The organism is Enterococcus hulanensis, from assembly GCF_005405485.1.
GTDB lineage: Bacteria > Bacillota > Bacilli > Lactobacillales > Enterococcaceae > Enterococcus_A > Enterococcus_A hulanensis.
The window spans coordinates 173,230-256,160 of sequence record NZ_BJED01000004.1; the positions used below are offsets into that span (position 1 = coordinate 173,230).

The 82,931-nt window shown below is 40.0% G+C and carries 74 protein-coding genes, 2 tRNA genes and 1 other annotated feature; of the genes, 19 read left to right on the forward strand and 57 right to left on the reverse strand.

Annotated features, from left to right (window positions below):
• Positions 1 to 316 precede the first annotated feature (316 nt).
• Positions 317 to 742: a hypothetical protein gene (locus FFR60_RS06080; RefSeq protein WP_088933160.1), complete on the reverse strand. Its 426-nt coding sequence runs from the start codon at positions 740 to 742 to the stop codon at positions 317 to 319.
• 151 nt (positions 743 to 893) lie between these two features.
• Between FFR60_RS06080 and FFR60_RS06085 the strand changes: the two genes are divergently transcribed.
• Complete coding sequence (locus FFR60_RS06085; RefSeq protein WP_137663458.1) at positions 894 to 1,400, forward strand: GNAT family N-acetyltransferase; 507 nt, start codon at positions 894 to 896, stop codon at positions 1,398 to 1,400.
• Between the two features lie 48 nt (positions 1,401 to 1,448).
• Here the strand turns inward: FFR60_RS06085 and FFR60_RS06090 are convergent, their stop codons facing one another.
• The 9 genes from FFR60_RS06090 to groES form a co-directional block, all read right to left on the reverse strand.
• Positions 1,449 to 4,127: a calcium-translocating P-type ATPase, SERCA-type gene (locus FFR60_RS06090; protein WP_137663459.1), complete on the reverse strand. Its 2,679-nt coding sequence runs from the start codon at positions 4,125 to 4,127 to the stop codon at positions 1,449 to 1,451.
• 241 nt (positions 4,128 to 4,368) lie between these two features.
• Entirely contained in the window at positions 4,369 to 5,115 is a 747-nt protein-coding gene (locus tag FFR60_RS06095) for a tRNA 2-thiocytidine biosynthesis TtcA family protein (RefSeq protein ID WP_137663460.1), read from the reverse strand.
• Positions 5,116 to 5,138: 23 nt separating this feature from the next.
• A complete protein-coding gene (locus FFR60_RS06100; RefSeq protein WP_137663461.1) occupies positions 5,139 to 6,944 on the reverse strand; it encodes an LTA synthase family protein in 1,806 nt (601 codons plus the stop codon).
• A 227-nt stretch (positions 6,945 to 7,171) separates the two neighbouring features.
• Positions 7,172 to 7,996, reverse strand: a complete 825-nt coding sequence (gene nadE / locus FFR60_RS06105; protein ID WP_137663462.1) for an NAD(+) synthase — start codon at positions 7,994 to 7,996, stop codon at positions 7,172 to 7,174.
• Positions 7,997 to 8,011: 15 nt separating this feature from the next.
• Positions 8,012 to 9,484, reverse strand: a complete 1,473-nt coding sequence (locus FFR60_RS06110) for a nicotinate phosphoribosyltransferase (RefSeq protein ID WP_137663463.1) — start codon at positions 9,482 to 9,484, stop codon at positions 8,012 to 8,014.
• A gap of 184 nt (positions 9,485 to 9,668) precedes the next feature.
• Positions 9,669 to 10,028, reverse strand: a complete 360-nt coding sequence (locus tag FFR60_RS06115) for a DUF1827 family protein (protein ID WP_137663464.1) — start codon at positions 10,026 to 10,028, stop codon at positions 9,669 to 9,671.
• 155 nt (positions 10,029 to 10,183) lie between these two features.
• The gene (locus FFR60_RS06120; protein WP_137663465.1) at positions 10,184 to 13,099 is read right to left on the reverse strand and encodes an NADH-dependent flavin oxidoreductase; all 2,916 of its coding nucleotides are present in this window, start codon (positions 13,097 to 13,099) and stop codon (positions 10,184 to 10,186) included.
• 363 nt (positions 13,100 to 13,462) lie between these two features.
• Positions 13,463 to 15,091 (reverse strand): chaperonin GroEL, encoded by a 1,629-nt coding sequence (gene groL, locus FFR60_RS06125; RefSeq protein ID WP_088933169.1) that lies wholly within the window; start codon positions 15,089 to 15,091, stop codon positions 13,463 to 13,465.
• Positions 15,092 to 15,113: 22 nt separating this feature from the next.
• On the reverse strand, positions 15,114 to 15,398 hold the full coding sequence (groES, locus tag FFR60_RS06130) for a co-chaperone GroES (RefSeq protein ID WP_010745764.1): 285 nt from the start codon (positions 15,396 to 15,398) through the stop codon (positions 15,114 to 15,116).
• A 197-nt stretch (positions 15,399 to 15,595) separates the two neighbouring features.
• Here groES and FFR60_RS06135 point away from each other — a divergent pair, with 197 nt between their 5' ends.
• Both FFR60_RS06135 and FFR60_RS06140 read left to right on the forward strand, forming a co-directional pair.
• Entirely contained in the window at positions 15,596 to 16,237 is a 642-nt protein-coding gene (locus FFR60_RS06135; RefSeq protein WP_137663466.1) for a CPBP family intramembrane glutamic endopeptidase, read from the forward strand.
• Between the two features lie 81 nt (positions 16,238 to 16,318).
• Positions 16,319 to 16,939, forward strand: a complete 621-nt coding sequence (locus FFR60_RS06140; RefSeq protein ID WP_137663467.1) for an NAD(P)-dependent oxidoreductase — start codon at positions 16,319 to 16,321, stop codon at positions 16,937 to 16,939.
• A gap of 90 nt (positions 16,940 to 17,029) precedes the next feature.
• Here the strand turns inward: FFR60_RS06140 and FFR60_RS06145 are convergent, their stop codons facing one another.
• The 7 genes from FFR60_RS06145 to FFR60_RS06175 form a co-directional block, all read right to left on the reverse strand.
• A complete protein-coding gene (locus FFR60_RS06145; RefSeq protein WP_088933172.1) occupies positions 17,030 to 17,839 on the reverse strand; it encodes an MBL fold metallo-hydrolase in 810 nt (269 codons plus the stop codon).
• Positions 17,840 to 17,887: 48 nt separating this feature from the next.
• Positions 17,888 to 18,730: a two-component system regulatory protein YycI gene (locus FFR60_RS06150; protein WP_137663468.1), complete on the reverse strand. Its 843-nt coding sequence runs from the start codon at positions 18,728 to 18,730 to the stop codon at positions 17,888 to 17,890.
• Positions 18,731 to 20,044, reverse strand: a complete 1,314-nt coding sequence (locus FFR60_RS06155) for a YycH family regulatory protein (RefSeq protein ID WP_088933174.1) — start codon at positions 20,042 to 20,044, stop codon at positions 18,731 to 18,733.
• A complete protein-coding gene (gene walK / locus FFR60_RS06160) occupies positions 20,041 to 21,870 on the reverse strand; it encodes a cell wall metabolism sensor histidine kinase WalK (RefSeq protein WP_088933175.1) in 1,830 nt (609 codons plus the stop codon). Before walK ends, FFR60_RS06155 begins: the two co-directional genes overlap by 4 nt.
• 2 nt (positions 21,871 to 21,872) lie before the next feature.
• Positions 21,873 to 22,577 (reverse strand): response regulator YycF, encoded by a 705-nt coding sequence (yycF, locus tag FFR60_RS06165; protein ID WP_010740621.1) that lies wholly within the window; start codon positions 22,575 to 22,577, stop codon positions 21,873 to 21,875.
• A 201-nt stretch (positions 22,578 to 22,778) separates the two neighbouring features.
• Positions 22,779 to 23,636, reverse strand: a complete 858-nt coding sequence (locus FFR60_RS06170; RefSeq protein ID WP_171004882.1) for a DegV family protein — start codon at positions 23,634 to 23,636, stop codon at positions 22,779 to 22,781.
• Positions 23,626 to 24,174 carry a DUF1836 domain-containing protein gene (locus tag FFR60_RS06175; protein WP_088933177.1) on the reverse strand — a complete coding sequence of 183 codons (549 nt, stop codon included), beginning with the start codon at positions 24,172 to 24,174 and terminating at the stop codon, positions 23,626 to 23,628. The genes FFR60_RS06170 and FFR60_RS06175 overlap by 11 nt, the downstream gene beginning before the upstream one ends.
• Before the next feature lie 156 nt (positions 24,175 to 24,330).
• Here FFR60_RS06175 and FFR60_RS06180 point away from each other — a divergent pair.
• From FFR60_RS06180 to FFR60_RS06190, 3 genes are all read left to right on the forward strand, one after another.
• A tRNA-Lys gene (locus FFR60_RS06180) sits at positions 24,331 to 24,403 on the forward strand.
• A gap of 231 nt (positions 24,404 to 24,634) precedes the next feature.
• Complete coding sequence (locus FFR60_RS06185; RefSeq protein ID WP_249354963.1) at positions 24,635 to 25,744, forward strand: LPXTG cell wall anchor domain-containing protein; 1,110 nt, start codon at positions 24,635 to 24,637, stop codon at positions 25,742 to 25,744.
• Positions 25,745 to 25,928: 184 nt separating this feature from the next.
• Positions 25,929 to 27,173 (forward strand): LPXTG cell wall anchor domain-containing protein, encoded by a 1,245-nt coding sequence (locus FFR60_RS06190; RefSeq protein ID WP_137663470.1) that lies wholly within the window; start codon positions 25,929 to 25,931, stop codon positions 27,171 to 27,173.
• Between the two features lie 53 nt (positions 27,174 to 27,226).
• Here the strand turns inward: FFR60_RS06190 and FFR60_RS06195 are convergent, their stop codons facing one another.
• The 4 genes from FFR60_RS06195 to opp3b are packed head-to-tail and all read right to left on the reverse strand — an operon-like array spanning position 27,227 to position 31,236.
• Positions 27,227 to 28,180 (reverse strand): ABC transporter ATP-binding protein, encoded by a 954-nt coding sequence (locus FFR60_RS06195; protein ID WP_137663471.1) that lies wholly within the window; start codon positions 28,178 to 28,180, stop codon positions 27,227 to 27,229.
• A 27-nt stretch (positions 28,181 to 28,207) separates the two neighbouring features.
• The gene (locus tag FFR60_RS06200) at positions 28,208 to 29,254 is read right to left on the reverse strand and encodes an ABC transporter ATP-binding protein (protein ID WP_137663472.1); all 1,047 of its coding nucleotides are present in this window, start codon (positions 29,252 to 29,254) and stop codon (positions 28,208 to 28,210) included.
• A gap of 6 nt (positions 29,255 to 29,260) precedes the next feature.
• Positions 29,261 to 30,295 (reverse strand): oligopeptide ABC transporter permease, encoded by a 1,035-nt coding sequence (gene opp3C, locus FFR60_RS06205; protein ID WP_088933182.1) that lies wholly within the window; start codon positions 30,293 to 30,295, stop codon positions 29,261 to 29,263.
• A complete protein-coding gene (opp3b, locus tag FFR60_RS06210) occupies positions 30,295 to 31,236 on the reverse strand; it encodes an oligopeptide ABC transporter permease (protein ID WP_088933183.1) in 942 nt (313 codons plus the stop codon). The genes opp3C and opp3b overlap by 1 nt, the downstream gene beginning before the upstream one ends.
• Positions 31,237 to 31,446: 210 nt before the next feature.
• Here opp3b and FFR60_RS06215 point away from each other — a divergent pair, with 210 nt between their 5' ends.
• Complete coding sequence (locus FFR60_RS06215; RefSeq protein WP_088933184.1) at positions 31,447 to 31,791, forward strand: DUF3899 domain-containing protein; 345 nt, start codon at positions 31,447 to 31,449, stop codon at positions 31,789 to 31,791.
• 47 nt (positions 31,792 to 31,838) lie between these two features.
• On the opposite strand, the gene FFR60_RS06220 is transcribed toward FFR60_RS06215, so the two are convergent.
• A complete protein-coding gene (locus FFR60_RS06220; protein WP_137663473.1) occupies positions 31,839 to 33,500 on the reverse strand; it encodes a peptide ABC transporter substrate-binding protein in 1,662 nt (553 codons plus the stop codon).
• A 604-nt stretch (positions 33,501 to 34,104) separates the two neighbouring features.
• Here FFR60_RS06220 and FFR60_RS06225 point away from each other — a divergent pair.
• The 4 genes from FFR60_RS06225 (at position 34,105) to leuD (ending at position 38,887) form a co-directional block, all read left to right on the forward strand.
• Positions 34,105 to 35,619, forward strand: coding sequence for a 2-isopropylmalate synthase (locus FFR60_RS06225; RefSeq protein WP_137663474.1), 1,515 nt, complete (start codon positions 34,105 to 34,107; stop codon positions 35,617 to 35,619).
• 219 nt (positions 35,620 to 35,838) lie between these two features.
• Positions 35,839 to 36,897, forward strand: a complete 1,059-nt coding sequence (gene leuB / locus FFR60_RS06230) for a 3-isopropylmalate dehydrogenase (RefSeq protein ID WP_137663475.1) — start codon at positions 35,839 to 35,841, stop codon at positions 36,895 to 36,897.
• Between the two features lie 32 nt (positions 36,898 to 36,929).
• Positions 36,930 to 38,303 (forward strand): 3-isopropylmalate dehydratase large subunit, encoded by a 1,374-nt coding sequence (gene leuC, locus FFR60_RS06235; protein WP_137663476.1) that lies wholly within the window; start codon positions 36,930 to 36,932, stop codon positions 38,301 to 38,303.
• Positions 38,303 to 38,887, forward strand: coding sequence for a 3-isopropylmalate dehydratase small subunit (gene leuD / locus FFR60_RS06240; RefSeq protein ID WP_137663477.1), 585 nt, complete (start codon positions 38,303 to 38,305; stop codon positions 38,885 to 38,887). Before leuC ends, leuD begins: the two co-directional genes overlap by 1 nt.
• Before the next feature lie 60 nt (positions 38,888 to 38,947).
• Here the strand turns inward: leuD and FFR60_RS06245 are convergent, their stop codons facing one another.
• From FFR60_RS06245 to FFR60_RS06265, 5 genes are all read right to left on the reverse strand, one after another.
• Entirely contained in the window at positions 38,948 to 40,726 is a 1,779-nt protein-coding gene (locus tag FFR60_RS06245) for an ABC transporter ATP-binding protein (protein ID WP_137663478.1), read from the reverse strand.
• Between the two features lie 64 nt (positions 40,727 to 40,790).
• Positions 40,791 to 41,492 carry a MarR family winged helix-turn-helix transcriptional regulator gene (locus tag FFR60_RS06250; RefSeq protein WP_137663479.1) on the reverse strand — a complete coding sequence of 234 codons (702 nt, stop codon included), beginning with the start codon at positions 41,490 to 41,492 and terminating at the stop codon, positions 40,791 to 40,793.
• A gap of 211 nt (positions 41,493 to 41,703) precedes the next feature.
• A complete protein-coding gene (locus FFR60_RS06255) occupies positions 41,704 to 41,838 on the reverse strand; it encodes a FeoB-associated Cys-rich membrane protein (protein WP_137663480.1) in 135 nt (44 codons plus the stop codon).
• Positions 41,826 to 43,988 (reverse strand): ferrous iron transport protein B, encoded by a 2,163-nt coding sequence (gene feoB / locus FFR60_RS06260; protein WP_137663481.1) that lies wholly within the window; start codon positions 43,986 to 43,988, stop codon positions 41,826 to 41,828. Before feoB ends, FFR60_RS06255 begins: the two co-directional genes overlap by 13 nt.
• The gene (locus tag FFR60_RS06265) at positions 43,989 to 44,459 is read right to left on the reverse strand and encodes a FeoA family protein (protein WP_088933194.1); all 471 of its coding nucleotides are present in this window, start codon (positions 44,457 to 44,459) and stop codon (positions 43,989 to 43,991) included.
• A gap of 378 nt (positions 44,460 to 44,837) precedes the next feature.
• On the opposite strand from FFR60_RS06265, the gene nrdH reads away from it, so the two are divergent.
• The 3 genes from nrdH (at position 44,838) to nrdF (ending at position 48,469) form a co-directional block, all read left to right on the forward strand.
• Positions 44,838 to 45,056, forward strand: a complete 219-nt coding sequence (nrdH, locus tag FFR60_RS06270; protein ID WP_010780000.1) for a glutaredoxin-like protein NrdH — start codon at positions 44,838 to 44,840, stop codon at positions 45,054 to 45,056.
• Between the two features lie 209 nt (positions 45,057 to 45,265).
• Positions 45,266 to 47,425: a class 1b ribonucleoside-diphosphate reductase subunit alpha gene (gene nrdE / locus FFR60_RS06275; protein WP_137663482.1), complete on the forward strand. Its 2,160-nt coding sequence runs from the start codon at positions 45,266 to 45,268 to the stop codon at positions 47,423 to 47,425.
• Between the two features lie 78 nt (positions 47,426 to 47,503).
• Positions 47,504 to 48,469, forward strand: a complete 966-nt coding sequence (gene nrdF / locus FFR60_RS06280) for a class 1b ribonucleoside-diphosphate reductase subunit beta (RefSeq protein ID WP_088933196.1) — start codon at positions 47,504 to 47,506, stop codon at positions 48,467 to 48,469.
• Positions 48,470 to 48,521: 52 nt separating this feature from the next.
• On the opposite strand, the gene FFR60_RS06285 is transcribed toward nrdF, so the two are convergent.
• From FFR60_RS06285 to rplU, 24 genes are all read right to left on the reverse strand, one after another.
• Positions 48,522 to 51,008 carry an ABC transporter permease gene (locus tag FFR60_RS06285; RefSeq protein WP_137663483.1) on the reverse strand — a complete coding sequence of 829 codons (2,487 nt, stop codon included), beginning with the start codon at positions 51,006 to 51,008 and terminating at the stop codon, positions 48,522 to 48,524.
• Positions 51,009 to 51,668, reverse strand: a complete 660-nt coding sequence (locus FFR60_RS06290) for an ABC transporter ATP-binding protein (RefSeq protein WP_088934659.1) — start codon at positions 51,666 to 51,668, stop codon at positions 51,009 to 51,011.
• Between the two features lie 111 nt (positions 51,669 to 51,779).
• A complete protein-coding gene (locus tag FFR60_RS06295; protein ID WP_137663484.1) occupies positions 51,780 to 52,907 on the reverse strand; it encodes a sensor histidine kinase in 1,128 nt (375 codons plus the stop codon).
• Positions 52,880 to 53,554 (reverse strand): response regulator transcription factor, encoded by a 675-nt coding sequence (locus FFR60_RS06300; RefSeq protein ID WP_088933199.1) that lies wholly within the window; start codon positions 53,552 to 53,554, stop codon positions 52,880 to 52,882. Before FFR60_RS06300 ends, FFR60_RS06295 begins: the two co-directional genes overlap by 28 nt.
• 142 nt (positions 53,555 to 53,696) lie before the next feature.
• The gene (locus tag FFR60_RS06305) at positions 53,697 to 54,401 is read right to left on the reverse strand and encodes an MgtC/SapB family protein (protein ID WP_088933200.1); all 705 of its coding nucleotides are present in this window, start codon (positions 54,399 to 54,401) and stop codon (positions 53,697 to 53,699) included.
• 73 nt (positions 54,402 to 54,474) lie between these two features.
• Entirely contained in the window at positions 54,475 to 55,182 is a 708-nt protein-coding gene (locus FFR60_RS06310) for a pseudouridine synthase (RefSeq protein ID WP_137663485.1), read from the reverse strand.
• A gap of 93 nt (positions 55,183 to 55,275) precedes the next feature.
• On the reverse strand, positions 55,276 to 55,755 hold the full coding sequence (locus FFR60_RS06315) for a CatB-related O-acetyltransferase (protein WP_283205002.1): 480 nt from the start codon (positions 55,753 to 55,755) through the stop codon (positions 55,276 to 55,278).
• Positions 55,756 to 56,113: 358 nt separating this feature from the next.
• The gene (nagB, locus tag FFR60_RS06320; RefSeq protein ID WP_088933203.1) at positions 56,114 to 56,815 is read right to left on the reverse strand and encodes a glucosamine-6-phosphate deaminase; all 702 of its coding nucleotides are present in this window, start codon (positions 56,813 to 56,815) and stop codon (positions 56,114 to 56,116) included.
• 162 nt (positions 56,816 to 56,977) lie between these two features.
• Positions 56,978 to 58,117 carry a mannitol-1-phosphate 5-dehydrogenase gene (locus FFR60_RS06325; protein WP_137663487.1) on the reverse strand — a complete coding sequence of 380 codons (1,140 nt, stop codon included), beginning with the start codon at positions 58,115 to 58,117 and terminating at the stop codon, positions 56,978 to 56,980.
• Between the two features lies 1 nt (position 58,118).
• Positions 58,119 to 58,556, reverse strand: coding sequence for a PTS mannitol transporter subunit IIA (locus tag FFR60_RS06330; protein ID WP_088933208.1), 438 nt, complete (start codon positions 58,554 to 58,556; stop codon positions 58,119 to 58,121).
• A 31-nt stretch (positions 58,557 to 58,587) separates the two neighbouring features.
• Complete coding sequence (locus FFR60_RS06335; RefSeq protein WP_137663488.1) at positions 58,588 to 60,639, reverse strand: BglG family transcription antiterminator; 2,052 nt, start codon at positions 60,637 to 60,639, stop codon at positions 58,588 to 58,590.
• An 87-nt stretch (positions 60,640 to 60,726) separates the two neighbouring features.
• Positions 60,727 to 62,487: a PTS mannitol transporter subunit IIBC gene (locus FFR60_RS06340; RefSeq protein WP_137663489.1), complete on the reverse strand. Its 1,761-nt coding sequence runs from the start codon at positions 62,485 to 62,487 to the stop codon at positions 60,727 to 60,729.
• Positions 62,488 to 62,647: 160 nt separating this feature from the next.
• Positions 62,648 to 63,019 carry a DUF956 family protein gene (locus tag FFR60_RS06345; RefSeq protein WP_137663490.1) on the reverse strand — a complete coding sequence of 124 codons (372 nt, stop codon included), beginning with the start codon at positions 63,017 to 63,019 and terminating at the stop codon, positions 62,648 to 62,650.
• Between the two features lie 109 nt (positions 63,020 to 63,128).
• Complete coding sequence (locus tag FFR60_RS06350) at positions 63,129 to 64,040, reverse strand: PTS system mannose/fructose/sorbose family transporter subunit IID (RefSeq protein WP_137663491.1); 912 nt, start codon at positions 64,038 to 64,040, stop codon at positions 63,129 to 63,131.
• 21 nt (positions 64,041 to 64,061) lie between these two features.
• Positions 64,062 to 64,865, reverse strand: coding sequence for a PTS mannose/fructose/sorbose transporter subunit IIC (locus tag FFR60_RS06355; protein ID WP_137663492.1), 804 nt, complete (start codon positions 64,863 to 64,865; stop codon positions 64,062 to 64,064).
• 33 nt (positions 64,866 to 64,898) lie between these two features.
• Entirely contained in the window at positions 64,899 to 65,888 is a 990-nt protein-coding gene (locus FFR60_RS06360) for a mannose/fructose/sorbose PTS transporter subunit IIA (RefSeq protein ID WP_137663493.1), read from the reverse strand.
• Positions 65,889 to 65,962: 74 nt separating this feature from the next.
• Positions 65,963 to 66,463 (reverse strand): PTS sugar transporter subunit IIB, encoded by a 501-nt coding sequence (locus FFR60_RS06365; protein WP_137663494.1) that lies wholly within the window; start codon positions 66,461 to 66,463, stop codon positions 65,963 to 65,965.
• Between the two features lie 199 nt (positions 66,464 to 66,662).
• On the reverse strand, positions 66,663 to 69,437 hold the full coding sequence (locus FFR60_RS06370) for a sigma-54-dependent transcriptional regulator (RefSeq protein ID WP_137663495.1): 2,775 nt from the start codon (positions 69,435 to 69,437) through the stop codon (positions 66,663 to 66,665).
• A 403-nt stretch (positions 69,438 to 69,840) separates the two neighbouring features.
• Positions 69,841 to 71,280, reverse strand: coding sequence for a TrkH family potassium uptake protein (locus FFR60_RS06375; RefSeq protein WP_088933217.1), 1,440 nt, complete (start codon positions 71,278 to 71,280; stop codon positions 69,841 to 69,843).
• Between the two features lie 12 nt (positions 71,281 to 71,292).
• The gene (gene trkA, locus FFR60_RS06380) at positions 71,293 to 72,660 is read right to left on the reverse strand and encodes a Trk system potassium transporter TrkA (protein WP_088933218.1); all 1,368 of its coding nucleotides are present in this window, start codon (positions 72,658 to 72,660) and stop codon (positions 71,293 to 71,295) included.
• 296 nt (positions 72,661 to 72,956) lie between these two features.
• Positions 72,957 to 73,223: a SemiSWEET family transporter gene (locus FFR60_RS06385; protein ID WP_137663496.1), complete on the reverse strand. Its 267-nt coding sequence runs from the start codon at positions 73,221 to 73,223 to the stop codon at positions 72,957 to 72,959.
• A 108-nt stretch (positions 73,224 to 73,331) separates the two neighbouring features.
• Positions 73,332 to 73,625 carry a 50S ribosomal protein L27 gene (gene rpmA / locus FFR60_RS06390; protein ID WP_010745708.1) on the reverse strand — a complete coding sequence of 98 codons (294 nt, stop codon included), beginning with the start codon at positions 73,623 to 73,625 and terminating at the stop codon, positions 73,332 to 73,334.
• A 12-nt stretch (positions 73,626 to 73,637) separates the two neighbouring features.
• Positions 73,638 to 73,988, reverse strand: a complete 351-nt coding sequence (locus FFR60_RS06395; RefSeq protein WP_088933220.1) for a ribosomal-processing cysteine protease Prp — start codon at positions 73,986 to 73,988, stop codon at positions 73,638 to 73,640.
• Between the two features lie 17 nt (positions 73,989 to 74,005).
• On the reverse strand, positions 74,006 to 74,314 hold the full coding sequence (gene rplU / locus FFR60_RS06400) for a 50S ribosomal protein L21 (RefSeq protein ID WP_010740661.1): 309 nt from the start codon (positions 74,312 to 74,314) through the stop codon (positions 74,006 to 74,008).
• Between the two features lie 21 nt (positions 74,315 to 74,335).
• Positions 74,336 to 74,407 (reverse strand) — a sequence feature (ribosomal protein L21 leader region).
• Between the two features lie 172 nt (positions 74,408 to 74,579).
• Between rplU and FFR60_RS06405 the strand changes: the two genes are divergently transcribed.
• The 4 genes from FFR60_RS06405 (at position 74,580) to FFR60_RS06420 (ending at position 76,968) form a co-directional block, all read left to right on the forward strand.
• Positions 74,580 to 75,227, forward strand: a complete 648-nt coding sequence (locus tag FFR60_RS06405; RefSeq protein ID WP_137663497.1) for a uracil-DNA glycosylase — start codon at positions 74,580 to 74,582, stop codon at positions 75,225 to 75,227.
• Entirely contained in the window at positions 75,227 to 75,895 is a 669-nt protein-coding gene (locus FFR60_RS06410; RefSeq protein ID WP_137663498.1) for an O-methyltransferase, read from the forward strand. Before FFR60_RS06405 ends, FFR60_RS06410 begins: the two co-directional genes overlap by 1 nt.
• A gap of 99 nt (positions 75,896 to 75,994) precedes the next feature.
• On the forward strand, positions 75,995 to 76,834 hold the full coding sequence (locus FFR60_RS06415; RefSeq protein ID WP_137663499.1) for an alpha/beta hydrolase: 840 nt from the start codon (positions 75,995 to 75,997) through the stop codon (positions 76,832 to 76,834).
• Between the two features lie 60 nt (positions 76,835 to 76,894).
• Positions 76,895 to 76,968, forward strand: a tRNA-Arg gene (locus tag FFR60_RS06420).
• Positions 76,969 to 77,368: 400 nt separating this feature from the next.
• Here the strand turns inward: FFR60_RS06420 and sstT are convergent.
• From sstT to FFR60_RS06450, 6 genes are all read right to left on the reverse strand, one after another.
• The gene (gene sstT / locus FFR60_RS06425) at positions 77,369 to 78,604 is read right to left on the reverse strand and encodes a serine/threonine transporter SstT (RefSeq protein WP_137663500.1); all 1,236 of its coding nucleotides are present in this window, start codon (positions 78,602 to 78,604) and stop codon (positions 77,369 to 77,371) included.
• 257 nt (positions 78,605 to 78,861) lie between these two features.
• Positions 78,862 to 79,128, reverse strand: a complete 267-nt coding sequence (locus FFR60_RS06430) for a Na+-transporting malonate decarboxylase, carboxybiotin decarboxylase subunit, madB (RefSeq protein ID WP_088933225.1) — start codon at positions 79,126 to 79,128, stop codon at positions 78,862 to 78,864.
• Positions 79,129 to 79,196: 68 nt separating this feature from the next.
• On the reverse strand, positions 79,197 to 79,826 hold the full coding sequence (locus FFR60_RS06435) for a GyrI-like domain-containing protein (protein ID WP_137663501.1): 630 nt from the start codon (positions 79,824 to 79,826) through the stop codon (positions 79,197 to 79,199).
• A gap of 66 nt (positions 79,827 to 79,892) precedes the next feature.
• The gene (locus tag FFR60_RS06440) at positions 79,893 to 80,777 is read right to left on the reverse strand and encodes a helix-turn-helix transcriptional regulator (RefSeq protein WP_137663502.1); all 885 of its coding nucleotides are present in this window, start codon (positions 80,775 to 80,777) and stop codon (positions 79,893 to 79,895) included.
• Between the two features lie 107 nt (positions 80,778 to 80,884).
• The gene (locus tag FFR60_RS06445) at positions 80,885 to 81,181 is read right to left on the reverse strand and encodes a hypothetical protein (protein ID WP_137663503.1); all 297 of its coding nucleotides are present in this window, start codon (positions 81,179 to 81,181) and stop codon (positions 80,885 to 80,887) included.
• 151 nt (positions 81,182 to 81,332) lie between these two features.
• Positions 81,333 to 82,286: a zinc-binding dehydrogenase gene (locus FFR60_RS06450; RefSeq protein ID WP_137663504.1), complete on the reverse strand. Its 954-nt coding sequence runs from the start codon at positions 82,284 to 82,286 to the stop codon at positions 81,333 to 81,335.
• Positions 82,287 to 82,416: 130 nt separating this feature from the next.
• On the opposite strand from FFR60_RS06450, the gene FFR60_RS06455 reads away from it, so the two are divergent.
• A complete protein-coding gene (locus FFR60_RS06455; RefSeq protein WP_137663505.1) occupies positions 82,417 to 82,782 on the forward strand; it encodes an ACT domain-containing protein in 366 nt (121 codons plus the stop codon).
• Positions 82,783 to 82,931 lie beyond the last annotated feature (149 nt).

Below are 82,931 nucleotides of genomic sequence, written 5' to 3' on the forward strand. Positions count from 1 at the left end.
CAAACTTAATAAAACTGCGAAAAGCAGAACTGACAGCTATCTCCACATCATGGTATGCATTTTCCTAAAAACCAGGAAAATGTTTATTGTCATTTCGCATACGATTCTACTTAACCAGCTGAAGCTGGTAGTAGAACTCGCAAAAAAGCACCGATCGGCAAATCGGTGCTAAAGGAGTATTACCTAAATGCAATGAAAAAGAAAAGGTTGTTATTGGTTATGAGATAATAATACCCGATCCTTCTCCATTTGTATTTAAAATAACGTTATAATAAAATTAGAAAACCTTTGTTCTCTTTGAATTTTAGTTTGTTGCTTATTTCAATAACAAGTTCGTGATTTTTTGAATAGTTTTATAAATCGTGTCAGTCGCAGCGTCTTGTCTTTTTTCAGCCGCATTAAAAGCTTCTTCATTCACTTCCGGCAATAAACTGTCAGTCATTTCTTGACAACCGGCCACGTATTGAACGTAAGCTTTCTCAAAGCTCTTATGATTTCCCATTACTTTTGCTGGTGCCTTTAACATACCGATTTTTTTTAAATTTAATTGATAGAACTGTGTTCCCTCTTTAAACAATTCGTGAATTTCAGATAAACGTTCCTGATCAAACTCAGCCATTTTCTTTTCATCTAAAGCAGTACGGATTTCTTCATAGCTTGGATGTAAACGTTCACCCATTTTTTCTGTATTTTGGACGATTTCATTAATTTCTCTCGCATAAAACCCTGTATTAGGTCGCATTCATTTATTCCTACTTTCTATCTTTTGATACCTTCATTTTACCGATTTTCGTTCAATATGCAAAGCGGCTCAAGAAATATTAAGAAATGACTTCATTTCTGTCTGGATTGATGGTACCTTTGAAATAATAAATTTTTTAGGAGGCATGTTTATGGATACCATCATTCGAAAATGGCGGTTAGAGGATGCGAAGGATTTAGCGGAAATGTTAAACAACAAAAAAATTCAAGACAACTTACGAGACGGCTTGCCTTTGCCTTATACCGAAAAAGATGGTTCAGCATTTATTCAAGACATGCTTGCTGCGGACCCAACAAAAACATTTGCGTTTGCGATCGTAAATACTGAGGATCAAGCGATCGGCAGCGTCGGAGCTTTTCGCTGTGAAAACATCCACCAGCAAACTGCCGAGATGGGCTACTATTTAGCCGAGGACTATTGGGGTCAAGGTTTCGTTACTAAGGCCGTAAAGCAGCTGACGGACTATCTTTTTGCCGAAACTGACATCATTCGAATTTTCGCTGAGCCTTTCTCAACGAATCAAGGTTCTTGTCGTGTGCTGGAAAAATGCGGCTTCCAACTCGAAGGGACTTTACGGAAAAACGCAGTGAAAAATGGTGAAGTAAAAGATATGCAGATGTATGCTTTGATCAAATAAAAAAACTTCGCATGTCGATCGATTTCTGATCGCATGCGAAGTTTTATTTTATTTATCTTTTTGTGCGCTTCGTTGGAAGAATTTAACGATTTCAACAATTGGAATGATCGCAAAGGATGCACCAATTACGATTCCCCATTGATACAAATCAAGATGTGCTACACGGAAGATATCATTCAATCCTGGTACCACGATAATGACCATCATCAACACAAAGGATAGCAAGATCGCCCAGTTGAAGCTCTTATTGCGGAACGGTCCAACTTTAAACAATGATTGATGAACTGATTTTACGTTAAAGGCATGGAACAGCTGCATTAAACCTAAAGTAGCAAATGCCATTGTCAACGCATCAGAGTGGATTTCAACATAGCTTGTATGAACAGGCCATTGAATCGCAGACCAGTATACAAACAAGACTGTCGCAGCTTCTAAGATACCTTGATAGATAATACTTGAGAAGACACCACCGGAGAATAGATTTGAGCTGCGTCCACGCGGCTTATGATGCATCAGATCTTTTTCAGCTGGTTCCATTCCCAAAGCAATCGCTGGGAATGTATCAGTTACCAAGTTAATCCACAATAGATGGATCGGCAGCAAGGTATCCCAACCTAGCAATGTAGCAATAAACAAGGTTAGCACTTCACCTAAGTTAGCCGCTAATAGATACTGAACAGCTTTTTGAATATTTGAGAAGACTTTACGTCCTTCTTCAACAGCCACAACGATTGTCGCAAAGTTATCATCTGCAAGGACCATATCAGAAGCGCCCTTAGAAACCTCTGTCCCTGTGATCCCCATACCGATACCGATATCCGCTTGTTTCAATGCAGGTGCATCATTTACACCGTCACCGGTCATGGCTACAACTTTACCTTCTTTTTGCCATGCTTTTACGATCCGAACTTTATGCTCTGGAGAAACCCGTGCATAAACTGAATAGTGTTCTACTTTTTGAGCAAATTCTTCATCAGACATTTCATTTAATTGTGCACCAGTTAAAACAGAATCGTCATCACCTTTTTCGATGATTCCTAAACGAGCAGCAATTGCTTCAGCAGTGTCTTTGTGATCCCCTGTGATCATGATAGGACGGACACCAGCTTCTTTAGCTACACGTACTGCTTCCGCTGCTTCCGCACGTTCTGGGTCGATCATGCCGACTAGGCCAGCAAAGATCAAATCATTTTCGACGACTTCGGTTTCCAATTCAACTGGAACTTGATCGACATACTTATAAGCCATCCCCAACACACGCAATGCTTGTTGAGCCATGTCTTTATTATTAGCTAGAATATCTTGTTTTTCTTTGTCTGTCATTGGTACGACTTGACCATTTAACAGAATTTGTGACGTCCGATCAAGCAAGACATCTGGCGCACCTTTTACAGCCACCAAGATTTTGCCATCTTTTTCTTCATGCAGCGTACTCATCAATTTACGATCCGAATCGAATGGCAGCTCGCCGACACGAGGTTCTGCGGCTACTTTTTCACGTACATCAAAATTATTATTCAATCCAAATTGAACTAACGCCGTTTCTGTCGGATCACCGATCAAACTGCCGTCTTGCGCAATTTTAGTATCGTTAGCATAGTTCATGACTTTCATCGCCATGCTGTCGCTAGGAACTTCACCGTTTGCGTCATATTGATGGTTATCTACGTATAATTTTTCAACCGTCATTTGGTTCAGCGTCAGTGTACCTGTTTTATCTGAAGCAATGATATCTGTTGAACCCAATGTTTCAACGGCTGGTAATTTACGGATCACTGAGTTTCGTTTCGCCATTACCTGTGTACCTAGAGCTAGGATGATCGTAACGATCGCAGGCAATCCTTCTGGAATCGCAGCAACAGCCAATGAAATTGAGGTCAATAACATATCAACCCAAGAAGTATTGTTGAAGAAAATCCCAACGAAAAACATCACTACAGCGATAATAATAATTGCAAAGGTCAAGAATTTACTTAACTGATTCAAGTTGGTTTTAAGCGGGGTTTCAGTTTCATCCGCTTGCGCCAGCATGCCGGCAATTTTTCCGACTTCGGTGTTCATCCCAGTGTTGACAACAACACCTTTACCACGACCGTAAGTCACATTACTATTTGAATAAGCCATATTAACGCGATCGCCAATCCCGACTTCGCCTTCATCAATGACAATCAATTCTTTTTCAACTGGAACTGATTCACCAGTCAGTGCTGCTTCTTCAATCTTTAATGAAGCAATTTCGATCAAACGTAAATCGGCCGGTACCACATCGCCTGCTTCCAGCATAACGATATCCCCAGGAACAAGATCCGTTGATTTCACCGAGCTTGTATGACCGTCTCGCAAGACATTGGCATTTGGCGTTGACATTTCACGTAAAGCTTCGATTGCTTCTTCTGCTTTAGATTCTTGCACCACACCCATTACCGCATTGATGATTACCACGGCTAAGATAATGATCGAATCAACCACTTCATGAGAAACAACGGCGGAAATGACTGCCGCAAACAGCAGGACAATGATCATTAAATCCTTAAACTGTTCTAAGAAGCGAGCGGCCATGCTTTTCTTTTCGCCCTCTTCTAGTTCGTTCAAACCGTATTCGTTTAGGCGTTTTTCTGCTTCAGCAGATGTCAGCCCATCTTCTGTCGTTTGAACTTCTGCTAAAACCTGCTCTTTTTCTTCTGAGTAAAAAGGTTTTATCAGTTGTTGTTTTTTCTCTTCTGACATTATTATCCTCCTTAAAATAGTGTTCCTTTCGGGAGTAAAAAAAATAGACTTGTGTATGCGAAAAGCACATACATAAGTCTCACTATTTAAGACAACACCAGAAAAACATCTTTTCTTGTTGGTGGCGTTGCCACAGCTTGCGCTGCTAGTTACTCCCTCATGAATACAAAACGAATTATAGCATGAGAAAAGGCGGGAATACAATCCTAACTTTCAAAATAAGCGATTGTAAGAGCTTCCACTAGAGACTTTTTGTCCAAAAATCTTCAGCTGTTCCTTGTTCCATGCCCATTATAAACTTTTCTCGAATATCTGGGTAGTTTTTAGCAACGCGCGTCACTAAGTTTTTAATTTCTTCCCGCTTGGTCTTCTTATCCACAGGACAAGGATTAAAAATGACCGGCAATTCTTCGCGTTTCACAAGTCGAATGATTTGTTTTTCTTCCAAATAGATCATCGGGCGGATTAATGTCACGTTTGTCTTGGTCAAATAGCTTTTCGGTTCAAAACTATTCATCCGGCCGTGAAACAAAAAGTTCATAAAGTACGTTTCCAATGCATCATCCACGTGATGCCCTAACGCCACTTTTTGACAGCCTAATTCACTAGCCCGATTGTATAAGATTCCTCGACGCAGCTTCGCGCACAAGGAACAGGGCGATTTTTCTTCTCGAATATCAAAAACGACCTTAGCGATGTTTGTCGGGACGACCTCTAATTGATAGCCCAGGCTTTCCACAAACTCTTTCATGGGTGTGATGTCACAGCCTTCAAAGCCCATGTCGAGAGAAATCGGCACAATCTCAAAATCAAAACCCAAACGTCTTTGCCGGCGAATTCGATCCAGCAAATAAAGCAATGTCGTACTGTCTTTGCCGCCGCTCATGCCGATTGCTACCTTATCACCAGGTTCGATCATCTGGTGATTCAAGATAGCACGGCGCAACGGATTATAGTAATTCTGATTGTCTTTCTTTTTAAATCCCATACCTGCTCCTTTAGTCCACCTGTCTATTCAAAGAATTTTTCTTTTAAGCTGTACTGCTTCCCAGCTGTTATGTCATATTGGATCATTTGATAATCCTGATAAATCTTTTCTTGCTGCTTATTTAAACGTGCTTCTTTGAACCATTGTCCACTTTGATAGTACATGCCCTTTTCAAACGCAGGCAATTCTTTTTGTAAAGCGACTAATAAACTCTGAAAACCCGTTAGTTGAAGTCTCCCTTGTTGGAAAAGGTCAGCCGCAAAATAAAACGGACTAGTCGTAACTTGCTGGTTATTCAATTGATGACGATTGTCATACATTAAAAATTCCGTCTCGTGTAATTGATGACCTTGATTTTCTTCTTGGATCGCATCTGAATAAATACCCGGCAAATGATCTCCCCAAAAAACAACGAGCGTTCGTTCTGGCAAATCATCTAATTTTTCTAAAAAGGCCTTCAAAGCTTCACTGCTATAAGCGATATCCTGCAAATAGCTTCTTACCGCAGAACTATTATCCCCTTGTACACCATATGGCAGATCATTATATTTATTTTCGTAAGGCATATGTGTCTGCATCGTCACAAGGTGCAAAAATTGCGGCTTTTTATTTTTTTCTAATTGATCAAAGATTTCTTGATACGCAGCTTCATCAGAAATATAGGGATTATTTTCGATCTTATCCGTATGCTTCATGGTACTTTCATCTAAAAATTGATCAAAACCAAACGTTTTATAAACATCTTTTCTTTTGTACATCGACGTATTATAAGGATGAATCGCGGTCGTTTCATACCCCCGCCCTTTTAAAGTTCCTACCAATGATGGAAACGAAGAAAACTCCGGCACTAACATTGTATAAGGTGTCGTCATTTGCGCATTAAAAAGCTCCATAGAAAAACCAGTCAGCGCTTCAAACTCAATATTCGCTGTTCCGCCGCCATAGTTTTGCGACAGCATTTGTCCACTATACGTCTTATTCGCCACCGCACGATAATCCTGCAGCGGATCTCCGCCAAAGATTTCTACTCCGTCTAAACGTCCGGGATCAGAGAAACTTTCACTCATCACATAAACAATATTTGGTTTTTCATCAGTTGCGTCTTTTGTTTTGTTCTGATACTCCTTCGTTACTTTTTTAACAGCAGACGCTGAATAATTTTCCGGTTTTTCCATCGCCTCTACCGGCAGGTTGTATAAGAAGCCGCCCATAAACCCGGTATTATAGTAGTTCATTTTTTGACTATAAGGAATCCACAAAGCCGTTTTATTATACGCCTTGCGCAACAAATTTCCCTGCTGGTTAAACCCGCCGATATATATCAGTAAGCCGCTGGTTAAGACAAAAAGACCTACGCGCAGCCACTGCCGTTTCTTCTCCAGCTTCAAGCTTTTTCTGATACTAAAAACAATCAAAAAGATACCAACTGCTAAAAGCAGGATAAACAGAATGAACAAAGGAATTCCAACCATGTCGCGAATCATTCCAAATTCCGTGATCATTTTCAAATCATCCGGATAAATCGGCTCCATACGATATTTCATTTTCAAATAATTAGCGATCCCTACACCAATCACCGTTAGAGTATAAAAGATACTGCCGGTTTTTAACGACCCTAGAAAACTGCTGATCCATCCGTAGAAAATAAGTAACACGAAACAACCTAAAAAGAATTTTTCTGTATGCCAAGAAAACGCAAATTTAAATGCTAAATCAAAAGAAAACTCATTTTGCGTTAATTGGAAAAAAAGATTTGAAACAATAATTAAACCTACCACGCCGATAATTTTTAAAAATTGGCGCCAAGGAAATTTTCGAAGTCTTTGCATATATCTCTCCCATTCATAAACTCATTTTTCAAATGCGAAAAACAAGTTTGATGTTCCTCCCATATCTCAGTCAGCTAGAACGCCTTATTGCGAAGAAAAGCTGGACTTATATCCTAAACATTTTAGCGAGAAAACTATGGAATGTAAAGAACACCAGAATTTCTGCAACTAATTTTAACGAAAAGAAGCCTAGTGAAGAAAAATCTCCACTAGGCCTCATTTTCGATCTATTTCCAAAAGTCATCAAAAATCGTAATCGGCAAATGACGTTTATGCTGTGTCTTATGCCACCAATTTTCGAGCGTTGCTTGTGCCTTTGAGTCAATCTGCTTACCTTCTAAATAATCATCAATGTCATCATAAGTCACACCTAGCGCTACTTCATCAGCGATCAATGGTTTACCATCTTCTAAATCAGCAGTCGGTACTTTCAAATATAGCGCTTCGTCGGCACCTAGTTCTTTCAACAACATCTTCCCCTGTCGCTTGTTCAGACGGAACAAAGGCAAAATATCTGCACCGCCGTCACCAAATTTCGTGAAGAAACCAGTGATGTTTTCTGCTGCATGATCTGTTCCGATAACAGCCCCTTGATTGTCGCCTGCGATTCCATACTGAGTGATCATCCGTTGACGTGCTTTGATATTTCCTTTATTAAAGTCGCTGATGGTCACACCTGCTTCTTCTAAAGCAGCAACCTCCGCATCAACAGCTCCCTTGATATTTACACTTAAATTAACATCGGGTTGAATAAACGCCAATGCTTTTTTAGCATCCGCTTCATCAGCCTGTGCCCCATAAGGCAAACGTACAGCGATAAACTTATAGCTTGCATCGCCAGTTTCCTGACGCATTTCTTCCATTGTAAGCTGAGCCAGTCGACCTGCCAATGAAGAATCTTGCCCGCCGCTGATCCCTAAGACAAATGTCTTTAAAAAAGGATGTTTCTTAAGATAAGCTTTTAAGAATTCAACACTCTTTCGAATTTCCTCTTGCGGATCAATTGTTGGCCTCGTCCCTAATTCTTTGATTATTTCTGCTTGCAACGTCATGAAAAATCCACTCCTTTAATCTTCTTGTCCTGTTTTTACCACAGATTGACGTACTTGGTCCATAATTTTGTTTTTGTGGTTCCAACATTCGGTAGACAGATCAACTGGGTATTTTTGTGGATTCAGGTCACGTTTGTATTCTTCCCATAATGAATCAAGACTGTCTTTGGCAGTTTGTTTGACGGTTTCTAAATCTGGCAGCTCATAAATACGTTCTCCATCTACAAAAATATCTTTAAGAACTGCCCGTGCTTCAAAATTCTTCACAGTCTTATTGATATAAGGATAGACTGGATGGAACATATAGATTTCTTTTTCTTCTCGCGGATCTTCATCCCACAGCGTCACATAATCCCCTTCGGACTTGCCGTCAGACTTGCGAGTAATCCGCCAAACTTGTTTTTTCCCTGGTGTCGTAACTTTTTCAGCATTACTAGAAAGCTTGATCGTATCCACCATCTCGCCCTGTTCATTTTCGATCGAAACTAGTTTGAAGACAGCACCAAGAGCAGGTTGGTCATATGCTGTAATTAACTTCGTACCAACACCCCAAACATCGATCTTGGCATGTTGCATCTTCAAGTTTAAAATCGTACTTTCGTCTAAATCATTTGATGCATAGATCTTCGCATCTGGGAAGCCTGCTTCGTCTAATTGCTGACGTACTCGTTTTGAAATATAAGCCATGTCGCCGCTATCGATCCGGACACCTAGGAAATTGATTTTATCGCCCATTTCCCGTGCGACTCTAATCGCACTTGGGACGCCTGATTTGATCGTGTCATAAGTATCGACTAAAAAGACACAGTCACGATGTGTTTCGGCATAAGCTTTAAATCCGTCATAATCGTTACCATAAGATTGAATTAATGAATGAGCATGCGTTCCGCTGTCTGGAATGCCAAAGATTTTACCTGCCCGTACATTACTTGTGGCATCGGCTCCGCCAATGTAGGCTGCCCGTGTTCCCCAAAGTGCCGCATCTAATTCTTGTGCCCGCCGTGTTCCAAATTCTAATAATGGATCATCGCCGATCACTGATTTGATTCGAGCTGCTTTAGTCGCGATCAGAGTTTGGAAATTTACAATGTTTAAAAGTGCTGTTTCAACTAGCTGACATTGCAATAAAGGACCTTCCACTTGAATAATCGGTTCATTACTGAAAACCAGCTCGCCTTCTTCTGCTGAACGAACCGTACAGACAAATTTGAAGTCTCGCAAATAAGCAATGAACTCTGCTGGATATTTCTCCACCTCAGCTAGATAAGCCAGATCACTTTCACTAAATGTTAAGTCTTCCAAATAATTAACTAACCGCTCTAATCCGGCAAAGATGACATAGCCATTATCGAATGGCATATTACGAAAATAACACTCAAATACGGCATGAAGATCCGCCCGACCAGTCTCCCAATAAGTTTTCATCATGTTGATTTGATAAAGGTCCGTATGAAGTGTCAAACTGTCATCTTCGTACAACTTTTTCATAGTCATGCTCCTCATTTGTTTTTTAGTAATTTGAACTATTTCACTCATTATATCACAAGAGTCCTGTGGGAGTAGCTTTTGCTCCTTGCTGAACTTGAAATTTCCATCAGCGAACTCATGTATCATTTGGCAGTCCGTATGAAATAAGCAAAAAAAAGAAAGACACGAGGTCTTTCTAAATGATTTATTCTTTTGGTACTTTATATTCGATCGCGATAATATCCTTGTAAGCTTCTTTTGGCCGCAAACCAGCTTCCATAATTTGTTTTTTGTAGCCGATATTTACATTCACAGCTTCACGATCTACTTTCAATAGACGATGAATAATCGTGTCCACCTCTTGATGGCTGATTTTGCGTTTGCGATTTAGTAATAACAGATCGATCGTATCAAAACGATCGGCATAGATGATTTTAGTCCGATCATAAGCATACAGCTTAAGCAGCTTCACAGCCTGTCGTTTATCAAAAAAGTATTTAGTAAGATTAGGATATAGCGTTTCTAAGTTAACATTGCTATTTAATGGGGTTTCAATTAATTTCATTCAACAATCTCCTATTCTACGTATTTTAGTCGATACGACTTATTTATTTTCTTTTCATTGATTATTTTAACACATCAAACAATTGTTTTTTTATGGAAGAAAAAAATTTTATAAAAAAGAAAAAAATCCTGAGACAATCGTCTCAGGATCATTTTTTACTGCATAACATATTCGACTTGAACTGTTTTTTGAACACTTTCTGCTGCTAATTTGCCAGAGGTTAATGCCCAAGCATTATTCGCGCCTGATGGCGAATCACTTCCCATTACTCCGCCGACTAATTCACCAGCCGCATAAAGTCCTTCGATTGCTTGATCATTGCGATTCAAAACTTGCAAGTCGCCATTTGCAACTAGACCACCCATCGTAGTCGCAAAACGTGGTTTTTGTTCAATCATATAATATGGGCCTTCGCCAACTTTTTCTTGTAAAAACTCCAATTGACGACCAAAATCTTCGTCGGTTTGCTTTTCTACCCAGCCGTTATAACGAGCGACTGTATCCACTAAACTTTCACGTTCCATGCCAGCTTTTTCTGCTAACTCAGCCAATGTATCTGCTCGGAAAATTTGCGGTGTTTCCTCTTCATTTTCGATCCAGCGTGCCAGATCTTCTCTTGTGATGCCGCCTTCTTCTACCGCTTCAGTAAAAATTTCAAAATGTTCGGCATCCATCAATAAGAACAACATTTGCGGATCTTGTTGTAAGAGTACTTCTAAAATTTCTTTGTTGCTTGCTCGTTCATTGATCACTCGTTTTCCAGAAGTGTTCACTAATAAACCGTTGCGTTTCAATACTTCGATATTTCCGCCAATAGTAGATTTCGCATAGCCTTGTGAAACTTCTACACCATTTGGATAAATTTTTCCATATTCCATCAGACGGGTCGCTGCATTCAACTCCGGTGTTGTCGTCATCAAGATGCCGTCACCCGTTGAGGACTTCGTTCCGTAGAATAAGATATTGTTCAATTCAGGACTCAACAGATTTGGATTATTACCATATCCGCCCGTTGTTAAAATCACAGCTTGCGCATGAATATTATGTCGTTTTCCAGTATCTTCGACAGCCGTTAAACCAGTCACTTTTCCATTGCCGTCAGTTAATAAACTTTCCGCTTTCGTTTGCAAGTAGATCGTTACGCCGCTTCTTTCCAATGCTTTTCTGGCGCTCGCTGCAAAACCATGCCCGCCATCTTCATAAGCCAACTCACGATTTTTACGATATTCTGCTAAAGTATGCAGACCATTTTTCATATCGTACTCGACGCCCATATACTCATGGACCCAGTCAGTAGTCTCACCAACATTTTCAGCTAGAGTCGCCAAAAGTTCAGGCACATTCAAGCCGCTTCCGTTAGCTAAGAAATCTTCTATCATACACTCAGCACTGTCATCAGAAACACCTGCAGCTGCCTGTAGTTTTGATCCCATGACAACTTGATTCCCACCGCTGATAGAGATCGCGCCGCCAACAAAGCTTAATTTTTCTAGTAAAATTGTTTTTAATCCCATTTGATCTGCTCGTAATGCCGCAGAAATACCTGCTGCACCAGAACCTACGATAACAACGTCTGCCTCTTCTTCTACAACTTCCTTCGACCACTGAACAGTCGGTTTAGGTCGAGCCTTCAAGACTTCTGAGCTGGCACCAGCCATTTCAACTGCTTCCGCCACGCCATCGATTAATCCCTGACTAGAAGCAGATGCTCCAGAGATCACATCCACGTTCAACGTTTGACCATCAATGATCTGTTGCGGCAAACGGATAAACACTTGATCTGATAATCCTTCTGATTCATTACTTTGATCTGCTTCGATCTTTTCGATTCGCTCTTCTGAGAACGTCACATTCATTGCTAGTTCACTATTATGACCTTTGGCTTCAACCGTATATGTTCCCGGCTTGAAGGTTAATTTAACTTTTTGTAATTCCTTTAATCGTTCATGTTTACGTTTTTCTTCTTCCGGATCAATTACCATGTAAGCCATGAAATCCCAAAGCGGTGTCGGTATCAATAGTTTGCGCTGTGCGTTAACATGCGCATAATCAATGACTTCTTTGCCGTCTTTGATCATATTTACCCAGTTCGGTTCAATCAAGAAGCCTTTACCAACTGCTAATAGGTCATATCCTAATTTCAAGGCATCATCAGCATCTGTCCGTTGTAAGATCGATCCTACACCCATAATCGGAATTTGTGCCAGTGCCGGTGAACGCTGCGCTAAATACTTAGTGATCAACGGTTCTGGATCATCAGAATCAACAATTGAAGGACGTGTATAAGCACCCATTGAAAAATGGAAGTAATCTGGTTGCAACTCTGCAAGCGTATTCAATAAATACATCGTATCTTCAAAATGGATTCCTGGTTCTTCTAGCTCTTCCGGTGAGAAACGATAACCGATGATAAAATTCTCTGCCTGCTGCTCTTCGACTACTCGTTGAACTTCCTTCATCACTTCTAATGGGAACTTCGCACGTTTTTCTCGACTGCCGCCCCATTGGTCTTCTCTGCGATTTGAGTGCGGAGAAAAGAATTGTTGCAGAATAAAAGTGTTGGCTCCATGGATTTCGACTCCATCAAATCCTGCTTCGATCGCACGACGAGTTGCATCGCCAAACATCGTAATCATTTCTAAAATTTGTTCTTCTGTCATTTCACGAGGGACTGGTGCATTTGGCCGCAAGGCAGCTACTGGACTCGCGGAAATCGGTGTCGCCCCGCCATTTATTTCCGGCCAAGCCATCCGACCCGCATGATAGATCTGCATGATCGCTTTTGAGCCTTTTGATTTGATCGCCGTTGCTAATTCCGTCAGACCAGCTACTTTTTTATCTGTATCGACACCTAAAGCTCCTGGAAATCCGCGTCCTTTATCCTCGACAAAGCAGCTTTCAACGATAACGGCTGCCGCATCGCCAGAGCGAAATGCATAATAATCAATAATTTGCTGGGTAATCTCTCCATCATAAAAGGCCGATTGAGTCGTCATTGGTGACATAAATAAACGATTCTTAAAACTTGCGCCGGATGCTAATGGAATCTCATCAAATAAATTTCTTAACATATGGTTCTCCTTTCAAAATGAACGTCTTACTCATCAAAAACTTTTGACATGTAACAAACTTCACATAAGTGGCTAAACAGAAAGCCTTCTTGTTTTTTTCTAAGCTACATATTCATGCTTGCCGTTCTATTTGTGTCTAATCATTTCTTTGATAATTTCTGAACAAGGAAGGCTACTTCCTTCTTACGCTCATTGTAAGAAATTTAATCGATAAATTCCAATAGTTTATTTACATCAAATCAATAGATTAAATTTATGTATTTTCAGTACGTGCGATTTTATGAATACAAAAAAGGATCGTGACATAAAGTCACGATCCTCAGATTCAAAATGAGTAGTAATTATATAGAAGAAATTTCTATACTACATCATACCGCCCATCATTGATGGGTCCATTGCTGGTGCAGCAGCTGCTCCACCTTCAACAGGCTTGTCAGCTACGACTGCTTCAGTTGTTAATAATAATGCAGAGACAGATGCGGCATTTTGTAAAGCTGAACGAGTTACTTTCGTTGGGTCAACGATACCAGTGTCGATCATATTTACATATTCGCCTGATGCAGCATTGAAACCAGTACCGTGGTCAGCATTTTTCAATTTGTCGATTACGACTGAACCTTCAAAACCGGCATTCTCTGCGATTTGACGAACAGGTTCTTCCAATGCACGTACGACAATCTTGATACCAGTAGCTATGTCGCCTTCAGCTTCTAATTCAGAAACCTTCTTGATAACATTAACTAATGCAGTACCACCACCAGATACGATTCCTTCTTCAACAGCAGCGCGTGTTGAGTTTAACGCATCTTCAATACGCAATTTTAATTCTTTCAATTCTGTTTCAGTAGCTGCACCAACTTTGACTACAGCCACACCGCCAGCAAGTTTTGCTAAACGTTCTTGCAGTTTTTCACGGTCAAAGTCAGAAGTTGTTTCACCGATTTGGCGTTTGATCATTTCAACACGATCAGTCAAAGCTGCTTTGTCGCCAGCTCCTTCAACAATTGTAGTATTGTCTTTATCTACGACTACTTTACCAGCAGTACCTAAGTTTTCGATGGTTGCTTCTTTAAGATCCAAGCCAAGGTCTTCAGTAATCACTGTAGCACCTGTTAAGATTGCGATGTCTTCCAGCATAGCTTTACGACGATCACCAAATCCAGGAGCCTTAACTGCTACAACATTGAAGGTTCCGCGAATCTTGTTCAAGACTAATGTTGGTAATGCTTCACCATCTACATCATCAGCGATGATCAATAATGAACGAGATTGTTGTAGAACTTGTTCTAACAATGGCAAGATATCTTGAATGTTAGAAATTTTCTTGTCTGTGATCAAGATATAAGGATTTTCTAACGCAGCTTCCATTTTGTCATTGTCAGTTACCATGTATTGAGATAAGTAGCCGCGGTCAAATTGCATTCCTTCAACTACGTCTAATTCAGTGTCGATCCCTTTTGATTCTTCAATCGTGATAACACCATCGTTACCAACTTTTTCCATTGCTTCAGCAATCAATTTGCCGACTTCTTCACTGCCTGAAGAAACAGCAGCAACTTGTGCAATCGCATCTTTTGAATCTACTTCTTTAGAAATGCTGTGCAATTCTTCAACTGCAGCTTTTGTAGCCATTTCAATTCCGCGACGAATTCCCATTGGGTTTGCGCCAGCAGTTACGTTTTTTAATCCTTCACGTACAATTGCTTGAGTTAAAACTGTCGCTGTTGTTGTACCGTCACCAGCGATATCATTTGTTTTAGAAGCAACTTCAGAAACAAGTTTTGCTCCCATGTTTTCAAAATGATCATCTAATTCGATATCTTTTGCGATAGTCACACCATCATTTGTGATCAATGGTGATCCATAAGATTTCTCTAAAACAACATTACGCCCTTTTGGTCCTAACGTTACTTTTACTGTATCTGCTAATTTGTCTACTCCGCGAAGCATTGCTGCACGAGCGTCTTCAGAAAATTTAATATCTTTTGCCATAATTCTTTCACCTCATTATTTTTTATTCAACGATTGCCATAATATCTTTTGCAGCGATGATCAAGTATTCACTGCCTTCATATTTCACTTCTGTACCAGCGTATTTTTCAAACATTACCATATCACCAACAGCTACTGGCATTGGACTTTTTTGACCGTTTTCCAGCACATTGCCTTCACCGACAGCCACAACTTTCGCTGTTTGTGGTTTTTCTTTGGCTGCAGAAGCTAAGACTAGGCCTCCAACTGTTTTTTCTTCTTCTTGAGTAACTTCAAGAATGACACGATCACCTAATGGTTTTAACACAATAAATCCCTCCAACTAGTAATGATTTTTCAAGTCGTTAGCACTCTATAACTAAGAGTGCTAACTCACAACTCTTATCATACCATTTTTGTTTCTTTTTGCAAGTCCTTCGTTCGCTTTTTTGATTTTTCTTTCACCAAGTTTTTGATCAAAATATGTTATACTTGAAAACAATAAATGTTCAGAAAGGAAAAATAATGAGCGAAAAAAAATATAGCTTTATAACGATCTTTACTTATGGATTAGTCTTATTTTCCCCGATTGTTTTCTTGCGTGTTTTTCAGGCTGATTCATCACAAATCATTCAACTCACAACGCTGGCATATTTTCTTGGTGCGGTCTTAATGATTTTTTACCGTTTGAAATCACGGACCTTTGGGTTGGAAAACCGACATAAAAATTTCCTGATTGCTGCTTTAATTGGAATCGTCGGAATTCCCGCGTCCTTGATACTGCAAATGGTTATTTTACAAATCGAACAGCGCTTTCTTGGTCAGTCCGTAGCTTCCCAAAATACACAAAATATTGTTCAGTTAATTATGAACAATATGATTTTTATTTTAGCTACAACGATCGCCGGACCAATCATGGAAGAATTTGTTTTCCGCCGTGCAATTTTCGGTTCTCTAGAAAAAAGATTTGGCTTCTTTTTGCCGGCACTTTTAAGTTCTGTTCTTTTTGCCTTTGCTCACAATGATGGGCACTATCTTTTATATGCTGGATTAGGGTTCTTGTTCTGCGGAATGTATCGCTACAGCGGTCGCATTTGGACGTCTATGATCACCCATGTCGGCATGAACTTATTAGTGATTCTCACTCAATTAGCACTTCAATCTTAAAAGCTGTTAGCACTAATCTTTTGCTATTTTGTAAAAACCTCCTTAGACTAAAGATACTTATTAGTCTAAGGAGGTTTTTTAATGAAAGTTGCAATTATTGGAGCTACAGGAAATGCTGGTTCATTGATTTTGAAAGAAGCTTTAAAGCGTAATTTATCAGTCACTGCGATTGTCCGACATCCTGAAAAGCTTAAGGAGAAGGTCCCCATTTTAGTCAAAGACCTATTTGAACTAACAAAAAAAGATGTAGAGTTCTTTGATGTGGTGATCGACGCTTTTCGTCCGCCTGCAGGTCAAGAGGAGATGCATCAAACCTCTTTGAATCATCTCAGCCATATTTTACGAGGAACAGAGACACGCTTAATCGTTGTCGGCGGAGCTTCTTCTTTGTTTATCGACGATGAGCATCGGATGATTGATGTTTCCGATCCAGAAGCTGTTTACTATCCCACGGCCTATAACATGTATCAAGCCTTTATGGATTTGAAAGCTGCCCAACAGTTGAATTGGACTTATCTAAGCCCTGCTGCAAACTTTGTTCCTGATGGACCACGAACCGGAAATTATCAAGTCAGCGACGACCACTTACAAAAAAATGCAGAAGGAAAAAGCGAGATCAGTATGGCAGACTATGCTATTGCAATCATTGATGAAGTGATCGAGCCTAGACATTTGAATCAACATTTTAGCGTTTATAGTTAAATGTCTCAGCCGCCGACTTGTTATTCATTAAAAATTTTAAATAGAAATAATCAAAAAAATGGCAAACCTGCATAAACAGGTTTGCCATTTTTAGATTGCGAATAATTCAGTCGCACTATCTGGATCGGTATCAAAAATTTGAAACTGATGATTCACCCCAAGATCATAACGAGTCAACGTCTCTTCCATCGTCATATGGGCTAATTCTTTCATATTATTCTCTTTACTCAAGTGTCCCAGATAGATCCGTTTGGTTCGATCGCCAAGAATATCGGTCATAACAAGCGCACCGTCATCATTTGATAAATGTCCGCGGTCACCTAATATCCGCTGTTTCAAGCTCCAAGGGTAAGCCCCCATCCGCAGCATTTCTAAATCATGATTGCTTTCGACTAAGTAGGCATCAGCATCTCGAATCGTTCCTCGAACATGTTCACTTGCATAACCGGTATCTGTCAACATTACGAAAGAATGACCATCTTTATAAAAGCGATAAAATTGCGGAGCCGCCGCATCGTGAGAAACGCCAAAACTTTCAATGTCTAAATCACCAAAGGTTAAGACTTTCCCCATTTCAAAAATATGTTTTTGCTCCACATCAACTTTTCCAATCAAAGGAGCCATAGCTTCCCAAGTTTTCTCGTTGGCATAAACAGGCAGCTTATATTTTCGTGCAAGAACGCCAACGCCATGAATATGGTCGCGGTGCTCGTGGGTAACTAATATCGCATCGAGATCTTCAGGTTTTCGATCGACCTCTGCTAATAACGAAGTGATTTTTTTCCCGCTCAACCCAGCATCGATTAAGATTCTTTTTTGCGGACTTTCTAAGTACAAAGAGTTCCCTGTACTTCCGCTAGCTAAAATGCTGATATTGAAGGCATTATTCATTTCTAACATGAGCAATTGGTCCTCTCTTTTAAAACTGTCCTCAGTATACAACCCTTTTTATGGATTTTCCACCTTTGGAACTAAATTATTGGTAATCACTTGATTGTTCAACGCGTTAACTTTTTCAATCTGCGTTGTTTTATCCGAGGTCTTTATTTTTACGAACCAAACAGGAACATACACATTTTTTTCACGTACCTCAAGTGTTCGAAAATACCCTAGATAGATATTGGTAATGGTTGATTTACTAGGAATATTATTATTGATATACAACGTATTCAAAATTTCCTTTTCAGAATAAAGCGTCATTTTTTCTCGTAAAGGCTCAATCTCTTTCAAATGAGTTTGAGTGTATTTCGAAACACGCTCCTGATCCTCATCTTTAATAATATCTAAAGTTACACGCGAGGTTTCATCAATAAAGGGAATACCTTCAAATGTTTGTGCACCGACAATTTTCCCCAGATCATCATCCTTCTTAGAAATATCTGGCAGATACGTGTACTCTTCACCGTTCACAATAAACTCTTTATCATTCATAAGATGCTTAAAGCTGTTGTTCGCTTTTTTCAAGTCAAACTCTGCCTCGCCAGTAGGAGTACTGTTCAGAACTTTGTCAGAAACACCCCAAATCCCAACGATTGAATTCGAATCATCATTCACTAATGAATCAAAAGAATCCTGCTCAGCACTTAAATAGTAGCCTTCTTTATGCTCATCTGTAACTTTCTCAGAGACTTTAATGTCGTCATTTTCCAAACGATGCAATATATCTTCCCGTTGGTTTGAATTAGTGACAAGGCTTTGTTCATGCTGGTTATTCCAATAAATGCTGAAAAGGAAGATATTCAGCCCTATAAAGACGAGAAAGAAGATCCATTCGATTTTTCTAAAATCCAATTAGCTCGCCTCCATTTCTAGGTTTCCTTGCATCAGCTGATTAGCAGGATACCAGGTGCTGTCGTATTTGACAAACCATTCCGGAGTTAAGGCCACTAATTTATTTACGCCATCGATATCTTGCCAAGTATAGCCAATAATAAAGCTTTGGACTTTTTCAAGATCCAATCCTACCACAGCTAAACTATTTTCGATTTCCAAAGTACTCGGCAGTTCAACTTCTTCATCGGAAGGAATTGGTACCTGTACCGTATCCATACTAGTCTCAATTTTGATTTGCGGAGTAGCGGCATTCGGTGACTGATCAATTTTAACACTCATTTTTCCCTTTGATGATTGGCTGAAAATCGGATAACCTTCAACAAAAATCCGATAATTAATTTGCCCATCGTGGTGATCGAAATAGCGTAGATTTCCAACAGCCGTACCCAAACGACTAACATAGTTAAAACTTTGACTGTAGAAACTTTCCTTTGCCAAGTCTTCCGGCAATTCACCAGTAAATGTAACAAAACGTTTTTGTTCATCCATTATTAGTTCTTCGTGCCCGCTAGCAAAAGAGCGCGCGCCATCATCCTCTTCCTCACCCTTTGCTTGATCAGGATTTTGGAAAAAGGCATTACGGAAAAGAGAGTAAGATTGGGTGGTCAAAATATAGCTGTATTTTTTTAGCCGAACACGTTCCTTCGTTCGCAACAAACGAGGTACCAAAGGATTTTCATCAGACATCGGCAAATATTTGCTTTGATTTTTTTGATAAATATTTTCAATCCCGGAAAAATCTCCGGACATTGTTGCTTCGTAAACCGTACCCTTACTATAATTCAAAAAGCGAATTTTTTTATTGGCAAAATCAACTTGAATTTTTGAAAAAAAGATATTATCTGACTCTTTCAACGAATTTAGATTAATTGGCATATCAAAGACCTTGATATATTCGGTCAAAGAAAAGCCGCCTTCATAATTCAACTCAATACCACTATCCAAGCTGTAATAGTTTTTGATCTCTTCTTCCCCATTGGCTACTTCCTGAAGCTGGCCAAAAGTACTTTCTGTTAAGCGTGCTTGGGTCGTCGCCAAAAGATTTTCACTACTGGTTTGAAATTTTCCCTCTGCCAAATCCCAAATACCGCGAATCGGTAAAAAGGCATCGGTCGCCTTTGCATAATTTTGATTATTTTTGACTGCTTGGTTACTTGTATTAACATCAGCCATTTTTGAGGTAGGACTGAGCCAAATAGCATACGTTAAAATGAGGCTGAGTAAAATCAGAGCAAAAAGTGCAACACGAATGATTTTTTCTGATATTTTCATTCCCAAATGTCCTCCTCATAAGGTTCATAAGGTAAAGAAATATAGAAAGTTGATCCTTTACCTTCAACGCTCTCAACCCAAATTTGACCTTTATGGGCCTTCATAACTTCCTTGGAGATGGCTAATCCGAGTCCAGTTCCGCCTTGTTGACGCGCACGTGCTTTGTCTACACGGTAAAAGCGTTCAAATACTTTTTCTAAATCTTTTTTCGGAATTCCCAGACCTTCATCAGCAATACTTAAAACCACATTGTTATGTGTTTCGATTAAATGAACCTCGATTTTCCCGCCATCAGGAGAGTATTTAATCGCATTGTTCATTACATTATCAATTACTTGCATAATTTTATCGGTATCAATCTCGACCCACAAATCTCGTTCGGTAAACTCACGGACGATTCGATAGTTTTTCTCTTGGCTATTCACCATCATATCGAAGCGATCCAAAATGTAATCAACTAGTTCATTGAAGTTGACTAGTTCAAGATCCATTTGCTGCGCACCCGAATCCATTCGAGAGAGGTTCAGCAAATCATTGATCATACGAATCATACGATCTGTCTCACCTAATGTCACATGGATAAACTCTGGCGCCACGGCTTTATCTTGCCACGCTCCTTCTTCCAATGCTTCCAAATAGCTGCGAACGCTGGTTAATGGCGTACGTAATTCATGGGAGACATTCGAAACGAATTGACGGCGTTCTTCCGCTGTTTTTTCCTGCTCAGTAACATCGTGTAACACGACAACCAATCCACTGATAAAGCCAGACTCGCGACGAATCATGGCAAAGTCTGAACGCAGTGTCATATTGCCTTCATCAGAATCAGGTTTTGCACGATTAATCAAAATTTCTTCTGGTGTTTCTAATAATTTTCGTAATGTATATTCTTCTTCTAAATCAAGTAAAGTTAAAATTGATTGACCAATGGCTTCTTCATTAGTGGTTTCCAATAAGGACAAAGCCATCTCATTAATAGTAATAACTTTTCCGCGTCGATCGGTTGCAATGACCCCATCTGTCATATGGGTCAAGACGCTGTCTAAACGATTTCGCTCTGCTTCCATCGTATCTTGAGCATCTTCAATTCGATCGGACAGCTTATTAAAGGTTTCAGCTAATTGACTCAATTCATCGTGTCCTTGGACATCTACTTTTTCAGAATAATCTCCTTGAGCGATTCGAATCGCTTGTTTCTGCATTTCTTTGATGGGTTTTGTGATCGAACGCGCTACAAGTAGGGCGACAACGATCGAAATCATCCCCGCTATTAAAGAAGCAGTAAAGAAGATCAAGGCAGTGTTACTAATTTCGGTATATTTTTGCTCAATGTCGCTCTTAACATAAAGAGCCCCGATCACAGCCGAATCGCCGGTCGGGGACTGAATTGGTTGGACATTGATATATACCCGTTTATTATTGTCATCAAGTGTTACATATTGCTTCATCGAAAAATCATCAATATCGCTATACTCATTCTTCTTTCCAATGATAGTGTCTTTTTTTCCCACATCATTGGTGGCTACAACGATTCCTTTATCATCTACTACCCACATCTCTCCGATATCAGCAGCAGTGTTGTTTTCAAGAATACGTTGCAGCTGATCCGCCTCATTTTCGCCATCCTCTGCCATGGTAGCGCCGAGAGTCGTACTTAAGAGGGAAACACGCTGATTCATATCCTTAGTAAAGCTATCGATAGTTGATTTTTCAAGTCCTCTAATAAAGTAAGCACCGATGATCTCGATCGAAATCAGCAAAATCAAGATAAATGAAAAAGCAATCTTGAAATTGACCGATCGGTAAAAACGGACTTTCTTTTCCATACTTACTCCTGTTCAGGGTTGCGTAGATAATAACCTACGCCACGTCTTGTTACTAAATAGGTCGGATGACTTGGATTATCTTCGATTTTTTCACGCAAACGTCTTACAGTCACATCAACTGTTCGTACATCACCGAAATAATCGTAACCCCAAACCGTTTGCAATAGATGCTCACGAGTCATTACTTGTCCAATATGTTTTGCTAAATAATGAAGTAATTCGAATTCTCGATGTGTCAGTTCAATCGTGTCTCCGTGCTTAGTTACCATATAAGCATCTGGATGAATGGTTAAATCACCGATCGTCAAATCACTTTGTGTCGTTTGTTCTTCTTCCTTAGGCGCTTGTCCACCTCGGCGTAAATTAGCTTTTACACGGGCGACTAGTTCACGATTGGAGAATGGTTTAGTTACATAATCATCGGCACCTAATTCCAAGCCTAGAACTTTATCGATCTCAGAATCTTTAGCGGTAACCATAATAATCGGCATTTCATGGGTCTTGCGTACTTCACGAGCCACTTCTAAACCGTCTTTTTTAGGCAACATTAAATCTAATAAAATTAAATCTGGATTGACCTCTTCGACTTTTTCTAAAGCTTCTTCACCGTCATAAGCAGTAAAGACTTCATAGCCTTCTTTGGTTAAATTGAATTTCACGATGTCCGAAATCGGTTTTTCATCGTCAACTACTAGAATTTTTTTCACTAAGAGTCACCTCATACCTTCATAGGATTGTATGTACGCCTTACCATTATACAATAATTTCAATACTGTTTCACCTTTTCAAACAAACGACGTTTTTTTTACAACTATTACTTAAGAAAAAATGAAAAAAGAGACGAGCTTTTGCTCATCTCATCGTTAATATTCATATTTTTACTTTTCAGATTCAAATAAGTTGTTAGATTAATCGAGAACTTGGCAAACTACTCCTAATGAACCTGGTCCTGTGTGCACAGATAACGCTGGAGAAACTTTTCCAAAATAAATATTTTGTGCAGTTGGAAATAACTCTTGTAATCGCTGACGAACTTTTTCTGCAGTTTCTAAAGCATCTGCGTGAGTTACTGCTAGATTGAACCTTTTGTGATTGTCCACATGGTCTTTCACAAGTTGGAGTGTCTTGTCGATACTCTTATTTAATCCCCGCACTTTTGCCACAGTATAATAAATACCATCTGCATTACAGGAAATGATCGGTTTCAATTTCAAGGCGCTTCCCAATAAAGAAGAAACCAGACCAATACGTCCACCCTTTTGCAAATATTCCAAAGTGTTCACATTGAAAAAGATTTTGGTTTTTGGAATCTTACTCTCGACATCAGCAATAACTTCCGTAAATGATTTTCCTTCTTTAACTAGGTCACCAGCATAAATCGCTAAGATGCCTGCGCCGATTCCTACATTTTTTGTATCGATCGATTGAAAAGTCAAGCCTTCATAATGCTCACCGAGTACTCGTAATGCATTGTAAGTACCACTTAAGCCACTCGAAATCGTCACCATAATCACATGCGTATACCCTTGTGCTTTTATTTCATCAAAGACTTGATGAATCAACTCACCATCCGGTAAAGAAGTCGAAGGTAGTTCTTTTTTTATCAAAGGAAAAATATTATCGGAACTGATATCAATCCCATCTCTATATTCTCGGTCACTAAAAATGATCCGCAATGGTACCATAAAAAAAGGACCATTATCTATTACTTCTTTAGGAACATCCGTCCCAGAGTCAACTAGGATTGCAATTTTTTCATTCATCATTTTCGCCTTCTTTCTCTTTATCTAATTGAATAATTTTTTCAGCTAACATTTTTTGTGTAAATGAAGCGACAGCGCCTTCCATCGCTAAATAATAGAAATCCTTATTACTACGAGTCAAACTAACCTCTTCACCTAAAACAATTTTAGCAATTTGCATCAAGGATTCCTCCTGAACAGCGCAAAAACTATTATAGGCATCTTTCGGTTCATTAATTGCTAACTGCATACGAATTAATTCATTGATATCAGGAATCGAAAAAACCTGCTTCAATAAAGTGATTGCAATCAAATATGCCAGATGATTGCGGTTGTATCTTTTTTTTACTGGCGGCGGAACTAATTTATGCTTAACGTAATTGTTGACCATCGCACTGGATAAAAGTTGATGCTTTTCATCTTCAATCAGCGGCGTTAAATAACGATCAACAAGAGTAATTACTTGATCCATGTACAATTCTAATTCAGGCAGCTCTTCCCAACGCGGCAAGCGCAATTCTTTCAATCCTTCTGCCCATGTTCGGAGCTTGGTCTCTTCCATAGTCGACACCCCTTTCATCGATAGTCTATCAAAATTATGGTAATTATACAATATAGTTTTAAAAACTAGATAATTGAAGCGCTTTTTAATGAAATTTTTTTAGTTTATTCTTGCATTTTTATTTTCTCAGTGCTAACATATGAAAGTACTTTGTTTGGGCCGTTAGCTCAGTTGGTAGAGCAGCTGACTCTTAATCAGCGGGTCGCGGGTTCGAGCCCCTCACGGCCCATTGGGTGCCAAACCCACGTCACCAGTGCATTCTTGGCTACTTCGGTAGTTTAGAAAAGAATGTGCGTGGTGACTTTTTTTGCGTTTCAGAGGCAAAAAAAAGCTTGTACTATCCGACTATTTTGCTTACTTCAAAAAAAATCCAACTATTTTTCATTTTTTAGTTTACAAAAACATTTCTTATGTTACAATTGTGTTACAGAAATATTAAGGAGTGATTCTCGTGAAAAAAATGGTTGTGTTAAGTTTGTTGGTATTGAATTTCCCCCTAGTCGCATTTGCTGATACTTCTGAAAGTATCCCTGATAAAACCGTAAGTTCCAGTCAAGAACAAGTAATTGATAGCGCTTCTCTTTCTGAAGAGCCATTCATTGAAGATCCAGTGTCAGACACTCCATCTTCTGTTGAAGAATCAGTAGAAAAGCAAGATACTACCAATACAGAAGCGGAAATAACAAATCAAAGTAAAAAAACTGAGGCAGAAACCGAAACCACTACTAGTAAGCCAAAAAAGGTAGCAGACACAGTTACTTCAGAAGCACTTGAAGAAAAGAGCGCGACCAAAAATAGTTCCACAAAACAAGTAGAAGTACTTCAAGCGCCAGTAGTTGCTGAAGAAAAAATTATTAATGAATGGACAGCCAACGATATTCGCAAAAATCTGACAAGTGCTGATTACGGAATTAATCAAACTGAATTAAATGGGTATACAGATCAAGAGCTGACAAATGCCTTCAGGTTATTCACGCGTTATAATTTTGATGTTACTGGAATGGACTTGGGCAGCTACGTACGCGTTCTGCGAATGGTCTATCATGATCAATCGATTTCATGGGCAGATGCTGAAAAGGCTTTAGCTTTTAACCCGAATATTTACACAACAACTACCGAACTAGCCAATAACATTGATCAATTGCAGGCCTACTTACGAATTCTGTATTCAAGTAAAGAAGGATTTTTACCACTTCGTCATTTTACAAATGAAGAAATGCTGCACATTTTAGATCATCTTAGTGGCGCAGAAAACGAACTGAGCGCAGCCAATGGTTTATTCTCTGGTCTTGTTCATTGGTTATATAACTCTCAAAAAGGTAACGGACCCATTGAGAATAGTCCTAAGCCAGTTTCGCCCATTCAAAATATGGGAACAACTACTACCGTTGAAAATACAGCCGTGGTCCCTGCTGCAAACACAACAAAAAATGAAGTTCAAGCACAATCTGCTGGTCAAAAAGAATATCCTAAGACAGGTGAAAGTCGCAACCTAGTTTTTACTTTCACTGGAATTGCATTATTTATCATTACAGGTATTGTGATTTTGAAAAGACGTGTACATTCTTAACCATCAATTTCTTACTTATTTCAAAAGCCCCCAAAACAGAAAATGATTCTGTTTTGGGGGCTTTTATAATAGATATGTAATACTAATGCAGTTTTTTCTATCAATAAAATTATTCTTTTGATAGTAACCCTATATTTTTCTCATTATGCTACAATTATGTTACGGAAATTGAAGGAGTGATTTTATGAAAAAAATGGTTGTTGTTGGTTTGTTGTCCTTGTGTTCTCCGCTCATTTCATTTGCTGATACCTCTAATGATGTCCCTGATAATGCTCTAGTTCCTAGTCAAGAACAAGTAATTGAAAGCAGTCCCATTATTGATGGTTCAACGACTGACTCACAAGAAAATACCTCTGATATCTCCACTGAAGGTCAGAATGGTACAGAAACAACCAGCTCAATTCAAGAATCAGACGCTGAAAAACTTTCAAGTACCGAAGAATCTGCAAAAGTCGATCAAGTAGTTGAAACATCTACTACTGAATCGACAAAGGTTGAAGACACAACGACTTTAGAGACGGAAGCTGCAATAATTCCTGAATTAGTCGAAAAGAAAACCATCCCCTTGACAGCTAAACGAGTTGCAACAATAACTGTGCCGTTAGAGACTCCACCCGACGAAAATGGTGTTACTCAAGGGCTGTTTCCTGAATATCTTCGCGAATTCATAAGCAATAATAAAGAGTACGGTGTAAGCGAAAAAGAACTAAAGAGTTACACTGACAAAGATTTAGAGACTGCTTTCTCTCTGTTCGCCGCCTACAGTGGAGACATTAAATCTATGAGCCTTGACAAATACGTAAAAGTACTGCGTATGATTTATCGCGACAAAGTCATTTCAGTGGCGGATTTCGAAAAAGCTCTATCATTTAACTTGAATTCGCTTGAATACACAACAAGCGCTGAATTAGCAAAGGATCTTGACAAATTACAGTTCTATTTACGAACACTTTATTCTTACGAAGACGGCTTTTTCCCAATGCGTACCTTCACAAATGAAGAAATGCTGCGCTATTTAGATTACTTCAGCGCATTTGAAGAAGAATTAGGTAAACGGAACCACTTTTTCTCAGGCTTTATCCATTGGCTGTATTACACTCAGAATGAAGCCGATCCTACTAAAGGAGATAGCCTAATCGTGGTAATTGGATCTGGCCCGAATGAACTGTTCACTCTTGAAAGAACGAAGCTAAACGAAACAGCTAAATCAAAGATCGAGTCTCTTGCTGTGGCTTCGGCTATTCCCAACACAGCTAAAAGAAACAACTTAGCTTCAACACCACAAGCACAGCAAGCAGTCGGACAACAGAATAGTCAAAAGAAATATCCTGCGACTGGAGAAAATAGCAATCCAGCGCTTACGCTTTTAGGGATCGCATCGTTCTTAATCGCTGGTATCATAATCTTTAAACAGCGTGCTCATTCGTAATAGCTTAAAAAGGAGATCAAACAGATTCAGCATCTGTTTGATCTCCTTTTGTTTTAAACTGCAACAGCCTTTTCATTTTTCAAATGCTGCAATTTCTTCTTATAATAAGCAACTTCATCCTCAGAGGAATAAATAAAGTGTCCTGGCGCAATTTCTCGCAAAGAACGAACCTTTCCATCATGAGGTTCTGTTTGATATTTTATACGTCGTCGTTGACGCTCATGATCGGGATCAGGCATCGGAATCGCAGACAATAAACTTTCGGTATATGGATGCACACCATAATGATAAATCTCATCACTACTTCCGACTTCTAATAAATGACCATTATTCATAACACCAATGCGATCGCTAATATGTTTCACCATTGACAGGTCGTGTGCAATGAATAGATAGGTCAAGTTATGCTCTTTTTGCAAGTCCTGCAATAGATTTACGACTTGAGCTTGGATCGATACGTCCAAGGCCGAGATCGGTTCGTCACAGATAATGAAACGCGGACGTACAGCTAAAGCACGAGCAATTCCGATCCGTTGTCGCTGTCCTCCGGAAAATTCGTGGGGATATCGTGTCCCATGACTTGGATTCAACCCAACTGTCTCTAACAGATCATTCACGATTTTGTCCCGCTCTTTTGGTGTTTTAGCCAACCCATTTACATCGATACCTTCTGCAATAATATCTTTGACTTTCATCCGTGGATTTAATGAAGCATACGGATCTTGAAAGATCATTTGAACATCACGTCGAAATTTGGTTAGTTCCGCTTTTCCATGAATTTCTGTTACATCTTTTCCATCGAAAAGTATTTCACCATCCGTTTGCTGGTTCAGGCGAATAATCGTCCGACCCGTGGTTGATTTTCCGCTGCCAGATTCTCCTACTAACCCGAAAGTCTCCCCTTCATTAATATGAAAGCTCACATCGTTTACGGCGCGTACTTCATTTTTACTGCCGGTATTAAAGTACTGCTTCAAATTGTTTACTTCTAATAATCGTTTTTCCATCGTAGTCCTCCGTTTCTCTCGCTAAAATTAAGCGGAATATTGGTCTTGCTTCTTGCGAAAAATATCCCAACGTCGTTGAATCTCAGCTGGAGGAGTGACTACGGGTGCTTGCGGTGCAAGCAGCCAAGTCGCTGCCTTATGAGTATCAGAAAGTTCAAAAAATGGCGGTTCCATTTCTGCATCGATCTTTAATGCAAACTCATTACGGGGATAAAAAGCATCGCCCTTTGGTGGATCCAATAGATCCGGCGGAGAACCAGGAATCGCATATAAGCGATCATTCTCGCTTTCCAATGTTGGCATTGAACCAAGTAATCCCCATGTATATGGATGTTGCGGGTTATAAAAGATTTCTTCGGCTGTACCAACTTCCACGATTCTGCCTGCGTACATTACTGCTACTCTATCAGCAACATTTGCTACAACCCCAAGGTCATGAGTAATAAAGATGATCGACGTTTCGATTTTTTCTTGGATTTCTTTTAGTAATTCTAAAATTTGTGCTTGGATCGTCACATCGAGAGCTGTTGTCGGCTCATCAGCGATCAATATCTCAGGGTTGCAGATCAAAGCGATAGCGATAACGATCCGCTGGCGTTGACCACCAGAAAATTGGTGCGGATAATTTTTCAAACGTTTTTCTGCATCTGGAATACCAACTAGATTCAATAAATCAAGAGCTGCCCTCAAGCTTTCTTTTTTTGAAACATTTTTATGTTTACGTAAAGACTCTGCCACTTGTTTACCAATCGTCATGGTTGGATCAAGAGACGTCATGGGATCTTGGAAGATCATCGCAATTTCTCGACCGCGAATCTTTTGCATTTCTTTTTCTGATTTATCGACAAGATCCTGTCCTTTGAATAAAATCTGTCCTTCATCAATATTGGCGTTACTAGAAAGCAGACGCATGATCGTGCGGGTGGTAACGGATTTACCGCTGCCTGATTCTCCTACGATTGCTAAGGTTTCTCCTTTATTCAAATCAAAGTCCACACCGCGAATTGCTCGAACCTTTCCGGCATAGGTGTCGAATGAAATATTCAAATTATTTACTTCTAAAATTTTTTCCATAAATCGTCACTCTTTCATTTTCGGATCGAAGGCGTCACGCAGACCATCGGCTAACAGATTGAAACAAATCATGATCAGCGAAATAGTCACCGCTGGAATCCACAATAAGTATGGTAAATATAAGAATGTTTTGTACCCGTCGTTCAACAAAGTACCTAATGAAGCGGCCGGCGGTGTTAAGCCTAGTCCGATGAAGCTCAAGAAAGCTTCAAAGAAAATCGCAGTTGGAATACTAAACATCATTTGAATGATGATCACACTGGAAATATTCGGAACAATATGTTTGAAGGCGATCTTCCATTTTGATTCTCCTAAAGTCATCCCAGCAAGGACATATTCTTGGTCTTTCAGTTTGAGGGTCTGGGCTCGAACGATCCGCGCCATTGGAATCCAGTTGGTGATCGCCATAGCAGCAACGATCGAAAATATTCCCGGTTCAAAAACGACTAGCATTAAAATCATGACTACTAGGTTAGGAATACCAGAAAGGATTTCCAAGAAACGCTGCATTGCGTTATCCACCCGTCCGCCTAACATACCGGAAATCAATCCATAGGCAACACCAATCGTGATATCAAACAGCGCTGCGATAAATGCGATCAATAGCGAGATTCGCGTCCCCATAAACAAACGACTCAGAACATCGCGTCCTAGTCCATCCGTTCCTAATAGATAATTCACATTATTTGGAACATCCGCTTGTGCGTATTTATCAACTAATTCACCAGCAACCATTGTTTTTCCGTTTAGGCCATTAATATTCAGACCTGGAACACGTGGAGGTAAATTAATGTAATCAACATTTTGCTTGCTTGGATCTTGCGGTGAAACAAAGATCGTGACGATCGAAATGAAGATAATCACTGCTAACAGGATCATTGAAATAACGGCCGCTTTATTTTTCTTTAAACGACGCCAAGAGTCCTGCAGAAAATTCAGCGAAGGTGTCGCAATCTCCTCACGTTCCTCTTCGGTATTTTTTTGTAAGGGTTGAAATTCATCAGCGGGAATATCAACGATTGAAGGATATTTCATTTCCATTAGCTTTTACTCCCTTCCGATAGACGAATACGAGGATCAACCAATCCATAAAGCAGATCGACAACTAAAATAACAAAGACCAGCATGAATGAGTAAAGAATCGTTACGGCCATAATTGTTGGATAATCATTTGTCATGATCGATTTTACAAATTGTTCTCCAATACCGGGAATCGCAAAAATATTTTCTACTACAAGCGAGCCAGTCATCAGAGCTACTGCCAGAGGTCCCAACAAAGTCATTAATGGAATCAGACTATTGCGCAGACCATGCTTAAAGGCGATCTCCCAACGACTTAATCCTTTTGCCCGAGCTAGTTCAACATAATCACTGTGGAGGACCTCCACCATTTCAGTTCGAATAAAACGAGCCGAGTCAGCCAGCGGCGACATGGCTAGTGCCAGTGTTGGTAAAATTGTATAAGCAAAACCTTCCCATTTAGCAATAGGCAGGATGCGTAATTTCATGGCGAAAATATATTGTAATAATACAGCGAAAACAAAGTTAGGAATCGAACGACCTAAAATCGCAACTAGCGTTGAAGCCGTATCCGCCCATGAGTTTTGTTTCATAGCGGAGATCGTCCCCAAAATGATTCCAACGAATGTTCCGAAAAGAATAGCTTGCAAGCCTAATTGCAATGACGGTCCGATTCGTCCTGCTAACAATGCAGCAACTGCTTGATTTTTGAATTGGAAAGAAATTCCGAAGTTTCCTTGTACGAGGTTTGATAAGTAAATCCCGTATTGCACGATTACCGGTTTATCTAAACCAACTTGCTTATTAAGCATAGCAATCGTTTCTGGACTTAACCGTTCTTGGTTGGTATAAGGTGTCCCTGGCAATAATTGCATTAAGAAGAATGTGATGGTCGCAATCAGCCATAAGGTGATCAACATGAAAAAGACACGTTTAAAAAAATATTTCAGATAACTGCCCATGTGGTGCCTCCTATTTCAGCATAAAGTCATCATTTTTCTAATCACGCTAACGCGGGAAGAAAAGCTGAACTCTTATTTCGTTTCTTTAAAATGTTTTTTTGCTCCGCTCTTAAGTTTTGACTTCTACTTTTGTTATGGTTTAGAGTAGAAATACCTTGCGGATGAATTTTTATCTAAATAGCGTTAGCCATTAATTATTGGAGTGTATGTATGAAAAATAAATTATTTCCCATTGGAATCGGCAGCGGCTTGGCAGTGATCATTGTGATCTACTCGATCATTCAAGATTCATTCTCACTGTTCGCTTTATCAAACCGATTTTTCTTAACCGGATTACCCTTTTTAATCATTGGTATCCTGCTTTGGATTTTTTCTTCGGGCTTCTTCGATTACTTTCAGCATTCAATGCATCAAGCATTTAGCAGGAAGCAAAAGAAAAAATCAGAATTTCAGTCCCTCTCACAAGTCGGACAAGGACGCTACGCTTTTTGGTTGATTGTTGCAGCTGTGTTAATCGCTGCTTCGATCATCTGTGCGTTGTTAGTAATGTTTTAAAAGGAAGTTGGAGCGAGTTTCGCTCCAACTTCTTTTCATTTGTCTAACTATTCTTCAACATAAGTCCATTTATAGTCCCAAGAAGCACCGGCAGGATGATGAACAACCCCTTTGATTTTCTTGTTAACTAAATGAGCTTCAGATAATTGGTAAAGTGGTGCTACGCCTGACTCTTTAGAAATGATCTCATTGGCTTTTTGCAAGTCATCCCAACGAGCTTCTTCATCGCTTGCATCTTTGTTGCCAGAATTTTCAACTGCTTTGTCGTATTCCTCATTGCTCCAACGACCACGGTTATATGAGTTTCCTGTTACGAACAAATCAGTACAGCTAGATGGATCAGCATAGTCAGCTCCCCAACCGCCAAGCAGTACATCAAAATCTCCGGCGTTAGAACGATCTAGACGAACAGAGAATGGTACTGGTGTTGGTTTCACTTTGATACCTGGCAGCGTTTCTTCTAAAGCACTTTGCATATACTCAATAACTTTTTTCGATGAGTCCGTATCAGAGGCCATCAATTCGAATGAAAGTGAATCGATCTTCAATTCTTTTTTCGCTTTATCCCAATACTCTTTTGCTTTTTCTTTATCATAAGGCGCTAAGTTGCCAGCTTCTTTCGCAAAATCCTCATCGGTCTTAGGATTTTTTGACATACCTGACGGCACTAATCCGGTAGATACTACAGATCCATCACCTAGCACTTGGTTGACTAAAGATTTACGGTTGATGGCATAAGAGATTGCTTTACGTAAGTTTTCATTTCTGAATGGTGAATCTTCTTTTCGCTGGTTGTATTCAAGATAGCTGGTACGAGCTTCCTTGAAAGATTTGTATGCTGGGTCATTTGCATTTTGTTGTGCCAATTCACCAGATAGAATCACATCATCAGCTTCGCCATCTTTAAACAAGTTCAAAGAAGTAGAAGATTCCTTGACGACATTGACTTTAACTTTAGATAATTTGACTTCATCTTTATCCCAGTAGGTATCATTTTTCTTATATTCCCACTCCGTATCAGTACCCGGTCCATCAAAGCCTTCTAATGTGAATGGGCCATTATAGACTGCTTTGTCACTTTTAGTGGCGTATTCTTTTCCGTTTGCTTCTACCACTTTTTGATTTTGTGGGAAGAATGAAGGGAATGCCAATAGATAATCGAAATATGGTGTAGGTTTTGATAATTTGATTTCTAATTCATAATCATTGACTGCTTTGATCCCTAATTCATCTGGGGCTTTTTTACCAGCTGTAATGTCAGCCGCATTTTCCACAGGTTCGAACAAGTAAGCATATTCTGAGGCTGTCTCTGGTTTAACTGTACGCTGCCAACCGAAGACATAATCTTTAGCCGTTACTGGATCACCATTAGACCATTTAGCATCTTTTCTTAATTTCACAGTATAGGTTTTGCCGTCATCACTGACTTTGACTTTTTCGCTTGCACCTGCAGGCTGTGGTTTATTGTCTTTGTCTAAACGGTAAATTCCTTCATAAACATTATTTAGTGCAGTAAAACTAATTGTATCTGTCGCTACCGACAAGTCGGCTGTGGGCATTTCTTGTTGGACCACTAAATTAAATGTGCCATTGTCTTTTGCCTTCGCACTTGAACTGCTCTCATCAGTCGAAGCGCTCCCACCGCCGTAACATCCCGCCAGAGCGAGTCCGCAAATTGCGATGATCCCATATGCTAATTTGTTCCTCATATCTTTTTCCCCTTTTGATTCAATTTTCAGAATAATTATGAAGTTCTGAATATGTCGAGTAGTTTAATCATTTGTTTTTAATAAATCAACACATATGCTCTAATAATTTTTTTACTTTCTTGAAAGAATCCTAAGAAAACTTGTAGATTCAACAATTCTCCTAGAAAAATTTTTTATTCTAACAAATTCCGAAAAATATTTTTGTTTTTCGCTCTTTTTCTGACATGCCTGCGATAGATATCTATGTATTTTTAAAAAGTAGAAAAATTTTTTTAAAGAGTTCGATTTATTCTTTCATTTCACGTCTTTTTATAACTAGAGAAATTTATTAGAAATATTTCTCATCTTTTTTTCATAATCGTATTGACAATTCTGCTCTTTTTTTATACGATGATTACAACAATTTTTAAAAAATTCTGACAATAAACGGGTGGTTGCCATGATGAAATCAAATATGTCTTTCAACGCAACTTTATTATTATAGCTGGGACTTTCTGAAAATCATTTCATAAAGTCCCTATTCGCATTGCATCGGAGAAGAAAATGGTTCTTTTCCGGTGGAGTGCTTTTTTTATACCCGTTTTTAAATGAAGGAGGAGTAAAAATGAGAAAGATTCAATTTTTTGACACCACATTAAGAGATGGTGAACAAACCCCGGGAGTAAATTTTAATACAAAGGAAAAGATTCAAATTGCCCTTCAATTAGAAAAATGGGGTGTTGATGTCATCGAGGCGGGATTTCCTATCGCCTCCCCCGGCGACTTCGAAGCTGTCCAAAATATTGCCCGTCAAGTGAAGACAATGACCGTAACTGGTCTAGCCCGCTGTCAGAAAAAAGACATCGACCGCGCCTATGAAGCATTAAAAGATGCGGTTGATCCTCAGATCCACGTTTTCTTGGCTACAAGCGATGTTCACATGCAATACAAGCTGAAAATGTCCAGAGAAGAAGTTCTTTCTTCTATTAAAGAGCATGTTAGCTATGCTCGAAGTTTATTTGAAAAAGTACAGTTTTCACCGGAAGACGCTTCACGCACAGAAAAAGGCTTCCTATTAGAAGCCGTTCAAACTGCGATCGATGCCGGAGCGACGATCATCAATGTACCTGATACTGTCGGTTATTCAAATCCAACCGAATATGGAGGGATTTTTAAATCATTGATCGAAAATATTCGCAGTGATCACGAGATAACTTTTTCTTCTCATTGTCATGATGACTTGGGAATGGCTACGGCAAACGCATTAGCCGCGATCGAAAATGGTGCGAATCGTGTGGAAGGTGCAATCAATGGGATCGGTGAGCGAGCAGGGAACACTGCTCTAGAAGAAGTGGCTTTGGCTCTAGCTATCCGAAAAGATTTTTATCAGTGCGAATCTAATATCGTATTGAATGAAACAAAACGAACAAGTGAGCTAGTCTCCCGCCTTTCTGGTATTCCGGTACCCAAAAACAAAGCGATCGTCGGCGACAATGCTTATGCGCATGAATCCGGTATCCATCAAGATGGAGTATTAAAAAATCCTGAGACCTATGAGATCATCACTCCGACTCTTGTTGGCGTCAATCAAAATTCTCTTCCACTTGGAAAATTATCGGGACGTCATGCATTCAATGCTAAATTAGAAGAACTTGGCTATCAATTAAATGATGAGGATAGCAAAGAAGCCTTCAAACGTTTTAAAGCTTTGGCAGATAAGAAAAAACAAATTACCGATAAAGACTTAGTTGCCCTGCTGGCGGATCAATACAGAGAGGAAATCGAAAAGTACAAGTTAGCGGATGTTCAAGTCCAATATAGCTCTAATGGCTATCAAGGAGCGATCGTCTCAATCGTTGATGAGAAAGACGAAACGAAAGTGGCTTCTCGAATCGGTTCAGGCAGCATCCAAGCAATCTATAACACAATCGATGAATTGTTCCAGCAAAATCCTGAATTAACAGAATATGAGATTCAAGCATTAACGGGCGGTGAAGATGCTCAAGCAGAGGTGCGCGTCACTCTTTGTGATAGAAAAACGCAAGAGGAATATCGCGGAATCGGCGTAGACTTCGATGTTTTACAAGCATCGGCTAAAGCGTATGTCCAAGCTAGTAACCATTTAATACAAAATAATTAACCAAAACCTTCTATATAATATAGTAGAAAAAATACTTTAATACGAAATAGGATGCTAGTTCAACTTTTCGCAGTTTGATTACTCATGAAAAGAAGTTATTCGGTCAAATTAAAAATTAGCATTACCAAGTTTAGTTGAATAGTATACGTGGCGAGAAACAGACTTATTTTTTCGCTTTTTGAAAAAATAAATACTTTAATACGAGATAGGAGCATGCACATGAATAGTAAAATTGTTGTTTTAGCTGGTGATGGTATCGGACCAGAAATTATGGAGAGCGGACTAAAGGTTTTAGCCGCGGTAGAAAAAAATTGCAGCAATACCTTCGAACTGGAAGAAATGCCTTTCGGAGGCGCAGGCATTGATGATGCTGGTGCTTCACTACCAGAAAAGACATTAGCTGCTTGTCAGAAAGCAGATGCGATCTTGTTAGGTGCGATTGGCGGACCTAAGTGGGAGAAAATGGATGATACTCCGGAAAAAGGATTACTGGCGCTTCGGAAGTCCTTAAACTTATTCGCAAATATCCGGCCAGTCTCAGTCTCTTCCGCCCTGCTGCATCTTTCACCTTTAAAGCCAGAAATTATCGAAGGAACTGATTTAATTATCGTACGGGAACTCAGCAGCGGCATTTATTTCGGAGAGCCTCGAGAGTTACAAGAAACGATGGCCTATGACACTGCCCGGTACCAAAAAAGCGAAATCGAACGTATTGTTCATTCAGCCTTCAAAATTGCACAAGGGCGCGGAAAAAAAGTGACCTCCGTAGATAAGGCAAACGTGCTGGCTTCCAGCAAATTATGGCGGGCAACGGCGGAAGAAGTTGCAAAGGATTATCCCGATTGTCAACTGGAACATCAGTATGTTGACTCAGCAGCAATGAAATTGATCCAAAATCCAAAAGCTTTTGATGTGATTGTTACCGAAAATCTTTTCGGCGATATTTTGAGTGACGAAGCTTCCGTACTGCCTGGTTCATTAGGTGTATTGCCTAGTGCAAGTCATAGTGACGGCGGCCCTTCTCTTTATGAACCGATCCATGGTTCGGCGCCGGATATTGCCGGAAAAGGGATCGCCAATCCAATCTCGATGATTTTATCCGTAGCAATGATGTTGCGTCAATCATTCCAAGAAGAACAAGCTGCTCAAGCAATTGAAAAAGCCTGCGATGCAGTTTTATCAAAGGGATTATTTACTCACGATCTAGGTGGAAAAGCAACAACAACCGAATTTACAAATGCGGTGATTCAAGAATTAACTGATCCCATTTCATGTTAAGGGAAAATCTAGTTAAATAAGGAGCGAAAAATATGGGAAAAACACTATTTGATAAACTATGGGACCGCCACGTCGTCCACGGCGAAGAAGGTGCTCCGCAATTGCTTTACATTGATCTGCACTTGATTCACGAAGTTACCTCTCCTCAAGCCTTTGCAGGAATTCGCGAGGCTGGTCGGACGTTGCGTCATCCAGAGCGGACTTTCGCCACGATGGATCATAATACACCGACTGTTGATATTTTTAATTTTACTGATCTAGTAGCAAAAAAACAGATTGATACGCTTAGAGATAACTGCCAAGAATTTGGTGTTCAGCTTTGCGATAACGGCAGCGACCGACAAGGAATCGTCCATATGGTGGGACCGGAAACTGGATTGACGCAGCCAGGCAAGACGATTGTTTGCGGTGATTCTCATACAGCGACCCATGGCGCTTTTGGCGCACTGGCTTTTGGAATTGGAACCAGTGAAGTAGAGCACGTTTTTGCTACTCAAACGCTATGGCAAAATAAACCTAAAAATATGGGAATCAAAATTACTGGCAAATTGCCGAAAGGTGTTTATGCCAAGGATATTATCTTGGCGTTGATTGCCAAATACGGTACGGACTTTGGTGTCGGATATGGAACTGAATTTTATGGAGAAGCAATTGAGAATCTATCCATGGAAGAACGCATGACGATCTGTAACATGGCAATCGAGGGCGGGGCGAAAATCGGATTGATCGCACCAGATGGAAAAACCTTTGACTATGTTGCAGGCCGGCAATACGCTCCGAAGAACATGGAAGCGGCGATCAAAGATTGGAAAGAATTATATACGGACGATGATGCCGTCTACGACAAAGATTTGACGCTAGATGTTAGCAACCTAGTGCCTTTCGTGACTTGGGGGACCAATCCTGAAATGGGGGTTCCTTTTGACGGCACCTTCCCTGCGGTTACTTCTCCTGATTTGCAGAAAGCCTATGATTACATGGACTTGAAACCGGGTCAAACGCCATCAGATATTCCTGTCGGATATGTCTTTATTGGTTCTTGTACAAACGGACGTTTGTCGGATCTCAAGGAAGCCGCGAAAATCGTTGAAGGAAAAAAAGTTCACGATAATGTTACCGCCATCGTCGTTCCCGGATCGCGACCCGTTCGTCAAGCAGCCGAAGAAATCGGCTTAGATAAAATTTTTAAAGAGGCTGGTTTTGAATGGCGCGAACCGGGCTGCTCGATGTGTCTTGGGATGAATCCCGATCGCGTGCCTGCAGGTGTTCACTGTGCGTCAACATCTAACCGAAATTTCCAAGGACGCCAAGGAAAAGACGCGCGCACACATCTTTGCAGTCCAGTCATGGCAGCATTAGCTGCCATTCACGGAAATTTTGTCGATAGCCGTAAGGAGGTCATCTAATGGAGAAATTTACGATCTATACAGGAAAATCTGTCCCTTTGATGAATGATAATATTGATACCGATCAAATCATTCCTAAAGGCTTTTTGAAGCAAGTCGATAAAGCTGGCTTTGGCAAACATCTTTTTGACGAATGGCGCTTTTTAGAAGATGGTTCACCTAATCCCGATTTCATTTTGAACACACCAGAACGAAAAGACGCAACGATCTTAATTTCCGGCGAAAACTTCGGCTCGGGTTCTTCACGGGAACATGCGGCTTGGGCCATTCAGGACTATGGTTTCAAGGCAGTGATTGCCGGCAGCTACAGTGATATTTTTTATATGAACGCTTTGAAAAATGGTCTCCTGCCGATTCGTTTGGATCAAGCTGTACGGGATATTTTAAGTCAACTACCGGCTGATCAAACCATCACTATCGATTTGCCTAAGCAGGAAGTTCAAACTCAAGAAGCCAACTATGCTTTCCAAATTGATCCAACATGGAAAGAAAAATTGGTTGAAGGTTTAGATGATATCAGTATCACCTTGCAATATGAAGATGAAATCGAAGCCTTCGAGAAAAAAATGCCAACTTATGAATAAACAAAGAAAACCAGGTTAAAACTTTCGCTTTAGAAAGTCTTACCTGGTTTTTTTGTTTTATTAATTTACGACCTGTTCTTGTACATACTGCGCGTAAAGCGGATGAGTCGCGATCAGCTCATTGTGAGTGCCGTGACCAGTTACTTCCCCTTTTTCAATGAAGTAAATATGATCGGCATCTACGATCGTTGATAACCGGTGAGCGATCACTAAAGTTGTCCGCCCTTCCATTAATTGATCCAAGGCACGTTGAACTTTTTCTTCTGATTGCGAATCCAAGCTGGCAGTCGCTTCATCCAGCATCAAGATTTTGGGATCACGTAAGAAAGCTCGAGCGATGGCGATCCGTTGTTTTTGTCCGCCGGATAATTTCACTCCGCGTTCACCTAATTCGGTTTCTAATTGCTCGGGGAATTCCCGGACAAATTGATCTGCGTAGGCTAATTCTAAACCATGCCACAATTCTTCCTCTGTTAGTGTCCGCTCCAATCCGTATTGCAGATTCTCACGAATACTTCCAGCAAATACAGCACTATCTTGAGAAACATACCCGATCTGAGAACGCCAGCTCGTCAAGCTAAGATCATCGATCGTGTCATCACCGATTTTAACAGCACCTTTTACTGGTTGATAGAAACGTTCCAATAATGCAAAGATCGTGGATTTTCCGCCGCCGCTTGGTCCGGCAAATGCGATTACAGTATTCGGTTTTGCTTCAAAGGAAACGTTTTTTAAGATTGGACGATCTGCTACATATTGAAAAGTTAGATTTTCTGCCTTGATCGTCTTTCCTGCGACATCCACAGTTTTTCCTGTTTCGATTGGTTCCAAGTCTGTTGTCAAAATTTGTTCAATTCGTTCTGTAGCTCCCATCGCCTTTTGAACTTGCGAGAAAAACATCGCGAAGCTGGCTGCCGGCATCATGATATTAAATAGATACAATAGGAAAGCAACTAAGTCTCCGCTAGTTAATGTTCCTGCTTGAACGCGAACGGCACCATAACCTAAGATACCTACAAATAAACCTAACATAACTGTAGTGATAATGGGCTGCAGCATTGCCTCAACCTTTGCATCTTTAATCCCTAAATGAAAGATTTTATTAATAAATGAGCCGCCGCTGGTTTTCTCAAATTTTTCCCCATTGCTGGCTTTGATTAAACGAATCTCAGACAGTTTTTCACTCGCTTCTGCATTGAAGTCAGCCGTCGCTGATTGCAATTGGCGGCCTAACCGAGACATAATCCGGCCGATCGGCATCATGATCAACGCCATGATCGGAACTGCTAAAAACATCATAGCCGCCATTTTCCAATCCATGACAAACAAGATAATCATCGATCCAACAAGTTGAATCGCCCCAGTAATAAAGTTTGGAAATTGTGTCGCTACTAAATCTTTAATTACCGTCGTGTCATTTACTAAACGCGAGCTGCTTTCACCCGATTTATGATCGTCGTAATAATCAACCGGCATCTGCAATAAATGACTCCATAATTTTTCCCGTAAGGTTTTGACAGCACTTTCTCCGGCATACCGCAGTAAGAAACTGCCGATTGCGCCGAAGGCTAATTGAGCCACGAAGGCTAAAACTAAAACAATCAGCATTGTTCGATCAATTTGTGCTAAATTGCTTGTATCGATCAAGCCTTTTGTTAACTGCGGTACGATCAAACTTGCCCCGCTTGTCAGCAAACTTAAAAACAAACCGAGCGCAAACAATGATTTCTTAGGATTGACACTTAAAAGTAATCGTAAAAAATCTTTCAATTTGTAACTGCTCTTTTTATTCTCGCCTTCAGAAATTCTTTCAGGCGCCATACTCATATCCCGATCCATAATTGGTTCCTCCTAGTTCACAGCATTAAAATTTCTGATTGCGAAATTTCACTGCATCTATCATTTAAAAATCTTCCCATTCGGTGTCTTCTGAATCTTTGGTTTTATCAGATCCATCAAAGCAATCACGATTGCCCCAGAAGTTGCGACGGAAATCATGTTGGAAATTGCGAGAAAAGTCTCGTGAGGCATTCCGCATCTCACGCTGCATTTGGTTCCGCATTCGATGCTGTTCTTCCCGCGAAAGATTTTGCCAATCCTCCGACCAGTTTTCAGCGAACTGTTCACGCATCGCTTGCATTTGTCGTAACCGGTCCATTGGATCTACAAAGCGGCCCGCCTGTTTTTGAAAATCTTCTTGCCAACCGGCAGAAATCTTTTGCAGGTACTCACTAAATTTCTCCTGTTCTTCCTCCGTCAAGCCTGCGAAAAAGCTCTCACTCATATCCTCGCTGACATAACTAAATTTTTGAGCTTTCTGTTTGCCCTTTTCAGTTAGAAAAACACGTTTGATCCGTTTGTCATGCTCTTCTTCTTTTCTTACGACATCGCCGCTTTTTTCCATCTTCTTCATTAATTCAGCCAATGAACTTGGACGAATATCTAAAATTTCAGCTAACTGGCTTTGAATCAAGCCGTCTTCTTTGGCTAAGATCGCCAACACTCGCTGCTGACCATTTAGTTTTTGCCGCTTGCTCATAAATGCATTACTAGCAGAACTGATAAATCGTAATTGACGCATCAAGTCTTTTGTAAATTCACTCATTATTAAAATCTCCTTCTTCATTTGTTAAAGTTCGGTACCTAACTTTATTTCGATTTTCATTATAGTTCGGTACCGAACAGTTGTCAACAACTAAGCTGTATTTTCTTCTGAATCCATCATTTTTAATTTAGCCAATTTCATCTGGACTGTTTACTGATCAATCCAATCCATAAAAAAAGGATTCGACGAAATTCGCCAAATCCTTTTTGAATTAATGCTTATGTTGTTCTTCTTTAACGGGACAGCCGCTATCGCAATCTTCACAGGAGCTGCCATTTTTGATTCGCCGATAGACGATCACTCCAGCACCGCCGAAGATTAATATGCTCAAGATTATAGTTGCCATTCTTTCACCTCTTTGATCTCTTCAATCGTAATCGTCGGTGTTTTCTTAATAGGTTTTCTTACAACGAAGTAAATCATCGCTGCTAATACGATGCCGGCCAAGATCAGGCCAATACCGATCTCACCATTTTCAAAAATCACATGACCAAATTGATACACGATGAAGCTTACAGCATAAGCCAATCCACATTGATAGCCAATTGCACGCCAAGTCCATTTGATATCGCCCATTTCACGATGAATCGCGCCAATTGCGGCGAAACATGGTGCACATAGTAAGTTAAATACCAAGAATGAATAACCCGCAATCGGTGTGTAGGCCGCCTGCAATGCTTTCCAGATTTCCACCCCGTCTTCTGCTACTTCAGCATGACGATATAGAATTCCGAATGTTCCGATCACATTTTCTTTTGCGACCAGACCAGTGATCGCCGCAACAGCTCCGCGCCAATCTCCCCAGCCTAATGGTGCAAACAACGGTGCAATCAAGCCACCCAAAGCAGCTAGGATACTATCATTCTCATTCACTGATTGTAATGAGAAATTGTAGCTGGAAATAAACCAGATCACGATGCTTGAAACAAAGATGATTGTTCCTGCACGCTTAACAAAGGCTTTACTGTGATCATAAGTATAACGTATCGTATTACCGATTCTAGGCATATGATATACAGGAAGCTCCATGATGAATGGGGCTGGGTCGCCAGAAAAGAGTTTTGTTTTCTTCAATGCAATCCCTGATAAAACAATCGCGCCCATACCAACAAAGTAAGCAGACGGTGCTACCCAACTGCTATTAGGGAAGAATGCACCAGCAATCAATGCGATGATCGGTAATTTCGCCGAACATGGCATAAAGGTAGTCAGCATCGCGGTCATCCGACGATCCTTTTCATTCTCGATCGTCCGGCTTGCCATAACTCCCGGCACTCCGCAGCCTGTAGCAATCAGCATTGGAATAAACGATTTTCCGGATAAACCAAATTTACGGAAAATTCGATCCATGACAAAAGCAATTCGGGACATATAGCCGCAGTCTTCCAAAAGCGCTAAACATAAGAAAAGCACCATTAATTGCGGAAGGAATCCTAAAACGGCTCCGACTCCAGCAATAATCCCATCCAAAATCAAGTTTTGCATCCACTCGGCAACATTCCATGACTGCAAGGTTGAGCTGACGAAATTCGGTACAATATCACCGAATAGATTTTCATTCACCCAATCAGTCCCCATTGTCCCGATCGTTTGAATAGCAATATAGTAGATCAGCCACATGATTAAAGCAAAGATTGGCAGCGCCAAGAAACGGTTCGTTACGACGTGGTCGATCTTATCGGAGATAGACAGCTTAAATTGATCTTCATCAACCACACATAAGGTCTTTAAATGAGTAATAAAATTATAGCGTTCATTAATGACCAGACTCTCCGCATCTTCGCCGAAAATCTTTTCTGTGATCTTAATGATTTCTCCTATTTCTTTTTGTTGGATCGAGCTAAGATCCAAATCTTTTTTAGCCCGTTCATCTCGCTCAAATAATTTTAAACTATACCAGCGGCTATATTTCTCCTGCGCTGTACTGCCTAAAACTTCTTCGATCTCCTTCAGCGCGGCTTCTAAACGATTATCATAATGAGGAAAACTGACTTCCTCTACACCTTTTTTGATCAGATGCAACGCCTCATTGATTGTCTTATCCAGTCCCCAGTTTTTCAACGCGCTGATACCAACTACCGGCACGCCTAAAGCATAGGATAATTTTTCCAAATTGATTTGCTTACCGCTTTTTTTGATGATGTCCATCATATTCACGGCTACGATGACGGGAATCCCAGTCTCGATCAATTGTGTCGTCAAATAAAGATTTCGCTCAAGATTTGTTCCATCGATAATATTGACGATAGCATCAGGTGTCCCTGAAAGCAGATAATCCCGCGCCACGACTTCTTCAGGAGAATATGGCGAAAGCGAGTAAATTCCGGGAAGATCATCAATGATCACTTCAGAATCCTTCTTATAAATACCTTCTTTTCGCTCAACCGTTACACCGGGCCAGTTTCCAACAAACTGATTGGTTCCGGTCAAGACGTTGAAGGTACTTGTTTTACCACTATTGGGATTTCCTGCTAAAGCAATATGTGTCTTCGCCATCTATTCCGCCTCCTTCGATACGACCACCATCTCTGATTCGTTTTTTCGTAAACTTAATTCATATCCTCGGACCCGCAGCTCGATAGGATCTCCTAAAGGTGCCAGCTTCACGACCTTCACTTGTGTCCCTTTTGTCAGTCCCATGTCCATCAAGCGGCGTTTTACTGCACCGGTACCGTGAACATTTACTACAACACCCTGTTCACCAGCACTCAACTGATCCAACGAGACCCATGTTTCTTGATCCTCCGTTAGGTCCTTCACAAGTATTTGTTTTAATAAAGACTGAGATAAAGCCAGCCGCGTATTATGTAATAGAATAATTCCGTTATCGCCAGATTGATTCACGACGGCAACTTTAGAGCCGACGATCATCCCCAAATCCTGCAGCCGATGCTTTAAATCATTTTCCAACTTCATTTCATCAACCTGAACGACTTGATTCAATGAAACATCTGCCAAAGTTGTCATACACTTCTCCACCTAACTCTAATTAATAATGAGAATCTTTCTCACTAAGAATAGCTTCATTTGATAGTAAAGTCAATGAATGGTCGGAGATTTTCTGCTTTTTGTGAGCAATTTGTTTGACAATCACTGATTTATTTGTTTCTAAATCTATTTTAGCGTTATTAAAAAAACTTTTTTCGAGTAAAAAAACATCTCATAACGCTTTTTTTATTTGTGTAAAGGGATTTTCCTTTGAAACTGTCCGTTTTCAGCTTTTTTGCAAAAAACACAAAGAGTAGTATACCAATATTTAACCACCACAATATATGGTATTAAACGATTGACTTTTTCCCTACATCTTTTATACTAGTAATTGTAGAAATCAAGGGAGGTAGTCTTATGGTAAAAGTCTATTCAAAAAACAATTGTATGCAGTGTAAAATGGCAAAACGTTATTTAACTGAGAATCATATTTCATTCGAAGAGGTCAATATCGACAATGAGCCCGAAGCTCTAGGTTTTCTAAAAGATCAAGGTTTCCAAAGTGTCCCAGTTATTTTCGGCGGACAACAAGCCATCATCGGTTTCCGACCAGATCAATTGAAAGCATTAGCGTAATTCGAAACTTTGCGATCCACGATTGCAAAGTTTTCTTATTTTATAAATTGAAAGGCGGTACGAACTCGTCCAGCTTTAGAGCGATAAGACTAAAATTTTTCAAAATGGCTTCTCACATTTTGGAAAAATTTTTGCTTATCGCCGAAAAAGCTAGTTCGTGTAGCCAGACATCAATAGCAGGAAAAAAACAAACAGAAAGATGTGACGAGATGAGTTTGAAGGATCTAGGTGAAGTATCTTACTTCAAGTTAAACAACGAAATTAACCGTCCAGTAAATGGACAGATCCCACTAAATAAAGATAAAGAAGCCTTAGCAGCTTTTTTCAAAGAAAATGTTGAACCAAATACCCACACATTTTCTTCCGTTCAAGAAAAAATCGACTATTTAATAGAAGAAGAATTTTTAGAAGCAGAATTTCTTGCGAAGTATACCCCTGCTTTTATTGAGAAACTCTTCAATTACTTAGCGGACCAAAAATTTACATTTAAATCATTTATGGCGGCCTATAAATTTTACTCACAATATGCCTTGAAGAATAATGCGGGCACAGAGTATTTAGAAAGCTATGAAGATCGTGTTGCCTTTAACGCTTTGTATTTTGCGAATGGCGACGAAAAATTGGCATTATCATTAGCTGATGAAATGATCCATCAACGTTACCAACCGGCTACCCCTTCATTTTTAAATGCTGGACGTAAACGCCGCGGCGAATTGGTGTCTTGTTTCTTGATCCAAGTAACAGATGATATGAACAGCATCGGCCGTTCAATCAACTCAGCGCTGCAATTATCACGCATCGGCGGCGGCGTAGGGATCAACCTATCAAACTTGCGTGAAGCAGGTTCACCAATTAAAGGCTACGATGGTGCCGCTAGCGGTGTGGTTCCAGTCATGAAATTATTCGAAGACAGCTTTTCTTATTCTAATCAATTAGGCCAGCGTCAAGGTGCCGGTGTGGTTTACTTAGATGTTTTCCATCCGGATATTGAAATGTTCTTATCTGCTAAAAAAGAAAACGCAGATGAAAAGATCCGCGTGAAGACTCTTTCACTTGGTGTAACGGTACCGGATAAATTTTACGAATTGGCTCGTAAAAATGAGGATATGTATTTGTTCAGCCCTTATGGTGTCGAACGTGAATATGGTGTCCCTTATTCTTATGTTGATATTACAAAGGAATACGACAACTTAGTTGCAAATCCAAATATCCGCAAGAAAAAAATTCGTGCCCGTGATTTAGAAAATGAACTCTCTAAATTGCAGCAGGAATCTGGTTATCCATATATCATCAACATCGATACGGCCAACCGGACCAACCCGATCGACGGAAAAATCGTTATGAGTAATTTATGTTCTGAGATTTTACAGGTCCAAACCCCTTCTACCATCAATGGACGTCAAGAATATGATGTACTAGGTACTGATATTTCATGCAACCTTGGTTCAACCAATATCGTCAACCTGATGGAAAGTCCAGACTTTGGTCAATCGGTTCGTACTATGACTCGGGCTTTGACCTTTGTCACCGATGAATCAGATATCGAAGTGGTTCCTTCTATTCAAAACGGTAATAAATTGAATCATACGATTGGTTTAGGTGCGATGGGCTTGCATAGCTTCTTCGCCAAGCATTTGATGGAATATGGTTCAGAAGAATCCATCGACTTTACCAATATTTATTTCACTTTATTAAACTATTGGACATTGGTGGAAAGTAATGAATTAGCGAAAGAACGCAAGACTGTCTTCCATAACTTTGAAAAATCAGACTATGCGAATGGTTCTTATTTTGATAAATACACAACCGGCGAATTCGTTCCAAAAACAGACAAGGTCAAAGAAATCTTTAAAGATATCTTCGTGCCGACTGCTGAAGATTGGAAAAACTTAAAAGCAGCCATTCAAAAAGATGGTTTGTATCACCAAAACCGCTTGGCCGTTGCGCCGAATGGTTCGATCTCTTATATCAATGATACTAGTGCCAGCTTGCATCCGATCACTCGTTTGATCGAAGAACGTCAAGAAAAGAAAATTGGTAAGATTTATTATCCAGCGCCTTACTTGAATAATGACACCTTACCTTATTACACTTCTGCTTATGATATGGATATGCGTAAAGTGATCGATGTATACGCAACAGCTCAACAGCATATCGATCAAGGAATGAGTTTGACCTTATTTATGCGTTCTGAAATTCCAGACGGTTTGTACGAATGGAAAACAGAAAGCAAACAAACAACACGTGATTTGAATATCTTACGTAACTATGCCTTTTATAAAGGCTGCAAATCGATTTATTATGTGCGGACCTTTACGGATGATGCCGAAGAAATCGGATCAAACCAATGTGAAAGCTGCGTAATCTAACTATGACTGTTACCTCTCCTGCCTTTGCTTGAGAGGTAATGCTATGCACTAGATATAAACACTTTAGGAGGAATATCCATGGCAGAAACTTATTATGAAGCCATTAACTGGAATGAGATCGAAGACGTCATCGACAAATCGACTTGGGAAAAATTAACAGAACAATTTTGGCTGGACACGCGGATTCCGCTGTCAAACGACTTAGATGATTGGCGCAAGCTATCACCTTTAGAAAAAACGGTCGTGGGGCATGTATTCGGCGGATTAACATTGCTTGATACTGTCCAATCAGAAAGCGGAATGGATCAATTGCGAGAGGATGTTCGTACGCCTCATGAAGAAGCTGTATTGAACAATATCCAATTCATGGAATCCGTCCACGCCAAAAGCTATTCTTCCATTTTCAGTACTTTGAACACCAAAGCGGAAATCGAAGAAATCTTTGAATGGACAAATACCAATCAATATTTGCAAAAGAAAGCGGCACGAATCAACGAAATCTATAAAACCGGTACGCCGCTAGAAAAGAAAATCGCCAGTGTTTTCCTAGAGACCTTCTTGTTTTACTCTGGTTTTTATACTCCGTTATATTATTTAGGCAATAATAAATTAGCCAACGTAGCGGAAATCATTAAATTGATCATTCGCGACGAATCCGTTCACGGAACCTACATCGGTTATAAGTTCCAACGCGGTTTCAATGAACAAACAGAAGAAGAACAAGAACGTTTGAAGGAATGGATGTACGATTTATTGTATGAATTGTATGAAAACGAAGAACGTTATACAGAAGAATTATACGATGAAGTCGGCTGGAGCGAAGAAGTAAAAACCTTCTTACGCTACAATGCTAACAAAGCGTTGATGAATCTGGGAATGGACCCGCTCTTTCCTGATACTGCCGATGATGTAAATCCGATCGTGATGAATGGAATCTCTACCGGAACCAGCAACCACGACTTCTTCTCACAAGTCGGCAATGGCTACTTGCTTGGTCAGGTAGAAGCCATGAATGATGATGACTATTTGATTGGATTAGACTAAAAGAAACATTACTCAAAAAGCTGCCAGCAATTTTTCTGCTGGCAGCCTTTTTTTATTCTGATGCTTGAATTCGTTTGATGACTGTTTCTTTATTAACAATCGTAGTTGTCATATAGGTCAGAATCCCTTGAACAACGACTACTAATACGATCATCAGCAAAACTTGGATAAATGGGTACTGATACGTTTTGATCTCCATCAATGAGTGGCTTTCAGCATATAGATAAACTAAATACCCCAAGAAACTTCCCACTCCGACTCCCAGTAAAAGTATTCCGCCAGCATACACGAGGCCTTCTGTTTGAAGCATCCGTTTCATTTGTCCATTCGACATGCCAATCGCTTGCATAACACCTAGTTCTTTTTTACGACTCAAAATACTATCGATTGTTGTATTGATCAAGTTCATAATACCGACGATTGCTAAGATTATCATGATCGCATAACCCGCTCCAGTCGTCATTTGCATTACCCCTTGCCAATCCTTCAAAACTTCTTTATAACTTGTCAAATTGAAGAGCTCATTTTCTTCGACGATACTTTCAATTGCTGGCTTGATTGCTTCTGCCTGTCCTTTAGCCGCTTTGATGTTGATGAAATAAGTTAGATTGTTATTAGACATTTTTTTCAATGCTTCATTGCTCATCAAGAAATTATCATAGTTGCTGACTGATTCGGGGAAACTTCCACCGCCGATAATCGTCATTTCCTTTTCAAACGAACGATTGCCGTCAAAAAATCTAAAGGTCAGTGTATCGCCAATCTTTATCTCTGGATAATTGGTCATTAAATATCCAGTCGCAATCACCTTATCTCCCGAATTCAATTCGTCATACGTGGCGCTGCCTTCTTTAAAATTATTTTTAATCAAGTCCATTTGATCTTTTGAAATTCCGCCGATTGATAATCCAAGCGGCTTATCTGAACCAATTTCATTGACCTCTGGTATTTCTCCGGTAATTGATTGGAACGATTCTACCTTTTCAACGCCTTTGATTGCTTTGATTTCATTGATCATCTCTGTATTCAACGGATTATTTTGTTGGATAGCGGTCCATTCAAGTTCTGGACGCATCTTATCACCGCTTTTTGATGCAATGTTCATCCGATAATCTTCTGCGATCGCGTCACGGGCGATCTGTTGCGGATTCATACAACTAAAAACAGTTGAGATAACTACGAATAAAATTCCGATTATACCTAGTGAAAAAATCGTAATCAGTGTTCGCTTCTTATTTCTTGAAAGATTCGCATTAGCTAGGCGGCGCAGATCAAGATCGATAAATCCTTTTCGCTGTTTTTTCTTTTTCTTACCTTGATTTTGTCCGGTATAACGCATCGCTTCCACCGGCATGATTTTACTGGCTTGGCGCATTGGTTTCAAGGAAGCTATGATAACTGTCAACAAAGTGATTCCGATCGTCATTCCAACGATCCATGGAAGGATCAATGAGACCTCGCCGTTATCAAGAACCTGGCGCATCACTTTTGTAGTAACTACATCGTTATTGATCGAAGACATCAAGTGAAAGAAAACGAATTTCACGCTGACAAACCCGATCAACAGCCCAAGTGGTATTGAGATTCCTGCTACGATTAAATTTTCTCTTAAAATGATTTGACGTGTTTGCCGTTTAGTTGCTCCTAGTGCTGCTAGTTTCCCAAAATCTTGAACCTTATTGATCAAGGAGACATAGTAAATACTGTAGATCGTCAAAGCTCCTGCGATTAAAATGATTCCGATAATGATTGCCAGACCAGTATAGAAGTTCGGATCGACGTAATTGGAAAAAAGATACTCGCTATTTTCGACAATATCAGTCTCGTTAACATCGAAATTTTTCCCAATGGTCTTCACTTGATCACTAATACTGTCTGTTGAAGTTGCTACTTCTTTCTTCACGCGCAGCATCATGCGGTAGCTGCGTTGATTTTGGGGAACGAACTCATTCATAAAATCTTTTGAGATCAGCATCGAAAAGATTTTTTTCCCCTTCTTCGCTTCAGTATTCGGGGATATACCAGACAATTGGAAATCCATCTCCTGTTGCAGTCCCATGCCGTCTTCTTCATAAATTTGGACAGGAATTTTGATCGTATCGCCAATTTTAGCATTAGGATAGCCAAGTTTTTTTAACGCGTTGCGGGAAAGAACGGCATCATTCGCTTTTTTAGGTGCGTGTCCTTGTTTAAATGTTTGTTTCGCCAATTTCTGAGCGGTACTATCTAAATAGCTGATCAAAACAAAATCGTCTTTCTCTAAAACTGACTCACCAATATCTTGACGTAATCCATATTCGTCAACCGCATCATGTTGCGCGATTTTTTCCATATTTTCTTCAGACACACCGCGATACATCGCGTGCCAAGTCGGATAAACCTTATTAACAGCCGCATTCTGAACATTTACCACACCTAAACCAATCGACGTGATTAAAAAAACTAAGACTGTGGTTAAAATAATTGCGATTCCTGAAAGAAGATTTTTCCCTTTATGGTACTTTGTATTGGCTAAAGCCACTGTACTCGTCATCTTCATTTAAATCACCCGCCCATCTTCAAGGTGAACGATATGATCAGCCGTTTGCGCGATCCCTTCATCATGGGTAATCATGATCAATGTCTGGCCAAATTTTTCAACTGATCTTTTTAGTAATGACATCACTTCTAATTCGGTCTTTGTATCCAAGTTTCCTGTTGGCTCATCCGCTAAAATAATCGCCGGTTCTGAAGCAATCGCGCGAGCAATTGCCACACGCTGCTGTTGACCGCCCGAAAGCATACTTGGTAAAGCTTTTTTCCGATCACTCAAACCGATCGTCGTAAGTAATTCTTCAATGAACGCTGTATTGACCTTCCGATTATCTAAACCGATCGGTAAAACTACATTTTCCCAAACATTCAAAGAGGGGATCAAATTATAATTTTGGAAAATGAAGCTGATCTTTTGACGACGAAAGACTGCCAATTGCTCATCCTTCATGCGAAAAACACTTTTTCCATCAACAATCACCTGACCAGAATCTGGCCGATCCAATCCTCCGATTAAGTTCAACAGCGTACTTTTTCCCGAACCCGATTTACCAACTATTGCGACAAAATCGCCTTTTTCTACTTCTAAATCAATGTGGTCGACAGCCTTTACGGTTGAAGTTCCGTCGTTATAATGTTTCACTAAATCCCTAACTGTTAAGATCATTTTATTTTCCTTCTTTCCTTTTCTCATTTCTATACTCTTAGTATAAAAAAGAACCCTTGCAGGATTCTTTCAACGAACATAACAATTTTGTAAGAAAGGCGGGAAAAATATTTAGGCTAACGGCAAGGTCAATTGAAAGATCGACCCTTGCGGATAATGCTGTTTAACCATGACCGTTCCACCTTGACCTTCAATGATCTTTCTTGTTAGATACAAACCAACACCAGAACCTTCGACAGACTCACTATTACTGCCACGATAAAAACGTTGATAAATTTTATTTTGCTCCTCTTTTGTAATACCCGCACCCTCGTCTTCGATTTCTACTAAACTATAAGTAATTAATGATGATGCACGGACTTTGACCGTCGTCTGCTCAGGTGAATACTTGACTGCATTTTCCAGAACATTTCCCAATGCTTCCAAGGTCCATTTTTTATCGACCAAAACAAAAATATCTTCGGTTAATTCAACCTCTAATTCTATCTCCTTTTCAACAGCCTTCATGATTACACTATTGATAGCCTGATTGATCAGCTGCTGTAGGGAAATTCTCTGCGGCTGTAGCTGGATCAGATCTGTTTCTAATTGTGAGATTTTAGCCAGCCCATCCAGCATTAAATCTAGTTTATTTATCTGGACTTCTGCTTGCTCCGCAAAATTCTTTCGTTCTTGTTCTTCGTATTGATCAGAAAGAGCAATATCTAAACTTAATTTTAATGAAGCTACTGGGGTTTTTAGCTGGTGAGTAATATCCGTAATACTGGACTTTAAATTTCCTTCTTCAAGTTGACTTCGTTGCAGCATCAATTCATTATAAGCAATACTTTCTTGATACTCGTTCGTTTTCTTCGCTAAATATATCTGTACTTTTCGCTTTTCCCGTACAAATAGAAAAAGGAACCCTGTAAGAATCAGCCAGCAAACGCTGAACAATACCAAATTACGCCAAAAGTAGCTATTTAAAATATGAGACAGACTCATTTTAGATACCAACCCATATTTTTCTTCTAGGTTTTTTCCTTCTATTATTAGTTCCGCCGTTTTGAACTCATCAAAGTCTTCAATTAACTTCGCTTCAGAAAATGTCCCTTCTTTGTTGAGCATCGCTAAAGTTGCTTGCTGATCTCGTTGCAGATCCGAACGCATCTTTAGATTCTGAACAATAAACAGCCCAAAGCAAAGCACAGAAAATAAAACGTAAAGCAGAATTATTTTTTTTGAACGTCGTTGATCCATAGGTAGCCCACGCCCCGAACTGTTTTGATTCGCTCTTTGCCAACCTTTTGCCGCAGGCGGCTGATATTGACCGAAACGGTATTCGTGTCAACATAGTCTCCCTTTGTATCCCAAATCTGATCCAATAATTGATCCGATGATAAAATTTGTTTAGGATTTTCCATAAACAGGATCAACAACTGAATCTCTGTTTTACTTAAAGGCAGCATTTCTCCCTGAAGTTTAACTTTCATTTCAGTCAGCGATACTGCCAGCTCTCCTGAAACCAATTCATGTCCTTGATTTCGGACCACTCGTTTCATCATCGCCTGTACTTTAGAAACCAAGACCATTAAACTAAAAGGCTTCGTCATATAATCATCCGCCCCATGAACATAGCCCGTCACAATATCATGCTCTTGATTATAGGAAGTCAGCATCAAAATCAGCACATTCGACTGCTCCCGTACCTTCTGACAAAAATCCAAACCGCTGCCATCCGGCAAGGAAAGATCACTGATAATCAAATCAATATCATTGCTCTGAAAGCTCTTTTCTGCTGAAGCAATATCTAAACAGGGCACAACCTCATACCCTTCTCTGGTCAAACATAGCTGAATCCCATTATTTAAGTTTGAATCATCTTCTAACAAAAGAATTTTTCCCATTATTTCCTCCCAATTCAACTAAAAAATAAGCGTGATACCACTCACAACCTTCTACTCTAACTCTATCAATGAAAGTTCAGTGTGACAACATTACTTTAAAAAAAGAGGATAAAATCATCGGAAAATGATTTTATCCTCTCGTTTACACATTGATCATGCGAAGCTTAGTAATATTCTTATACATGGAAAGATCCTCGATCACATCCGTATAATTCATCCCGCGCGGCAAATCGATCGTATAGACATTCGTATAAATACGATAGTCATCCATAAAATCGACATCGAAATCGACGTCCTCTACTTCGATTTTTTTACTTTCAAAATAGTTCATGATGAATTCCTTAGTTGCTTCGCGATGAATGTAACGAATCTCCAGCTTCTTAATAGAATTGATTTTGATGATTCGCTTGACCACTGTCAAAGCTAGGATAATCCCAACAAAGCTGCAGATAGCGATCGTATAATAGCCCATCCCGATAGCGATCCCCAAGCCGGCACCAGCCCAGATCGAAGCGGCCGTAGTCAAACCTTTGACCGAACGATTGCTGACCATAATTGTTCCAGCGCCAAGAAAGCCGATTCCACTTACAACTTGCGCAATCAAACGCGCTTCATCTGCTCGAACCACGCCGACAAATTCTGGCTTTGCCGCTGCGTAACGCAGGGCTTGATCCGCGATCTCCACTTGGATCAAGGCGATGATCGTCGCTCCCATACAGACCAAGATATGCGTGCGAATTCCAGCAGGCCGATTTTTATACTCTCGTTCGATCCCGATGGCACCGCCCATGACCATAGCTAAAAACAATCGCAGCATAATTTCATAAACGGATAATTTCAAATCCATTTGTGCACCAGCTCCTGTTCCATAAATATCTCTTCACTTCCAGTATAGCACGCTCTAGAAAAAAGCGAGGCTCTCAACCTTTTAGTCCGCGCAGTTCCTCTTCTGTTAGTAAACGATACTTACCCTTAGCTAAATCCTGAGGCAAAGTAAGTCCGCCCATTCGGATTCTTTTTAAGTAGGTCACTTCTTTTCCGCAGGATTTGACCATTCGTTTGACCTGATGGAATTTTCCTTCATGCAGAATGATCCGAACTTTTGACGCAGCTTCCGTAACTTCATCGATGGATAATTCCGCCGGCAAAGTCAATTCTCCATCTAAAAGAATCCCGTCAGTAAATTTTTGTTGATCTTCATCGGTCATCACGCCGCTGACCTCAGCGTAGTATTCCTTCTCCACATGCTTCTTCGGCGACAACAACTCATGAGCCAGTTTGCCATCATTAGTAATCAGCAGCAACCCTTCGGTATCCTTGTCTAAACGCCCCACCGGAAAAAGATCACTGCGATAATCCTTCGGTGAAAATAGATCCATCACTGTCTGATCCCGTTGATCCTCCGTCGCACTCACTACCCCTGCTGGTTTGTGCAGGACATAGTAATAAAATTCTTGGTAATGTAAAAGCTCACCACGATATTCAATACGATCTTTCTCTGGATCGACTTGTTTTTTATCTGATTTTTCAATTTGCTGATTTACAGTGATCTGACCTTTTTTTATCAGCTGTTTGACTTCCTTGCGGCTGCCTAAGCCGGCTTCTGCTAAAAATTTATCTAAACGCATAGTATCCTCCGCCTAACTTTTCTAATTTTCACTATAGCCAAAGGTGGAAAAAGAAGCAAGCTCAGCCGCATTCACGACTGAGCTCTGAGATACTTAATCCATTAAATGGTCCACATCACCATTTTTCAAATAAGGGATTGCACGTTGAATCTTTTCATAGGGCCAATCCCACCATTTGATTTGTTGTAATTTCTGAATCGTGTCCGCATCAAAACGGCGCTTGATCTCTTTTGCCGGCACTCCGCCAACCACACTGTATGCTGGAACATCCTTCGTTACGACTGCCTTAGCACCGATGATTGCACCATCACCAATCGTAACACCGGACAAAATAGTCGCTTCATAACCGATCCACACATCATTTCCGATCACGATATCGCCTTTATTGTCCCAAGCCGAAGTCACATGCTCCTTGTCCAACTGCCATTCTTCATAAAACAAAGGAAAGGTGTAGGTGGAAAGTGCAGACTGCCGATGATTGGCACTATTGAAAATAAAGGTTGCACCGCAGGCGATCGAACAAAACTTGCCAATGATCAGTTTATCTTGATTAATCGGATACTGATACAGCACATTATTCTGCTCAAACTCTCGCGGATCGCTGCGAAAATCGTTGTAAATCGTATACTCTCCTATCGAAATATTCGATCGCGTAATGGTCTCTTTTAAATAAACCGTTTCATAATCATTTCTTCTGGGATAAAGCTTTTTTGCTGGAATAGTTTTTCACTCCTTATTAGTAAAAGAAATTTTTCAGTCAACCATTCCAGCCAAAACAATACACCTCTTCATATGATCACACTCCTAAATTAATTATAACATTTAGCAGAATTAAGCTTCTATTTTTCTTACCATTAAAAACTGCGAAAAGCTGAACTGATACGCGCAAAAAAACTCCAAGGATTTCTCCTTGGAGTTAGAATAGTAATTCTTATAATTTGCTTGCTGCATCTTCGTCGATGATGACTGTTACATCATCATGGTTTTGTAGGATACTTGCAGGTACATCTGTCGTTACTGAGCCATTGATCATGTCTTTGATTGCATCAGCTTTATCTGTGCCGAAAGCCATCAGCAAGATTTTCTTGCTTTCCATGATTGAACCAATACCCATTGACAATGCACGAGTTGGAACATCTTCTACTTTATCGAAGTTGCGTTTGTTTGCTTCGATGGTTGATTCAGTTAATTCAACTACGTGAGTTGTTACATCAAATGGTGTGCCTGGTTCGTTGAAGCCGATGTGGGCATTGCGGCCGATTCCTAATACTTGCAAATCAATCGGATGATCAGCGATCACGCCGTCGTAACGTTTGCATTCAGCATCTAAATCTTCTGCTTTACCATTTGGTACGAATGTTTCTTTAAATGGTTTTTTGTTGAATAATTGATCGTTCATAAAGTAACGGTAGCTTTGTACATCGTCACCAGCTAATCCAACATATTCATCTAAGTTTACAGAAGTCATATCTGAAAAATCTAAATCACTAGAAGTCATTTCTTTATATAAAGTTTCAGGTGTGCTGCCAGTTGCTAGTCCTAATACTTTTACGCCGTTTTCCATTCCATCTTTGATGATTTCAAATGCTTTTTTTCCGCCTTCGTTGGCATCTTTCACGCGAATTACTTTCATGGGTAAACGCTCCTTTATCAATTTGGTATACACCAATTTTAACACCCTTCAATCAGTTTTGCAACAACAAAGTCTGAATACCACAATTGATTTAGCTCTTTTTTTACACGCAAGTCAAAAAAATCTCCAGTACAGTTTTGCTGTACTAGAGATTAGTGAAATCTATTTTTGATATCTTGCAGAGATTTCCGCAATCAACTCATCATCTTGTAAATCGGTGATTTGTTGTATCACTTCTGCCGCTGATTTTTCTTTTAAGTATCCTTGCAGTTCGACACTTTGTTCATCGTTTGGATCATCGTATTTCAAAACCATCGCGACTACATCTACTAAATTCGTATAATCTAATCCACGATCCTTCAGTTCACGAATTGGACGGATAAAGCGTTCATCAAAACCTAACTTACGAATTGGCGTCCGCGCAACACGACTGATGCTATCTGAAATATATTTATTTTCGAAACGGCTGACGATCTTGTCGATATAAGCCAGATGCTTCGCTTGATCAAAATTCCATTTATTGATCAAAAGGCTGCCGGTTTCACCAAGAACGGCACGAAGTTTTTCTAACACGCGTTCATCAGCGATTGCTTCATCGATGGTTTTGTAACCTTCATAAGCCCCTGTGTATGCAACTGTCGCATGGCCAGTATTAACAGAAAACAGTTTTCGTTCGATATATGGTTCTAAATCTTCTACGTATTCCACGCCTTCGAGACGCAGCTCTTTATTTTTGCTTTGTGTTGCATCGATCACCCATTCACTGAAAGGTTCAACGGAAACGAACAGCGGATCTTCATGATGCTGGATCGGTACAATACGATCGACTGCTGCATTGGGGAATCCGATGTATTGTTCCACATAGGCCTTATCTTCATCAGATAAGAAGCCTTGAACTTTTTCAAATAAGAATTGGCTGCCGCCGATCATATTTTCGCATGCCACCACATCCAATGGAGCTGTGTTGCCTTCACCGCGGCGTTTTTGAATTCCTTTGGCAATCAATTCCGCAATAAATGGTAAGATATTTGGACCAATCGCTGTCGTCACGATATCCGCCTTGCTGACTGAATCAATTACCGCTTCCGGATTGGTTTGATTGTTAAGTCCATCCACGTTTGAAACATGGATTTCTTGTTGACTTTCATCCGCTAACTGAATCGTATATTCGTTTCGTTCATTCAAAGCATTGATGATCGTTTCATTGATATCGACAAAATCGATTGAAAAACCATTTTTTTCTAAAATTTCTCCGATAAATCCGCGGCCTATGTTTCCTGCACCAAAGTGTGTTGCTTGCATCCTATTCTACCTCCTGAAGATAGCCAATGACTTCTTCTTTTGTTTTTGCATCTGCTAGTTTAACGACATTTTCAACATCCGAACAAAAGATCGCGATTTTTTGTAGGATATCTAAATGCTCGTTCTCGATCCCAGCGATTCCAAATAGTACCATCGCCACATCTTCCGTATCATCTTTACCAAAGTGAACGCCCGTTGGGACTTGAATCACTGAAATACCACTTTTTTTCACATAGCGTTTCGCTTCATCGGTTCCATGAGGGATCGCGATAAAGTTTCCCATGTAAACGGAAACCAACTCATTTCTTTCGATCATGGCATCGATATAGCCTTCTTCCACACAACCGGCATCTACTAGCAGCTGTCCGCTCGCGCGAATTGCCTCTTCCTTGTTTGCATATTCCTGGTCTAACAAAATCATTTCTGGCTGTAATTCCATTTTAATTCCCCCCGATTTTTTTATGCTATCGCTAATTTTCTCGAATCTCTTTGACAAATAACGAACTCAACAATTGATAAATGATCTCTTTGTTGCCAAATTTGTAGATTTCAGTATTCAGATCACTTTCGATTACTGAGCTGCTGATTTTTCCTAACAGACTTTGCTGACTTTCCGGCATTGGATCAGGAGCTAAAAGCAACAGTACTCGTGTTAATTCAATGCTTTTCTTGTCCATTCCTTGAATCAAAAATTTTTGGTCTAAGTCATAAATGGTAAATAATGGTTCTTTGACATGTACATCCGCGCAATGGAACAAGGCAAAGTTCGTGTTCGGAACACCGATTGGTGCGACTAAGTAACGTTTGATTACTTTATTTGTCACGATCTTTGCATCAGAAACGATCGTGCCCTGCAACTGATCAATAATCTCTTCTAGTGTCAGCTCAATCGTTTCTTGCGCTTGGACCTGCTTCACATCAAAGTTCTGCAATAAATTATTGGCTATCCGCATCGTCTCATAGATCTCATCAAAGGCTTCGCTGGGCTCTTGTTCCGGCTCATCGATTATTTCGTTGACCTTCTCAGGATGCAGCGTTTGAATGTATTCTTTGATTTCTTTGATCTCATCATCTAATAAAAGCGGCGAAATCACCTTGTAAGGTAAGTTGAACCCCGGTAAAAAGACCGTCGCTAAAATCAAATCATAACTTTTATAATCCAATTGATTCATCTCAGAAATCTTCGCGACCTGCACTTTTTCAATCTCATTCAAATACTTATGAATCCGACTTTCTAAAATCCGCGCCGTACCGATTCCGCTGGAACACAACACTAAAGCCGATAACGCCCGACTGCTTGGGTGGCGTTCCAATGATGTCGCGAAATGAATCACCACATAGCCTAATTCATCGGCCGTGAATTGATGATCTGGAAAAACAACCGCCAATTCTTCGATAATCGCTGCCGTTAAATCCTGATATTTATCACGAATTTTTTGCAGCAGCGGATTATTTGCTCCTTGAATAACCGTTAGATTCCGCTTCAAAGCTGCAGACATATGAGCGGACAAGTCATTAAAGAGCTGTTCATCCTTACGAAAATCGATCCCCATTCTTTCTGAAACTAAGCGAATCAATTCTTTGATCTTATAGGAAAGCTCCACATCAAAACTATCAATAAAGATATTTTGCGGCTTCTTGTAATTCACACCTTCCAGCTGAAAAGCAAAGAAGCGAACTTCCTGCGGCGGAATCGATTTTTTGATGGTTGTTGCTACCTTGATCATAATTTGACTGGCGATCTGCATGCTTTCAGGTTTGGCTTTATTTTCCTGCTCGACCTCTACAAAACGATCCTGCGCCATTCGATCAATCGACAAAGCCAGCAAAATCAAGACTCGCTGCAATTGATTGTCGGTAACTTGCTCGAAGGCTTGTTGAGAAACCTGTTCAAAGATCGTCCGTGCCAGTCGCAAACTTGAACGACTTAATAAATTCAAAAAGAAGTTATCCGTAGTTGTCGTCTCATCATCCAATGAATCAATAAACTGGAAGAAGTCAAATTCACTCACACCGTTATAAATCAAATTACTTAATAATTGCCGACGCTGTTTTTCCCGCCCAGCAATACGAATGCCTCGGCCTTTCAATCGCTGCAGCTCTAATCGGTAATCGATCAAGCTTTTTTCGATCGTCGCCAAGTCCGAAGTAATTGTCGCCGGACTAACTTTAAAATCAATCGCCAAGCCTTCGATTGTCTCTTCCTCATCCATCAACAGCAAGGAACAAACAATCGCGCTTTGACGCTGAACGTTATCCGTAAACAGCTCCGCCTGTTTTTCACCTAATTGCTGCTGCAGACGTTCCAGATTTAAAGTTTCCCCCACGATCCGATAACCTTCGCCGCGAGGTTTAATAATCTGGATATCCTGCGACTTGATCGTTTTTTCAATACTTGAAATTTCGCGATAGACTGTCCGTTTGCTGACCTGTAAAATATCTTGCAATTCCTCCGGCGTGATGCCGTTAGGATAATCTAATAAAAGGGAAAGTATCTTTTTTTCGCGAATCGAAAAATACACAATATCTCCTCCAATAATTTCAAAAGGGTAAAAGCAGTGAGAATCCCCACTGCTTTAAGAGTAATACGATTCTGTATAAAAGACTACTTATTTCCTTAAGTTTTGAATGACTTTGTCATATTTTTCCGAAGCAACCAAGTCGGACAATGGCACATGTGTGGCACTTGGCGCCTGTTGTTCTGCTTTGACCGTTTCGTCATTGTTGGTAATGACCAAAGCGCTTGTTTCATCTTTCAACGAACTGATTGGTTCAACCGTTACCGGATAAGTCAAATTATTATCTTTCAATAGTTTTTTCAAGATCGTTGCGCCCATATTAGCTGAGCCCTTCACTTGGTCGAATCCAAAGATAATGTGATCGATTTTCGAATAATCGGCTACGCCTTCTACCACATCATCAGTCAGCGGCTTTTTTTCGCTGTCACCAGAAGCAGGTTCAGCAGATAGACGATCGACGATTTCATCATAGCGTGGTGAATTCATGAAGTTTTCTACCTGAACGAAGGTTGCACTTGGCGCTTTTTGTGAAGCGCGATCATGCAATTCTTCTTGGGTTACGATCAACGCATTTGGATCGTCACTCAAGTTATTGATCGCCGAGTTTGAAACTGGTAATGATAAGCCAGCTTTTTTCACTTTATCACGTAATACAGAAGCTCCCATCGCGCTTGATCCCATACCAGCATCACAAGCAAAAATTATCTTGTTGATGTTGCCGAACATTTCTTGGTTTTCAGCTGTCATTGCGTTTTGACCTTTACTTTGTGCTTTCGCATCTGCCATTGCTGCTTGATTTGCTGCTAAATCATCTTCTTCACTGTTGTCTGATTTAATAATAATCATTGCAACTAAGAATGACACAACACAACCAACGATGATCCCTGCTAGGTTAGCTAAGATAGCGTCTGGCGGAGTCATAGCCATGATCGCGATAATCGAACCTGGAGAAGCGGCTGCTCGTAAACCTGCACCTAACAATTGGAATGTAAATGTTCCGGCAACCCCACCGGCCATAACAGCTAGGAATAAAAGAGGTTTCATCATTACATATGGGAAGTAAATTTCATGGATCCCACCTAAGAACTGGATAATGATCGCACCTGGTGCAGAAGATTTCGCCGCACCTTTACCAAACAAGGTGAAGGCTAATAAGATTCCTAATCCTGGTCCAGGGTTAGACTCTAGCAAGAATAGAACTGATTTTCCAGCCTCTGCTGCTTGCTCAATTCCAAGCGGCGTCAAAATCCCGTGATTGATTGCATTGTTTAAGAACAAAATTTTTGCCGGTTCAATAAAGATATTTGCTAATGGCAATAAATGCATGTTGATAATTGATTCAACACCTGCGGCCATCAAATTCGTTAATGACTCAACAACTGGTCCAATCGCATAAAATCCTAACACTGCAAGAGCAAAACCAATCAACCCAGATGAGAAGTTATTGACTAACATTTCAAATCCGGCTTTGATCTTCGTTTGGAAAGCGTCATCAAATTTCTTGATACACCATCCACCCAAAGGACCCATCATCATGGCCCCGATAAACATTGGCACATCCGATCCTACAATAACACCCATCGCAGCGATCGCCCCGACTACTGCACCACGTTGTCCATGCACCATGCTACCACCTGTATAAGCGATTAATAATGGCAATAAGTAAGAAAGCATCGGTCCGACTAATGTGGCAAGTGCTTCATTTGGAACATATCCATCCGGGATAAACAGAGCAGTGATAACACCCCAAGCGATAAAGCCTCCAATATTTGGCATAACCATCCCTGACAGATGACTTCCGAGACGCTGGACTTTTGCCTTAAGTCCACCCTTTTGTCCAGTAGCTTCCATTTTCTTTTTCCTCCTTCAGAAATAATCTAAAATGATTTCGTTTACATATTTATCATATATCCTGAGGTATCCGCTTTCAATGAAATGTAGATAGAGCTTTGGCACAGAAGTTTGTGCCAAAAATAAAAAGCCGTTCATCTCAAAGATAAACGACTCTTCTTTACTTATTGAGTTTGTTGCGAACACCACGTTTAATGACATCAAAAAATCCTAGCGATCTAACCATATGATCTGGGTCTACATACTCACGAATTGCTCGCAATACTTTTTTCGGCTCTTTTGATGCAAAAGAATACGTTCCATTCTTTTTTGTTTGTATTGCATAACGCGGAATCCATTTTCCCTTAAAAACAACAGAAGCGATAACATAATCCACTTCTTCCCAAGGAACTTGAACAAATTTTCGAGCATCACGATTATTGAAAAATTCAAACCCTTTGTCACCGATCATGATCTTGCCGTAATCAGCCACACCTAAGTACGAGGTAGCATCGATCGTCAAATCGACCTTTGTATTGATTGATTGAACCATTAGACCTACTCCATTTCCATATATGTATCTGTTAAACTATTATACTTATTTTACTCTTATTAAGCAAAAAATGCTCGGGCAAGCCCGAGCATTTCAATGATTGACTTTCTTACATAATACCTAATACGTGTAAGCCAACACCGACTACGAACAAACCAAGAATGATGACAATTGGAGAAACTTTTTTCTTCAATAACCACATGCAAAGTAATGTCAATAGTAATGCAGCAAGACCAGGAATCAATTGATCCAAGTTGTCTTGTAAAGTAGTAACTTTTGAACTATCTAAAGCAAGTCCAGATGCTTGTTGTGACAAGGCATCTTTGATTCCTTGTGCTCCAGCAGGTAATTTATCCCATTCGATATAAGCACCTTTATCCAACTTAACAGTAGAAACAACTGGAGTGAACTTCACGTTTACCCAACGCTGTACCAAGGCTCCCAGTACGAACATACCTAGGATAGATGCACCTTTAGTAACTTTTTGCAATAAACCACCTGAAAGGTCATCAGTGATTTTAGACCCAGCACGGTAGCCAAATTCTTGTGTATACCACATAAATGCCCAACGGATAATATTCCAAGCTAGGAAGAAAATGATTGGTCCCAAGATGTTTCCAGCCATTGCTAGAGAAGCCCCTAAGGCACCTAACATTGGACGTACAGTAAACCAGAAGACTGGGTCACCAACACCGGCTAAAGGTCCCATCATACCAACCTTAACCCCTTGGATTGCTACATCATCAACAGGTGCACCATTGGCACGTTCTTCTTCAAGCGCTAATGTTACCCCAATGATTGGTGAAGCGATATATGGGTGAGTATTAAAGAATTCCAAGTGACGTTGCATTGCCAATATACGGTCTTCTTTAGTTTTGTATAATTTTTTGATTGCTGGCATCATTGCATAACACCAACCGCCATTCTGCATACGTTCATAGTTCCAAGAACCTTGAATGAAGGTAGAACGCCATGCAACGGCTAAACGATCTTTTTTACTTAATTCGATTTTTTCTGCCATTTTATTTCTCCTCCTTCAAGATTAATAGTCATTCAAAATGTCGCCTAGTGGGTCGCCAGTATTGCTTCCGCCACCATTTGATGAGCCACCTGAACTATCTTGTAAGTTCAAGTAAATCAATGCGAATGCAACTGCGATAACACCAAGTGCGATCAATGTTAATTGAGAGATAGCCGCAACAGCAAAACCAATTGCGAAGAAAGGCCATACTTCTTTTGTAGCCATCATGTTGATAACCATTGCATAACCAACGGCAACAACCATACCACCACCGATAGCCATACCATCTGTTAACCATGCAGGCATTGATTCTAAGAATCCGCGTACAGTGTCAGCAGGGATAACTAATAGTGCACCAGCTGGAATTGCGATACGAACACCTTGCATACATACAGCAATGATGTGCCACATTTCAACTTTGCGCATTTCACCTTTTTCAGCAGCAGCATCCATAAAGTGAACGATTGGCACAGCCAAAGTACGAACGATCATTGTTAAGAACAATCCAGCTACTGCTAAAGGAACAGCGATTGCGATAGCTGAAGAAACACCTTTAACTCCTTGACCACCTAAAACTAAAATAATTGCAGATGCAACAGATGCCAATGCAGCATCCGGTGCTACGGCAGCCCCGATGTTTGCCCAACCTAAGGCGATCATTTGAAGTGAGCCGCCAAGGACGATCCCAGCTTCTAAATTACCGGTTACTAAACCAATTAATGTACATGCTACTAGCGGTTGGTGGAATTGGAATTCATCCAAGATCCCTTCCATACCTGCTAGAAAGGCAACGATTACTACTAATACCATTGAAATACCAGACATTATAAGCCCTCCTATTTAAGTTAATTATGTTGCTTAAGCGTTTTTCAATTCATTTTTTGCTTTGTTAAGGATTTCATCCATGTTGTCTTTAGAATCATTTGGTACTTTACGCACGTCAAAATTGATTCCTTTTGCTTTCAATTTCTCGAAAGTATCAACATCTTCTTGTCCCATTGACAATACTTTACTTACTACGACTTTCCCAACTGAGTGAGCCATTGATCCAACGTTAACTTCCTTAATGTCAACGCCGCCTTCAACTGCACGTAATACATCTTCAGGATTTTCAAATAGTAACAACGCTTTTGTATTTCCGAAACGAGGGTCTTTTGAAATTTCGATCATTTTGTCAATTGGAATAACATTTGCCTTAACACCTGGGGGAGCAGCTTGCTCGATCAATCTCTTACGTAGATCATCTTTAGCTACTGCATCTGAAACAACGATAATCCGGTTAGGACCAGTTGTTTTAGTCCAAGCAGTTGCGACTTGTCCATGAAGTAAACGAGAATCAACACGTGTCAATACGAACTTGATGTGTCCATCACCTAGTACAGTTCCTTCTGGAATCGCACCTGTAGGTTGATTACCTTCTGCTGCAACAGGAGCAGCTTCAGCTGGTTCTAACTCCTCAGGACGAATTCTAACGCCTTCTTTTGCTGTTCCAGAAATATGAGCAGCGATTTCATGCGCAGTTTCCATTGAGAAACGTGAAGCATAAGCTTCGATCAACATTGGTAAGTTCATACCAGCAACGATTGCCCACTTGTCTTTGTGTTCTTCAAACAAGCTGTTTGCTTGGTTGAAAGGAGTTCCACCCCAAAGATCGACTAAGAACAATACTTCGTCTTGGTTTTCGAAAGATGCGATTGCTTCTTTCATTTTTGCCTTAACGTCATCAGGTCCTTCACTCGGCATCAAAGTAACAGCTTTGACATTTTCTTGTTCTCCAAAGATCATCGCTCCGGATTGCAAGATACCATTAGCGAATTCGCCATGACTGGCAATGATAATTCCTACCATCTTTATACCTCCTACTATTATTGTTACAGCTCAAAAATATAAATAAGTTCTAAAAACCTGTAACCAAAATTAATTTACTGCAGCATCTTTTCCTTTTTGATCAATTGCATCAGATCTGTTTTCCGGTCTGTCGGTACTTGACGAATCTCCAGTTCGATTCCTGCTTCTGAAAGTTCAAGAAAACATTCTACATCCTCACTGTCTATGGAAATAAAATTAGTAATCATTTTCTTGCCTTCACTAAATCGCATACCGCCTATATTGACCGCTTTTAGATCAACACCTGACTTAACGACCTCCACTACATCTTGCGGTGAAGCAAACAGCAGCATGACCTTCATTCCATCAAACAATTGATCTCGATACACTTCAACCAATTTCTTTTTTGTGACGACATTGGACTTGATTCCTGGTGGCGCGGCTTGTTTTAGGAGGAACTTACGCAACTCATCATTCGCAACCTCATCACTAACCACTAAGATCCGCTCGATCCCTGTTGCTTTAGACCAAACAGTCGCTACCTGACCATGAATCAAACGATCATCGATACGAGTGAGTCGAATATCCATTACCATCCCACCACCTCCTGTTACGACAAGGCTCAGATGCCAAAAGACTTGTGCTACATTATTTGAGTACAGTAACACACAGGTACTCACTTATAATAAAGCAAGTACCGTGCCAAGATACACTAGCAAGAAATTCTTTATTTATAGCATTCGCAGCAATACACAAAAAAGGATACAGTAGACTGTATCCTTTTTTGTGTATTATTTATACTCTAATTTCTTCGTTATTCTTAAGCAATTGATAAATATAATAGCGCTCGGAGGTCGGGATCGTAATTCGCAGCTGGCTTTCTAGTTCATTCAATCCGCGATTCATGACAACATTATCAGTTACTCCCTGATAAATACGTTTTGATTCTTCATCGATTTTTAGCGGCTGTTGTAATATTCCTCGTTCGATCGTTCCTGCCATGTGCATTACAAAGTTTACCATCAACGCATAATCAGATGAGTCGCCATCGCTGTTGATCATTGTTTGAGCTAAGCGCCATAATGGATCAATCAATTTATTAGGATTAATGAAGGTAAAGCTTTCTTTCATAAAATTGATACACAATTCGCGCGCCTTATTCGCATCCAAAACAACTTCTTTCTGCTCAGACAAATCGTTTTCCAACAAAAGCTCATCTAAGATCTGATCCGCTTTTTGATTGATAAATTTCTCCATTGGAATATATGGAGCACCTATCTTAGGATCCATGATTCCAGTCGTTGCCAAAATCTTGAATTCTTCTTTAAATGCTGGAACTTTGGTTTTGATATCTGCAATAGCTAAGGTTAAAACTTCAATGTGTTTCAGGTTACGCTGCTGCAATGGCCGCTCAATGATTTCCTTCAATCGTTGAGCTGTCCCTTCACCAGAAGCACAGATTGCTAGAATTGCTTGTTTCTCTTGAGGTTCATTCTTTTCCTGCATCACACGACCATAGCCGCGGAAACCTTGCAGTGATTCGTATAGTTCATCAACACCTGATCCCAAAACACTCGATTTACGAGCTGCTTCGATCAACAGAGGCGTCGTTACCATATCTAGAGTGCAGACTTCGATTCCCGTATCTTTTTCAATCTCTTCATTAAAGGTAGCTAATGATCCCATGTCTACCATGATCAAGACACCGCTGCCCTCATCAATCTGAGTTACGGCTTCGCGCATTTTCTCATAGGCGACCCGTGGATGCATATCTAAAGGCATATCGACAGCGATAATATTTGTTACATCTAATAACTCACGAACGACTTGCGCCATCGAAGTCGCGGTACTGTTTCCATGAGCAGCTACCACCACACCGATTTTACCGGCTGACTGATCTTCTCGCAGGGAAACCAGCAAAACTGTTAAATAATAGTCTTCACTATCAGGAATCACTACTTGAAACTCTTTTTCCACCAAACGCCGAATTTCACGTGCCACCGCAAACTCCGTTGGGTAATCTTTTGCCATTTCGCGAATATTCGCATTGGTCTCACGCGTTTCTCCCACATGAATTTTTTTCAAGAAGGAAGAAATATGAAGACTCATGGCATAAATGAAATTTTGTTGGAAATGCGTTTCTAAACGTTCACTAACTAAAGCGGCAATTTTGTTACTTATCTCAATGACATGCTTATCAACAAATTCGGTCAGGCGGGTCTCTGTATCAAAGGTAAAACCATGATCCTTATAAAATGATTTCAAATGAACATTAATATCAGTAGAAATAAAATGGTTGATGGTTTCTTGATCCAGTCCTTCTGTTTTTAACAAAGCAGCTTTGTCGCCGATAATATCATATAAGTTATACGGCAGTTCATAAGTATCCGTTTTAATCAATTCATCAATTTCATTAGGCGTAACGACCATTTCGGGCTCAAGATACGGCGAAATATCTGTCGACTTGATCCGATCGGCTGAAAGCTGAACTAAACCGGCTTTGATTCCCTCTGTCAGATCGTTCAATGTAATAGGGATTTCTTCTTGCATCATATGATTCATGAATCCACGTGCACAAATCAACTGAACATTAGACTTTAGCTGTCCTACGTTTCCGTAAGAGACACTGCCTAACAAGGATCTTACAACATCTTCAGTCAAAGTAATTTTGCGCTGAATCCGGTTGGCCTCCATCGCTACCATTACACGAACTAAATCAATCTGCTCAGCTGCAGGTCTGCTACTAAAGGCAGGCATTTGAATATTGATCGGAATACGGCGCACAAAGGTATCGAGTAGTGCTGAATGAGGGTCTTCGGTGGTCGCCCCTACAATCCGTACATTGGCAAAACGATTTTTTCCAGATTCTCCGAGACGACTGTAGGTTCCATGATCCATGAAATAAAAGATCATTTCTTGTCCTTCAGGCGGTAAGCGATGGATTTCATCTAAAAACAGCATGCCGCCATCGGCTTGTTGGATCAAACCATCTTTTTCCGTATCAGCACCGGTAAAGGCACCTTTCTCATAACCAAATAAATGACTCATCAATAATTCTGGGTTGTTCGCATAATCGGCACAGTTGAAAACGACCAACTCTCGATCAGCTTCTACGACACCTTCTGTTTGAGCAAATTGAAACATCGCATGGGCGAAAAAAGTTTTACCAGAACCTGTTGGTCCGGTAATTAAACAGTTCAATCCGCGCGGCGGATACAAAATGGCAGCTTTCGCCTGTTCCACAGCATTGCGCATGCTTCCTGTAGAACCAATAATCTGAGTGAATACATTGCCGGTATTCTGATTTAAGATCTTTTTCTCCGGCGGCTCCATAGCAACTTTTGGGGCTTGAGGGACTTCTCCATCAAACGACGCCTCTACTGACTGGGTCGAAACAAAATAACGAACAGGTCTTCCTTCACTTTTACTTAGCTGACCTTCTTTAACAAGGAGATTCAAATCTTTACTGGCATTTGTCCGTTGAATATCCAATGAATCCGCTACATCTTTCGTCGTTACATTTGCATTTTCCGAAACAAAGCGATAAATACGGTCAATTCGTCGTTCCATTCAGTCACCTTCTTCATTAGTGTATTCTATATTATCAATCATCTATAGTTTTTATTAAAATGTCAAATATTTCGCTGTAAAATAATACACTATATTTTTCAAAATTGAAAGTTTTTGGGATTTTCTCCTTCTGTGCCTTAAATGTTTTTAACCTTTTTTAATAATTTCTTAGTATTTCCGTTCCTCATCAAATTTTCCAAGTCGAGTTTCTTCTATTATATATAAGATAATCCTGGCCCTTTTTCCAAACGAAAAAAATTATTTATTTTCCTGTTAATACGTCAATCAAAGTATAGTATTTATTTTCCATAAAAGAAACCATAACTTTTTTAGCGAAAGCAAAACATAATAAAAAATCTTATCCCAAAACGAGATAAGATTTCTATTGAGTGAATCTTTATATTTAGCTTTTCCAAAAAGACTTAGAAAAAAGCAGCAGGATCGGGAACATCTCTAATCTGCCAGCTAGCATGGCAAAAGATAGAGTCCATTTAGAAAGATTAGATAAGAATCCAAAGTTGCCCGTTGGACCCACTGCTTTGAAACCTGGTCCTACATTATTGATACAGGTAGCAACTGCTGAGAATGTCGTTTGAAAATTGATGTTTTCCAGCGACAGTATTAGTAACGAAACGACAAAAACTAATAAATAAAGAACTAAATAGGCATGAATATTTCCGATCGTTTTAGGCGCGATCGTCTCTCCTTCATACTCCATCGATGTGACACTGCGTGAGTGAACAACTTTTTTTAGTTCTTGAAGGGCATGTTTTACTAACATTTGAATTCGTGAGACTTTAATCCCGCCGCCTGTCGAACCGGCACAAGCTCCCACAAACATTAATAGAAGTAAAATGACCTGAGAAAACATCGGCCACTTATCATAATTCGTTGTGGTAAATCCAGTTGTCGTAATAATAGATGCGACTTGGAATACCGCATAACGAAATGCCTTCAGATAAGATGGGAACTGAGATGAAATATTGATCGTGATCAATATCGCCGAAGCGGCGATAATCCCTAAATAACCGCGTAATTCCTCACTCTTCAATACAGGTGCAATTTTGCCGATCAAAAAGAAATAGATCAGATTAAAATTGATCCCGAATAAAATCATGAAGGTTGTAATTACCCCATCAATATAAGCACTGTTGTAGCCGGCAATCCCCGCATCACTCATGGAGAACCCGCCAGTTCCGGCTGTTGCGAACGAATTCAAAAAGCTGTCAAAAACCGGCATACCGCCTAATATTAGCAAAACAATCTGAATCAACGTTAAAACAGTATATATCACATATAAAATCCGCGCAGTCACACTAACTTTAGAGACCAGCTTACCAATGATCGGTCCTGGCATCTCAGCCTTCAAGATATGCATCGTTCTGCCTGAAGCTATCGGAATAAAAGCAACAGTAAAAACCAGAATCCCCATACCTCCGACCCAGTGCGTAAAGCTTCGCCAAAATAAACTCGCATGGCTGATGTTGCTCAATGTAGTTAAAATCGACGAACCGGTCGTCGTAAAACCAGATACGGTTTCGAAAAAAGCATCCGTAAGCGAAGGGATTTCACCCGCTATCATAAATGGCAATCCGCCAAATAAGGACAACAGCGTCCAACTCACGCCAACGATGAAGAACCCTTCCTTAGCATAGATATTGCGATTTTTAGGCTTTTTCCAACTTATTAAAGTCCCAATTATAAATACGAACGCGGCAACGACAGCATACGAAAGAGCTGCTTTTTCACGGTAAATCAAACCAACAATGCATGGCAGAAGCAGCAAAACAGCTTCGACCTTCAATAATTTGCCTAAAGTAAAGACAACCATTTTTTTATTCATAATGCTTCACCGCTATCTCCTCACCAGATCATTTAAGCTGCAGATTTTTCGATCTGTAGTAATAATCACGATATGATCCTTTAATCGAATCTCTGTGTCACCTTTTGGAATAACGAAGCCGCGTTCTCTAGAAATCGCCGCTATTAAGACATTATTTTTTAGTTTTACTTCTGAAACTTTTTTATTCAAGAAACTAGTCTGCGGAGTCACTACGAATTCCATAGCATCCACGTCGTCATTAAACAGATGATGCAATGTCTTCACACTGCTATCATCATCTTTATTGTTTTTCGCTCGAACATATCTTAGAATATGCGTCGCGATGATGTTCTTAGGCGAGATGATACTATCAATGTCCAATTGATCCAAGACATTCATAAAGTTAGTCCGTGTCACCTTAGCCACTGTCTTTTTCGCTTTCATTTGTTTAGCATACAACGAAATCACGATGTTCTCTTCGTCAAATCCTGTTAATGCAAGGAATGCATCCACCGATTCAATCCCCTCTTCATTCAAAACTTCTTCATCGCTGCCATCGGATTCAATGATCGTGGCATGAGGAAGCATGATAGAAAGATCAAGACAACGCTTCGGATCATTTTCAATAATCTTCACTTGGATTCCATGTTCACTTAATTGCCGCGCCAAATAATAGGCGATCCGTCCACCGCCGACCATAATGACCCGTTTGGTTTTTTGTTCAAATAAATTGATATCCTGACAAAAGCGCACCAGATCACGATGCTGCCCCATGACATGGATACGATCTCCTTGTTCAAGAACAAAATTGCCGTCTGGGATGACCAGTTCATCTTTTCGCCGGACAGAACAGATCAACACATTTGTTTTAGATACCTTATCAAGTCGATTCAAGGAAACGCCAATCAATCGCGCATTTTCTTTCAAACGAAATTCAGCTAATTCGATTTTCCCTCCAACAAACGTATCCACTTTAAAAGCGGAAGGGAATAATAATATTCGACGAATTTCATTGGCGGCCTCCAATTCCGGATTAATGATCATGGACAATCCTAACTGATCCCGCATAAAGGAACGCTGCTTTAAATATTCTGGATTTCGCACGCGCGCAATTGAATTTTGGGCACCCATTTTTTTCGCCATTAAACAAGCCAAAATATTCAGCTCATCAGACTGCGTTACAGCGATGAAAATATCTGTATCATCGACACCCGCTTCATTCAATATATCGTAGGTCGCACCATCACCCACCACACCTAAAACATCGAACTGATTAACGATCGTTTCTACCTTTTCAGCATGCAAATCAATAACGACCACATCATAATCATAATCCTCATCGGACAAATACTGAGTCAAAGCTTTACCAACTTTACCAGCACCTAAAACAATAATTTTCATTCTTTTCTCCTGTTTAAAAATTAATATTCTTATCCTCCATTCTAGCCCTTTCTAACAAGGAAAACAACGGACTTTCACGAAACTCTTTCTCCAGAATTATGCGAATTTAAACGACTTTTTAAATTGTTTTGAGGAAAATTGAACGACTAAATTTTTTTCATCACCTATTACGAATGAAATGTAAAAAAGTTTGGGTCAATCCTATTTTATTTGAGAATGAAAGTCGAAAGCAAAATAAAAAAGTACCTAAAGTAAAAACGCTACTCTAGATACTTCCTTATTAAATTTTCCAAAAGTTACATTATCGCTGTGATAAATGTAATCGCACCTAAAAAGACACCCGGCACATTGGCAATAATAATTGGATAATCTTTTTTCTTTTGCATAGTCGCATAAATCACCCAAAAGATGCAGTTGACCATTGCCACCATTGGTTGGATTGGATTCCCTTTATTTCCCGCTAAGTTATTCATAATCTGCGGGATGTACGAAACATACATCAGCACTGATAAAACTGAAGCTATCCTTCCAAAAACTAAAACCATTCGTTCCTTCTTATCCACAAATACACACCCCAAACCTCTCTCGTTAATAAAATAGTACCGTAAATTGAGTTAAGAAGCGAAAAAAAGCCCTCATCCCGCTTAAACAGGATGAGGGCTTCGAAATTCTTAAGCTTCTTGAGCGACTGGGTATACAGACACTTGTTTTTTGTCGCGACCTTTACGTTCGAAACGTACCACGCCGTCAACTTTAGCAAACAATGTGTCATCACCACCGATACCTACGTTTACACCAGGGAAAATTTTAGTACCACGTTGGCGATAAAGAATTGATCCACCAGTAACAGTTTGACCGTCAGCACGTTTAGCACCTAAACGTTTTGATTCTGAGTCACGTCCGTTAGAAGTTGAACCGCCACCTTTTTTGTGGGCGAATAATTGTAAGTTCATATTCAATAACATGAGCTGCACCTCCTATGATTTAGATTCTGTATGGACTTCGATGAAATCCAAATACTCTGTTTCGATTGATTGCAAGCCTAATAATAAATGCTCTAACAAAATTTGCGAGATATTCATCTGCTCTTGAGTCATGGAATCATCCAAGTTCAACGCAACATGAAGATAACCACCTTCGTCATCGTTGGTCTCGATGTTCGGAATGACACCTGCTAGTGCATCCAGACTATTTACGGTGCTGATGGCTAATGCGGAAACAGCCGAACATACGATATCGCTACCGTAAGGACCAGCTTCAGCATGACCAGTCAACGTAAATTCGCTGATTTGACCTGCATGATTTCGAGTGAATGTACCTTTGATCAACTTAGGCACCTTCTTTTTTATGCTTTGATTGAGTCAATGACAACTTTAGTGTAGGGTTGACGATGACCTTGTTTACGGTGTGAATGTTTTTTAGGTTTGTATTTGAAAGTAACGACTTTCTTTTGTTTGCCGTGTTTTTCAACAGTTCCTTCAACAGTTGCACCTTCAACGATAGGAGCTCCTACTTTTGTAGATTCGCCGCCTACTAAAACAACTTGGTCGAAGACAACTTTTTCGCCAGCTTCAACGTCTAATTTTTCAATGTAGACTGCTTGACCTTCTTCAACTTTGATTTGTTTACCGCCAGTTTTGATGATTGCGTACATGCTTGTGGCACCTCCTTATGATTATATACTTAGACTCGCCATCCCAAGTGACCGAAGTACTTAATAACTTGTTCTGTGCGGTTGTAGCTGTGGGTTCCACAATTACAACATTCATAGTTTACTAAAAAAGATAGGTCAAGTCAATGATTAATTATTGACGCGCGTCCTGCTTTTTTCTACTATTAGAAGGATGATAAAATGAATTCGTCATTTCTGCTCTTCTTTAATTGATTAGCAGGGTGATAATTAGTGCGAGGTGGCATAAATGGACTATCCTGATAAATTGGTTAATTTAGTAGCGGAACGTTCAAAAGATTTTCAGCTGGAAGGATTTGTCGCAGGGCAAGGTCCGCTTCAGCCAAAATTAATGCTAGTCGGCGAGGCACCTGGTCGTAATGAAATCGTTAATCACATTCCCTTTTCAGGGGCGGCTGGAAAAGAATTGATCCAAGCCATGGCATCCATCGGACTGACGCGGGATAATACCTATATTACCAGCGCAGTTAGAAGTCGGCCTTATAAAATTGTTGAACGTGTAACCAAGCGAACGCAGGAAATTGAGATTGTTTATCCGAATCGAACCCCAAATAAAAAAGAAGTCTTAGCTCACGCACCGATTTTAGATTATGAGCTGGCAGCTGTTCAGCCAAAAATCATCGCTACTTTAGGTAATATCGGTCTGCAGCGTTTGCTTGGACCAAAATGGCAGATCAGTGAACGTCATGGCGAAGTTTATCGCGGTCCCGTACTGGAACTATCGGCAGAGCAAAACAATTATCGAATATCAGAAAAAGAATACACTATCGTCCCTCTTTTCCATCCGGCAGCGATTTTTTATAATCGTTCCCTAAGCGAAAAGATCTTGGCAGATTGGTTAACATTAGGAAATTTACTAAAGAAAGAGGAAAAATAATGCGCAATGAAATGATGTACCGTCCGATTATCAATGAAGATATTTTGCATTACTTACGGACCGAGCAAAAACAATTAACCGGCTCTTTAGGTGACTTAGAGGACCTAGCCCATGAGAATGGTGTACCGGTGATTCCCCACGAAACCGTCGTCTTCTTACAGTTTCTATTGAAACAAAAGCAGCCGAAAAATGTTTTAGAGATTGGAACCGCAATCGGTTTTTCAGCCAGCTTGATGGCAGAATCACTTGGTAAGGATGCCAAGATTACTACGATCGACCGCTTCCCTGTCATGATCGAAAAAGCAAAAAAGAATTTTGCTAAACTAGGTTTGGAAGATCAAGTGACTCTATTAGAAGGCGAAGCGGCTGACCTGCTGAGCAACTTGGAAGGTCCTTATGATTTTATTTTTATGGACAGCGCAAAATCAAAATACATTACCTTTTTGCCTGAATGTCTGCGTCTATTATCTGATGATGGTGTATTGATGGTAGATGATATTTTTCAAGCAGGTACAGTTTTGCAGCCAATCGAAGAAATTCCTCGCAAGAACCGAGCAATCCACCGGAAGCTGAACGAATTTTTAGAGGTAGTCACAAAATCGCCCGAACTAACTTCTACTTTATTACCTCTAGGTGACGGCGTAGCATTAATCTCAAAAAACAAATAATTAATGGCGGAAATTTGAAACTTTTTTGAATTTCCGCCTTTTTGCTTGTACCTGAAAAAAATCGGCGTACACTAGGGAACTGAAATGGAGGAGTTTCCTGTGAAGAACAAAAAAATAGGAGGCATCATATCAATTTTATTGGTGTGTATCCTCGGAATCATCTTATTCGAAACAAAAAATCATGTCCATGCATCAAAAAATATCAACGATCCTTTGCCAATCCCCGCACCAGTAATTATGGTTCCAGGTACAAATGGCGACGTTGATCGCTTTGATAGTTTAGTGGACTCCTTAAAACAAACAGAAAAGAATGTTGATGAAATAAAAATCACAGTCAATAAGGATGATTCAATTACCTCTTCTGGTCACTTTACAAAAAATACAAAGCGACCTATCATCGCTGTTGCTTTCGAAGATGGAACGGACCCATCACTTCCAAAACAATCTCGCTGGTTTCAAAAGGCCTTAGAGTATGCTGAAAAGTTTTATACCTTCAATACCTATGATTACTTAGGCTATTCGAACGGCGGCCTGATCATCACCGGCTATTTAGAGAATGAACAAAAAAGCAATGATCCCTCACTCTATCATTTGATTACACTAGGTACCCCCTATAACGATACTTCGTGGGAGTATAATGACAACCGTTCAACCTTTACAAAACCAAAAGCTGAGAGCAACCTTTTGAAGTACTATTTGAAAAACAAAAAGAACATTCCCAAGAATATCACTGTCTATAACATCGCCGGCAATGTCGATAATCAAAACTCTGACACCACCGTTCCATTGACAAGTGTTCTTGCCGGACGATTGATTTACAGCGATAGCGAGAAATATAAGGAGATCATTGTGAATGAACAAGCAGACCATGGTTCCTTGATTGAAAATCCAAAAACCTTGAAGTTAATCAAAGAATATCTCTTTGAATCAGTAAAATAACGAATTAGCATTGACAAGTAAGGGTAGTTTTTCTATAATAGCAATTGTTGCAAAACTACTGTCACAGTAGCTCAGCCGGATAGAGCATCCGCCTTCTAAGCGGACGGTCGGGGGTTCGAATCCCTCCTGTGATATTTTGAAGTATAACAGGGTGAAAACCTTGCTATATCAATCTGAATCATCTGTTAGCCGAGCCTGAATTCTGCTAACAGATTTTTTATTTTCTCCAAAAATCAGGGGATATTTCTTTTTTGCTAACACTTTTGCTAACACTTTTTTTTACCCTCCAAGAACCAGCGCTGTTAAATCAATGTTTTTCCACATACTACTTGCTAACACTTTTATCATACGATAACAATTGTTCCTTCAATTCCATCGGTATTGACTTGAGAATTTCCAATAGTTGTTGTTGTTTTATGTGTTCGTCTCTACTTCCACATTTATTTAATTTTGACTATATACAAATAAGGCTGCTGCGAGAATAGATTTCTATTTCGCAACAGCCTCTCTATTTTTTAGTAATCAACAAACAGTTTATTTATCTAACAAACGTTCTTTTAGATTTATTTTTTCTCCTCGTTTACGCAGATCTGAAAATTCACCAATTGCCGTGAAAAATAGATCGTTTGATGAGTTAACAGCTGTTTCAACAGAATCTTGAACCACACCAATAATGAAACCCACACCGACAACTTGCATCGCAATGTCGTTAGAAATTCCAAAGAGACTGCAGGCCAATGGGATCAGTAATAAAGATCCGCCGGCAATTCCTGAAGCACCACAAGCAGCCAAGGCCGACAGCACACACAGCATTAAGGTCAGACTAAAGGGAACAGCAATTCCTAAAGTGTGAACAGTGGCTAAGGTCATTATCGAAATGGTAATGGCAGCCCCACCCATATTAATGGTTGCTCCTAATGGTAATGAAATTGAATAAGATTCTTTTGTTAACCCTAAGCGTTTTGCCAGCATCATATTGATTGGAATATTTGCTGCAGAGCTTCGCGTGAAAAATGCTGGAATAGCACTTTCCTTCAGACAGAACCAGACAAGCGGGTACGGATTTTGTCTAATCAATACAAAAGCGACTAAAGGATATACAATCAAGTCTACAACCAGCATTGTTCCTACTAATAAAAGTAGGAGGCGGCCATATTGCGCTAATCCTGCTAAACCAGTTGAAGCGACCGAATCAAAAACTAGACCGGCGATACCAAATGGCGCCATCGCAATGACTAATTGGACTACTCCTGTGATTGCTTGAGAAAATTCGTCAATGACTTCTTTTACCGAATTTTTCCGGGTACGCATGGCAAAGCCTATTAGAGCTGACCAAAATAGAACACCTAAATAATTTCCTTCAATCATTGCCTGTAACGGATTTTGAACGATATTATTTAAAATAGTCGTCAATACATCGATCAGTGCTTTTGGTGCTTCTTGAGAACCAGAAACCTCCTGTAAAGAAATAGTTAGAGGGAAGATATAACTAGCCAGTACGGCAACTATTGCTGCTAATAAGGTGGTAAGTAAATATAATGAAATGATTGGCTTAATGAACGTTTGCGTTTCCGATTGATGTTTCGAAACGGAAGACATTATTAATACAAATACTAATAATGGAGCAATTCCCTTTAACGCGCCAACGAATAAACTACCTAATATTGCAATGAAGCTCCATTGGGGTAGAAAAACGCCTAAAATTCCCCCAACGACAATCCCAATGACAATCCGCTTGATTAGCGAAAGTTGTTTAAAAAATTCTAACAAAACAAGTGTCCCCTTTTCCATTTTTAATTATCATAAAAACAAATGATAATTAAAGTCTAATTGAAGAGGTAACTGTTTACAACATAGAATCTTACTATTTTCTAATTAATATATAATGGTCACGTTCTAATCGGACGGTCGGTAGAATAAAATCCCTGCTATGATGTATTTAAATCGTTAGGAATGTTAACTCCTAATAGTTTTTGCTTTAATAGACACAAAAAAGCACTCAGAAAAAAATCTCTGAGTGCATGGTTTTATTCTTTTACAGCTTTTGGAGCTACAAGCAATACACACATTGCTAGACCTAACACGATAAATAGGACTGCCCCCATTACATTGCCCTTCGTCAACATCGCAAAGGCGATCGTACCGAAAAGACTCGCAACCGTTAAAACGATTCCTGATTTTTGGATCCCTGTCAATTTGGCGAAAGAATTTCTAAAACCGATCGTCAATAATAAAGAGCCTACAAATGAAGCAATCCCAAAAATAATGTGTCCAATCAAGATAAGATTTTCCATGTTTCCACCTCCTACAGACCCACTATACTAGAAAGCCTGAAGGAAGACGAAGATTGTGCTTGGAAGAATTACTCCACTTGATACCGCAAAATTGTCCGACGTTTTTCCGGCGCTGTTTTTCTGGCATCATTTAGATAAATCTCTCTGTGCTGGTAACTTTTGCGTGTGCAGCCATTCTCTTTGACCAATTGATCCATCTTCTGAAATGACGCTGGTTCATCATCGAAAGAACCAAGGTGCAGAATTTGGACACAGGCTCCATCTTCGATCGTTTCAAAACAAAGTTCGTTCAGCAGCTCATTAGGCTCTTTTTTAGCCACTGCAGCAACAGAAGTTTCGAACATTTCCTGAGTGATCCAGTCAGGCTGACGCAGCATGATCTTGTATTCAAAGCTTTCTTTGTCCGTAATATCATCGACATTCTTCGTTGACCAAATACCTTCTAATGGAAAGATCGCAAATTCGGAATACTCAAACTCAGCCTGCAGTTCGGGATGTTCCTTATAAAATTTTTTGAAGCCCATCTTGATATTCCAAGCTACTGGATAGAGAACGCCTACTCGTTCAGAAAATTCTTGGTTGTTAGGATTTCCCTCGCCTTTGATCGTGAGAAATTTCTGAGGTGGTACCTTCACAATTTCTGCTTTCTTCTTCGCACCATATAAGTGCTTTTCCTGTTTTTTCCATTCATACTTCATGTCTTTTCCCTCGCTTTCAACTTTAAGCTCATTATAATGAGTGTAACCTGCAAGCTCGTGTCAGGTTTAGTAAAGATTTTTCAATTGATCGATTTTTTTGATTAACTCATTTCGGACAAAAGCTGGTTCTAGGACTTCCACTTGTCCGCCAAATGAAAGCAGGAAACTATATAAACTGTCATTCACAGGATATTCTGCCGTAACCAGCAGACGGCCGGCTTTTTCTTCAACCGTTTCAAAATTTTCGTACACACGATATGCCATCTCTGGAGCAAAAGCTAAGCGAATCGGAGTTTTTTCTGCCGTATAGATTTTTCCTGGCTGAAGGACTTTTTCTGGTGCCTCACGATCAAAGGTTTCAGTCGTTAATTGAAGTTCTCTGATTCGTTTAAGTTTAAAGAGGCGATAGTCTTGTTTTTCACAGCAATAGGCGTAGAGATACCATTCTCTGGCTTTAAAAATAAGCTTTAGCGGTTCTGCTTTGCGCTGAGATCCCGTTTTTTCGCGACTAAAATAGTGGATTTTGATGCACATTTTATGGAAAATGGCGTTTTGCAAGGTTTGAAACAGCGATTCATTTTGTAGATTCCAATCGGAAAAATCGATCTCGATCCAATTAGTGGTCTGCTTTTGAAAGACACTGCCTAACTTTTTTAATAATGCCTGATTGCTTTGCTCGTCCACGCCGCTTAATCCTTGTAAGGCAGTCAGTATTTGATTTTGTTCTTCTTCTGAGATCAATGAACGATTCAGGACAAAATTCTCAGGCAGGAAAATTCCGCCGCCCTTTCCCTGCGTTGTATAAACAGGGATTCCCGCAGCGCTTAAAATATCAATATCTCGATAAATCGTTCGGATCGATACCTCGAATTTTTCTGCCAACTCAGGTGCAGTGGTATTTCCTTTATCCATTAAGTAATAAACCATCTGAAATAATCGGTATTCGGCCATGCCCTCACCTCCATGTTTAGTATACCAGCTAGAACCTGCAACCTTGTGTCAGGTTATAAAAAAGCCCTGCTTCTCAAGTCCATTTTGAGAAAAGCAGGGAAAATTTTTTATTTGTTTAAAAATGCTACGATGAAAAAGATCGCTGAGATAGCCAGACAAGCGTAACCGGTAAATTTCCCCAGTTTAAGTTCAAAGGCGGTGTACTCTTTTTCGCCTGAGCTGATTAAGTTAGAAAGAAAATAGTATTTCCGAAAAATGATTAGATAAGCCGCGACAGCTCCAGCAGTACCTAGTATCACATATTCGGTAAACAGATCGATGATACTCATCGAACCCAATAAAATCGGAACAATCACAGAAAATACAAAAAGGCTCTTAACAGCTAGTTGTTTTTTATCCTTCATTTGACCCACCTCCGGAAAATAGATTTTACAGTTATTACCTATTTTATCATTAATGTTCGTATAATCTTCAACCATATTCACTGAAATTATTCTCCCTACTTGAACAGCAAAATACACCGTTTAGTTATCCAAACGGTGTAACAATATGTCTTTAAGGTTTGAGCAGAACTTTACCGATACTTTTGCCCGTCTCTAAAAATTCGTGAGCCTGCCTGCCATCTGCTAGTGAAAACACAGTGGGCTCACTGATGTCGATTTGTCCTTTGGCGAAGTAGCTGAACAAGCGCTCACTGCGTGTTTTTCGTTCCTCATAGCTGGTCAGGTAATCCCATAGATCGCCTGTTAATATACTTTTTGATTCTGACATCAAAGCAACCGGATCGATTTTTACTGGATCGCCGCCTGCCATACCGAAAAATACGACTTTCCCACGATGCTGGATCAACGCTAAGCTTTGCTGGAGCGTGGAGCCGACACCATCGTATGCCGTCACAAATTTCCCCTCAAGCGTTTTGACCCAAGAGGTTTCCCGACTAGGATAGACCTGCTTTACTCCATGGGATAATGCTAATGCTTGTTTTTCTGCTGATGATGCCGAGCCATAAACTTCGATCCCATCAGCCACCAGCATTTGGGAAAGTATTTGACCAACGCCGCCGCTGATTCCTGTGATAAAGACTTTTTCTCCCGGACTATTTTTTCCAAGATCGTGGGCAAGAAAATCGGCGGTCATCCCCTGCAATCCGATACTTGCGGCTAATTGACTGTCGATTTCGGTCGGCAACTGAATCGCCTGCTCGCTTTGGACCGCAACATATTCTGCGTTGGCAAACGGTACATCTACAAATAGAACCGTTTCGCCAACTTGCTGTCTCGTTACCTTTGCACCGATTTCAACAATGACTCCAACGCCTTCGTATCCATTGATATACGGCTCATGTTTTTCAATATGATAGGTTCCTCTGCGACGATAGATATCCGCAAAATTCAAACCGCTGTAATCCACTTTTACTAATACTTCGTTTTCGGTGATGACAGGCTGAGGGATTTCTCCATATTGCAACACTTCACTGCCGCCAAATTTTTCAAAATACAATGCTTTCATGACAGAGGCTCCTTTAGTTATTTCCTCAACTATACTATGACGAAAATTTTTCAGCAAAATATCGGATTGCATTCCTTCCTCCGCTCTGATAGATTTAAATGACCTTAGTTTAATGAGAGGAGCACCATTAATGAAACTAGTAACTTTACCGCAAGCTCTATCTGTTTACAAAGTGTCCGATTTAAAAATGATCGACCTGAACCAGCAACCATTGTTTATCGGCGTAACTGATGAGGAAACATCGATTGTTTCTGCCACTGATAACGTTCCTGCTGATACGCTTGAACAAGAAGACGGTTGGACAGGGTTTAAGATCGAAGGCGTGTTGGATTTCAGCCTTGTGGGAATTCTCGCCAAAATTGCGTCGCTGTTAGCGGATCGCGAAATTAGTATTTTTGCTGTCTCCACTTACAATACCGATTATATTTTGATCAAAGCTGAAAAGTATGAGGCTGCTGCTGCGGCTTTGCGTGAAGGCGGATATATTGTCTCGTGAGATTTTTAAATCCTCAAAAGAGCCTATGATGGGCTCTTTTTTCATGTCTTTGTCATTTTTCGCGACCGTTCCAGCCTTTTATCCGAGAAGAAAATAGGGCTTTGGTTGGACGAAACGCTTCCGATTATCTCTTATTATGAGAGTGTAGT

What these genes read in the sequence shown, in the direction of transcription:
- FFR60_RS06305 (WP_088933200.1), bottom strand. Translation starts at nt 54,401, where the DNA reads ATGGATTTGAAATTATCCGTTTATGAAATTATGCTGCGATTGTTTTTA.
- nrdF (WP_088933196.1), top strand. Translation starts at nt 47,504, where the DNA reads ATGGCAGAAACTTATTATGAAGCCATTAACTGGAATGAGATCGAAGAC.
- feoB (WP_137663481.1), bottom strand. Translation starts at nt 43,988, where the DNA reads ATGGCGAAGACACATATTGCTTTAGCAGGAAATCCCAATAGTGGTAAA.
- trkA (WP_088933218.1), bottom strand. Translation starts at nt 72,660, where the DNA reads ATGAAAATTATTGTTTTAGGTGCTGGTAAAGTTGGTAAAGCTTTGACT.
- FFR60_RS06445 (WP_137663503.1), bottom strand. Translation starts at nt 81,181, where the DNA reads ATGAAGGATAAAAAACAACTAGCTGTTAAGAGCCTTTTTGTATTTTCT.
- FFR60_RS06085 (WP_137663458.1), top strand. Translation starts at nt 894, where the DNA reads ATGGATACCATCATTCGAAAATGGCGGTTAGAGGATGCGAAGGATTTA.
- rpmA (WP_010745708.1), bottom strand. Translation starts at nt 73,625, where the DNA reads ATGTTATTGAATATGAACTTACAATTATTCGCCCACAAAAAAGGTGGC.
- FFR60_RS06185 (WP_249354963.1), top strand. Translation starts at nt 24,635, where the DNA reads ATGGTTGTGTTAAGTTTGTTGGTATTGAATTTCCCCCTAGTCGCATTT.
- FFR60_RS06375 (WP_088933217.1), bottom strand. Translation starts at nt 71,280, where the DNA reads ATGAATAAAAAAATGGTTGTCTTTACTTTAGGCAAATTATTGAAGGTC.
- FFR60_RS06110 (WP_137663463.1), bottom strand. Translation starts at nt 9,484, where the DNA reads ATGAAAAAGTTGTACGAAGATGACAGTTTGACACTTCATACGGACCTT.
- FFR60_RS06330 (WP_088933208.1), bottom strand. Translation starts at nt 58,556, where the DNA reads ATGGAATTACAGCCAGAAATGATTTTGTTAGACCAGGAATATGCAAAC.
- FFR60_RS06365 (WP_137663494.1), bottom strand. Translation starts at nt 66,463, where the DNA reads ATGGTAATGGATATTCGACTCACTCGTATCGATGATCGTTTGATTCAT.
- walK (WP_088933175.1), bottom strand. Translation starts at nt 21,870, where the DNA reads ATGGAAAAGAAAGTCCGTTTTTACCGATCGGTCAATTTCAAGATTGCT.
- FFR60_RS06100 (WP_137663461.1), bottom strand. Translation starts at nt 6,944, where the DNA reads ATGCAAAGACTTCGAAAATTTCCTTGGCGCCAATTTTTAAAAATTATC.
- nadE (WP_137663462.1), bottom strand. Translation starts at nt 7,996, where the DNA reads ATGACGTTGCAAGCAGAAATAATCAAAGAATTAGGGACGAGGCCAACA.
- FFR60_RS06265 (WP_088933194.1), bottom strand. Translation starts at nt 44,459, where the DNA reads ATGACAACTTTGGCAGATGTTTCATTGAATCAAGTCGTTCAGGTTGAT.
- FFR60_RS06200 (WP_137663472.1), bottom strand. Translation starts at nt 29,254, where the DNA reads ATGGAAAAAATTTTAGAAGTAAATAATTTGAATATTTCATTCGACACC.
- nagB (WP_088933203.1), bottom strand. Translation starts at nt 56,815, where the DNA reads ATGAAAGTAATTCGCGTGAAAGATGCCAACGAAGGCGGAAAAAAAGCA.
- FFR60_RS06370 (WP_137663495.1), bottom strand. Translation starts at nt 69,437, where the DNA reads ATGGAACGACGAATTGACCGTATTTATCGCTTTGTTTCGGAAAATGCA.
- FFR60_RS06215 (WP_088933184.1), top strand. Translation starts at nt 31,447, where the DNA reads ATGAAAAATAAATTATTTCCCATTGGAATCGGCAGCGGCTTGGCAGTG.
- nrdH (WP_010780000.1), top strand. Translation starts at nt 44,838, where the DNA reads ATGGTAAAAGTCTATTCAAAAAACAATTGTATGCAGTGTAAAATGGCA.
- FFR60_RS06195 (WP_137663471.1), bottom strand. Translation starts at nt 28,180, where the DNA reads ATGGAAAAACGATTATTAGAAGTAAACAATTTGAAGCAGTACTTTAAT.
- FFR60_RS06345 (WP_137663490.1), bottom strand. Translation starts at nt 63,019, where the DNA reads ATGGTTCAATCAATCAATACAAAGGTCGATTTGACGATCGATGCTACC.
- leuC (WP_137663476.1), top strand. Translation starts at nt 36,930, where the DNA reads ATGGGAAAAACACTATTTGATAAACTATGGGACCGCCACGTCGTCCAC.
- FFR60_RS06290 (WP_088934659.1), bottom strand. Translation starts at nt 51,668, where the DNA reads ATGATCTTAACAGTTAGGGATTTAGTGAAACATTATAACGACGGAACT.
- FFR60_RS06295 (WP_137663484.1), bottom strand. Translation starts at nt 52,907, where the DNA reads ATGGATCAACGACGTTCAAAAAAAATAATTCTGCTTTACGTTTTATTT.
- FFR60_RS06245 (WP_137663478.1), bottom strand. Translation starts at nt 40,726, where the DNA reads ATGGATCGGGATATGAGTATGGCGCCTGAAAGAATTTCTGAAGGCGAG.
- FFR60_RS06250 (WP_137663479.1), bottom strand. Translation starts at nt 41,492, where the DNA reads ATGAGTGAATTTACAAAAGACTTGATGCGTCAATTACGATTTATCAGT.
- FFR60_RS06140 (WP_137663467.1), top strand. Translation starts at nt 16,319, where the DNA reads ATGAAAGTTGCAATTATTGGAGCTACAGGAAATGCTGGTTCATTGATT.
- FFR60_RS06285 (WP_137663483.1), bottom strand. Translation starts at nt 51,008, where the DNA reads ATGAAGATGACGAGTACAGTGGCTTTAGCCAATACAAAGTACCATAAA.
- FFR60_RS06145 (WP_088933172.1), bottom strand. Translation starts at nt 17,839, where the DNA reads ATGTTAGAAATGAATAATGCCTTCAATATCAGCATTTTAGCTAGCGGA.
- rplU (WP_010740661.1), bottom strand. Translation starts at nt 74,314, where the DNA reads ATGTACGCAATCATCAAAACTGGCGGTAAACAAATCAAAGTTGAAGAA.
- leuB (WP_137663475.1), top strand. Translation starts at nt 35,839, where the DNA reads ATGAATAGTAAAATTGTTGTTTTAGCTGGTGATGGTATCGGACCAGAA.
- FFR60_RS06120 (WP_137663465.1), bottom strand. Translation starts at nt 13,099, where the DNA reads ATGTTAAGAAATTTATTTGATGAGATTCCATTAGCATCCGGCGCAAGT.
- FFR60_RS06255 (WP_137663480.1), bottom strand. Translation starts at nt 41,838, where the DNA reads ATGGCAACTATAATCTTGAGCATATTAATCTTCGGCGGTGCTGGAGTG.
- FFR60_RS06155 (WP_088933174.1), bottom strand. Translation starts at nt 20,044, where the DNA reads ATGAAAATATCAGAAAAAATCATTCGTGTTGCACTTTTTGCTCTGATT.
- FFR60_RS06225 (WP_137663474.1), top strand. Translation starts at nt 34,105, where the DNA reads ATGAGAAAGATTCAATTTTTTGACACCACATTAAGAGATGGTGAACAA.
- FFR60_RS06175 (WP_088933177.1), bottom strand. Translation starts at nt 24,174, where the DNA reads ATGGAAGAGACCAAGCTCCGAACATGGGCAGAAGGATTGAAAGAATTG.
- FFR60_RS06090 (WP_137663459.1), bottom strand. Translation starts at nt 4,127, where the DNA reads ATGTCAGAAGAGAAAAAACAACAACTGATAAAACCTTTTTACTCAGAA.
- FFR60_RS06440 (WP_137663502.1), bottom strand. Translation starts at nt 80,777, where the DNA reads ATGGCCGAATACCGATTATTTCAGATGGTTTATTACTTAATGGATAAA.
- FFR60_RS06450 (WP_137663504.1), bottom strand. Translation starts at nt 82,286, where the DNA reads ATGAAAGCATTGTATTTTGAAAAATTTGGCGGCAGTGAAGTGTTGCAA.
- FFR60_RS06080 (WP_088933160.1), bottom strand. Translation starts at nt 742, where the DNA reads ATGCGACCTAATACAGGGTTTTATGCGAGAGAAATTAATGAAATCGTC.
- opp3C (WP_088933182.1), bottom strand. Translation starts at nt 30,295, where the DNA reads ATGGAAATGAAATATCCTTCAATCGTTGATATTCCCGCTGATGAATTT.
- opp3b (WP_088933183.1), bottom strand. Translation starts at nt 31,236, where the DNA reads ATGGGCAGTTATCTGAAATATTTTTTTAAACGTGTCTTTTTCATGTTG.
- nrdE (WP_137663482.1), top strand. Translation starts at nt 45,266, where the DNA reads ATGAGTTTGAAGGATCTAGGTGAAGTATCTTACTTCAAGTTAAACAAC.
- FFR60_RS06410 (WP_137663498.1), top strand. Translation starts at nt 75,227, where the DNA reads ATGCGCAATGAAATGATGTACCGTCCGATTATCAATGAAGATATTTTG.
- FFR60_RS06405 (WP_137663497.1), top strand. Translation starts at nt 74,580, where the DNA reads ATGGACTATCCTGATAAATTGGTTAATTTAGTAGCGGAACGTTCAAAA.
- FFR60_RS06170 (WP_171004882.1), bottom strand. Translation starts at nt 23,636, where the DNA reads ATGATGAATGAAAAAATTGCAATCCTAGTTGACTCTGGGACGGATGTT.
- groL (WP_088933169.1), bottom strand. Translation starts at nt 15,091, where the DNA reads ATGGCAAAAGATATTAAATTTTCTGAAGACGCTCGTGCAGCAATGCTT.
- FFR60_RS06350 (WP_137663491.1), bottom strand. Translation starts at nt 64,040, where the DNA reads ATGGCAGAAAAAATCGAATTAAGTAAAAAAGATCGTTTAGCCGTTGCA.
- FFR60_RS06115 (WP_137663464.1), bottom strand. Translation starts at nt 10,028, where the DNA reads ATGAAATTAATTGAAACCCCATTAAATAGCAATGTTAACTTAGAAACG.
- FFR60_RS06355 (WP_137663492.1), bottom strand. Translation starts at nt 64,865, where the DNA reads ATGTCTGGTATTTCAATGGTATTAGTAGTAATCGTTGCCTTTCTAGCA.
- FFR60_RS06340 (WP_137663489.1), bottom strand. Translation starts at nt 62,487, where the DNA reads ATGGAAGCTACTGGACAAAAGGGTGGACTTAAGGCAAAAGTCCAGCGT.
- FFR60_RS06220 (WP_137663473.1), bottom strand. Translation starts at nt 33,500, where the DNA reads ATGAGGAACAAATTAGCATATGGGATCATCGCAATTTGCGGACTCGCT.
- FFR60_RS06360 (WP_137663493.1), bottom strand. Translation starts at nt 65,888, where the DNA reads ATGGTAGGAATTATCATTGCCAGTCATGGCGAATTCGCTAATGGTATC.
- FFR60_RS06300 (WP_088933199.1), bottom strand. Translation starts at nt 53,554, where the DNA reads ATGGGAAAAATTCTTTTGTTAGAAGATGATTCAAACTTAAATAATGGG.
- FFR60_RS06435 (WP_137663501.1), bottom strand. Translation starts at nt 79,826, where the DNA reads ATGAAGTATGAATGGAAAAAACAGGAAAAGCACTTATATGGTGCGAAG.
- FFR60_RS06455 (WP_137663505.1), top strand. Translation starts at nt 82,417, where the DNA reads ATGAAACTAGTAACTTTACCGCAAGCTCTATCTGTTTACAAAGTGTCC.
- FFR60_RS06325 (WP_137663487.1), bottom strand. Translation starts at nt 58,117, where the DNA reads ATGCAAGCAACACACTTTGGTGCAGGAAACATAGGCCGCGGATTTATC.
- leuD (WP_137663477.1), top strand. Translation starts at nt 38,303, where the DNA reads ATGGAGAAATTTACGATCTATACAGGAAAATCTGTCCCTTTGATGAAT.
- FFR60_RS06095 (WP_137663460.1), bottom strand. Translation starts at nt 5,115, where the DNA reads ATGGGATTTAAAAAGAAAGACAATCAGAATTACTATAATCCGTTGCGC.
- FFR60_RS06430 (WP_088933225.1), bottom strand. Translation starts at nt 79,128, where the DNA reads ATGGAAAATCTTATCTTGATTGGACACATTATTTTTGGGATTGCTTCA.
- FFR60_RS06135 (WP_137663466.1), top strand. Translation starts at nt 15,596, where the DNA reads ATGAGCGAAAAAAAATATAGCTTTATAACGATCTTTACTTATGGATTA.
- FFR60_RS06190 (WP_137663470.1), top strand. Translation starts at nt 25,929, where the DNA reads ATGAAAAAAATGGTTGTTGTTGGTTTGTTGTCCTTGTGTTCTCCGCTC.
- FFR60_RS06310 (WP_137663485.1), bottom strand. Translation starts at nt 55,182, where the DNA reads ATGCGTTTAGATAAATTTTTAGCAGAAGCCGGCTTAGGCAGCCGCAAG.